A 115,343-nucleotide genomic window follows, 5' to 3' on the forward strand; every position below is an offset into this window, starting at 1 on the left:
ACTTCAACCGAATAACTCACTCTTGTCCTCATAGAAAAAACACCTCCAAGTCTAATTTCGGATAACAATCATCCGTTTTCAAACTTGAAGGTGTTTTTTATTTGTCTCATCTTATGGGGTCAGTCCCCAGAGGAGCGGCTTTTTTAATGAAACGTTTGTTTAAACATAATGAGCGTATTTTTTCTCAAGGATATTCTGAAAAGCTGCCGCTGCTGAGCAGATGGCCCAATAAATGAGAGCGGTCAGAATATACATAGTCATGTAATCAAACTCTCTGCCGCCGATGATTTTCGCATGCTGGAGCAATTCCGGCACTGTAATCATTGCAGCGAGAGAGGACGCTTTGATTAAGTCGAGCAATACATTGGCAAGCGGAGGCAGCGCAATACGGATTGATTGCGGTAAAATGATCCCCCTCATCGTCTGCCAATAGGAAAGACCGAGAGAGGATGCGGCTTCCCACTGTCCTTTTTCAACGGATGAAATAGCTGAACGGTTAATTTCCGCAATGTATGCAGCGCTGTTAAGACTAAAGCCAATTAAAGCGGCTGTGACAGCGGCAAACTCAATGCCGATATAAGGAAATCCAAAATAAAGGATAAACAAGATCACCAAAATCGGAACGCCCCGCATAAAAGAGATATAGAGCTTGGCCGGCCATCTTAACAAGACAAGCTGAGACATTCTGGCGAGTGATATGAACAGGCCGATCACCGTTCCCGCAAACATGCTCACAAAAGAGATGAGCAGCGTATACCCAATGCCTTTTATGACATAAGGAAACGATTCAATGGCCAGCTTTGTGTTGAAAATATATTCCCACTGAATGCTATTGATCATGGCGTCCGATTACAAACCAACGTCTTGAACGTCGACATCCAGTTTCTTTGATACATCTGCTTGATTGAAGAATTGTTTCGACAGCTTTGTCAAAGTGCCATCCTTGCTCATTTCCTTCAATGTTTCGTTCATCTTTTTCTGAAGTGCTGCATTGCTTTTTTTCATGACAAGCGCCTGTTTGTTCGGCATGTACTTAATGTCAGGATGGATCGTAATGTTAAGATCCGAGAATGCTGCGAGCGCAAGTGTCTGCAGGTAATAGTCGTTTAAAATGACATCAGTGCGTCCGTTGGCGACATCTTTTAAATACTGCTCATTGGTCGCATTATCATAAATCACTTCTTGAGCGCCATATTTTCTCGCTACATCCATGTAGACTGTCGTAGCTGCACCAGCGGCTTTTTTCCCTTTTAAATCCTTAAGCGTTTTAATCCCTGATAAATCGTCTTTTCGGACGATTGCAGTGCCGTATGAATATTTATATGGAGTGGAAAACGCGAACTTGTTCTCGCGGTCCTTTGTCACATCGATGTCGTTTGCGGCTGCGTCAACCTGGCCGCTGTTCACCGCTGTCAGCATCCCGTCAATGCCCATCTCCTTGAACTCAATCTTCAGGCCCAGGCGTTTTGCCGCTTCACGAACGACTTCAACCTCATAGCCCGTCAGCTTATCAGAACCTGATTCGGTATCGTGATAAGAAGTGGGATAAAGCGTGCCAGATGTGGCAATAACAATTTTCCCTTTGTCTTTGATCTGTTCCCAGCCTGTATCCTTGGAATCGGCTTCATTTTTGCCGGAACAGGCTGCCAATATAAGAAAGAAAGCCATTGTGAAACTGAATATAACGGCTTTCGATGACATGAATGATTTCACCTTTGTTTCCCCCAATCTGTTAATCAACTAAAAAGATAGCACTGAACATAAGGGGTTGCAATATGTTGATGACGTTTTCAAAAAGTCCGAATTGTGTATACAAATAGTGTGCGTTTAAGGCTATGAAGGGATGGAGTGATCATAAAGGATTTGTAAAAGATGAATGCACTGACATACCCGAGAAGACAAACGGACACTGCATGATTTTATCGCGGGAACGTATGTCACTTACGCGTCCCCGGGTGAAGAAGAACTTTATACTGACGAATCAATCAGAAAGAGCGAATAATGGTTCGCTCAGGCTGTCGAGAAAATCTCGACAGCCTTTATTTTCCCTTAAAATATCCATTCTCCTGTAATAAAATAAAAGAAAGACTTCAAAAGGACGGTGTCTTTCTCATGTTCCACACAAGAAATTCTTCTCAAAACGCAGCCGAATTTGTTCTTCTCGACCAACTTGTCGAAGAGGATCACCTACTTCGAAAAATTGATAAATACATAGACTTCTCTTTCATCATTGAAAAGGTTAAACCTTATTATAGTGAAAACAAAGGACGCCCCTCACTTGATCCGCTGATTTTATTCAAAATGATGTTTATCGGCTACCTCTACGGTATCCGTTCAGAAAGACAGCTTGAAAAAGAAATTTACTACAATATGGCGTACAGATGGTTTCTCGGATTGAACATAAACGATCCAGTTCCGCACCACTCCACCATCAGCTGGAACAGACGCACACGCTTTAAAGATACAACGATTTTCCAAGATATTTTTGATGAGATCGTTCTTCAGGCCATCAATCATGATATGGTGGGCGGACGTGTCCTATTCACCGATTCAACTCACCTTAAAGCCAATGCCAACAAGCATAAATACACAAGAAGAACGATTGAACAGGACACACAAAACTATATCAAAGATTTAAATGAAGCCATTCAAGAAGATCGGGAGGAGCACGGAAAAAAGCCATTAACAATCAAAGAGGAGGTGAAAGCTGAAAAAGAGATTCGCCACAGTACAACTGATCCCGAAAGTGGGTATCTTTATCGCGAAAACAAACCCGAAGGTTTTTTCTATTTAGACCACCGTACAACGGATATGAAACATAACATTATCACCGATGCCTATGTCACACCCGGAAATGTTCATGATTCTGTGCCTTACCTTGACCGATTGGATCACCAAATCGCACGATTTGGTTTTCAAGTGGAAGCTGTCGCTCTTGATTCCGGATATTTAACGACTCCCATTTGTAAAGGATTATCTGACCGTCATATTTTTGGCGTTATTGCCCATAGACGATATCATCCCACTAGAGGCTTGTTTCCAAAATGGAAATTTCATTATGACAGTGAACAAGACCGTTACATTTGCCCGAACCAGCAGGTACTTACATACTCAACAACTGACCGAAAAGGCTACCGGTCATATAAATCAAATCCTGAAACCTGTTCCGCATGTCCATTGCTTGCGCAATGCACAAGATCAAAGAACCGCCAGAAAGTCATCACCCGGCATGTATGGGAGGACCACAAAGAAAAGGTCAGACAAAATCGCTTATCTGTTTCAGGAAAAACCCTCTATAAAAAAAGAAAAGAAAAAATAGAGCGAAGCTTTGCAGATTCAAAACAGCTGCATGGGCTTCGCTATTGCAGGTTGAGGGGAAAACGGAATGTGAGCGAACAAGTTCTCCTCACAGCCGCATGCCAGAATATGAAGAAGATTGCCACATACCTAGCCAAGCGGAGCTAGGTATGCGGGAGCTCTTTTTCTGTTTTTGAAATCAGCTGAATATCCAAAAAAACAGCGTAAAACAAAAAAAGCTTGTAGAAAAACATCGTTTTCTCTACAAGCTGAGCGAATAATGGTTCGCTCTTTTTCTTTTGCATGTATAAAAAATAAAATGCAGCAAAACATATGAAAAATAGGATTGGAGGAATAAATTGGATGAAACGAATGACAATCAATATCATCACAATGTTCATAGCCGCAGCTGTCATTTCTCTGACCGGCATAGCTGAAGCCGCTGAAAAACAGCAGCAGCCTCCCGCGCATGTCACACTGACAGATCAGCAAAAGACAGAAATTGAACAGCTGGAAGCAGACATACTAAAAAAGCGCAAAGACGTGATCTCAAAGTATGTGCAATACGGTGTCCTGCCTAAAGAAAGAGGAGAACACATCAAAAATCACATGGACAAACACTTTGAAATGATGAAACAACACGGCTTTGTTCCGAAGCCTCACCCTCATCAGCATAAATTTGAAAAAAGACATTAAGACAGTAAGCATCCAATGAGAATTGGGTGCTTTTTTATTGTGAAAAAGTTGCTGTAATAAATGAGTGCATTCGAAATTAATATCGCAATAGCCCGTTATATCGTATAATAAGATATAAAGGGGTGTCATGTGGAAATGGATTACATAGCTAAACTAAATCAGCAATGGACAGATATTTATTATTTATTACATTACAAACATAAAGACAATATCTCTCACCAGGCAATACGGCTTATGCAGCACATTGAAAAGCAAGGCGAGGCCACAATAGGGGCTTTGGCTGAATACTTGTCTGTCTCTCACAATACTGCGTCAGAGCATGCTAAACGATTAATTCAAAAGGGATTAGTAGCTAAACGGCGAAGTCAGCAAGATGAACGGAAGGTTTTCGTTTTCTTAACGCAAGAAGGAAGATCTGTACTTGAACAGCACACACAGCTAGATAAAGAGAAATTAGCGGAAATAATGAAACGAATGAGTACTTCAGAAAAGGAATTACTTGAACAGGCCTTTGAACTTTTAAGTAAGGAAGCTAAACAATGGCATTTTTAAGCAAAGTGATCATCTCAGCTTTGATTATCGGTTTTGTTACTGAAATATCAAAAAGATATCCAACTTATGGGGGGATTATTGCGGCTTTACCCTTGGTCAGTTTATTAAGCCTTTTTTGGATGCAAATACAGGGGGAAAAAACAGCTCAATTAAGTCAATTTGCTACAGGTGTGCTTACAGGGATCCCTGCTACAGTTTGTTTACTCGCTATTTTGGCGTTTTTGCTGAAAATTCATGTGCCGTTCTGGTTAGCCTTATGCGTCGGAATACTAGGATGGTCTGTATTTTTATGGATGCAGAAAATTTTTCTCAATATATTGTGTAACTGAGTGAGAGAAAGGAGATGCTATGTTTTTAAAAAAAGTTACTCTTCTTCGTGATAAGATTGCGGACTTTGACAATTTTCCTTTTACTATCCCGGCTATCAATCAATTAAATGAAGTTATATTTACTAGCCAAGTGACTTTTTTTGTAGGAGAAAATGGATCTGGCAAATCCACTCTGCTTGAAGCAATAGCAAATAAGTGTGAATTCAATACAGCGGGTGGAAGCCGAAATAATGTTTATGAATTACAGGAGTCAGATTCTCATTTAGGTGATTACATACGTTTATCTTGGCTGCCAAAGGTGACAAATGGCTTCTTTTTAAGAGCTGAATCGTTTTATCATCTTTCTCTTCATCTGGATGAGATGGAATTAGATGCTCCTCAGCCATACCGTTCTTATGGCGGGAGGCCGCTACACGAGCAATCACATGGAGAATCCTTTATGTCTCTGTTCCGTCATCGTTTTAATGAAAAAGCGATTTATCTTTTAGATGAGCCAGAAGCGGCACTTTCTCCAGCCAGGCAGTTGGCTTTTTTGAGGTTAATACATGATTTGGTGAAGGGTGGAAATGTGCAGATGATCATTGCGACTCACTCCCCGATCCTCCTGGGCTATCCCAATGCAAATATTTTAAGCTTTGATGGTGGGATACATCATACAGATTATGAGGAAACAGAACATGTTCAATTAACACGATATTTTCTTGGACACAGAGAAAAAATATTGAATGAGCTGTTTCGAGATTGATATTGAGTTGATATAAAACGCGTTTCACAGCCTATGTTTATCAAATATTTTTGGAGTGATAACACACTATGATCCATCAGCATCCATACAAATTGGTATCTTTTTTGGTAGCCGTTCAGCCAGCTTAACAGATATGTCAATCGCGATGAAGAAATACACATGATTTAAAACGCTTGAAGAAAAAAAGCTTCTATTGGTATCAGGATGTAATCAAGACGAACGGAAAAAGTTTATAAAGAGTCCCTGAGAGTCATGCTCTCAGGGCTTTTTCATTACACAGAAACAGCATCAATAATATAAGTGTCGGCGTGCAGATCTGACATCTCAGCCGGCACCGTCCAGCATGTCAATTGATAGTCTCCTTTAGGAATATCAAAGGACAGCCTTTTAGACATAATGCTTTCAATTTCAATACCGTTTTCTGTGACTTGAAAAGGAACAGTCACTTTCTTTTCGTAGGAGTTTACAGTTTCTGAACTGTTTAGGCGCAAAAGAATAAAGGCCTTTGTATTTCTCTGTGCTTCAAATGAAATCGCACCATCCGCCGAAGCAAATCCTTTTTCGATCGCTTCGTCAGTCCAATCCATAACAGGAGGTGCTGAATCCTTTTGAAATAAAGTAAATTGATGATATGAAATCGACAGTTCTTGCGGCTTCCATGATTTGATCAATGTGCTGTTCCTCCTCTATTGTTTACTGAATCGTGAATAAAACCTTTGTGCCGTCTGGAAAATCTGTAAGCTGATGCCCGACCCAAGAACCTGCACCGCGGTTGTCAGCAGGAGAAATGTATCTTACAGAAGCTCCCTCACCGCCTTCTTTACACATGGCCATTGGCCATTCATCTCTGTCATACCCCGTTTTTGGCGGTACGTCTTTTAATGATTGCTCGCGGCGTTCCTCAGCTCCGTCTCTGTCGATGGTACACACATCTGAGTGCCCTTCATTTATCGCATCCTTAATATGTTTGGCCGTTTCGGGATAACGGTCAGAAGGGAGGGCGATTGTTTCGTCATATTCTTCAGTTTGAGACGTTTTTTGATCATCTGAGAAAAAGTCTCCCTTGATCAGGCCGACAGCTGCAGCTGCTATGACGACGATGACGAGAAGTATCGTTTTTATGAAGTCCATCGTGATGTTCACCTCCCGCTTTTAGCAACTTTAAAACTGCTCCAAGAGTAATCCAGAAAGCGTTTGGTGTAAAGGTCAAAATTTTTAATTTTACAATCAGTTTATTGCTGAAAACGTAATTTTAGCAGGTCGAAATATTTGTTTTCAGTAAAATACCGTTGCTAATTTACAATAATAATAGTAAGTCATCAGCCGTTTTTGGGTTGATCAATCATTTTAAATTGGCTTATGATACCGGTAAGCTCCTCAGCTAATTGAGACAGCGTTTCAGAAGCTGCGGTAATCTCTTCCATTGCAGCAAATTGTTCTTCTGTTAGTGTAGCCGCCTGCCGGGTATTTTCTGTAGCATTTTTAATATCAGCCGTATTGGCTGGAAAGGATTCGTTTATGTTATGTGCAGTAGTTGAAATGTTTGATACAGGTGCTGATAAATCACTAATCTCAGCGCTGATTTCACCTGTTGCAGCTGCAATTTCCTTAAATGCATCTCTAGTGCGCTGGATCATCGTGACGCCTTCTGCAGCCTCCGCTTTCACATGCGCAATAGAGCTTGCAGATTGGCTCATATCTTTTTGGATTTCTGTGATCAGTTTTGAAATCTGTCCCGCAGACTGTTGAGATTCTTCCGCTAATTTACGCACTTCATCGGCAACAACAGCAAAACCTTTGCCTTGCTCACCGGCTCTGGCAGCTTCAATCGCTGCATTCAGCGCGAGCAGGTTTGTTTGATCGGCAATTTTGGTGATGACGGATAAAATTTGCTCAATTTGTTTAGAGCGGCCGTCCAGCTGGTGTATGATTTCCCCGCTTTTCTGTATCGAATTGTGAATTGCATCCATTTGTGCCTGCACATTAGAAATTTCCTTTTGGCCAATGGCGGCTTTGGATTGCGCAAGCTGCCCTTTGTCGGCAATAGCAGCAGTATTTGAAGAAATAACCCGGATATCTGCTGAAGCTTGTCTTAATGAACTTTCACTGGTCTCAATTCGCGTGATCTGATGCTGGGCTCCATTTGAAATCTGCTGTACAGCTTCTGTAATCTTTTCTGAAGCTTGATTTGTTTCCTCTGCTCCGGCTGAGAGCTGCTGAGAGGCAGACGCAAGCTGAAGGGCTGATTGCTGTACGGTTTGGATGGTATCGTTCAGTTTCATTCTCATCTTATTGTAATAGACGCTCAGTTCTGGTAGCTCGTCACCGGATTTGTCTGACACCTCTTTTGTCATATCTCCGTTTCCGGCACTTTCAAAGGCGCATTTTAAAGCGTTCAGCCGCTTATTAATTCTTCTTGTGAAAAGCAGGACAAGGATGACTGATGCAATAATGACGATAACAAGAACGATAGCGAATGAGTGAAAAGTGATTGCGTAAGTGATGCTAAAATGCTTTGATTGGCTCCGGTATACAGCATGCCGATGATATTCCCATTTTGATCCTTTAAAGGCATGTATGCCGTCTGGTAAGAAGAGCCCGCCACGTCTGCTTGTCCGTTGAATGTTTTTCCCTTCTTTAAAACGGTGTCGGTAATTTCTGGAGAAGCCTGAGTGCCAACAGCTCTTTCGTCATTCTTCATGACATTGGTTGCTACACGAGTATCTCCTTGGAAAATCGTAACGGTATCACCTGGTCACCTGTTTTTTCGCCAAGCAGATCAACGATATCCTCATTTTCGTTGATTTGTGTTTGACCTTTATAAAGCTTATTGTTCTTTATCTGCCACTCCCCTGAAATGGCATCACAATATAAGCACTGCTTAAAGCCAGATCGCCTTTCGCTTTTTCAGTCGCCATTTGTTTCATGCTGTCTGTAATTTCCTTAAGCATCACAGTGCCGGTTGATAGCGAAAACAAAAGAACAATTACGAGAACGAGGCAGAGAATTTTTGTTCCTAGCTTAAGGTCATATTACTTATCGGATTTTTAAGTCTAAAGTTTTATTTTAGAAATAATAAAACCGGCCTGATGTTCAGGCCGGTTGTGTGACACTATTCAAGATTTGCGTGTTGGGTGAACATGGTATCAGAATCGAGCCCTTGTTTCTCCATGAGTTTTAAAATGACTGCATCATAAAACAGCAGCAAAGTTTGTTCAAATAATGATCCCATTGGCTGTATGGTTTTATAGCTTCCGTTTGACTGGTCTTTAGGAGAACCGGGCATTTTGACGATGAGATCTGCCTGTTTTCCGATGCTAGATTCTGGATTGATGGTTAAAGCGGCAACAACCCCGTCTAAGCTATTTGCTTTTACTGCTGTGTGGATCAGGCTCTTTGTCTCGCCTGATCCTGAGCCGATGATAACGAGATCTCCTGCTCTGAGCGGCGGAGTGAGAATCTCACCAACAATATGAGCGTTGAAGCCCATGTGCATCAATCGCATCGCGAAGGATTTTGCCATCAGGCCAGACCGACCCGCACCCGCAGTGAAAATTTGGTTGGATGAGAGAATGTGATCGGCAAGCTGATCAGCTTCTTCATCAGAAATAAAAGCCGCTGAACGGTGTAACTCATTGAGAATTTCCGTTACGTATTCAGTCGTTTTCATACCGTTATCCTTGGGCAATCAGCTGTTTCATTTTTGAAGCCGTTTCTGCTTTATCGGCTGCGCTTGTAATCCCGCCCCCAACTATGACAAGGTCAGGCTTTTGTTTGATCACTTCAGGAAGAGTATCAAGTTTGATGCCCCCCGCAATAGCCGTTTTTGCGTTTTTTACGGCATTTTTGATTGTCGTTAATTCTTCAAAAGAGTTTTTGCCCTCTGCTTGAAGATCATATCCTGTGTGGACGCAGATGTAGTCAACACCGAGTGCGTCAATTTCTTTCGCACGGGATTCAATATCTTTCACGTTAATCATATCAACTAAGATTTTCTTCTTCTGTTTTTTGGCTTCTTCTACTGCGCCTTTAATCGTTGCGTCGTCTGTAGCGCCTAAAACGGTGATGATGTCAGCGCCCGCTTCTGATGCTTTCATGATTTCGTATCCGCCGGCGTCCATAATTTTCAGGTCTGCTAGAACCTTCAATTGCGGAAATGTTTCTTTTATTTCTTTAACGGCTCTGAGTCCTTCATTAATGACAACCGGTGTTCCGATTTCAACCACGTCGATATATTGTTCAACTTCTTTGACGAGCTCGATGGCTTCGGGGATGTTCACGAGGTCTAATGCTAGCTGTAATTCCATTGTTGATCCACTCCTTTTTTGAATTATTTTTCATTCTATAGCTTCCCTCTTTTGATGAGAAGTAGGCACTTTGAAGTCAAATAGTTACTTGGAGGATACTGTGAGGAGAGGGAATCAGATTTCTTTCGCTTGGTTTTATGAGTGAGTATAATAAAAAGGAGTATGCAAAAGTAAGTAAATAATGATACGTATCTAACATACAAAAGTATACGAAGGGGGGGATTCTTTTGAGCCGGATGGACGACAAAAGGTTTAATTGTGAGAAGGAATTAACGCTTGCAGTGATCGGCGGTAAATGGAAAATGCTCATTTTGTGGCATTTAGGAAAAGAAGGCACAAAACGGTTCAATGAATTAAAAACGTTGATCCCTGATATTACGCAGAAGATCCTCGTGAATCAGCTGAGAGAGCTTGAACAGGATATGATTGTTCACAGGGAAGTGTATCCGGTTGTCCCGCCGAAGGTTGAATATTCCTTGACCCAGCATGGAGAAAGCCTCATGCCGATTCTTGATGCTATGTATGAGTGGGGGAAAGGCTATATGGAACTGATTGATATTGACAAAAACGTCATAAAGGAATCGTTGTAAGGCGCTCTTCGCAAGGGTGTCTTTTTTTTGCTTGTTTTTCGGTTTTTGTGCGGTAAATAGATGTCATGTAAATGATTTTCAACAATAAGGGGATTTAATAAGATGGACAAGTTGTAAAATTTTTATTTTTCTGTAAAAAATATTTAGTGGAAATTGTTGCGGTATCCCGCAAAAATATCCCAGTGTATAAAGTGGAATCTTTCGGTATCCCGCATGAAACTTTTCACCCATTTTTCGGTGATAAAAACATTTTTTTCATTTAAAGTGAACGGTAGTGTAGTAATGTAAAAATATACAGAAAACAATGAATAAATAGCCAAATTTGGGATAAGGGATATTGCGGTTTTATCCGTTTGTGTGAAACACCGCAATGATGATGATGGCAGCCGGTTTTGATAGCGGCAGAATGGTTTTGTTTGTTTGAATGCACTGCTTTTTATGTGTAGTACTTTTGGCTTTTTCATCTGTTAGTTCATAAGGTTTAAAAGCTTGTATGGATAAGAAAGGGAAAACACGCTGCACATGTTCACTAGTTATTGAAGATTAGGGGAGGTATGACAATATGGAAATAACTTTTTATCCTTTAACGAATGCACAAAAACGAATTTGGTATACAGAAAAATTTTATCCTCACACAAGTATTTCGAATCTTGCGGGGATTGGTAAGCTGGTTTCAACTGACAAGGTTGACTGGGTGCTTGTTGAGCAAGCGATTCAAGAGTTTATCCGCAGAAATGACGCCATGCGCCTTCGTTTGCAGCTCGATGAAAACGGGGAGCCTGTTCAATATATAAGCGAGTATCGGCCTGTTGATATAAAACATACTGATACCACTGGAGATCCGAATGCGAAGGAGTCTATTTCACAATGGAGCCGGGAGGAAACGAAAAAACCTTTACCGCTTTACGATTGTGATTTGTTTCGTTTTTCCGTGTTCACCATAAAGGAAAATGAAGTGTGGTTTTACGCAAATGTCCATCACGTGATTTCTGATGGAATCTCTATGAATATTCTCGGAAATGCGATTATGCATATTTATTTAGAATTAGCCGGCGGCTCAGAAACAAAAGAAGGCATCTCGCATTCATTTATCGATCATGTTTTATCTGAACAGGACTATGCTCAATCAAAGCGGTTTGAAAAGGACAAGGCGTTTTGGAACAAGCAATTCGAATTAGTGCCTGAGCTTGTTTCCCTGAAACGAGATGCTTCCGCAGGAGGAAGTTTAGATGCTGAGAGGTTCTCTAAAGATGTGCCTGAAGCGCTTCATCAGCAGATCCTATCGTTTTGTGAGTCAAACAAGGTTAGTGTTCTTTCGGTGTTTCAATCGTTGCTTGCCGCTTATTTGTACAGAGTCAGCGGCCAAAATGATGTCGTGACGGGAACCTTTATGGGCAACCGGACAAATGCGAAAGAGAAGCAGATGCTTGGCATGTTTGTTTCGACAGTTCCGCTTCGGACAAACGTGGACGGCGGTCAGTCGTTTTTAGATTTTGTCAAAGACCGTATGAAGGATCTCATGAAGACGCTGCGTCACCAAAAGTATCCGTATAACCTTCTAATCAACGATTTGCGTGAAACAAAGAGCTCTCTGACGCAGCTGTTTACGATTTCTCTTGAATATCAAGTGATGCAGTGGGAGAAAGAAAAGGATCTTTCCTTTTTGACTGAGCCGATTTTCAGCGGCAGCGGGTTAAATGATATCTCGATTCATGTAAAGGATCGATGGGATACAGGGAAACTCACCATTGATTTTGATTACCGCACTGATTTATTTTCACGTGAAGAAATCAAAATGATTTGTGAACGCATGATGACGATGCTGGAGAGTGCATTATCTCATCCAGATGATGCAATTGATGAATTAACGCTGATTTCTGAAGCGGAGAAAGAGAAGCTGCTTGCGAGGGCCAGCGGTGAATCAGTCAGCTATCGTAAGGATATGACGATTCCAGAGCTGTTCCAAGAACAGGCTGAGCTGCTTTCTGATCATCCAGCGGTTGTATTTGAAGATCGCACATTGTCCTATCGAACGTTACATGAACAATCTGCACGCATCGCCAATGTGCTGAAACAGAAAGGGGTTGGCCCGGACAGTCCTGTTGCGGTTCTGCTTGAACGCTCTGAACGGATGATTACGTCTATCATGGGGATTTTAAAAGCCGGCGGAGCCTATGTGCCGATTGATCCTGCTTTTCCGGCGGAGCGCATTCAATATATTTTGGAGGACTGCGGCGCGGACTTCATTCTAACTGAATCGAAGGTTGCAGCTCCTGCAGCTGATGCTGAGCTGATTGATTTTGATCAGGCGATTGCCGAAGGTCCAGACGAAAGCCTGAATGTAGATGTGAACGCACGGAACCTTGCCTACATTATTTACACATCGGGAACAACCGGGCGTCCGAAAGGTGTGATGATCGAGCATCGCCAGGTTCATCACTTGGTTGAATCTTTGCAGCACACGATTTACCAAAGTGGAAATCAAACACTGCGGATGGCATTGCTTGCGCCGTTCCACTTCGATGCGTCAGTACAGCAGATCTTTGCTTCTCTTCTTTTGGGACAAACCCTTTATATCGTGCCGAAGAAAACAGTGACGAACGGATCGGCCCTTGCTTCGTATTATCGCAGGTACTCTATTGAGGCGACGGACGGGACACCTGCCCATCTGCAGATGCTAATAGCGGCGGGCGATCTCGACGGCATCAAGCTGAAGCATATGCTGATCGGAGGAGAGGCCCTCTCTTCTGTTGTTGTGGACAAGCTAATGAAGAAGTTTAAAGAAGCAGGGACAGTACCGCGTTTAACCAATGTTTATGGTCCGACTGAAACGTGTGTCGACGCTTCCGTCCATCCGGTTATTCCGGAGAGTGCTGGTCATTCAGCGTATGTGCCGATCGGGAAAGCGTTGGGAAATAACCGTTTATATATTTTAGACCAAAAAGGCCAGTTGCAGCCTGAAGGCGTGGCGGGCGAGCTTTATATCGCTGGCGATGGTGTTGGCCGCGGCTATTTGCATCTGCCTGATTTGACGGCTGAAAAGTTTTCACAAGATCCATTCGTGCCAGGCGATCGGATGTACCGGACGGGAGATGTGGTTCGCTGGCTTTCAGACGGAACAATTGAATATTTAGGAAGAGAAGATGACCAGGTCAAAGTCCGCGGCTATCGGATTGAGCTGGGTGAAATTGAAACTGTGATTCAGCAGGCGCCGGACGTTGAGAAAGCCGTTGTTTTGGCTCGTCCCGACGAACAGGGAAATCTTGAGGTTTGCGCATATGTTGTACAGAAGTCTGGCAGTAATTTTGCCCCGGCCAGCCTGCGGGAGCATGCGGCTAAGAAGCTTCCTGACTACATGGTCCCGACTTACTACACAGAAGTGACAGAAATCCCGCTCACGCCTAGCGGTAAAGTGGACCGCCGGAAGCTGTTTGCACTAGAGTTGAAGGCGGTAAGCGGAACAGCCTATACGGCGCCGCGCAATGATACGGAAAAAGCAATCGCATCCATTTGGCAGGACGTACTGAATGTTGAGAAGGCGGGGATCTTTGACAATTTCTTTGAAACGGGCGGTCATTCATTAAAGGCTATGACGCTTTTAACAAAAATTCATAAGGAAACAGGCGCTGACATTTCGCTTCAATACTTGTTTGAGAATCCGACGATTGCGGCACTTGCAGAGAAAGCCAAACACAGAGAAAACCGGGAATTTGCTGCGATTGAACCTGCTGAAAAACAGGAGCATTACCCGCTTTCTTTGGCACAGCAGCGAACATATATCGTCAGCCAGTTTGAGGATGCGGGGGTTGGATACAACATGCCGGCTGCTGCGATTTTGGAAGGGCCTTTAGAGTTCCAAAAGCTGGAGCACGCATTTCAAGGGTTAATCCGCCGACATGAGTCTTTGAGAACGTCATTTATTCTTGAAAACAGCACGCCGAGACAGAACATTCATGACAGCGTCGATTTCAGTATCGAGATGATTGAAAGACGCGGCCGCTCAGATGAGGCAATTATGACTTCATTCGTTCGGAGATTTGATTTGGAAAAAGCACCGCTGTTCAGAATCGGCTTGATGAAGCTTGAAGAGAACCGCCATATGCTTCTGTTTGACATGCATCATTTGATTTCTGACGGTGTGTCCATCGGCATTATTTTGGAGGAGTTAGCACGGATATACAAAGGCGAACAGCTTCCTGAGCTTCGTCTTCAGTATAAGGATTACGCTGTGTGGCAAGGCGGCCAGGCTGCTGAAGGGTACCAGAAGGACCGGGCGTATTGGAAGGAAGTCTTTGCGGGAGAGCTTCCGGTGCTTCAGCTCTTGTCTGATTATCCGAGACCGCCTGTTCAAAATTTTGAAGGGGATCGGGTGTCAATCAAGCTGGATGTGGGATTAAAGGATCGCTTAAATCGTGTGGCTGAACAAAATGGCGCCACGCTGTATATGGTGATGCTGTCCGCTTACTATACGCTTTTGTCAAAGTATACGGGACAGGATGACATCATTGTCGGAACGCCGTCAGCGGGCAGAAACCACTCCGATACAGAGGGGATTGTGGGGATGTTCGTTAATACACTCGCGATTCGCAGTGAAGTGAAGCAGGACGAGACGTTTACCCAATTGATTTCGCGTGTCCGCAAACATGTGCTGGATGCCTTTTCTCATCAGGACTATCCGTTTGAATGGCTTGTTGAAGATTTGAATATCCCTCGTGATGTAAGCAGACACCCGCTGTTTGACACGATGTTCAGTCTTCAAAATGCGACAGAGGGTATTCCTGCTGTCGGTGATCTGGTCTTGTCTGTTCATGAGACCAACTTCAAGATTGCAAAGTTTGATTTGACAATGCAGGCGAGAGAAACCGATGAAGGCATTGAGCTTGATTTGGACTACAGCACGAAGCTGTTTAAGCAAAGCACGGCTGACAGGCTGCTCAACCATTTTGCGCGTTTGCTTGAAGATGCTGCGGCTGAGCCTGAGAAACAGATTTCTGATTACAAGCTTCTTTCTGAAGAGGAGGCTGCTTCGCAAATTCAGCAGTTTAACCCGGGCAGAACACCTTATCCGAAAGAAAAAACGATTGTTCAGCTGTTTGAAGAACAAGCGGCGAAGACGCCAGACCATGCGGCGCTTCAATATGAAGGCAAGTCACTTACCTATCGTGAGTTGAATGAACGTGCCAATCGTTTAGCGCGCGGCATTCTTTCTCTCGGGGCAGGTGAAGGCAGAACAGCTGCTGTCTTGTGCGAGCGGTCAATGGACATGATTGTGTCGATCCTCGCCGTTTTAAAAGCTGGATCGGCGTATGTTCCGATTGATCCGGAACATCCGATTCAGCGGATGCAGCATTTCTTCCGTGACAGTGGAGCGAAATTGCTTCTCACTCAGAAAAAATTAAAGGCTTTAGCAGAGGAAGCAGAGTTCGAAGGCGTTATCGTGCTTGCAGATGAGGAAGAAAGCTATCATGCTGATGCGCAAAATCTCGCACTGCCTCTTGAGTCTTCGGCGATGGCCAACCTGACGTATACTTCCGGAACGACAGGAACACCAAAGGGAAATATCGTGACACATGCCAATATTCTGCGTACGGTGAAGGAAACGAATTATCTCAGCATTACGGAACAGGACACGATTCTCGGCCTTTCCAATTACGTGTTTGACGCGTTTATGTTTGATATGTTCGGTTCTTTGTTAAACGGTGCCAAGCTTGTACTGATACCGAAAGAAACCGTTTTGGATATGGCTCGCCTGTCTCGTGTTATTGAGCGGGAGAACATCAGCATTCTAATGATTACAACTGCTTTATTCCACCTGCTTGTGGACTTGAATCCGGCGTGCTTGTCAACGCTGCGCAAGATTATGTTCGGCGGGGAGCGGGCTTCGGTTGAACATGTCAGAAAAGCTTTGCAAACGGTTGGAAAAGGCAAGCTCCTTCACATGTATGGGCCGTCTGAAAGCACGGTTTTCGCAACGTATTATCCGGTAGATGAATTGGAGGAGGACACACTGACTGTTCCGATTGGAAAACCGGTCAGCAATACGGAAGTATATATCCTTGACCGGGCGGGACACGTGCAGCCTGCCGGGATTGCCGGGGAGCTTTGCGTGAGCGGCGAAGGACTGGTGAAAGGCTATTACAACCGTCCAGAACTGACTGAAGAGAAGTTCGTTCCGCATCCGTTTACGTCCGGCGAACGCATGTATAAAACGGGTGACCTCGCCAGATGGCTGCCGAATGGCGACATCGAATTTATCGGGCGGATCGACCACCAGGTGAAAATCCGCGGACAGCGCATCGAGCTTGGAGAAATCGAACATCAGCTGCAAACTCATGACCGCGTGCAGGAGACTATCGTGCTTGCTGTTGATCAAGGAGCGGGTGACAAGCTGCTCTGCGCGTACTTTGTTGGAGCGGGAGAAATCTCATCTCAAGAGCTGAGAGAACATGCGGCAAAGGATCTGCCGGCTTACATGATTCCCGCAGTGTTTATTCAAATGGACGAGCTGCCGCTGACCGGGAACGGAAAAATCGACAGGAGAGCGCTGCCGCTTCCTGATGCCAGCGTCTCAAGAGGTGTTTCATATGTTGCGCCTCGCAATGAAACGGAACAAAAACTCGCAGACATTTGGGCGCAGGTGCTTCAGGTTCAACAGGTTGGCGTTTATGATCACTTTTTTGACATCGGCGGACATTCATTAGCTGGTATGAAGATGCTTGCCTTAGTTCATCAGGAACTGGGTGTTGAGCTGTCACTTAAAGATCTCTTCCAGTCACCTACGGTTGAGGGCTTAGCACAGGTAATTGCCTCCTCTGAAAAAGGGACAGCCATCAGTATCAGCCCGGCAAAGAAACAAGATACGTATCCGGTTTCCTCACCGCAAAAACGGATGTATGTGCTCCAGCAGCTTGAAGGAGCGCAAACGAGCTATAACATGCCAGCGGTTCTGCGCCTTACAGGTGAGCTTGATGTTAAAAGGCTTAACAGCGTCATGCAGCAGTTAATGCAGCGTCATGAAGCCTTTAGAACCACGTTTGAAATAAAAGATGGAGAAACTGTGCAGCGGATCTGGGAAGAAGCTGAGTGTGAGATGGCATATTTCGAAGCCGCAGAAGAAGAGACAGAGCGGATCGTTTCTGAGTTTATCAAGCCTTTCAAAATCGATCGGCTCCCGCTGTTCAGAATGGGCCTGATCAAGCATTCAGACACTGAGCATGTGCTGCTGTTCGATATGCATCATATTATTTCTGATGGTGCGTCTGTTGGTGTGCTGATTGAGGAACTTTCGAAGCTGTACGACGGAGAAACCCTTGAGCCGCTCCGCATTCAATATAAGGATTATGCCGTGTGGCAGCAGCAGTTTATTCAGTCTGAACACTACAAGAAACAAGAGGAGCATTGGCTGAAGGAGCTGGACGGAGAGCTGCCGGTGCTGACGCTACCGACTGACTATAGCCGGCCTGCCGTTCAAACATTTGAAGGGGACCGTATTGCCTTTTCATTAGAAGCAGGCAAAGCTGAAGCTCTGCGCAGACTTGCAAAAGAAACGGATTCCACACTGTACATGGTGCTTCTGGCTTCATACAGTGCGTTTTTATCGAAACTGAGTGGGCAAGACGATATCATCGTCGGTTCACCGGTAGCCGGACGATCCCAAGCGGACGTCAGCCGCGTCATCGGAATGTTCGTCAATACGTTGGCGCTGCGCACGTATCCAAAAGGTGAAAAAACATTTGCTGACTATCTTAGCGAAGTGAAAGAAACCGCGCTCAATGCTTTTGATGCGCAGGATTATCCGCTTGAGGACCTGATCGGAAACGTACAGGTTCAGCGTGACACGAGCAGAAATCCGTTATTCGATGCTGTATTTTCGATGCAAAATGCGAACATCAAGGATCTAATGATGAAAGGAATTCAGCTGGAGCAGCATCCTTTTGAACATAAAACGGCTAAGTTTGATATCACGCTGACGGCTGACGAAACGGACGGAGGGCTTACGTTCGTACTTGAATACAATACTGCGCTGTTTAAACCTGAAACAATTGAACGATGGAAGCAATACTGGGTGCAATTCCTAGTTGCAGTTACCGGAAATGCGAACCAGCCGCTTTCCAGCCTGTCACTCGTCACTGAACCAGAAAAACAAGCGCTTCTGGAGGCATGGAAGGGCAAAACGCTGCCTGTGCCGACAGACAAAACCGTTCATGAGCTATTTGAAGAAACAGCTCAGCGCTACAAAGACCGCCCGGCTGTTACATACAACGGCCAGTCATGGACGTACGGCGAGCTGAACGCCAAGGCGAACCGTCTTGCCCGGATTCTGATCGACTGCGGCATCAGCGCGGATGAGCGCGTCGGCGTTCTCACGAAGCCATCGCTGGAAATGGCTGCCGCGGTGCTCGGCGTCTTAAAGGCGGGAGCGGCGTTTGTGCCGATTGATCCTGACTATCCGGTACAGCGGATTGACTATATCCTACAGGACAGCGGTGCGAGACTTCTCTTGAAACAGGAAGGCATCGCAGTGCCGGACAGCTATACGGGCGAGGTCATTCTTCTCGACGGCAACCGCACAATCCTGAGTTTGCCGCTTGATGAAAATGATGAGGAAAATCCGCAGACCGACACTACCGCGGATCACCTTGCTTATATGATTTACACGTCTGGGACAACCGGACAGCCGAAGGGTGTCATGGTTGAGCACCATGCGCTTGTGAACCTGTGTTTCTGGCATCACGACGCGTTCAATATGACAGCGGAGGACCGCAGCGCGAAGTACGCGGGCTTCGGATTCGACGCTTCCATTTGGGAGATGTTCCCGACCTGGACGATCGGCGCCGAGCTTCACGTTATTGATGAAGCGATCCGCCTTGATATCATCCGCTTGAACGATTATTTCGAAACGAACGGGGTGACGATCACCTTCCTGCCGACGCAGCTGGCGGAACAGTTTATGGAGCTAGAGAATACGTCACTCCGCGTATTGCTGACAGGCGGAGACAAGCTGAAGCGTGCCGTGAAACAGCCATACAGGCTCGTCAACAACTACGGGCCGACTGAAAATACGGTCGTTGCGACAAGCACAGAAATCAATCCGGAGGAAGGCTCGCTTTCCATCGGGCGGGCGATCGCCAATACGAGAGTATACATTCTCGGCGAGGGCAATCAGGTTCAGCCGGAAGGCGTGGCCGGAGAGCTTTGCGTGGCGGGACGCGGACTGGCGCGAGGCTATCTGAATAAAGAAGACGAAACCGCGAAGCGGTTTATCGCTGATCCGTTTGTGCCGGGTGAACGCATGTACCGCACCGGCGATTTGGTGAAGTGGGTGAACGGCGGCATCGAATACATCGGCCGGATTGACCAGCAGGTCAAGGTTCGCGGTTATCGGATCGAGCTCTCGGAAATCGAAGTGCAGCTCGCCCAGCTTTCTGAGGTGCAGGATGCGGCGGTGACAGCTGTCAAAGATAAAGGCGGCCAAACAGCAATCGCGGCGTATGTCACACCGGAAACAGCTGACATAGAAGCGTTAAAGTCTTCATTGAAAGAAACTCTGCCGGACTATATGATCCCGGCGTTCTGGGTGACGCTGGACGAACTTCCGGTTACGGCAAACGGAAAGGTTGACCGTAAAGCCTTGCCTGAGCCGGACATCGAAGCGGGGAGCGGAGAATACAAAGCGCCGTCCACCGACATGGAAGAGCTGCTTGCCGGCATTTGGCAGGACGTGCTCGGTATTTCTGAAGTCGGTGTCAGTGACAATTTCTTCTCGCTCGGCGGAGATTCCATCAAAGGAATCCAGATGGCGAGCCGCTTGAACCAGCACGGCTGGAAGCTGGAAATGAAAGATCTCTTCCAGCACCCGACGATCGAAGAGCTGACCCAATACGTGGAGCGTGCCGAAGGCAAACAGGCAGACCAAGGCCCAGTGGAGGGCGAGGTCATTCTGACGCCGATTCAGCGCTGGTTCTTTGAAAAGAATTTCACGAACAAGCACCACTGGAACCAATCAGTGATGCTTCACGCCGCGAAGGGCTTTGATCCTGAACGGGTGGAGAAAACATTGCAGGCGCTGATCGAACATCATGACGCACTCCGCATGGTTTACCGTGAGGGGACGAAAGAGGTCGTTCAATACAACAGAGGACTTGAAGATGCTTCAGCTCAATTGGAGATCATCCAAATCGAGGGTCAAGCGAAAGATCATGAAGACCGCATAGAGAGAGAAGCGGAACGGCTGCAAAGCAGCATTGATTTGCAGGAAGGCGGCTTATTAAAAGCAGGCTTGTTCCAAGCGGAAGACGGAGACCACTTGCTTCTTGCCATTCACCACTTAGTGGTTGACGGCGTGTCATGGCGGATTTTACTGGAGGATTTCGCCGCGGTATATACACAGCTTGAACAAAGCAATGAACCGGTTCTCCCGCAGAAAACACATTCATTTGCGGAGTATGCAGAGAGATTACTAGACTTCGCGAACTCCAAAGCCTTTTTGAAAGAAAAAGAGTATTGGAGAAAGCTTGAAGAACAGATTGTCGCGGCAAAGCTTCCGAAGGATCGTGAATCTAGTGATCAGCGAATGAAACATACAAGGACAATCGAATTTTCGCTGACTGCTGAAGAGACAGAACAGCTCACCACAAAGGTGCATGAGGCATATCACACAGAAATGAATGATATTTTGCTGACGGCATTCGGATTGGCGATGAAGGACTGGACAGGTCAGGATCGAGTAAGTGTTCATTTAGAGGGGCATGGACGTGAAGAAATTATAGAAGACCTGACCATTTCCCGGACAGTCGGCTGGTTTACGAGTATGTACCCGATGGTACTCGATATGAAGCATGCTGATGATCTGGGCTACCAGCTGAAGCAAATGAAAGAAGATATCAGACATGTACCGAATAAGGGAGTCGGTTACGGCATTCTCCGCTATTTGACGGCGCCGGAACATAAAGAAGATGTGGCGTTCTCGATTCAGCCGGATGTCAGCTTTAACTACTTAGGACAGTTCGATGACATGTCGGATGCAGGCTTGTTCAAGAGATCAGAGCTGCCGTCAGGACAGTCGTTAAGCCCGGAAACAGAAAAGCCGAACGCGCTCGATGTTGTCGGATACATTGAAAACGGGAAACTGACGATGTCAATGGCCTATCATTCTCTTGAATTTCATGAAAAAACGATAAAGACATTCAGCGACAGCTTTAAAGCCCATCTTCTCAGAATCATTGAACATTGCCTATCTCAAGATGGAACGGAACTGACGCCGAGTGACCTTGGCGACGACGATTTGACGCTGGATGAACTGGATAAATTAATGGAAATTTTCTAATAGAGGTGGCATATGAGCAAAAAATCGATTCAAAAGGTGTACGCACTGACACCGATGCAGGAGGGAATGCTGTATCATGCGATGCTTGATCCGCATTCTTCCTCGTACTTCACACAATTAGAGCTTGGGATTCACGGTACATTTGATCTTGAAATCTTTGAGAAAAGCGTCAATGAACTGATTCGGTCATACGATATTCTCCGTACGGTATTTGTGCACCAGCAGCTGCAAAAACCGCGTCAGGTCGTGCTAGCGGAACGCAAAACAAAGGTGCACTATGAAGATATCAGTCATGCGGACCAAAACCGCCAGAAAGAGTACATTGAGCGGTATAAACAAGATGTGCAACGCCAAGGCTTTAACCTGGCAAAAGACATATTGTTCAAGGTGGCGGTTTTCCGTCTAGATGCAGATCAGCTGTATCTTGTCTGGAGCAATCATCATATTATGATGGACGGCTGGAGCATGGGCGTGCTCATGAAAAGCCTGTTCCAAAACTACGAAGCGCTTAGAGCAGGCCGAACACCGGCAAACGGTCAGGGAAAGCCTTATTCCGACTACATCAAGTGGCTTGGAAAACAGGACAGTGAAGAAGCGGAGAGCTACTGGAGCGAACGCTTGGCGGGTTTTGAACAGCCGAGCGTGCTCCCGGGCCGCCTGCCTGAGAAAAAAGACGAATACGTTAACAAAGAATATTCATTTACATGGGACGAAAAACTGGTTGCCCGCATTCAACAAACCGCAAACCGCCATCAAGTGACAGGGCCAAACCTGTTTCAGGCCGTTTGGGGCATTGTTCTCAGCAAATACAACTTTGCGAATGACGTTGTCTTCGGCACGGTCGTATCAGGCCGGCCGTCTGAAATCAACGGGATTGAAACGATGGCGGGGCTGTTTATCAACACCATCCCGGTTCGGGTAAAAGTCGATCGAGATGCTGCTTTCGCTGATATTTTCTCAGCTGTTCAGCAGCATGCAGTCGAGGCGGAGCGCTATGATTACATACCGCTCTATGAGATTCAAAAGCGCTCAGCCCTTGATGGCAATCTCCTGAACCATCTGGTCGCGTTTGAAAATTATCCGCTTGATCAAGAGCTTGAAAACGGCAGCATGGAAGACCGGCTCGGATTTTCTATCAAGGTAGAAAGCGCATTTGAGCAAACGAGCTTCGATTTCAATCTGATTGTGTATCCAGGCAAAACGTGGACTGTCAAAATCAAATATAACGGAGCCGCCTTTGATTCCGATTTTATCGAACGGGCAGCGGAGCACCTTACCCGCATGATGGAGGCGGCTGTCGCTCAGCCGGACGCTGTTGTGCGTGAGTACGGGCTTGTGGGAGGCGAAGAGCAGCGGCAAATTGTTGAGGTGTTTAACCAGACGAAAGCCGAACTTCCTGAAGGCGTGGCCGTTCATCAAGTGTTTGAAGAGCAAGCGCAGCGAACACCGGCAAGCACTGCTGTCGTGTATGAAGGGGCTGAGCTGACATACCGTCAGCTGAATACAGCGGCAAACCGTCTGGCGAGAAAGCTTGTCGAACTAGGTCTTCAAAAAGGGGAAACAGCTGCGATTATGAACGATCGCTCTGCAGACACCGTTGTCGGCATGCTGGCTGTGTTAAAAGCAGGCGCCGCCTATGTGCCGCTTGATCCCGCGCTTCCTGAAGACCGTCTTCGTTTCATGGCGGAGGACAGCTCGATTCGGATGGTCTTGTCCGGAAAGTCTTATACAGAGCAGGCGCATCAGCTGCAAGTGCCGGTACTTACACTGGACAGCGGTTTTGAAGAGAGTGAAGCGGCTGACAATCTCAATCTGCCATCCGCACCGTCTGATTTGGCATACATCATGTATACTTCTGGCTCAACGGGTAAACCGAAAGGCGTCATGATCGAACATAAAAGCATTTTGCGCCTCGTTAAAAATGCAGGATACGTTCCGATTCATGAAGAGGACCGCATGGCGCAAACGGGCGCTGTCAGCTTTGATGCCGGCACTTTTGAGGTATTCGGCGCACTGCTGAATGGCGCAGCGCTTTATCCAGTCAAAAAAGAGACGCTGCTTGATGCGAAACAATTTGCGGCATTCCTGCGTGAGCAGAGAATCACAACCATGTGGCTGACATCACCATTATTCAACCAGCTTGCTGCAAAGGATGCCGGCATGTTCGGCACACTGCGCCATGTAATCATCGGCGGAGACGCACTCGTGCCGCATATTGTCAGCAAAGTAAAACAGGCATCGCCGTCGCTTTCGTTGTGGAACGGATACGGCCCGACAGAAAACACGACATTTTCAACAAGTTTTTTGATCGACCGTGAGTATAGCTACTCTATTCCAATCGGGAAGCCTATCGGAAATTCGACTGCCTACATCATGGATGAGCAGCAGCGCCTGCAGCCAATTGGCGTGCCCGGCGAGCTGTGCGTCGGCGGAATCGGTGTAGCGCGAGGATATGTCAATCTTCCTGATCTGACGGAGAAGCAATTTTTTGAAGATCCGTTCAGACCGGGTGAAAGGATTTATCGCACTGGCGACTTGGCGAGATGGCTGCCGGACGGCAATATCGAATTTTTAGGTAGAATCGACAATCAAGTGAAGGTGCGGGGCTTCCGAATTGAGCTTGGCGAAATTGAAACAAAACTGAACATGGCAGAGCATGTAACAGAGGCTGCAGTGATCATCCGCAAGAACAAAGCAGATGAAAATGAAATTTGCGCGTACTTTACGGCGGATCGTAAAGTGTCTGTCAGCGGGCTGAGAAAAACGCTGTCTGAATCTTTGCCGGATTATATGGTTCCTGCCCATTTGATTCAGATGGACAGCCTGCCGCTCACGCCGAACGGTAAAATCAACAAAAAAGAACTGCCTGCGCCTCAATCAGAAGCCGTGCAGCAGGAGTACGCAGCGCCAGAGACAGAGAGTGAAAAGAAATTAGCGGAGATCTGGGAAGGGGTACTCGGCGTCAAAGCGGGCGTTACCGATAACTTCTTTATGATCGGCGGCCATTCTTTGAAAGCGATGATGATGACGGCGAAAATTCAAGAGCATTTTCATAAGGAAGTGCCGATTAAAGTGCTTTTTGAAAAGCCGACTATTCAAGAACTGGCGCTGTATTTGGACGAGAACGATAGCAAGGAGGAGCAGACGTTTGAACCGATCAAGCAAGCACCTTATCAGCAGCATTATCCTGTATCCCCGGCCCAGCGGAGAATGTATATCCTCAATCAGCTTGGACAAGAAAACACAAGCTACAATGTCCCCGCTGTACTTTTGCTGGAGGGAGAAATAGATAAAGAACGGCTGGAAAAGGCGATTCAGCAATTAATCAACCGGCACGAAATCCTTCGTACATCGTTTGACATGATCGACGGAGAAGTTGCACAAACTGTTCATAAAAACGTATCGTTCCAGCTGGAGGCTGCCAAGGGACGGGAAGAAGACGCGGAGGAAATGATCAAAGCGTTCATTCAGCCGTTTGAATTAAACCGCGCGCCGCTCGTCCGTTCGAAGCTTGTCCAGCTTGAAGAAGAACGCCACCTGCTGCTGATTGACATGCACCATATCATTACTGACGGCAGTTCAACAGGCATTCTGATCGGTGATCTCGCCAAAATGTATCAAGGGGCTGATCTTGAGCAGCCGCAAATTCACTATAAAGATTACGCTGTTTGGCATAAAGAACATGCTGATCTTCAAAAGGATGAAGCGTATTGGCTTGATACCTTTAAAGGTGAGCTGCCGATTCTTGATCTTCCGACGGATTTTGAGCGGCCTGCTGAACGGAGCTTTGCTGGAGAGCGCGTGATGTTTGGGCTTGATAAACAGATGACGGCTCAAATCAAGTCACTCTTGGCAGAAACGGATACGACAATGTATATGTTTTTACTGGCGGCGTTCAATGTACTCCTTTCTAAGTACGCGTCACAGGACGATATCATTGTCGGATCGCCGACTGCGGGAAGAACACACCCTGATCTGCAAGATGTACCGGGGATGTTTGTCAACACGGTCGCACTAAGATCGGCGCCTGCGGGAGATAAAACGTTTGCGCAATTCCTTGAAGAAGTCAAAACAGCAAGCCTTCAAGCATTCAAGCATCAGAGTTATCCGCTTGAGGAACTGATTGAAAAGCTTCCGCTTACAAGGGATACAAGCCGAAGTCCGCTGTTCAGCGTGATGTTCAACATGCAGAACATGGAGATTCCATCATTGAGATTAGGAGACTTGAAGATTTCTTCATACTCCATGCTCCATCACGTGGCGAAATTTGATCTTTCCTTGGAAGCGGTCGAGCGAGAAGAGGATATCGGCCTAAGCTTTGACTATGCGACTGCCCTGTTCAAGGACGAGACGATCCGCCGCTGGAGCAGCCACTTTGTCAATATCATCAAAGCGGCCGCAGCTAATCCGAACGTTCGGCTGTCTGATGTAGACCTGCTTTCACCTACAGAAACGGCTGCTTTGCTTGAAGAAAGACATATGACTCAGATGACTGAAGCGACCTTTGCAGCTCTTTTCGAAAAACAGGCCCAGCAAACACCTGATCATTCTGCGGTGAGGTCTGGAGGAAATCTGCTGACCTATCGCGAGCTTGATGAACAGGCGAATCAGCTGGCGCATCATCTTCGTGCGCAAGGGGCAGGAAGTGAAGACATCGTCGCAATTGTCATGGATCGGTCAGCTGAGGTTATGGTATCGATTCTCGGTGTCATGAAAGCGGGGGCGGCTTTCCTGCCGATTGATCCTGATACGCCTGAGGAACGCATCCGCTATTCATTAGAGGACAGCGGAGCGAGAATAGCGGTCGTAAACGAAAGAAACATGACGGCCATTGGGCAATTTGAAGGGGCAATCATCAACCTTGATGATGCTAAATGGAGAAATGAGAGTAAGGAGCACCTCTCTCCGATCTCCGGATCTCGCAATCTTGCATACGTCATTTATACGTCTGGTACGACCGGGAAGCCGAAGGGTGTGCAAATCGAGCATCGCAATCTGACAAACTATGTTTCTTGGTTTAGTGAAGAGGCGAGCCTGACGGAAACCGACAAGACTGTATTGCTTTCATCTTATGCATTCGACCTAGGCTATACGAGCATGTTCCCTGTACTTCTGGCAGGGGGTGAGCTCCACATCGTGCCGAAGGAAACCTATACGGCGCCAGATGAAATGGGGCTTTATATCAAGGAACACGGAATCACATATATCAAACTGACACCGTCGCTGTTCCATACGATGGTGAATACGTCCAGCTTTACAAATGAGCCAAACTTTGAATCCTTGCGCTTGATTGTCTTGGGTGGAGAAAAAATCATCCCGGCTGATGTTTTCACCTACCACAAGGTGTATGGACATACCGAATTTATCAATCACTACGGCCCGACTGAAGCAACAATCGGCGCCATTGCCGGACGGGTAAATCTGTCTGAGCCGGATGCATTCGCGCAACGCCCGACAATCGGGCAGCCAATTGCGAATGCCGGTGCGCTTGTCTTAAATGAGGCGTTAAAGCTTGTGCCTCCGGGCGCGAGTGGCCAGCTTTATATCACGGGACAGGGGCTTGCGAGAGGATATCTCAACAGGCCTCAGCTGACAGCTGAGAGATTTGTTGAAAATCCATATTCACCGGGCAGCCTTATGTACAAAACCGGAGATGTTGTACGGAGACTTTCTGACGGTACGCTTGAATTTATCGGCCGGGCCGATGATCAGGTGAAAATCCGCGGCTATCGCATTGAGCCGAAAGAAATTGAGACGGTCATGCTCAGTCTCAGCGGAATTCAAGAAGCGGTTGTGCTAGCAGTTTCCGAGGGCGGGCTTCAAGAGCTTTGCGCGTATTATACGGCGGATCAAGCCATTGAAAAAGCAGAGCTCCGCAGCCAGCTTTCACAAACACTGCCGTCTCATATGATTCCTGCTTTCTTTGTGCAGGTTGACGCTATTCCGCTGACGGCAAACGGGAAAACCGACAGAAACGCATTGCCGAAGCCACACGTGGAACAATCCGGAAGCAGGGCCTCAGCCGCACCGGAGACAGCGCTTGAGGAGAGCCTATGTCGCATTTGGCAGAAGACGCTTGGCATAGAAGCGATCGGCATCGACGACAATTTCTTCGATTTAGGCGGCCATTCACTAAAAGGGATGATGCTCATTGCCAATATTCAGGCTGAATTGGAGAAAACCGTACCGCTTAAAGCGCTGTTTGAGCAGCCGACTGTTCGCCAGCTTGCGGCTTACATGGAGGCATCGGCGGTTTCAGGCGGCCATCACGTGCTCAAACCGGCTGACAAACAGGATATGTACCCACTGTCATCTGCGCAGAAACGGATGTACGTACTGAATCAGCTTGACCGGCAGACGATCAGCTACAATATGCCATCTGTTCTTCTGATGGAAGGCGAGCTTGATCTTTCACGTCTGCGCGACTCACTCAATCAGCTTGTGAACCGCCACGAGTCATTGCGTACATCATTTATGGAAGCAAACGGTGAGCCTGTTCAGCGCATTATTGAGGAGGCGGCGATTGATCTTCATGTGTTTGAAGCGAAAGAGGATGAAGCGGAACAAAAGATCAAGGACTTTATCCGTCCATTCGACTTAAACGATGCACCGCTCATTCGCGCAGCATTGCTTCGAATAGAAGCGAAAAAACATTTGTTGCTTTTAGATATGCATCACATCATTGCAGACGGGGTATCAAGAGGTATTTTTGTCAAAGAATTGGCGCTGCTTTACAAAGGAGAGCAGCTTCCAGAGCCGGCGCTTCATTATAAAGATTTCGCCGTTTGGCAAAATGAAGCTGAGCAAAAGGAACGGATGAAGGAGCATGAGGCGTACTGGCTCTCGGTTCTTTCAGGCGAGCTGCCGGAACTTGATCTTCCGCTCGATTACGCCCGTCCGCCTGTGCAAAGCTTTAAAGGGGACACGATCCGTTTCCGTACGGGAAGCGAGACGGCTAAGGCGGTAGAAAAACTGCTCGCAGAAACTGGAACGACCTTGCACATGGTGCTTCACGCTGTTTTCCACGTCTTTTTAAGCAAAATATCCGGGCAGCGGGATATCGTCATCGGCTCCGTCACTGCCGGTCGGATGAATGCTGATGTCCAAGACATGCCGGGAATGTTCGTCAATACGCTTGCCTTAAGAATGGAAGCGGGAGAACAGCAAACATTTGCAGAGCTGCTGAAGCAAGCGAAGGAGACAAACTTGTCAGCGCTGGAGCATCAGGAATATCCGTTTGAGGACTTAATCAATCAGCTTGATCTCCCTCGGGATATGAGCCGAAATCCATTGTTTAACGTCATGGTGACGACAGAAAACCCTGATAAAGAACAGCTTACATTGCAGAATCTAAGTATTTCACCTTACGAGTCCCATCAGGGAACGTCTAAGTTTGACCTGACACTGGGTGGATTCACTGATGAAAACGGCATCGGTCTGCAACTCGAATATGCGACTGATTTGTTCTCAAAAGAAACGGCTGAAAAATGGAGCGAATACGTTCTGCGTTTACTAAAAGCTGTCGCGGAACATCCGAACCAGCCGCTTTCCAGCCTGTCACTCGTCACTGAACCAGAAAAACAAGCGCTTCTGGAGGCATGGAAGGGCAAAACGCTGCCTGTGCCGACAGACAAAACCGTTCATCAGCTATTTGAAGAAACAGCTCAGCGCTACAAAGACCGCCCGGCTGTTACATACAACGGCCAGTCATGGACGTACGGCGAGCTGAACGCGAAGGCGAACCGTCTTGCCCGGATTCTGATCGACTGCGGCATCAGCGCGGATGAACGCATCGGCATTCTCACGAAGCCATCGCTGGAAATGGCTGCCGCGGTGCTCGGCGTCTTAAAGGCGGGAGCGGCGTTTGTGCCGATTGATCCTGACTATCCGGAACAGCGGATTGACTATATCCTACAGGACAGCGGTGCGAGACTTCTCTTGAAACAGGAAGGCATCGCAGTGCCGGACAGCTATACGGGCGAGGTCATTCTTCTCGACGGCAACCGCACAATCCTGAGTTTGCCGCTTGATGAAAATGATGAGGAAAATCCGCAGACTGACACTACCGCGGATCACCTTGCTTATATGATTTACACGTCTGGGACAACCGGACAGCCGAAGGGTGTCATGGTTGAGCACCATGCGCTTGTGAACCTGTGTTTCTGGCATCACGACGCGTTCAATATGAAAGCGGAGGACCGCAGTGCGAAGTACGCGGGCTTCGGATTCGACGCTTCCATTTGGGAGATGTTCCCGACCTGGACGATCGGTGCCGAGCTTCACGTCATTGATGAAGCGATCCGCCTTGATATCATCCGCTTGAATGATTATTTCGAAACGAACGGGGTGACGATCACCTTCCTGCCGACGCAGCTGGCGGAACAGTTTATGGAGCTAGAGAACACGTCACTCCGCGTATTGCTGACAGGCGGAGACAAGCTGAAGCGTGCCGTGAAACAGCCATACAGGCTCGTCAACAACTACGGGCCGACTGAAAATACGGTCGTTGCGACAAGCACAGAAATCAATCCGGAGGAAGGCTCGCTTTCCATCGGGCGGGCGATCGCCAATACGAGAGTATACATTCTCGGCGAGGGCAATCAGGTTCAGCCGGAAGGCGTGGCCGGAGAGCTTTGCGTGGCGGGACGCGGACTGGCGCGAGGCTATCTGAATAAAGAAGACGAAACCGCGAAGCGGTTTGTCGCTGATCCGTTTGTGCCGGGTGAACGCATGTACCGCACCGGCGATTTGGTGAAGTGGGTGAACGGCGGCATCGAATACATCGGCCGGATTGACCAGCAGGTCAAGGTTCGCGGTTATCGGATCGAGCTCTCGGAAATCGAAGTGCAGCTCGCCCAGCTTTCTGAGGTGCAGGATGCGGCGGTGACAGCTGTCAAAGATAAAGGCGGTCAAACAGCAATCGCGGCGTATGTCACACCGGAAACAGCTGACATAGAAGCGTTAAAGTCTTCATTGAAAGAAACTCTGCCGGACTATATGATCCCGGCGTTCTGGGTGACGCTGGACGAACTTCCGGTTACGGCAAACGGAAAGGTTGACCGTAAAGCCTTGCCTGAGCCGGACATCGAAGCGGGGAGCGGAGAATACAAAGCGCCGTCCACCGACATGGAAGAGCTGCTTGCCGGCATTTGGCAGGACGTGCTCGGTATTTCTGAAGTCGGTGTCAGTGACAATTTCTTCTCGCTCGGCGGAGATTCCATCAAAGGAATCCAGATGGCGAGCCGCTTGAACCAGCACGGCTGGAAGCTGGAAATGAAAGATCTCTTCCAGCACCCGACGATCGAAGAGCTGACCCAATACGTGGAGCGTGCCGAAGGCAAACAGGCAGACCAAGGCCCAGTGGAGGGCGAGGTCATTCTGACGCCGATTCAGCGCTGGTTCTTTGAAAAGAATTTCACGAACAAGCACCACTGGAACCAATCAGTGATGCTTCACGCCGCGAAGGGCTTTGATCCTGAACGGGTGGAGAAAACATTGCAGGCGCTGATCGAACATCATGACGCACTCCGCATGGTTTACCGTGAGGAAGACGGAGAGATCATTCAAGCGTATAAACCAATCGGCGAAAGCAAGGCCAGCTTCGAAATCGTTGATCTGTACGGCACTGATGAAGAGGTGCTGAAAAGCCAGATCAAGCTTCTCGCGGACAGGCTGCAAAGCAGTCTCGATCTGCAAAACGGACCGCTTTTAAAGGCGGAGCAATACCGTACGGAAGCTGGCGATCACCTGCTCATCGCTGTACACCATCTCGTGGTCGACGGTGTCTCATGGCGGATTTTGCTTGAAGATTTTGCTTCAGGCTACGTGCAGGCTGAGAAAGAAGGGAGCGTTGTCTTCCCGCAAAAAACAAATTCCTTCAAGGATTGGGCGGAAGAACTGGCGGCATTCAGCCAATCAGCGCATCTTTTACAGCAGGCTGAATACTGGTCGCAAATCGAGGCTGAACCGGTTTCTCCTTTGCCGAAGGACTACGAAACAGAGCAGCGGATCGTCAAGCATACATCATCCGTCATATTTGAATTAACGGAAGAGGACACCAAACATCTCTTAACGGATGTTCATCAGCCATATGGAACCGAAATCAATGATATTCTTCTCAGCGCGCTCGGTTTAACGATGAAAGAATGGACAGACGATGCCAAAATTGGCATTAACCTGGAGGGGCACGGACGGGAGGACATCATCCCGAATGTCAATATCTCCAGAACGATCGGCTGGTTTACAGCACAATATCCTGTTGTGCTCGACATGTCTGAAGCAGATGCCTCAACCGTGATCAAAACAGTCAAAGAAAATCTGCGCCGCATTCCGGATAAAGGAGTTGGCTACGGCATTCTCCGTTATCTCACAAAAACTGCGGAAACAAAGGGCTTCACGCCAGAGATCAGCTTCAACTATTTAGGCCAATTCGACAGTGAAGTAAAAACCGACTTCTTTGAGCCGTCCGCTTTCGATATGGGGCGCCAAGTAAGCGAAGAATCAGAAGCACTGTATGCTTTAAGCTTCAGCGGCATGATTAGAAACGGCCGGTTTGTGCTTTCTTGCTCCTATAATGAGAAGGAATTTGAAAGAGCTACAGTCGAGGAGCAAATGGAACGGTTTAAAGAAAATCTCCTGATGCTGATCCGCCATTGCACGGAAAAAGAGGACAAGGAGTTCACACCAAGCGACTTCAGTGCTGAAGACCTTGGAATGGACGAGATGGGCGATATCTTTGACATGCTTGAGGAGAATTTAAAATAAAATGCAAGGGAATTACAGAAGGCGGGAGCGAAGCATATGAGTCAATTTAGCAAGGATCAGGTTCAAGATATGTATTACCTATCGCCGATGCAGGAAGGGATGCTGTTTCATACCATCCTGAATCCCGGCCAGAGCTTTTACATTGAACAAATCACGATGAAAGTAAAAGGCAGCTTGAATACCAAATGCCTTGAAGAAAGCATGAATGTGATCATGGACCGGTACGATGTATTTCGTACCGTGTTCATTCACGAAAAAGTAAAAAGGCCTGTCCAAGTTGTATTGAAAAAACGCGAGTTTCATATAGAAGAAATCGACCTGACGCACTTAACGGACAGCGAGCAAATAGCCAAAATCAATGAATACAAGGAACAGGATAAGATCAAGGGCTTTGACTTAACGCGGGATATCCCAATGCGCGCAGCCATTTTCAAAAAATCTGAAGAAAGCTTTGAATGGGTGTGGAGCTACCACCACATCATTTTAGACGGCTGGTGCTTCGGTATCGTCGTGCAGGATCTGTTCAAGGTATACAATGCCCTGCGCGAACAAAAGCCGTACAGCCTGCCGCCTGTTAAACCGTATAAAGACTATATCAAGTGGCTTGAAAAGCAGGATAAACAAGCATCACTGCATTACTGGCGCGAGTACTTAGAGGATTTTGAAGGACAGACGACGTTTGCGGAGCTAAGAAAGAAACAAACGGACGGCTATGAGCCGAAAGAACTGCTCTTCTCACTGCCGGAGGCGGAAACAAAGGCCTTTACCGAGCTGGCAAAATCGCAGCATACCACTTTAAGTACGGCCCTGCAGGCAGTGTGGAGCGTATTGATCAGCCGCTATCAGCAGTCTGGCGATTTGGCTTTCGGCACAGTCGTTTCCGGGCGTCCCGCGGAAATCAAAGGCGTTGAACATATGGTCGGGCTGTTTATCAACGTTGTCCCGAGACGTGTGAAACTGTCTGAGGATATCACATTTAACGGTTTGCTCAAGCAGCTGCAGGAGCAATCGCTTCAGTCTGAGCCGCATCAATATGTGCCGCTCTATGACATCCAAACTCAGGCCGATCAGCCAAAATTGATTGACCACATCATTGTCTTCGAAAATTATCCGCTACAGGATGCAAAAAATGAAGATAACAGTGAAAACGGCTTTGATATGGAGGATGTACATGTTTTTGAAAAGTCGAATTATGACCTCAACCTCATGGCTTCCCCGGGAGATGAGATGCTGATTAAGCTTGCCTATAATGAGAATGTGTTTGATGAGGCGTTTATCCTGCGCTTGAAATCTCAGCTTCTCACAGCGATTCAGCAGCTCATCGAAAAGCCGGATCAGCCTGTCAGTACAATCAATCTCGTTGACGACAAGGAGAGAGCGTTGCTGCTTTCCGGCTTAAACCCGCCGGCGCAAACTCATGAAGCAAAGCCTCTGACGGATTGGTTCAAGGAAGCGGTGAGTGTCAATCCGGATGCACCGGCGCTTACGTATTCCGGCCAGACTCTTTCCTATCGCGAATTAGATGATGAAGCGAACCGCCTTGCACGCCGATTGCAAAAGCAAGGCGCGGGCAAAGGCTCCGTAGTAGCTTTGTACACGAAGCGTTCGCTTGAACTGGTGATCGGCATTCTCGGCGTATTAAAAGCAGGAGCGGCTTATCTGCCGATTGACCCAAAGCTGCCTGAGGACCGAATCTCATATATGCTGACTGACAGTGCGGCAGACTGTCTGCTGACACATCATAAGATGAAAGAAAAAGCGGCTCAGCTGCCGTATACAGGAACAATGCTCTTCATCGATGATCAAACACGGTTTGCGGAACAGAAAAGCGACCCAGCAATCGCGATTGAACCCGATGATCCGGCATATATCATGTATACGTCCGGCACAACTGGTAAGCCGAAGGGCAATATTACCACTCATGCCAATATTCAAGGATTGGTCAAGCATGTAGATTACATGGCATTTTCTGAAAAAGATACGTTCTTATCTGTTTCGAATTACGCCTTTGACGCATTTACCTTTGATCTCTATGCTTCAATGCTGAATGCGGCACGGCTCATTATTGCAGATGAACATACACTGCTTGATACAGAACGGCTCACAGATTTGATCCAGCAGGAGAATGTCAATGTCATGTTTGCGACAACTGCACTATTCAATCTTCTCATAGATGCGGGAGAGGATTGGATGAGGGGGCTTCGCTGCGTGTTATTTGGCGGGGAGCGCGCGTCAGTGCCTCACGTCAGAAAAGCGCTGCGAATCATGGGGCCGGGCAAGCTGATTAACTGCTACGGGCCTACTGAAGGAACGGTGTTTGCGACAGCTCATGTCGTGCATGATATACCGGATTCCATCTCCTCATTGCCAATTGGAAAGCCGATCAGCAATGCCAGTGTTTATATTCTCAACGAGCAAAACCAGCTACAGCCATTCGGGGCGGTCGGTGAACTGTGCATCAGCGGAATGGGCGTATCTAAAGGGTATGTCAACCGTCATGACCTGACGAAGCAAAAGTTTATCACCAACCCGTTCAAACCGGGAGAAACGCTTTACCGCACAGGGGACTTAGCACGCTGGCTGCCGGATGGAACGATTGAATACGCTGGCCGGATTGACGACCAGGTCAAAATACGCGGACACCGGATTGAGCTTGAAGAAATTGAAAAGCAGCTGCAGGAACATCCAGGTGTGAAAGATGCGGTCGTTGTGGCAGATCGCCATGAGTCTGGCGATGCATCAATCAACGCCTACCTCGTGAATCGGACTCAGCTTTCAGCTGAAGACGTGAAGGCGCACCTGAAAAAACAGCTCCCTGCTTACATGGTGCCGCAAACCTTTACTTTCTTGGAGGAGCTTCCTTTAACGACAAACGGGAAGGTCAATAAACGGCTGCTGCCAAAACCGGATCAGGATCAGCTGGCGGAGGAATGGATCGGGCCGCGAGATGAGACGGAAGAAACAATCGCACAAATTTGGTCTGAGATTCTCGGCAGAGAGCAAGTCGGCATTCATGATGATTTCTTTGCACTCGGCGGGCATTCCTTAAAAGCAATGACTGCCGCTTCCCGTATCAAAAAAGAGCTCGGGATTGATCTCCCGGTTAAGCTTTTATTTGAAGCGCCGACGATCGCCGGCATTTCAGTGTATTTGAAAAACGGGGGCTCAGATGGATTGCAAGAAGTAACGATAATGAATTCCGATCAGGACCAGATCATTTTCGCATTCCCGCCGGTCCTGGGCTATGGCCTTATGTACCAAAACCTGGCCAGCCGCCTGCCGTCATACAAGCTGTGCGCCTTTGATTTCATCGAGGAGGAAAACCGGCTTGACCGCTATGCGGATCTGATTCAGAAGCTTCAGCCTGAAGGGCCTTTGACACTGTTCGGGTATTCAGCGGGGTGCAGCCTGGCGTTTGAAGCTGCCAAAAGGCTTGAGGAACAAGGGCGCATTGTTCAGCGGATCATCATGGTGGATTCCTATAAAAAACAAGGTGTCAGTGATCTGGACGGACGCACGGTTGAGAGTGATGTTGAAGCATTGATGAATGTCAACCGTGACAATGAAGCGCTCAACAGCGAAGCAGTCAAACAAGGACTTAAGCAAAAAACACACGCTTTCTACTCTTACTATGTCAACCTGATCAGCACAGGCCAGGTGAAAGCGGATATTGATGTCCTGACATCTGGCGTTGATTTTGACATGCCGGAATGGCTTGCGTCGTGGGAAGGGGCAACAACAGGTACTTACCGTGTGAAAAAAGGCTTCGGAACACACGCTGAAATGCTGCAGGGTGAAACGCTAGACAGGAATGCCGGAATTTTGCTCGATTTTCTTAATACACAAACTGTAACGGTTTCTTAAATGAAATGATGAAAGGAGGAGACGGCCAATGAGCCAACTCTTCAAATCATTTGATGCGTCGGAAAAAACGCAGCTCATCTGTTTTCCATTTGCCGGCGGCTACTCGGCATCATTTCGCCCTCTCCATGCTTTTTTGCAAGGGGAGTGTGAGATGCTCGCTGCTGAGCCGCCAGGACACGGCACAAATCAAACGTCAGCCATTGAGGATCTCGAAGAGCTGACCGATTTGTACAAGCAAGAATTGAACCTTCGCCCTGATCGGCCGTTTGTGCTGTTTGGACACAGCATGGGCGGAATGATCACATTTAGGCTGGCGCAAAAGCTGGAGCGTGAAGGCATCTTTCCGCAGGCGGTTATCATTTCTGCGATACAGCCGCCGCATATTCAGCGGAAGAAAGTGTCCCATCTGCCTGATGATCAGTTCCTTGATCATATTATCAAGTTAGGCGGGATGCCCGCGGAGCTTGTGGAAAACAAGGAAGTCATGTCCTTTTTCCTGCCTTCCTTCCGATCAGATTACCGGGCTCTTGAGCATTTTGAGCTTCACGATGTAGCCCCGATTCAATCACCTGTCCATGTCTTTAATGGACTTCGTGATGAAAAATGTATTCGGGATGCGGAAGGCTGGGAGAAATGGGCGAAAGACATCACGTTTCATAAATTTGACGGCGGGCACATGTTTCTGCTGTCACATACGGAAGAAGTGGCAGAACGGATTTTTGCGATCTTGAATCAGCATCCGATCTATCAATTGTGATCGAAAGCGGACAGCGTATGCTGTTCCGCTTTTTTGTATTAAATGTAAAATTTTATATGATATAATAGTTGCAATACTCAATCAAAGGCAGGTAGAAACATGCATGCATCTCCCAAGATGAAATGGTTTGTATTGCTGTTTACGTTTGTTTTTGCCATTGGAATGAACTCATTCAGAAACTCCTTTCAATTTTTTATGCTGCCGATGGCGGATACCTTCCATGCTGACAGGTCGCTGATTTCGCTTTCAGTCAGCATTTTTATGATCACCACGGGCATCGTTCAGTTTTTTGTCGGGTTTTTTATTGACCGGTTTAGTGTCAGAAAAATTATGGCGCTTGGAGCTATTTGTATCAGTGCAAGCTTTTTGGTGCTTCCGTATTCACCGAATGTTCATGTGTTTTCTGCCATTTACGGAGTGCTCGGCGGAATCGGCTATTCCTGTGCGGTCGGTGTGACGGCCCAATATTTCATCAGCCGCTGGTTTGACACACACAAAGGCCTGGCGCTCGCTATTTTGACCAATGCCAACTCTGCGGGCCTGCTGCTGCTTTCGCCCATTTGGGCCGCAGCTCCGTATCATGCCGGCTGGCAAAACACCTATACGATATTAGGCATTGTCATGGCGGCTGTTCTGCTGCCGCTCCTCGCCTTCGGGATGAAGCCCCCGCCACATGCGCAAGCGCCGTCAGTAAAAAAATCTTATGACTGGCGAGGATTTTGGAAGGTGGTAAAGCAGTCCCGTCTCATTCATATTCTGTACTTCGGCATGTTTACATGCGGATTTACAATGGGGATCATTGATGCTCATCTCGTTCCAATACTGAAGGATGCGCATGTCTCTCATGTCAACGGAATGGTGGCCGCGTTCGGGGCGTTTATTATCATTGGCGGATTACTGGCGGGCTGGCTGTCAGATCTCCTCGGCAGCAGAAGCATGATGTTGTCTATCTTATTTTTCATTCGGCTGCTCAGTCTAATTTGTCTGCTCATTCCCATTCTTGGAATCCACCACAGCGAACTTTGGTACTTCGGGTTTATCCTGTTATTCGGGCTCAGTTACACAGGTGTAATCCCGCTGACCGCGGCGTCTATTTCAGAGAATTATCCAACAGGATTGATCGGCTCGCTGTTAGGCATCAATTTCTTTATTCATCAGATTGCCGGGGCTCTCAGTGTGTATGCAGGCGGTTTGTTTTTTGACATGAGCCATGATTATATGCTGATTGTTGTTGTGTGCGTCGTGTTTGTAGGTGTATCGGCTGTAATAGAGCTGGTGCTGTTTTTAGATAAACAGAAGACAAAAGGAACGCATGAATCATTATAATAGGACCAGCACTGTCAGCGCTGATCCTTTTTGAATTTTACTTTTTTTGATTCGGTATGATGAAGGATAATGCCCCTGAATCTGTTCATTTCCTCTTTAGAATGAAAAAATGTTTTGGTACCGCATTGGCTGCTGGATGTATTAATCCGGAAGATATTCTTATATTCGAAAACAGCGGTTACTTCATTCCAATGAAAAATGAGGTCATACTTTTTAGAACATATACGGATTCTTCTTTATTTAGGGTATACGTTCTTTTGGATTTAATCCGTTCGTTCTTCTTGTATGCTCTAGAGAACTTTACATATAGAAGAAGGAGGAGCAGCAGTGTAAACAGAACAGACATCACGATAATGAAAATACTATTCATAAACAAGTTAAACGCTTCGCTGCCATAAACAATACGGGGCCACCCGTTAATGAAATGAACTGCAGCAAAAATGGCGCAAAACAACAGAAAGTAAAAGAGTGAGATTTTTCCGACCTGATAAAAAAAGATTTCCCTTACATCCTTAAAAGTAATTTCTATGATGTTCCCCGGCCTTCGCGTAGGGGCCTCTGTTTTGCCGGATGTGCTGGCTGACACGTTTCACACGTACAAAAAGCTGAACGACATCGACTGCTCGATGATTTCTCAAGCTGCGTTAGAAATTTATCTGAAAAGCGGCATGTATGGCAGGCATAAGGAGAAAATAGCGCATCCTATAAGGAACGGTCACTGAGGCTTCATCAAGCCATTCAAACATATAGGCAGCTGGGGAGCGGCCGCTTTACGTTCTCCAGCGGGCAGGCACCCTGCATGCACACTCATCTGGAGCTTTTTCAAGATCTGCCAGCCTCAAGGGTGATTCAAAGGCTGAAAAAACAAGGGGTTCTCCTTGAGGCGATAGACCGTCATTACTTATCAGATCTCATCCGAAAGAAAATCTATTAAAAATCAATATTTCCAATGTGAAAACGGAAGATATTGACCATGGCATCAAGCTGCTGATGAGCCACTTATAAAAGCGCTTCGTACGAGATCATTGTGAGATTCTCGGGGAAATCAGGGTGCGCGGCGCATACGGCCATTTTGTAGCCGGGATCCACCTCATAGGTTTTGATATAGCATGGTGTATGGCTGTCTGTAAGCTCAATGGACACTTGTCCGTCCTGATGCAGGCGCACTGAAAAGGAATCTAGCGGAAGCGATAAGCCTTTGCCTTCCTGTTTGATATAGCTTTCTTTCATTGACCATAGATGATAAAAATAGTCTGTCTGCTCGTCCTTGTTTTTTGCTAAAAGGTCACTGTACTCTGTTTTTGAAAAGAAACGTTTGGCGATATCAAGGCTGATTGGTTTCATTTTTTCAATATCGATGCCGATCGGCTGTGAATCAAACGCACAAACGATCCAGCGGCCGGAGTGAGAAATGTTAAAATGGGCGTCAGGAAGATCAGGGATGAAGGGCTTCCCGTATTCCTGTGCGCTGAAGCGGATGTCAGCTTTGTCCAGCTGATGCTGCCCGCTGATGACTGAGCGAACGAGCACATCTCCCAGCAGGGTGCGGTGAGCATCTTCTTTATGATAAAATCTCCGGCATTTCTCCCGTTTTTCAGGTGAGATGAAAGACATGAACCGGTCAGTCTCTTCCTGGGAAAGCGGCCGGTCCATATAAATTCCGTAAATTTTCATTCTAGATCCTCCGTCTGCAAAAGATTGTCAAAACCATCCTATCATACTTCAACAAGACTCATATAGAGGAGAAAATAAAAAAACAAAGCCGAAACGGCTTTGTTTTAGTGTATAGGCGGAGTTGCTTTCACAGCGGCTGTCCGCCTTGCCACAGCATAATTCAGCAGCTGGATGGACTGCGGCAATGAAAAGCGCAAAATGATACCGGTGAGGATGGCGGTCAAAATTGTACCTAAACCGATCGGACCGCCCATGCCCCATGCCGCAAACAAAATTGTTATTTCCATGCCGTTCCGCACCCATTGCACATTCCAGCCGGTTTTTTCTGTAATCAGCATCATCAGTGAATCACGCGGCCCCGCGCCAAGGCCCGCTGATACATAAACACCGACGCCGTAGCCGATCAGCAGCACGCCGAGAGAGAAGACGATGACGGAGCCTGTGTAGGTGGAGGGGGCAGGCAGAAGAAAATTGAAAAAATCTATAAAAACACCAATGAGCACCATGTTCAGGATCGCCCCAATTTTTGGCCAAGTCCTCGTAAACAATGATGTTAATCCGACGATGAGCGCTCCAATAATGATGGACCACTGGCCGACGGTAAGCCCGAAATGCTGAAACAGGCTGTAATGAAATGCATCCCACGGACTAATGCCGAGTGCTTTCCCTTCTATCGTCAGGGATACACCAAAAGCTAAAATAATCAAACCGGCAAAATAAAATGTCCAGCGCAGAACAAGTTCTTGCTTCACGTGAGGTCCCTTCTTTCGTAAAATTCAGTCGAGTGTCATTGTAGCACATCTGACAAAAGGGCGGAATAGGCGAAAGGGGCTCAACCATAAAAAACAGGGCTGAGGCAGCCCTGTTTTTCTTTTTACAGCGGGTTCAAAATCCGGTTTAAGAACCGCTGCGTCCGTTCTTCTTTTGGTGCGGAGAAAATTTGCTCCGGCGGTCCCTGTTCCACGATGACGCCGCCATCGATGAAGACGACTTCGTCCGCCACATCCTGGGCGAATTTGATTTCGTGGGTCACGACGACCATGGTCCAGCCTTCGTTGGCCAAATCCTTGATAACCTTCAGCACCTCTCCGACAAGCTCGGGGTCAAGCGCTGAGGTCGGTTCGTCAAACAGCATGAGCTCAGGCTGAATGGCCAATGCGCGGGCGATGCCGACGCGCTGCTGCTGGCCGCCGGAGAGCTGGAACGGATATAAGTCCATTTTGTCCTTCAATCCGACTTTTTCAAGAAGCTGAATTGCTTCTTTTCTGACTTCCTCTTTGTTCCGTTTTTGCACCTGAACAGGGCCCTCCATCACGTTTTCAAGGGCTGTGCGGTGCGGGAACAAGTGATACGCCTGAAATACCATTCCGGATTTCCGGCGCAGCTTTAGGATATCTGCCTGTTTCACTTTTTTGGAGAAATTGATGGAGAATTCATCAAATGAAAGTTCCCCGCGATTTGGGATCTCCAGCGCATTCAGGCAGCGGAGCAACGTCGTTTTCCCTGAACCTGAAGGCCCAAGTATGGCGATGACTTTTCCTTTTTCAATCTTTATATCTATCTTTTTTAAAATTTCATTTTCACCGAATGATTTGTTTAATCCTTTAACGGTAAGCATACTCGGAACCTCCTTATTTGGCCACGTAGCGGTCAAGACGCCGTTCGATGACATGCTGGACGAGTGAAAGCAGGAAGCAGATTATCCAATAAATAAAGGCTGCTTCAATATAGATCACTAAAATCTGATCAAGATTCCGCGCGCCGATTTCCTGAGCTTTTCTGAACAGCTCAGCGACCAAAATCTGAGAAGCGAGGGACGTATCTTTGATCAGGCTGATAAAGGTATTGGATAATGGCGGGATCGACACACGAAACGCCTGCGGCAAAATGACGCGGAACAGCGTTTTCTGATGTGTCATGCCAATTGTGTAACCGGCTTCCCATTGCCCTTTCGGCACGGATAAAATAGATGCCCGGATGATTTCAGATGCATAGGCACCGACGTTTAATGAAAAGGCGATAACTGCGCTTGGAAATGGATCTAATGTGATGTTAAAGGCCGGGAACAAATAGAAAATGATGAACAATTGAACGAGAAGAGGAGTGCCCCGTATCGCGGATACGTATATGCTGAACACCCATCTCAAAGGTCTCACTTTCGACATTCTGGCAAGCGCCGTCATCAGCGCCAGTATCATTCCGAATATAAAGGAAAGAATGGTAAGGGGAATCGAATAGTAGATTCCCCCTGAAAGTATCGGCCAGAATGACTGCTGCACCAGATCCCACGGGATCGCCGTGCCAAGCGTCAATGCCGGCAGATTATTTAGAAACATCTTCGCCGAACCATTTTTTAGAAATTTTAGAAAGAGTCCCGTCCTCTTTCATTTCTTTTAAAGCTGTGTTGACTTGATCAACAACTTCGTCGCTTCCTTTGCGGAACGTGAAGTACGTTTCTTGAGGATCACCTGTTTCAAACGCAATTTTCACGTTTTTGTTGCCTGATGTTTTTAAATAGTTCAATACGGCAAGCTTATCGTTGTATGTCATATCGACGCGGCCCTGCTGAATCAATTGTAGGGATTGTGCCAAGCCTTCAACACCTTCAACTTTCGCGCCCGCATCTGTAGCTAATTTATTATAGTTGCTTGTCAGTGATTGAGCTGACGTTTTCCCTTTTACATCTGCTTCTGACTTAATATCGTTGTTGTCTTTTTTCGTCACGACAACGGCTCTCGATGTTGTGTATTTATCTGAGAAATCATATTTGTCTTCACGATCTGTTTTTCCGACTTGGTTGGCAATGACGTCAAATCGTTTGGAATTCAGGCCGGCAAACATGCTGTCCCATTGCGTTTCTTTAAAGTCGGCTTTCAGTCCCAGACGTTTTGCGACTTCTGTAATGACTTCCACATCATAGCCAGTCAACTTGTCAGTGTCCTTGTCGTGGTAAGTGAACGGTTCATATGTTCCTTCCGTACCGACTGTCAGCACACCTTTTTTCTTAATAGAAGCCCAAAGATCGCCGTCTTTGGCATTATCTTTTGACTGATTGTTATTTCCTGCTCCGCAAGCTGCGAGAACGGCAATGCTTACGACCATGAATAAAGCCAATAATGCTTTTTTCATCTTATTCCCCACTTTTCTGGTTGATTTTATTGAAATAAAGAAATAGCTTACAAATCTAAAGGATAACTTTTTTTTAGTATGAGTCAAGTAATTGGTTTTCATAAGGCAAAATCTTTTAAAACAAATCCAAAAATTGCTGTACCGGTTTTGGCAAATAACTGTCTGTTCTCCAGATGACTGCCGGTGTCATAATGAAAGGATTGTTTTCGATATGGACGGTGTGAACATGGTTTCTCATATGAACGGGAATCATCGTGACGGGCAGAATGGATGCGCCGAATCCGGATGAGACGAGACTGAGCAAAGTTGCGGAATCGTGGCATTCGCAAACAATGCGCGGTTCCAGATTCAAACGATGAAATTCATTCATGACCTGATTATAGACGCCCTTCCCGTTGACAGGCCGCAGCAAAATCAGCGGAAAGGAAGGAATATCCTCCATTTTAATCGTGTCACCGCACGGATACCCGGCTTCTTCTGAAAGCACGAGCACACATGGAATATCATCAAGCTGTTTGAATTGAACTGTATCGCTTTTGATCAGCGTCGTGGTGACCGCAGCATCAATTTGACGGCTTTCAAGCAGCTCAAACAGTGTCGCAGGCTCATTCTCCCAAATGTTAAAGGTGAGGTGCGGGTACCTCTCTTTGATCTGTGTTACTTTTTCAAGCATCAGAGCCGCGCAATAAATCGTTGAACCCACGGCCAGCGTGCCGGCTACCTCTTCCTTCAGCTCTTGTACCTCAATGACTGCATCTTCAAACCTGTGCAGAATCTCTTTGGCCCTTTTCAGAAAAACAGTTCCTTCATATGTAAGCGTCATTTGTTTTTTCTTATTCCGGTCAAATAGAACAACACCTAGCTCGTCCTCCAGTTGTTTCAGCTGCCTGCTTAAAGGTGGCTGCGCCATATGAAGCTTTTTGGCGGCGGATGTGATTTTTTGTTCTTGGGCAATGGTAATGAAATATCGAAGCTGGCGAATGTCCAAAAGAAAGCGCCTCCTTACTATACCTTTTAGGTATTAAATATAGATTTAACAGATATTTTTCATATGGATATATCAGGAGTATGATGGAAATGAAAACAGAATTCAAGCGTAAAGGAGGGGGCAAAGTGAAACTCGTTGTCGGAATGACAGGGGCAACAGGGGCTATTTTCGGGGTCAGGCTGCTTGAGTGGCTGAAGGTCGCCGAAGTAGAAACCCATCTTGTTGTGTCTCCTTGGGCTAACGTCACGATCAAACACGAAACAGGCTATACCTTAAAAGAAGTAGAACAACTGGCCACATACAATTATTCGCATAAGGACCAGGCGGCAGCCATTTCAAGCGGGTCGTTTGATACGAATGGAATGATTGTTGCGCCATGTAGCATGAAATCTCTCGCAAGCATTCGCACAGGGATGGCGGATAATCTGCTGACGCGCGCGGCGGATGTCATGCTTAAGGAGAGAAAGAAACTCGTCCTTTTAACGAGAGAGACACCTTTGAACCAGATTCATCTCGAAAATATGCTAGCGCTTACGAAAATGGGTACCATCATTCTTCCTCCGATGCCGGCATTTTATAATCAGCCGAGCAGTTTAGAGGAAATGGTCGACCATATTGTATTCAGAACGTTGGACCAATTCGGCATTCGCCTCCCTGAAGCGAAACGCTGGAATGGGATTGAAAAACAAAAAGGAGGAGCTTGATCATGGCTTATCAAGATTTCAGAGAATTTCTCGCTGCCCTTGAAAAAGAAGGACAGCTGCTAACAGTGAATGAAGAGGTAAAGCCCGAGCCGGATTTAGGGGCCGCAGCACGCGCTGCCAGCAATCTTGGAGATAAAAGCCCCGCGCTCTTATTTAACAATATTTACGGCTATCACAACGCACAAATTGCGATGAATGTGATCGGCTCTTGGCCGAACCATGCGATGATGCTGGGCATGCCAAAAGACACGCCAGTGAAAGAACAGTTTTTTGAATTCGCGAAACGTTATGACCAGTTTCCAATGCCGGTCAAACGTGAGGAATCAGCGCCGTTTCATGAAAATGAAATCACAGAAGATATAAATTTGTTCGATATACTGCCCCTTTTCAGAATTAATCAAGGAGACGGCGGTTACTATTTAGACAAAGCATGTGTCATTTCACGCGATCTTGAAGATCCTGACAATTTCGGCAAACAGAATGTCGGCATATACAGAATGCAGGTGAAAGGAAAAGACCGCCTTGGCATTCAGCCTGTGCCGCAGCATGATATTGCGATCCATCTGCGTCAAGCTGAAGAACGCGGCATCAATCTGCCGGTTACCATTGCGCTCGGCTGTGAGCCAGTCATAACAACCGCGGCATCGACTCCGCTTCTTTATGATCAGTCAGAATACGAAATGGCAGGCGCCATTCAAGGCGAACCATATCGCATCGTGAAATCTAAGTTGTCTGATCTTGATGTTCCATGGGGCGCTGAAGTAGTGCTTGAGGGTGAAATCATTGCCGGTGAGCGTGAATATGAAGGGCCGTTCGGTGAGTTCACAGGCCATTATTCCGGCGGACGCAGCATGCCGATCATCAAAATTAAACGCGTGTATCACAGAAACAATCCGATTTTTGAACATCTATACTTAGGCATGCCTTGGACAGAATGTGATTACATGATCGGCATTAACACTTGTGTGCCGCTTTATCAGCAGTTAAAAGAAGCGTATCCGAATGAAATTGTGGCTGTGAACGCCATGTACACACATGGTTTGATTGCAATTGTTTCCACAAAAACACGCTATGGGGGATTTGCGAAAGCGGTCGGTATGCGCGCTCTTACAACGCCGCACGGGCTCGGCTATTGCAAAATGGTCATTGTCGTTGACGAGGATGTCGACCCGTTCAACCTGCCGCAGGTCATGTGGGCGCTTTCAACCAAAATGCATCCGAAGCACGATGCGGTCATCATTCCAGACTTATCTGTCCTGCCGCTTGACCCAGGATCTAATCCATCAGGAATCACTCACAAAATGATTCTTGACGCCACTACACCGGTTGCGCCGGAAACAAGAGGCCATTATTCACAGCCGCTTGATTCACCATTAACAACGAAAGAATGGGAACAAAAATTAATGGACTTCATGAATAAATAAGGAAAGGATGATCGAAATGCATACATGTCCTCGATGCAATTCAAAAAAGGGAGAACTTATGAGCAAATCGCCTGTGGAAGGCGCTTGGGAAGTTTATCAGTGTCAAACATGTTTTTTTACATGGAGATCCTGTGAGCCGGAAAGCATTACAAATCCAGCGAAATACAATCCGGCATTTAAAATTGATCCGAAGGAAACAGAAACAGCAATTGAAGTTCCGGCTGTGCCGGAGCGAAAGGCTTGATCAGCGTGAACTGTATGTCAGACCGCCTTTTTGAGCTGCTTGACGGGAATCGCTTGAATGAGAAGCAGCATGAGGCTTTCGTTCTGCAAACGGTAGCGGAGGACGGCTGGCCGCACGCCGCTATGATCAGTGCGGGAGAAATCATTGCAATAAGCCGAACAGATGTCCGAATCGCTCTGTGGAAAAACACAGCGACTGCAGCCAACATCCTTTGCACAGGAAAAGCGCAGTTCACGGCATGGTGGAAGGGAGCCGCTCATTATGTGAAGCTGCAATGCGAGCCTTTGCCGCCTCTAAAAGAAGCCGAATATGACAGAGAACGTTTTGCCTGCCGTATTGTCTCGGTGAGGGAGGACGTGGCGAGTTATGCTGATTTGACTTCTGGTGTCCGTATCCAGCTTCACAGTCCTGAAGAGGTGCTGAACAGATGGGAAAAGACGCTGGAGGAATTAAAAAGGTAATAACGATAGCCTGACGCCATGCGTCAGGCTTTTTTTATATAATGAAAACAAAGGGGGCGTGAGAAATGGAACGTACAGGGATCTGTCACTCGGACGGTTTTGATTTATCCTATCGAATCGAGGGGGAGGGCGCAACCATCCTTGTGATCGGAAGTGCGGTTTACTACCCGCGTCTTTTTTCCTCAGACATCAAACAGAAATATCAATGGATATTTGCTGATCACAGAGGATTTGCCAAGCCAAAGCGGGCACCGCGGGCAGAGGACTCGAGGCTTGATGCCGTTTTGGAGGATATAGAAAGGGTTAGAATGTCTCTACAGCTGGAGGATGTCGTCATCTTGGGCCATTCTGGACATGCATTTATGGCTTTAGAATATGCCAGGACATATCCTAAACATGTCCGGAAGGTTGCGCTTTTCAACACTGCACCTGATAATAGTGAAGCAAGACAGCGAAAAAGTGAATCGTTTTTCATGGAGACAGCCAGTCTTGAGAGAAAAAAACGTTTTGAAAAAGATATTGCGAATTTGCCGCTGGACATCAAAAAAGATCCTGAGAGACGCTTTGTGCACATGTGTATTCGCGCTGAAGCGAAAAGCTTTTATCAAGAGCGGCCCCATGCTGCTGCTTTATGGGACGGTGTTTTCACGAATATGCCGATTATCGATGAATTATGGGGCCATACATTTGCCCAGCTTAACCTTATTCAGAGGTTAGCTGATGTTCAAGTGCCGGTCTACATCGGCTTAGGAAGATATGATTATCTAGTTGCGCCTGTTACACTGTGGGATGCTGTTGACGGTTTATATCCGCATGTGGAGAAGATTATTTTTGAGAAGAGCGGCCATCAGCCAATGCTGGAAGAACCGCAAGTCTTTGATCGAAGCTTCAGCAAATGGATGGATAAATAAAAAAACAGCCTGCGGGCTGTTTTTTTATTACAGTATCCCTTTCATCGCACGCTTAATAATTGGCGAGAGCAGCAGCAGAATGCCACCGAGGATGATAGAAATCAAGCCGATGGTGCCGAAGTAAGTTGTTTCAGGGATTTTATCAAATAACCCGGCTACTTGGGCATTAATCGCTTGGGCTGATGCATTCGTCAGCATCCACAGACTCATTGTTTGTGCAGAGAATGCAGATGGCGCAAGTTTTGTTGTGACGGATAATCCGACTGGTGACAAGCATAACTCTCCTAGCACAACAAGCAGGAAACTGAGAACAAGCCAAAGCGGGCTTACGAGTGCCTCTTTTCCTTGCATAGCCGGGAATACCATAATGACAAATGACAAGCCGGCTAAAATAATTCCGATTGAGAATTTAACTGGTGTAGACGGCTGGCGTTTGCCAAGCTTCATCCAGAGCCATGCGAAAATTGGCGCAAAAATGACGACAAACAATGGGTTTAATGATTGGAACCAAGAGGACTGAAGTTCTAATCCGCCCAACGAAAGCTTTGTGCGTTCATCAGCGTATAACGCAAGAATGGTTGCTCCCTGTTCCTGAATCGCCCAGAACATGACAGCAGCGATAAACAAAGGAACGTAAGCGGCAAGACGAGATTTTTCTGTTTTGTCCGCTTTTTTGCTTGTAAACATGATAATGAAATAAACGATAGGAATCAAAATACCGAGAATACTTACAAGATTGATGAACCGATTGATTGTCAGCACGCCTGTTTGTACAGCGATAATCGCAGCAACCGCTATCACGATCACTCCGATACTAGTGCCGATCGCTGATTTTTTAGACAGCGGATTCGGCACATTCGAACCTGCAATCCCGAGGTTTTTCTTTCTTGTTAAAGCAAATACGATTAGTCCGAGAAGCATTCCGACTGCGGCAGCTCCGAAGCCGAGATGATAGTTGTACTTCTGTCCGAGTGTTCCGACAATTAACGGCGCGAGTAAACCACCGAGGTTGATTCCCATATAGAAAATACTGAAACCCGAGTCACGGCGCGGGTCTTCTTTCGTATAAAGATCCCCAACTACGCTTGAGACGTTTGGTTTTAATAGGCCAGTTCCGATAATAATCAGTGCCATGCTGATATAGAATGCTGTCGCGCTGCCCGGATAGGCGAGTGCAATGTGACCGAACATAATGAATATGCCGCCGTAAAACACGGTGTTTGCGGTACCAAATATCCGGTCTGCGAGCCATCCGCCAATAATACTGGACATGTATACGAGAGATCCGTAGATCGACATAATGGCAACTGCTGTGCCCTTGTCAAAACCAAGCCCTCCGTTTACCGTCTCTGTATACAAATAGTAAAGTAAGATTGCTCTCATTCCATAGTAAGAGAAACGCTCCCAAAATTCGGTGAAAAATAGTGTAAATAGTCCCCTTGGGTGACCAAAGAACCCTTTTTGCGGGACGCTTTTAATGATACTTTCGTTATCAATCGAAGCCATGTCAGCCAAACCCTTTCTTAAAAGTGTATTATAAAAATCATATTCTTATATAATACTTGTGTCAATATAATTTATACTCATTTCAAATAGTTCCATAATGGAAAAGTTATAAATGTATAAAAATAGTGTTTTTGTCCTGATAATTAAGTCCTTTTTTGTAAGGTTTTCTTACAAGACTATTCCTTTATATTTTTTTAATAAAATTATAGAAAAATGTACAAGCGGATCGGGCCTTTGTGAGTATTATGATAGTAATCATAGAGAAGGAGGCTCACAATTGGCTGAATTCATATTAAATGCGTCGGATTTCGGTATCTTAGGAGATGGTAAAACGGATTCAACAGGACTGATTAATCAATGCCTCAGTGCGGCTGTTTCGAAAGGATATCATACTGTCTGGTTTCCAAAGGGAACATATTTAATAGACGGAACGTTTGGGGGAGATCCCAATCAGAAGTTTCGAAATGCTGGGATCATAGTTCCCGGCAATCTTGAGATTGTGATGGACCCCGAGTGTATCATCAAGGTGATCCCAAACAGTTCGTGGGGTTATTCCGCATTTTATGTAGGCAAGCAAGAGAATATAACCATTTCCGGGGGACAAATTATCGGCGAGCGTGACGAGCATACGTATGTGTCTGCGGGGATAAGGTCAACCCATGAATGGGGCTTCGGCATTTGCATTGAAGGATGCTCGAATGTTGTCATTGATGATGTCAGAATTTCTGATTTTACCGGCGACGGGATCATTGTCAGCCCGAGGGGATTAAAGACAAATAATGATTATCGAACGTCAGAGCATATTACCATTCGCCGCTGTGAGGTACGGCGGTCGAGGAGAAATAACATTTCCATAACCGGATGTGACATGGTCACGGTGGAGGAGTGCGTAATTGCAGATGCTGGAACGGGAAATGGGACAGCGCCGAGATTCGGAATTGACATAGAAGGATATGGCGAAGGTGATGTGGATTATGAAGAACCGATCAATGTATCTATTCGCAACAACCATTTTATCGGCAACGTTTCCAGTTCCGTGACCAATTTTAACGGGTACGGCATTTCAATAGAAGGAAACCATTCAGACAATACGATCAGCTACGGATATGGAACGCAAACAGTGATCAAGGGAAATATCCTGAGACGGGCGGAAGGCGCGGCTGCTGCGCCTCGAGTTGGAATTACCGGACTCGGTGTGTCACAAGGAAAAGAGAGCAGTGATGCGGTCATCGCAGGGAATCTCATTACCGGGTTTTCAACCGGGATTGATGTCAGGGGAAAGAGCGTACTTGTCACCAACAATAAAATCAGCAACTTTGAAAACACAGGGGTAATGGTTTATCAGTCTTCCGACGTAAAGGTAGACGGCAACCAGATTCAAAACGGATTGTCTAACACAATGCGCAGTACCGGCCTTCGCGCAGTGCTGTCAGAAGATACCGCATTTCTGAATAACTGCCTCATTCAAGTTATTGACGGCGTGAACATTTCCGGAGGCGATATGATCATTAAAGATAATGTGCTGAGAAAATTCAGCCGGGGAATCTGGATCGCTCAAGGAAACGCGGTGATTGAAGGAAATATACTAAATCCTGACGCGTTTGAAGCAGCCCCGGAATCATATGCTCTTTCTGTTACGAATAGTGCTAGCGCTATTATCAAAAACAACACATGTAAAGAGTTTAAAAATTACCCAATTTACTGTTCCACAAGTGCAAAAACCTCAATTTTCAGCAACCACTTTGAGAGATCTCCACTTTTGGTTACGATCTATATCAACGCCGGTGTGCATGAAATTTTTGATAACACCATTTCAGTCAACAGAACAGCCGGAAATCCGATTGTCATTTATATCAACGGTTCTGCAGGCTCTATCATCTCTGGAAACACCATCAATAACCTCTCCGCAGGCATGGCGACAGCCATTCAAACAAACACCTCAACGAATTCCAAAATCATTGGCAATCGCATCTTCAAAGGAACCATCAACAAACATAGCAGCGATACAGCAGACGGCAATATTATCGCTTGAAAAAACGCCCCGCTTCAGGGGTTCTTTTTTTTCGATTTATAGGTTGCATACACTTCTCTCACTAGTATGAAAACAAAAAATAAAATCACGACCCATTCTGCAAACGTCGTCATCTTAAAGCTGGACATATTGTTATAAATGGCTTTCGTCAAACTGAAACCCTGAATCATGTCCATCAAAACAGAAATGGTTAATAAACAAATCAATAAGACCCCTGTCACGCCTAATATCTTCATGGTTCATCACCCTCCGCTTTTAGTGTCTATCTTTATCGGAAAAGTTATACCGCAGCCATCAGTATGCATAATATGAACTCCAAAAGGAAGAATATGAGAAAATAACAAGGAAAGGTATTTTGTGTATGCCTTTATTTTCTAAGCAAAAGAAAGAGACCGATTCGAAAGATAAACAGAGTACAGAAGGAAAGAATCAGGATCAGTTGCAAGAAAAAGAAAGACCGGTTCTTATTTCCGCAAGTTTGACTAAAAACATAGCGGAAACGAAGAAGGAAGTCGGATGCAGTTCCGATGTCATTATTCGTGAGATCAAAATTGGTGAGCAGGACCGTGTCCATCTAGCTATTATTTATATAGCAGGACTGGTCGATAATAGCACGATCCATGAATCGTTAATTGAGCCTTTGGTACAGGATGAGTCTATCCAAAACCCTCATGCGATCCAGCAGATTTTAGAAAAAATGCTCCCATTAGGCGGAGTGAAAGCGGAAAAGAGCTGGGACAACCTTTTTTCTGAATTAATGCTCGGCAATGCGCTCGTTTTTGCAGACGGTTCTGAAGAGGCACTTATCTGCAGCACTCAAGGGGGAGAACAGCGTTCCATCCAAGAACCGAGCACCCAGGTGTCCTTCCGCGGCCCGCGCCAAGGGTTTACAGAGTCTCTTCAAACCAATATTTCCATGATTCGGCGATACATCAAAAATCCGAATGTATGGGTAGAAAAAATGAAAATCGGGTCTGTAACCCACACGGATGTCGCGCTCATGTACATTCATGGCATTTGTGATGAAAAGGTGCTGAAGGAAGTGAAGCAGCGCCTGAAAAAAATAGACATAGACAGTATTTTAGAATCTGGATATATTGAGCAGCTGATTGAAGATGAAACCTTTACGACGTTTCCGACCATGTATCATACAGAACGCCCTGATGTTGTAGCGGGAAATCTGTTAGAAGGAAGATTTGCGATTGTTGTGGACGGAACGCCGTTTGTTCTTATTGCACCGGCCTTATTTGTTCAATTCTTTCAATCTGTTGAAGATTACTATTCGCGTTTTGACATTGCGACGAGCATACGGGTTCTGCGGGTTTTAGTCTTTTTTATTTCACTCGTGGCTCCGGCTGTTTACGTGGCAGCCACTACATTTCACCAGGAAATGATCCCGACGCAGCTGTTAGTTGTGATTGCAGCCCAGCGGGAAATTGTCCCGTTTCCAGCTGTCGTCGAAGCACTTACGATGGAGGTTGCTTTTGAGATTCTCAGAGAAGCCGGCGTCAGGCTGCCGCGTGTCGTAGGCTCGGCTGTATCGATTGTAGGTGCGCTTGTTATCGGACAGGCTGCCGTACAGGCTGGTATCGTCTCTCCGGCCATGGTCATTATCGTTGCGATTACCGCGATTGCCAGCTTTGCGACACCCGCTTTCGCCATGGCGATTTCAGCCCGTCTCATTCGATTTATCTTTATTATTGCGTCCTCTATTATGGGGTTTTACGGGCTGATTTTAGGCATCATTATGATGTTTGTCCATTTATGCAGCCTGCGCTCATTTGGTGTTCCTTATATGTCACCGCTTGCTCCCTTTTCTTCCCAAGGAGTAAAGGATGCACTTTTCCGGGTTCCATGGTGGGCTGATGAAAATAGGCCGGAATCGATTAGCAAGCAAGATAAGGTACGGCAGGGGGATGATCAGCGCCCAGAACCTGACGCTTCACGCGGAATGGTAAACAAGGACTTGGAAGAAGGGGATCAGAATGGTGCGTAAACGTGTATTAGCCGTTCTCATGCTTTTGAGTGTGATTGTGCTGCCCGGCTGCTGGGATAAGCGGGAACTGACGGACCTTGCGATTATTTCGGCGATTGGCATCGATCGAACGAACGAAGGCAATTACGTGCTGCATCTTCAAATTATCAATCCCGGAAATGTTGCCGGCGGGCTTCAGGGAGGCGGTGCTGGAGACAGGCCGCCTGTATCCGTTTATTCAATTGAAGGCGACAACATGACGGAAGCGCTCAGAAAAGCTTCCATGAAGGTATCCCGGCGGCTTTACTTTGCCCATACCAATCTCGTTGCGATTAGTGAAAAGCTGGCCAGAGAGGAAGGCTTGGATTTTGTGTTAGATAATCTGGATCGCGACACAGAATTCAGGACAACGGCCACGGTTGTCATCGCTCATAAAACGAAAGCGGAAAACATCGTGAAAATCCTGACGCCGATTGATAAAATCCCGTCAAATAAAGTCAATAAAACACTCGATTTCACGGAGGCGCAATACGGACGGGTGGTCAAAACCAATATTCAGGACGTCCTGAAACAACTTGCCATCAACACAAGAGCACCGGTTATCCCAGGATATATGATGATTGGAGACGATAAAAAAGGAATCAGCATGGAAAACACGCAGGCGACAGATCCAAAAGCCATTCTTCAGGCAGACGGTTTGGCGGTTTTTAATAAGTCAGGACATTTAAAGTATTGGATCGAGGATAGGGAAAGCGTTGGAGCTGTCTGGCTTATGAACAAGGTTCAGCATACATTTATTAATGCTGATTGGGACAAGACAAAGGACGCGGTCAGCTTACAGGTCACTCATCAAACCACAAAGCTCGTACCTGAGATGCGGAACGGACGTCCGCACATCCACGTGCGTGTGGCGGTTGAAGGAATTATAGATGCTGTCAAATACCCTTTCCAATTGTCTGATCCAAAGGAGCTGTCTGCCATTGAAAAAGCTCTCAACAAAGAACTGGAAAAGGAAATCATCAACACTGTGGAAATGGTTAAGAAGAACAAAATTGATTTTATCGGTTTTGGTGACACGATATACAGAAGGTTTCCGAAGCAGTGGAAAAAAATGAAAGACACTTGGGATAAAGAGTATTTGCCCGAACTGCCAGTCGATGTGAAGGCAGAGACGTATATCAGAAGAACGGGATTGCGAAACAATCCAATTCAACACCAGCTTGAAGGTGAATAGGTCTGTAGAAAGGGGACATGCCAGGTGGAAAAAGCCAAAATCAGCATACGGCAGCTGTTTGTCATGCTTATCATTTTTGAGCTGGGCAGCTCTTTATTGATAACACCGGGTTCAATGGCTGGCAGGGATGCTTGGATCGCAGTTCTATTAGGCTGTGCGGCCGGTTTGTTACTATACTATTTGTATCAAGGCATTTATCAATGTTACCCCGAATCTTCACCGAAAGAATATATGGATGATATGCTGGGAACCAAGCTAAGCTGGCTGTTTTCATTTCTGTATATCCTGTACTTTGCCTATATCGCCGCCCGGGTGCTGCGAGATTTTGGGGAAATGCTGTTAACGTTTGCCTATCATGATACGCCAATTCTGATCGTAAACGCTTTATTAATGATTGTTAGCATATATGCCGTCAGAAAAGGAATTGAAGTGCTCGCACGTGCGGCTGAGCTTCTTTTCGGAGCCATGTATTTACTGGGCGCCCTCGGCCTTGTTCTGATTATTGTATCGGGTTCGATAGATACGCAGAATTTAAAACCGATCCTAGAAGACGGCATTGTTCCTGTCATTCACTCTGTTTTCACACAGACCATGTACGTTCCGTTTGGTGAAGTGGTTTTATTTGTGATGATATTCCCTCATCTTAATGACCGAAAAGATGTGAAGAAAGTGGGAATGGCCGCCATAGCCATCAGCGGATTGGTTGTGGCGCTGAGCGTGGCAATTAATATCAGCGTGCTCGATGTTGATCTTACACTCAGATCCCAGTTTCCGCTTTTAAGTACGATTCAGACGATTAAGGTTGAAGAATTTCTAGACCGTCTCGATGTCTTTTTTATGCTGGCGCTGATCATCGGCGGTTTCTTCAAGGTCAGCCTCTATTTATACGCAGTGGTGGTGGGCACGTCCACGCTCTTTAAGGAAAAAAAACCTTCACAATTGGCTTATCCAATGGGATTGGGCATCCTAATCCTTTCTATTACGATTGCGACTAATTTTTCAGAGCATCTGAACGAAGGCCTAAAGGTGGTGCCGCTGTATATTCATTTGCCCTTTCAGCTTTTGTTTCCGCTTTTCTTGTTTATCATAGCCGTTTGGAAAAAGAAGCGAAGAGAGAAATCAAAGGGATCGGAAAAAAAGAAACAATAAAAAGAGCGGGGGGATGCAGCCGCCGCTCTTTTTATGTTCACTTCTATATAAAAGGGGGATTTAGGTTGCGCCCCTGTCTGCACTGGCAGAGGCGCGGTTTTGTTATACGACTGCGACGTTTTCCTTCACAGTAAAGCTTCCTCTTGAGAGCCTGATATTGATGTCCGATACTTTTGCAATTTGCTCGTCGTGCGTTACCATGATAACGCATTTATTTTCCTTGTGCGCCAGATCTTGAAAAAGCCGCACGATTTCTTTTGATGTATCCTCATCAAGGTTTCCGGTCGGTTCATCGGCTATGATGAGATCCGTGTCACAGCAGAAAGCTCTTGTAATTGATATCCGCTGCTGCTGTCCGCCGCTTAGTGTCAGCACTTTTTGCCGTGCTTGTTTTTCACTGATGCCAACCTTCTGCAGCATATCCAGCGCATACGCTTCTTTGTTCTTTTCTTTAGAACCTGTGATTTCCATGGCAGTTGTGACGTTCTGCAGAGCCGTCATATATGGAAGCAGGTTATACGCCTGAAACACAATTGATACATATTGGTTTCTGAAATTTGTTAAGCCGATTTTGGAAACCGCTTTTCCATCGTAAAGGATCGTTCCTTCTTTTGGTGCGTCAAGTCCGCCTGCCAAAGACAGAAAAGTGGTTTTCCCTGTCCCTGATGTGCCGACGATTGTATAGAATTTTCCTTTTTGAAAGCTGATGTTGATATCCTGAAACAATGGCTGGCTTTTGTCTTTATACCAGTAGCCGACTTGTTGAAATTCTAATAAGCTCATAGGTTTCGCCTCTCTCTATTCCTGTTTTGTCAATATCGTTTTCGGATGGAGCCGCAGTACTGAGATAGACGGCAGCAATGTGGCAATGATGGCGATTAAGATGCCGATCCCGCCAAGTACAAGCATGTCGTTCATAGAAACCGCAACGTTCAGTGAATCAATAACGTTTACGTTTGATGAGCTGTTTCCAAACATTCGGCCGCCCATGCCGCCACCGCCGCCAGGCATTTGTCCGTTTGCGGTTTGTGTAGAATCAGTTGATGAACTGATCTGCTGGGATAAAAGCTGATTGCCGAGCTGGTTCGCGACTAGATTTCCCGTTACCGATGCAAGGCCGATTGCGATAACAGCCACGATCAGAATCTCCGTTAAGAACTGTCCAATCAATTTCCAGCGTTTTTCACCGATTGCCATTAACACGCCCATCTCATATTTGCGCTCTCTGATTGACATCATGACAATCAGGCCAAGAATGACAGCGCCTGCCACTGATACAAGATACACGACGTTTTTAGAGAAAGAAGCTACATTTTCAATCGGGCCGACCATTTGCTGGTAAAGCTGATCGTTTGTATTCAGTGTGTACGTATCGAAGTCAATTGATGTTTTCTTCGCTGCTTTTACGAAAGCGTCCATATTTTTCGCATCGTCCATATAGTAAACAGCTGAGTCAATTGTATTTTTATAGTCGTCACCTTTCAGCGCTGCTGTTGTGGTATAAGGCGTGTAAAGCTTGTTGTAAGGATTTAAGAAAGAGAAATTTTGGGCTTGGTCGTCGCCTGAAGACGTTGTTTTATAGATACCGACAATCTTCAGCTTCACTGTTGTATCTTCGTCTGTTGCTGATTCAATTGTGATCGAATCTCCAACGCTTAAATCATTTTCTTCCGCTAATGTTTCGTTGATTACTGTTACCTTTTGGCCGATATCAGATTTTGTAATGGCGCGTCCATCAGTGATTTTGGCATCTCCGTCAGAGAAATCATCAACTAACGCAGTGCTGATGACACCTTCAATTGAAAGATCGGCTTGAACCATTTGCGGTCCGCCTTGTCCGCCGCCTTGGCTGTTTTTAGCATTTGAGCTTGAACTGCTGCTGGAATCACTTGAACTAGAGCTTGAGCTTTCAATAGCATCAAAGTTTCCCGCGTTGGCTGAAGCTGATGTGATGTAGTTGTAGCTCTTCACATGATCAAGTGCTGCAAGCTTGTTTGCATCAGACACTTTGATCGGTGTTGATTCAAATCTGCGTTTTTCTCCGCTGTCCTTCTGTTTTTCCATTTGCTTTTGGCGGTCAACTTGAAGCGTTACGCTTCCGCCGAGCTCCTGTCTGGCCAGCTCGCTTGATTTTTGTGCTGCCGACTGGATGGTGAGACCTGACAGAACAAAGACGCATATAACTGTAAACACAAATAATTGCAATAACGTTTTTCCCTTTTTAGCCTTCATATTCCAAAAGGCCCGTTTGATAAAGTTCATTTATGTTCCTCCGTATAGGTATTTTTATTGATAAGGCCGTCTGTGGGGCGGGCCTGCTTGTTGATAAATTAATAGTAGTTCAAAGGTATGAAAAAACTATGAACAATCTATTTCTAGTTGATGAAATAAAAACTAACAATTGTGAAACACAAAACCTTCTGTATAAAATGGTGCTATTATATAAAAAAGCATCAAACCAACCGGAGGATATAATGAAAATATTAATGATAGAAGATAATGTTAGTGTATGTACGATGACGGAGATGTTCTTTTTTAAGGAAGGGTTTGAAGCGGAATTCGTTCATGACGGTTTAGAGGGGTACCAGCGTTTTACGGAGGAAAATTGGGATCTGATCATTTTAGATATTATGTTACCTTCCATGGACGGCGTGACCATTTGCAGAAAAATAAGAGAGACAAGCACGGTGCCGATTATCATGCTGACTGCCAAAGATACTGAATCAGATCAGGTCATCGGTTTTGAGATGGGAGCGGACGATTATGTCACAAAGCCATTCAGTCCGCTGACATTGGTTGCCCGCATCAAAGCAGTCATCAGAAGATACCGGGCGACAGGCAAGGCGGTCATTGATGAAGATATGATCGAATCGGAATACTTTACAATTAATAAGAAGACGAGAGAAGTATTTTTAAACGGAGAGCCTATAGAAAACCTCACGCCGAAGGAATTCGATCTGCTTTATTACCTTGTCCAAAATCCGCGGCAGGTGTTCTCCAGAGAACAGCTGCTTGAGCATGTATGGGGCTACCAGTTCTACGGAGATGAGCGAACGGTAGATGTTCATATCAAACGGCTGCGGAAAAAGCTTGGCAGCGAAGACAAACCTTTCTTATACACTGTGTGGGGAGTAGGGTATAAATTTGATGAAGATTAAATATTTATATCAGCTGCTTCTGAGCCATATCAGCATTTTGATTTTAGCGTTTGTTATTATTATTTCTCTATTTTCCCAATTTGTGAAAGAGTTTGCCTATCAAAACAAAGTAGAGGAATTGACGTCATATGCGTTGCAGATCGCAAACGAATTCCAAGCCGGCCAGGTTGACATGCGCAGACTGTATCCATATCAGGATATTTTAAGCACAAGAAAGACACAGTTTATTATCTTTAATGAAGAGCAGCAGCCTTATTTTCTTCCTGAAGGCTTTCACCATCAACCAAGGGAAAAGCTGAAGAAATCGGAATGGAATAAGCTGAAAAAAGGGCAGACTGTCATGATCAGGGCAGATGGCCGTTTTGATGATGAAGTGTCCCTTGTGGCGCAGCCTATATTTGTTCAGAACGAATTTAAAGGCGCCGTTCTGCTAATTTCTCCGATCAGCGGTGTTGAACAGATGGTCAATCAAGTCAACCTCTATATGTTTTACGCTGTGATCAGCACGCTTGTCATTACCATTCTTGTCAGCTGGCTTCTGTCCAAATTCCATGTCAAACGGATCCAAAAGCTGAGAGAAGCGACGGATAAAGTGGCTTCCGGCGATTATGACATCCACTTAGAAAACAGCTACGGGGACGAAATTGGTGTGCTGGCGTCTGACTTTAATATCATGGCGAAAAAATTAAAGCAATCAAGGGATGAAATCGATCGCCTTGAGAAGCGGAGAAGGCAGTTTATCGCAGACGTATCACATGAATTAAAAACACCGCTGACGACGATCAACGGTTTGGTTGAAGGGCTGAATAGCCATACGATTCCTGAGGATAAGAAGGATAAATGCTTCTCGCTAATCAGTGAGGAAACGAAGCGCATGCTGCGGCTCGTAAAAGAAAATCTGGATTATGAAAAAATCAGATCCCAGCAAATTACCTTGAACAAGCTTGATGTTCCGCTGATCGAAGTTTTTGAAATCGTGAAAGAGCACTTGGAACAGCAGGCGAAAGAAAAGCAAAACAAGCTGGTTATTCAGGTAGAGGATAACATCATCGTTCATGCCGACTATGACCGGTTCATTCAGATTCTCGTCAACATTACGAAAAACAGCATCCAATTTACGCAAAACGGTAACATTTGGCTGCGCGGAATAGAAGGGTATAAAGAGACGATTATCGAGATTGAAGATACGGGAATCGGCATCTCAAAAGAGGATATTGAGCATATTTGGGAGCGATTCTACAAAGCTGATATTTCAAGAACAAACACGGCATACGGGGAATACGGACTCGGTCTCTCCATCGTTAAGCAGCTCGTTGAGATGCATCAGGGCACAATAGAAATCAAGAGTGAAAAAGGAAAAGGCACAACATTCATCATTCGCCTTCCTTTAAGGACAAAACAGCCATAACATACAGGGCGGCGGCATCTCAGATGCAGCCGCCTTTTTTGCACTCCGCTTCGGTTTATTGCGTGCTCCCGAAACAAAGATTGCGTGTTTTTCGGGTTGGGACAGTCTGTAAACATGATAAAATATGACATAAACAGTTTTTGATGGGAGAGGGTGAAGGAATGAAGAGCGGGGTAATTCCTTCTTCAGCGGTCGGTCAAAAAATTAACGAGTGGTACAAATATATCCGCACATTCAGCGTGCCGGATGCCGAAGTGTTAAAAGCTGAAATCCAGCAGGAACTGAAATACATGCAGCACGATTCCAACTTGCTGCTTTATTATTCACTAATGGAATTCCGCCACCAGCTTATGCTTGATTATCTTGAGCCATTAGAGAAATTACATATCGAGGACCAGCCGAGCCTGTCTGAGTTATCAAGAAACATTGACAGCAACCAGGCAGGTCTCAAAGGGCTGCTTGACTATTATGTGAATTTTTTCCGCGGAATGTATGAGTTTGATAAGCGGGAATTTATTTCTGCCATTACATATTATAAACAAGCGGAGAAAAAGCTTTCCTTTGTCGCAGACCATATTGAACGGGCTGAATTCTATTTTAAAATAGCTGAAGCTTATTATTATATGAAACAAACGTACTTTTCACTGATCAATATCAAAAACGCCTATGAAATTTACGTGGAGCAGGAAACCTATAATGTGAGAATCATTCAGTGCCATTTCGTGTTCGGGGTCAACCTGATGGATGAAAGGAATTTCGAGCAAGCCGCACGCCATTTCAAATTGGCGCTCGATATGGCCGAAGCAGAACAAAAAGCCCAGCTCGTCGGGAGAGCATATTACAACCTTGGATTATGCTACTATAATCAAGACTTTCTTGACCCTGCTATTGACTACTTTGAAAAAGCGGTCTCCACGTTTGAAAGCAGCATGATCATCAATTCGCTGCCGCAAGCATATTTTTTAATCTCCCTGATTTATTATAAACGGGGAAAACATGATAAAGCTTCGGCATATCACAAGCGGGGCTATGAATATGCTAAAGAAACAGACGATGTATACTACGCAGTAAAATTCGAGTTTTTACAATCCCTATATCAGGAGCAGCCCAATGAAGAAGGAATCGAACGATGTTTCCAATACTTAAAAACTAAAAATATGTACGCTGATATAGAGGATTTAGCCCTAGAAGTAGCAAAATACTATTATGAACAGAAAAAGTTTAAACTGTCTGCTTCCTACTTTCTACAAGTTGAAGAGGCAAGAAAACAAATACAAAGGAGTGAAGGTTTGTATGAAATTGAAATCTAAGTTGTTTGTTATTTGTTTAGCCGCAGCCGCAATTTTTACAGTGGCTGGCGTTTCCGCTAATGCGGAAGCACTCGACTTTCATGTGGCGGAAAGAGGAATGACGTAAGAAACAACACCCCTTCTCATTGAGAGAAGGGGTGTTTCTTTTTATACCTTTCGGCGCCCGCAGAGACGCTCAGCAGCTTAGAAGCCGCCAACAAACACAGTCCCTACGATAATTAAAAGAATAAACAATACAACGATTAAAGCGAAAGAATGGCCGTAACCGCCGTAGGAAGAGTATCCTGACATAAGGCAACACCCCTATGAAGGATAATATAAGGTATGGCAGAAACGATTGGCTTGGCACGGAGAATAGTGGATAAGAGAAAAAATGAACAATTCAACTATGATTCAGATCGCATAAAAAATAGCGGACGCTTGCGCCCGCTATTTATGTATATTAAGAGATCAGCACGCCAGCGAAAAATTCTTGGTATAACGCTTGAACGGCTTTTCTTTCTTCAGCTTCTTTCACGCCGAACATCATGCTTACTTCAGAAGATCCCTGGTTAATCATTTCGATATTCACCTTTGCCTCTGATAATGCTTTGGCCGCTCTTGCTGTTGTGCCGACATTGTGGCGCATCGCTTCTCCTACAACCATAATCAGTGCGAGGTGATGCTCCACAATCACTTCGTCGGCGTGCAGATCCTCTTGAATCCGTTTGATGACGCTGCGTTCAGTGGCGTTATCCATTTGACCCTCCCGTAAGATGATGGTCATGTCATCGATCCCCGATGGAACATGTTCATATGTCAAACCGTGCTCCTCCAGAATTTGAAGGGCTCTGCGGCCAAACCCGATTTCTCTGTTCATTAAATACTTGCTGATATAAATGCTGCAAAAGCCGGTATCGCTGGCAATACCGACAACAGGACCGTTTGTGTTATCACGCTTGCTGACAACGCGGGTGCCTTGTGCAGACGGGTTGTTCGTATTTTTGATTTGCACAGGAATACCCGCTCTGAATGCCGGAATGAGCGCTTCATCATGAAACACTGAGAAGCCCGCGTAGGACAGCTCTCGCATCTCTCTGTATGTCAGCTCGCTGATTTCCTTTGGATTCTCAACGTAGGAAGGATTGACAGCGTACACTGCGTCCACATCCGTAAAGTTTTCGTACAAATCAGCATGAAGCCCGTTGGCAAGAATCGAGCCGGTAATATCAGAACCGCTCCGTGAGAATGTTATCACATCGCCAGCCTCGCTGAATCCGAAAAAACCGGGAAAAATGATGAGGCCGTCACGTTCCCGAAGACGATAGAGGTTTTGATAGGATTCAGGAAGTACTTGCGCGTTGCCGGGTTCATTTGTCACAAAAAGGCCGGCATCCTTCGGGTTGATATATTCCGCTTTGACGCCTTTATGGCGGAAATAGGCGGCGATCAGCTTGGCGTTGTTATCCTCCCCGCTGGCTTTAACTGTGTCGAGATACTGGTCGGGATTGCTTTTATCCCCTTCTAAAAGCGTAAACAAATCATCGCGAATTTTTTCGGTAATGCTTTGCTCTAGCTGAAGCTCATTTGCGATGAGGGCATACCGTTCTACAACAGCTTCCGCCAGTTCAGGGGCGCTGCCTGATGCCAAATATTGTTCTGCACATGCGATTAAGAGATCAGTCACTTTCGTATCCTCAGCATACCGTTTTCCTGGAGCTGAAACGACTACAGCTTTCCGTGCCGGATCTGAGGTTACGATGTGAAACACCTTTTCAAGCTGGGCGCCTGAAGCGAGTGAGCTGCCTCCGAATTTAACGACCTTCATGTTTACATCTCCTAATGTTTAAAATTTTCAAACAAATTTAGTTTTTATTATCTCTCTTTCAGTCCTGTAAATCAAGGGGGATTTTCTTTCAGTGATGAACATTTGTATTTTCCACAAGGAATAATGTCAGGTGAACTGACCATATACATGCGTTCTGATGATAAATATGGTAAACAACCTAACGATTTGGGATGGAAAATGATAAGAATTATTAGTAAAATTAAATACATGACAGGTTAATATTTTGAAAGAATATTGACTAACACTAGAAAAATGGTAATATGTAAATGATAATGATAATCAATTACCATATGGCCATATTGTTTTGAGTCCTTGCGGAGTAGGAGATACGTTCTTTTTGCTGTAAGGATGTTAGGAGGCAGCATGAAGTTACGTTACTTATTTATTCTACTTATCATATTAGGAGTCACATCTGTATTTATCGGCGTAGAGGATCTGTCGCCGCTTGATCTCTTCGATTTAAGCAAACAAGAGGCGTCAACGCTGTTTGCAAGCCGTTTGCCGCGATTGATCAGCATTGTCATCGCGGGATTAAGCATGAGCATCTGCGGTTTGATTATGCAGCAGATCAGCAGAAACAAATTTGTGTCGCCGACGACGGCAGGCACGATGGATTGGGCTCGGCTCGGTATTTTAATTTCCTTGCTGCTGTTCACATCTGCCAGTCCTTTAATCAAAATGCTGGTCGCGTTTGTCTTTGCTCTTGCAGGAAATTTTCTGTTTATGAAAATCCTTGAAAGAATCAAGTTTAACGACACCATCTTTATTCCGCTTGTCGGTTTAATGCTCGGGAATATCGTCAGTTCCATCGCGACATTTATCGCATATAAATATGACTTGATCCAGAATGTGTCATCATGGCTTCAAGGAGACTTCTCTTTAGTCGTAAAAGGAAGATACGAGCTTCTTTATCTGAGTATTCCGCTCGTCATCATTGCCTATGTGTATGCGGATAAATTCACATTGGCCGGTATGGGAGAAAGCTTTTCTGTCAACCTCGGCCTGAAGTACAAGCGGGTTGTGAACATCGGGCTCATGATCGTGTCCCTGATCACGTCTCTTGTCATCTTGACTGTCGGTATGCTTCCATTTCTCGGTTTAATCATCCCGAATATTGTATCGATTTACAGAGGAGACAATTTGAAGAACAGCCTGCCGCACACGGCGCTGTTGGGAGCGGTTTTTGTGCTCTTTTGCGATATACTGGGCAGAATCATTATCTTCCCTTACGAAATCTCGATTGGCCTGATGGTCGGAATCATCGGCAGCGGCATTTTCCTGTTTATGCTGTTAAGGAGAAAAGCGTATGCGTAACCAGATGAAAATTGCGTTGCTCGTTGTTTTAGCCATCGTATGTATTGGCTTGTTTCTGTTTTATGACTTAGGCAATTGGGATTACGCCTTGCCGAGAAGAATCAAAAAGGTCGCTGCCATTGCGTTGACTGGAGGAGCGATTGCGTTTTCGACCATGATCTTTCAAACGATTACGAACAACCGCATCCTGACGCCGGGCATCTTGGGCCTTGATTCTCTCTATATGCTGATTCAGACCGGCATTATCTTTTTGTTCGGTTCTGCAAATATTGTCATCATGAATAAAAACATCAACTTTATCATCTCTGTTCTGCTGATGATACTGTTTTCTCTTGTTCTGTATCGGATCATGTTCAAGGGAGAGGGGAGAAATATCTTTTTCCTTCTGCTCATCGGAATCGTGTTTGGTACGTTATTCGGCAGCTTGTCCTCCTTTATGCAGATGCTGATTGATCCGAATGAGTTTCAAGTTGTGCAGGATAAGATGTTTGCCAGCTTTAATAACATCAACACGGATTTGTTATGGCTCGCGTTCATCATCTTCCTGCTGACAGGCGCTTATGTCTGGCGTTTTACAAAGTTTTTCGACGTGCTGTCGCTCGGGCGCGAGCATGCCGTAAATTTGGGCATCGACTACGACAAAGTGGTGAAGCAGATGCTGATCGTGGTTACGATCCTTGTTTCTGTTTCAACAGCGCTAGTCGGGCCGATTATGTTCTTAGGCCTTCTTGTCGTCAACCTGGCGAGAGAATTCCTGAAAACGTATAAGCATTCATACTTAATCGCAGGCTCCGTTTTCATCAGCATCATCGCGCTGGTCGGAGGGCAGTTTGTGGTTGAGAAAGTGTTTACCTTCTCAACGACGCTGAGCGTCATTATTAATTTTGCCGGCGGGATTTATTTTATCTACTTGCTGTTAAAGGAGAATAAATCATGGTAGAGGTCAAAAATGTAAGCAAACAATACGGCGGGAAAGTGGTCCTTGAAGAGACGTCAGTCACGATTCAAAAGGGCAAAATCACCTCGTTTATCGGTCCTAACGGCGCCGGCAAAAGCACGCTGCTGTCTATTATGAGCCGCCTGATCAAAAAAGATTCCGGCGAGATTTTGATAGACGGAGAAGAGATTGGAGCCTGCGACAGCAAAGAGCTTGCCAAAAAAATGAGCATTTTGAAGCAGGCGAACCAAATTAATATCAGACTCACCATCAAAGACCTCGTCAGCTTTGGCAGATTTCCGTATTCACAGGGCCGGCTGACAGAGGAAGACTGGGTTCATATCAACCAGGCGCTGGGCTATATGAAGCTGGAAGACATTCAGGACAAATACTTGGATCAGCTGAGCGGCGGACAGTGCCAAAGGGCGTTTATCGCAATGGTCATTGCCCAGGACACAGATTATATCTTTCTGGATGAACCGCTGAACAATCTGGATATGAAACATTCAGTTGAAATTATGAAACTGCTGAAACGGCTGGTAGAGGAGCTTGGAAAAACGATCGTGATTGTCATACACGATATCAATTTTGCTTCTGTCTACTCGGACCATATTGTAGCTTTGAAAAACGGCCGAATCGTAAAAGAGGGGCCGCCTGAAGAAATGATAGAAACCTCTGTGCTTGAGGAAATCTACGATATGACCATCCCGATTCAGACGATTGATAATCAAAGAATAGGTGTTTATTTTTCTTAATATAAAGAAGAGGTGAAGAGCATGAAAAAGTTTGCATTATTATTCATCGCTTTGGTAACGGCAGTTGTCATTTCCGCATGCGGAAACCAGAGCACAAGCAGCAGCAAAGGTTCTGATTCAAAGAATGAACAAATCACAGTGAAACACCAGCTGGACAAAAACGGCACAGAAGTACCAAAGAACCCTAAAAAAGTAGTTGTGTTTGATTTTGGAAGCTTAGATACGTTAGATAAACTCGGTCTTGATGGTAAGGTAGCAGGCTTGCCGAAACAAGCCCTTCCTAAATATCTGTCCAAATTTAAAGATGATAAATATGCCGATGTCGGAAGCTTAAAAGAGCCAGACTTTGAAAAAGTAGCAGACTTGAATCCTGACCTCATTATTATTTCAGGAAGACAATCTGAGTCATACAAAGAATTCTCTGATATCGCACCGACCATTTACCTTGGCGTAGACACGGCGAAATATATGGAATCATTTAAATCAGACGCAGAAACCATCGGTAAGATCTTTGATAAAGAAGACGAAGTGAAAGATGAACTTGCAACAATTGATCATTCAATTGCGGATCTTAAGAAAAAAGCTGAAAAGCTTAACAAAAACGGTCTTGTCATTATGGCGAACGACGGAAAAATCAGCGCTTTCGGGTCTAAGTCAAGATACGGCCTGATCCATGACGTATTCGGCGTAACACCGGCTGATAAAAACATCAAAGCGTCTACCCACGGACAAAGTGTTTCTTACGAGTACATTTCAAAAACAAACCCAGATTACCTGTTTGTCATTGACCGCGGTACAGCAATCGGTGAAACATCATCTACTAAACAGGTGGTTGAAAATGATTATGTGAAAAACGTAAACGCAGTAAAAAATGATCACGTCGTCTACCTTGATTCTGCTACTTGGTACTTATCAGGCGGCGGACTAGAGTCTATGACGCAAATGATTAAAGAAGTGAAAGACGGTTTAGAGAAGTAAAACCAAAAAGAGCCTCCGCTTAAAAAGCGGGGCTCTTTTTTTATGGATCAGCGTGCCGGCTGCTGTTCGGCAGGGCGCTGAGGTTTCTTTAATGTAAAGGAGAGAAGGAAGCCGGCAAGTGCAATGCAGGCTGCCACGATAAATGCGGCGTTCATGCCGTGCAGAGCGGCATGCTTCACATTTGTTGTGCCTGCGTGAGCCGCCTGGTTGCTCATGACGGATACCAACAGTGCGGTTCCGATTGAGCCGCCGACTTGGCGAATCGTATTGTTCATCGCTGTTCCGTGCGGGATCAGGTGGCGCGGCAGCGCGTTGATTCCGGCTGTTGTCACCGGCATCATGATCATAGCGGTACCTAAGAGACGAACCGTGTATAAAACGACAATCCAAGCGAGTGACGTATGGTCAGTCAGCTGCATAAACGGCAGTGATGTCAGGAAGATGATACAGAAACCTGCAATCGCCAGGCCTCTTCCGCCGACACGGTCAAAAATTCTTCCGATAATCGGTGACATGAAGCCCATCACAATGGCTCCCGGAAGAAGCATAAGCCCTGTATCAAAAGCTGTCACGTCTCTGACGTTTTGTGTATAAAGCGGCAGGATGGTTTCCGTACCAATCAATAAGGCAAAGACAAGTGTTCCCAGCAGGGTCGTTAAGCTGAAGATACCAAATGAAAATACGCGGAATTCCAGCATCGGTTTTTCAAGCTTCATTTGTCTTGTGATGAACAGAAGCAATGCGATGACACCCACTAGCAATGAAATCAAGACAGTTGAACTGGTCCAGCCGTAAGAGCCGACGCTTGAGAAGCCGTACAGAAGGCCGCCGAATCCAAATGTCGAAAGGATCACTGATAAAATATCAATCTTAGTTTTTCTTAAAGTCGTCACGTTCTTCATCAGGATGCTGGCAAGAATTAAATCAATCACAGCAAACGGTAGAATGATATAAAACAATGATCTCCAAGAGAAAGCTTCGACTGCCCATCCGGAAAGAGTCGGCCCGATCGCAGGCGCGAACGAGATGACCAATCCGACCATACCCATAGCCTGGCCGCGTTTTTCAATCGGAAAGATCGTCAGGAATACGGTCTGCATGAGCGGCATCATAATGCCGGCTCCAGCCGCTTGAATGATACGGGCTGTCAGCAGAACAGGGAAGTTCGGTGCAAACGCCCCGACGATTGTTCCGGCAGTGAAAATGCTCATAGCTGTGATAAGCAGCGTCCTGCTGGTGAATTTCTCAATTAAAAATGCGGTAATCGGAATTAAAATCCCGTTGGTTAACATAAATGAAGTTGTCAGCCATTGCGCTTGGTTGGCATCTACATTGAAATCCCTCATAATATGGGGAAGTGCGGTAATCAACAGCGTCTGATTCAAAATCGCGACAAACGCTCCGGCTAATAAAATGCCGACAATGACAGAACGGTTAAAAGGTTTTGGTTCAATAATTTTGTCCAATACATATCCCTTCTTTTCTTTAAGTAATTAACAGTGTTTTTAACATCGAAACGGGCTGTGTTAAAACACTGGTTTGTTCCAGATAGCCAATCAGTGATTTGAGCAAAAAAGCGCGGGGTTCTTCCTTCTTCGCTTCTTCCTCCAGCATGGCGGCTGCGGATGCCAGTTCATCTACGTCATAGTCCGCGGCGGGCAGGGAATAGATGCCTTTATGTAATTCCTTCATGCTTTCCGACAATAGAGCTGATTTATCCTTTGGCTTGTAAGAGGATGCTGAATGAATGTAAAGCTCGATGGCTTCGGACGGAAGGAGGGACTGCCGGGTTTCCTTGTTTTTAATAATCTGATTGAGGGTGCTGATGATAAACTTTGCGATCGGGTCAAGTTCAAGCGGTTTTTCCTCTATTTTGATCAGCATTAAAAATTCACGCATCATGCCGTGTAGAATGATGACCAGATCCCACACATACGGAAGAATGGTTTCTCCATAGGCCTGGATCAGAGAATCACGGTGCCAGCAGATAATCGTTGATCTGGTCTGATGAATATGCTGTTTAACCCGGTTATTATGCAGCTTGGGGTTTCCATAGGTCAGCATATTGAAAAACTGCTGGTTCTGCCTGAATCCTTCCAGCTCCATTTTGACCTTTTGCGTCAAACGCTCCTCCGGTGTCAGCGCGGTATTCTCCTGAAGTCTTGAGGCCGCGGCCACCATTTGTTTCTGGTTAAATGACAGCAGCTCCAAAAGCAGATCTTCCTTAGATTGAAACAGCTTATATATCGAAGCTTTTGACATCTTACATTCCTCTGCGATCGCCTGCATGGAAACCGATGTAAAATCCTTTTCCGAAAAAAGCTTTCGCGCAGCTAACAAGATATCTGTTTTTTTATCAAGCATCTCTTGGCTTCCTTCTTTCTTGAACATTAGAAAACCCATTGGTTCACAGAAAACCAATGAGTAACAATGAAAAAATTTTACCAAATAAACTAAATAGAAGTCAATGGATTTTAACCGGACAATCGAAAGGCCTGCCGGAAAATCCGACAGGCCGGGTGAGGCTTATTTTTCAACTTTAAATCCTTGTTTCTCAAGCATTTCACGGATATGCGGATAGTACAGGCGCTCATAATAGGAAGCGATGCCCTGTGACCAATTTCTTGTTTCTTTACCGTTTGTCCGCTTAGTCATATATTCAGACATTTGCTCATCATATGCCTGAATGTGAGACGTCAGCTCATCTTGATTCAAATATGTTTCCTGATGATTGACTGATTCGTGCGGAAGGCGCGGTTTTTTCGCTGAACGGTCAGCAGGATGGCCGATGACAAGGCCGGATACAGGGAACACGTATTTTGGAAGCTCAAGCAATTCGATCAGCTCTTGAGGGTTTCCGCGAACCGCGCCGATCGGAACCGTGCCAAGTCCGAGTGATTCAGCCGCAGCTGTCGCTGTTCCGAGGGCAATACCAGCGTCTACAGCACCGACAAGAACAGACTCTAAGCCATTTGTGATCTCCATTTTGAAATCATTCAGATCTTCAAGCGCGATTTTGGCCCGGTTGAAGTCTGCGCAGAACAGCAAGAAAACAGGAGCCTGGTCAATCCAAGGCTGTCCGCCTGCCAGCTCGGAGATTTTCTTTTTGCGCTCTTTATCCTGCACTGTGATCACAGTCACTTGCTGCCCGTTGATAGAAGATGGTGCAGATTGCACAGCTTGAATGATTTGGTCCAATTGTTCCTGAGCTACAGGTTCATCTGTATAGCTGCGAATCGAGCGGTGGTCTGTTAATGATTTGATGACTTCGTTCATATGGGACATCCTTTCCTTACTCGCTAAGCTCTGTGCGGACAACATCGAGAGGAGCGCTCAGCAGTTCTTTTCCTTTTGCTACAAATCCTTGGAAATGTGCAGTTTCATTGTGGAATTTCATCGCCGCTTCATTTTTCCATTGTTCGAGCATCACAAATGTATTTTCTTCGCCTACTTTTTCAAATAGGTCGTATTGCGCGTTGCCTTCCTCAGCTCTTGAATGCTGAACAAGAGATTGCGCCTCGTTCAAGAATTCCTCGCGTTTTTCTGGTTTTACTTTGATGTAAGCTTGTAATACGATCATGTCAATCTCCTCCGTTGTTATGGTGAATTTATTGTTCGAATTTAATCGAACTAACTGTAACATGTAATTAAAATGAGGTAAAGGAAAAACCCTTAAATAGTAAAATTGTCATTCTAATTGTTGTGTGATACATTTGTGTCATGAACATTCCAAACCATCCAGAAACAGAAACGTTGCAGCTGACAAAGGTTCTTCACGCACTGAGTGATCCGCTTCGTTTAGAGCTCGTCAAGCAATTAGCCGAAGCGAAAGAAAAAACGTGCAGCACCTGTGCGGATGTACAGGTTGCCAAATCAACTTTGTCACATCATTTTAAAGTATTGAGAGAATCAGGCATCGCTCAAGTTCGGATAGAAGGAAAGCGCCGGTATTATTCGCTTCGCACTGAAGACCTCGAAATGGCATTTCCGGGCCTGCTTGAAGCTGTGCTGAATGTGGACCAGGACCGCTGGTGAATCAATCCCCTGTACCGGGGATTTTTTTATGTCCGTGAACAGCACAGGAAAGCCTCGCGACACCCTCCTGAATGTCTTCTTCCTTCAGCCGGGCGAATCCGATAATGAGAGCGGGCCTGCCAGTTTGCCTTCTTTTTTCCTTCAAATTAAACCGGCTCATTCCGAAGATTTCAAGCTGCTGGCCGGCGGCATGTGCCAGGATGTCTTGTTCGGTGCGGCTAGTATCAAATTCGGTAACAAAATGCAGTCCCGCATTTGCCCCCTTTACGGTTATCTTTCCGCTGAACTCTGTTTCTAAAGCGGCGATCAGGCGCTCTCTCTTTTCTTTATAATGCTGCTTCATTTTTTTTATATGCTTCTGATATTCTCCGGACTCGATAAACTCCTGCAGGGTGAGCTGTGTAAGAGACGAGCATGTTTGCAAGTCATAGCCCCGTTGTTTGTATGTCCTCAATAGCTCAGGCGGCAACACCATATAGCTGATCCGCAAGGCGGGAAGCAGGGACTTTGAAAAGGTGCCCATATAGATGACATTTTGAAAACGGTCGAGGCTTTGTAACGCTGGAATACTGTCTACATCATATGTAAATTCACTATCATAATCGTCTTCAATAATATAGCGGTGCGGCTTTTCGGCTGCCCAGTTCAACAGCTGAATTCTTCTGGATACAGGCATTATCGTTCCGGCCGGAAATTGATGCGATGGAGTCGTCACCAGCACATCAGGCTGCTGTCTGCTGATTTCAGCAATCGATATGCCTTTTTCATCCAGCATGATGGTCTTTACCTGTTTTCCGGTATTTTTTAAAAGCTGGTACATGCGCCTGTAACCGGGCTCCTCCATCGCATACACCGCCTCCTTAGGCAAAAGCTCAGTCAATAGCTGCATAAGCACCTGTGTGCCGGCCCCTATGACGATTTGTTCTGGCCGGCATTTCACGCCCCTTGTCAGGGAAATGAGCCTCGTAATGGCCGCGCGCACCTCATAGATTCCTTGCGGATGCGACATATCGCCAAGTGTTCGGTATGAGCGTGATACCGCTTTTTGCTCGCAGCGAAACCAGCTTTTGATCGGAAAATGGTCTGTATCGGCACTCATGTGTGAGAACGAAATCCAATTGCTCTGATCGATGTGAACCTCCTTCAGGTCATCCGGCAGTGCAAATGGGGGATGCTCCTCGGCAGAAAACATGTCCAGCTTCTCCACGAAAAACCCCTTTCGCTCAATGGCGTACAAATATCCTTCTGCCAGAAGCTGCTGATAGGCTGAATTCACTGAGTTTACGCTGACCTTCAGCTTCTCAGCCAGCTCCCTCTTGGAGGGGACCTTCGAGTGTGGCAGCAGATTTCGGCTGAGAATTTCTTTTTTCAACCTTTGATAAATTTGCTGATAGATATAATCGGCTTGTTCTGAGCGGTCGAGTGTGATTGTGATGTCCATTTGCAGTGTCTCCTTCTGGTACCATCAAAAAGTTATAATTGGTACTTTTCATCATACCAAAAAGAAGTCAGAATGGTAAGAAAACAGCGACAGGGGGACATACACATGAGTCAAACAACAGCAAGCATCACGGCTGCCCAGTGGCAGCAAAAACGGGAGCAATTCGTGTCCAAAGGTGTGAGCAACGGCAACCGCAGCCTGGCGGTAAAAGGAGTAGGGGCTGAGCTGTACGATTTGGACGGCCGGAGATTTATTGATTTTGCAGGCGCCATCGGCACGTTAAATGTCGGACACTCGCATCCTAAGGTCGTTGAGGCTGTGAAGCGGCAGGCGGAGGAGCTGATTCACCCGGGTTTCAATGTCATGATGTATCCGTCTTATATCGAATTAGCGGAAAAATTGTGCGGCATTGCACCGGGCAGCCATGAGAAAAAAGCAATCTTTCTGAACTCAGGGGCGGAAGCAGTAGAGAATGCTGTGAAAATCGCCAGAAAGTATACTAAGCGCCAAGGGGTTGTCTCGTTTACACGCGGTTTTCACGGGCGCACGAATATGACGATGAGCATGACAAGTAAGGTAAAACCTTATAAATTCGGCTTCGGGCCTTTTGCGTCAGAGGTTTATCAAGCACCATTCCCTTATTATTATCAGAAACCGGCCGGCATGAGTGATGAAAGCTATGATGACATGATCATCCAAGCGTTCAATGATTTCTTCATCGCAACAGTGGCACCGGAAACGGTCGCATGTGTCGTGATGGAGCCTGTACAGGGAGAAGGCGGCTTTATTATTCCTTCGAAACGATTTGTGCAGCATGTCGCTTCTTTTTGCAAAGAGCACGGCATTGTTTTTGTTGCTGATGAAATTCAAACGGGTTTTGCCAGAACAGGCACTTATTTCGCAATTGAACATTTTGATGTTGTTCCTGATCTAATCACGGTTTCTAAATCACTTGCAGCGGGATTGCCGTTAAGCGGTGTGATCGGCCGTGCGGAAATGCTTGATGCAGCAGCGCCAGGGGAGCTGGGCGGCACGTATGCCGGCAGCCCGCTTGGATGCGTGGCGGCTTTGGCTGTCTTGGATATTATTGAAGAAGAAGGGCTCAATGAACGATCTGAAGAAATTGGAAAAACGATTGAAAACAAGGCGTGTGAGTGGAAACAAGAATTCCCGTTCATCGGTGATATCCGCAGACTCGGAGCAATGGCCGCAATCGAAATCGTCAAGGATCCTGAGACACGTGAGCCTGATAAAGCGAAAGCGGCAGCAATCGCGGCGTACGCGAATCAAAACGGATTGCTTTTACTGACTGCGGGAATGAATGGAAACATCATCCGCTTTCTGACGCCGCTCGTCATCTCAGACAGTCTTCTGAATGAAGGGCTTAGCATCTTGGAGGCAGGCCTGCGAGCTTAATCATTGGAAAGAAAACGGCTGGGTCTGCTATCATTTTAGTAATCATGAAAAGAAAGGAATGTTCAATATGCCAGATCAATTAACGGTCTACAACCCGGCTACGGGCGAGGAGATCAAAACGATTCCTCAGCAATCAGCCAAAGAAGTAGAAGAAGCCATTGAACGTTCACATCAAGCGTTTAAAACGTGGTCTAAAACGTCAGCGAATGAAAGAGCGTCTCTTTTGAAAAAATGGTATGAGCTGATTGTTGAACATAAAGAAGAACTTGCAGATTTAATTACAAAGGAAAACGGAAAACCGTATCAGGAAGCGGTCGGCGAGGTTCTATACGGGGCAGGCTATATCGAATGGTTTGCAGAGGAAGCGAAGCGTGTGTACGGAAGAACTGTTCCCGCTCCGACAACCGGTAAGCGAATTGTCGTTACACGCCAGCCAATCGGCCCTGTTGCTGCCATCACGCCTTGGAATTTCCCGAATGCGATGATTACACGCAAAGCGGCACCTGCTCTCGCTGCCGGCTGTACGTTTATCATTAAGCCGGCGCCGGACACACCGCTGTCTGCCTATGAGCTTGCGCGCCTCGCATATGAAGCGGGCATCCCGAAGGATGTTCTCCAGGTTGTCATCGGCGATGGAGAAGAAATTGGAAATGTGTTCACAAGCAGTCCGAAAATCCGCAAAATTACGTTCACAGGATCAACGCCGGTAGGGAAAATCCTCATGAAAAATAGTGCGGACACTGTGAAACATGTTTCCATGGAGCTTGGCGGACATGCCCCGCTAATCGTGGATGAAGATGCAAACATTGACCTTGCTGTTGAACAGGCGATGGTATCTAAATACCGAAACGCAGGCCAAACATGCGTATGTGCTAACCGACTGATCGTCCATGAATCCATCAAAGAAGAATTTGCAGAGAAACTGAGCGAACAAGTGTCTAAGCTGAAAGTCGGAAATGGACTTGAAGAGGGCGTCAATGTCGGCCCGATCATTAACAAAAGAGGCTTCGAAAAAATCGTCAGCCAAATTGATGATGCGGTTGAAAAAGGTGCGAAAGTTCTCGCTGGGGGCACGTATGACCGAAACGATGACAAAGGCTGCTACTTTGTTAACCCGACAGTACTCGCGGATGTCGATACATCAATGAATATCATGCATGAGGAAACATTTGGCCCGGTTGCACCAATCGTCACGTTTTCTGATATTGATGAAGCGATTCAGCTTGCCAACGATACACCGTACGGCCTGGCTGCTTACTTCTTCACAGAAAACTACCGCCGCGGCATCTATATTTCCGAAAATCTTGAGTATGGGATTATCGGCTGGAATGATGGCGGACCGTCAGCGGTTCAAGCGCCATTCGGCGGAATGAAAGAAAGCGGCATCGGCCGTGAAGGCGGTTCGGAAGGTATCGAGCCTTATCTTGAAACAAAATATATGTCCATCGGTTTATAAACAAATCGATATGGTTCTAAAGAGCTGCCGGAAGATCCGGCAGCTCTTTTTGTGTTTTAGGCGAATAAATACATCAATTCCAGACAAAATAACAGCAAATACTTTTTGAAAGAAGGTTCCCCAACAATGGATTTATTTTTGGCTCTTCTCCCGGCTTTGTTTTGGGGGAGCATTGTTCTATTCAATGTGAAATTAGGCGGCGGGCCGTACAGTCAAACACTAGGTACGACAATCGGGGCGTTAATTGTTTCTATCGTTATTTATTTGTTTGTCCAACCCGCCCTGTCCATGCGCATTTTTATCGTTGGAATAGTATCCGGCTTGTTTTGGTCACTAGGGCAGAGCAACCAGCTTAAAAGCATTCAGTTAATGGGTGTGTCCAAAACAATGCCGATTTCCACAGGAATGCAGCTTGTTTCTACCTCATTGTTCGGTGTCATCGTTTTCCGAGAGTGGTCAACACCGGTTTCAATTACACTTGGAATCCTCGCTCTTATCTTTATTATTGTCGGTATTGTTCTCACGTCATTAGAAGATAAGAAAGACAAGAAAGAGGGGGAGCCGAGCAATTTAAAAAAGGGCATTTTAATTCTGCTCGTCTCGACACTGGGTTATTTAATTTATGTCGTAGTCGCAAGATTGTTCAATGTATCTGGATGGTCTGCTCTGTTGCCGCAGGCGATCGGAATGGTCATAGGAGGGGTCATTTTAACCTATAAGCACAAGCCCTTCAATAAGTATGCCATTAGAAATATTCTTCCGGGTTTAATCTGGGCAGGGGGAAATATGTTTTTGTTTATTTCTCAACCAAAAGTTGGCGTTGCCACAAGCTTTTCTCTCTCTCAAATGGGAATTGTCATCTCGACGCTTGGCGGTATTTTCATCCTGCGTGAAAAGAAATCAAAACGCCAGCTCATTGCAATTGCGATTGGGATTGCACTAATTATTGCGGCTGCCGTATTTTTAGGAATCGCCAAAACGAATTCATAACAATTAAGGAGGATGAACATGTATCCAGATTTAAAAGGAAAAGTCGTCGCTATTACAGGAGCTGCTTCAGGACTAGGAAAGGCAATGGCCATTCGCTTCGGCAAGGAGCAGGCAAAGGTGGTTATCAACTACTACAGCAATAAGCAGGATCCGAACGAAGTAAAAGAAGAGGTCATCAAGGCGGGCGGTGAAGCTGTTGTTGTACAAGGAGACGTAACAAAAGAGGAAGATGTAAAAAACATCGTCCAAACAGCGATTAACGAGTTCGGTACACTTGATATTATGATTAATAATGCTGGTCTTGAAAATCCCGTTCCTTCTCATGAAATGCCGCTGAAGGATTGGGATAAAGTAATCAGCACAAACTTAACGGGCGCCTTTTTAGGAAGCCGTGAAGCGATTAAATATTTTGTTGAAAACGATATAAAAGGAAATGTCATTAATATGTCGAGCGTACATGAAGTGATTCCGTGGCCATTATTTGTTCACTATGCGGCAAGCAAAGGCGGAATTAAGCTGATGACGGAAACATTGGCGCTGGAATATGCGCCGAAAGGCATTCGTGTCAATAATATCGGGCCAGGCGCGATCAACACGCCAATCAATGCTGAAAAATTTGCTGATCCTAAGCAGAGAGCAGATGTAGAAAGCATGATTCCGATGGGATATATCGGTGAACCGGAGGAAGTTGCGGCAGTAGCAGTCTGGCTTGCTTCAAAGGAAGCCAGCTACGTCACAGGCATCACGTTATTCGCGGACGGCGGTATGACACAATATCCTTCCTTTCAGGCAGGACGCGGATAAATCTAAAAAAGCGACCCAGAACTCATCTGGATCGCTTTTTCTTTAGGCGCGCTTTTTCTTTACAAGAGCTGCAACAGATAAAATAATGGCTGCCGCAGATAGCACAATCGCTGCTATATCAAGAGCTGAAGATCCTGAGTCTGCAGAAGCAGAATCATCTTTCGTTTGAGTAGCGCCGTGCTCATCTGTTACTTCTTTCGATGTGGTAATTTTTGTGATGGCATGAGGCGTATCCCCATCTTCGTCACCTGTCCACTCGACAATGCTGCCGTCTTTGTAATATTGGTATGCGTCCCAAGCGGCTTCCTCCGCTTTATCAGGGTTTTTGGCAACAAAGGTAAACTGCTGGAACTGGCCTTCTTGAATGCCACCGTCAGTCGCCTCCCACGTCACGGACACTGATTTGTTGTCGTGTTTCTGGGTGGATACCTTCCAGCCTGGAACTGGCTCGTATTGCTGGAATTCAACATCCTTCGGCATTTTGAGGACAATCTTTGTCGTCGGCTGATTTTTCTCAGACGGAACCTTCATTGTATAGGTTTCCCAAGAGCCTGTTGCGGATTCAGCAGGCTTTACAGTAACGTGTGCGCTGGCAGGGGCCGTAAAGAATAAGAGGGAACCGACAATAGCCGGGCATAGTGTGAATGCAATTTTCTTTAACAATTCAAACACTCCTTTAATTGGTCTTTGTAAACATGATATTGATTTCGTTAAAGTCTCCGGTCAGCCCGTGGACTTTGATCTTCCAGTTTCCTTTTTCATTAATGGATAGGTTTTCATCCTGAAAGACGCCTTTTGTTTTCTCTTTTAATTGAAACGTGCTTTTGTTTTCGCTGCCTGACAAGCCTGTTTTATAAATGGTTAACGTGATTTGCTGGATGTTTTTCACCGGTTCGCCGTTATGATCAGTGACCCGCAGCTCAAATTCATTTTTGCCTGGCTGGTTCGGGCTGATGCTGAGAGAAACGCTTTGTCCTTTCTCAATCGCTTTCGTTTGGAAGAACGGTTTCGGCGGCGGCTCAGGCGGGCTTGGCAGGCTTGTAAACACGGCCGCTGTGATCAATACAGCGATGCCGATTGCCCATTCCGCTTTCAGCGTTCGGTTGATTCCTGTACGACGCTGCTTTCTGGTGAGCAGAAAATGAAGCGCGCCTAAGACCAGCATCAACGCAAACAGTCCGCTTTTTACTAAAAGAGCTTGGCCGTATGCGGTGTGGAACAGTGAATCCATTGATCGAATGATAAAAAATCCATTGAGCAAGCCTGAAAACAAAATGACGCCGACTGCAGTAAGCGCCCATGGGGAGAACCGGCTTACCGTTTCCCATGCGAGCGTTTTGTCAGGCTGCCTCCATTCTTTTGCGAGCAGCAAAACGAGTGCTGCTATTCCGCCGACCCAGATAGAAGCGGAAGATAAATGAAGGAAATCCATCAAAATGCCGACCGCTTTTTCTTCAACGACAGCAGCATGCCCGGTAAAGGCTTTGGCAAGCAGGAGACCGAAAAAGAAAATGAGCGGCGCTGTCCAATAGCCAAAGGATGAAAAGCGGTTTTTGCGTATCACAGGGATCGCAGACAGTGCAAGCAGCACGTACAGCACGGCCTGTATGATCCAAATGGTGCCGCCTGCTGTGTCAAACAGTGTTTCTCTGATGTAGCCTGGCTGGAAGGCGCTGTCCCAGCCGCCGCCCGCGTTCGCTTTTGTCTGAATGGGAAGCTGAAGCAAAAGCGCCAGTCCCAAGACAGTAATCGAGACAATCAGGATACGTCTAGTCCGTTTGGCGAGTTGTTCTGAATCTCCTTTATACCAGAAGAGATGGAAGAAAACCGTCCCGATAAACAGAGATAAGGCTGTGTACAGAATTGCGCGGTCTGCGGCTGTTGCCGGATTCAGCGATGAACCGGCGGCTTTTTGGCTGTTGAACCCGCCGTCCGCTTTCCCGATGCTGAACGGAATGACGCCGGAAACCGGATGCCCGTCCGCAGACACGGCATTCCATTCCGCTCTGTACACATCATGCGGCAGATTCTTTTTCAGCTTCACGGTCATGATGTGATTGTTATCTTTTTTGATTTCAGTCTTATCTGTATCCACCCGATCGCCGTTTGAATTATAGACTTTAATGTAATGAAATCCTTCTTCAACCGGTTCATTAAATTCGATTTCCACCTGTGAGGGCGCGCTTTTTAATTCGCTGTTTTCACCAGGTGAAGATTTGACAATATAGGCGTGAGCAAAGCTTGTTTTCGGCAGGAAAACAAGAAAAAGCAGAAGGATAATCCACCATCTGTTTCGCTTCATCACTCAGACACCACCTTCCGCTGTATATGTTGTGTTATGTCTTGGTGCAGGTGCAGCGTTTTTTTCTGTCTTGAAGCACGTCTTCCAGCGCCTGGTCGAAGGTACGGACGGCTCCGCCGAATCCTTTTTGAAACCGTTCAGCATGGTCGAGTGTTGCAAACGGGATCGCTTGAGGCTGGCAGCAGTGCAGGTTTAATTCAGCATTTAGGACGAAATAAGCCGAACCGGCACTGACTGTTGTGTGTAACAGAAAATCTCTGCAAATCAAGTGTGAAACCTCTTCTGTTTTATCTGCGTAACGCAAAAACGCACAATGTGCGCAGCATAGCTGTTCAATGTCTTGGTTTACCGTGATCAGCTGAACCGAATGGGTTCGATTGACCGGCTTCAGGCAATAGCTGCACATATGATCCATTTGAGGTGTTCGGGCTGGGAGCGTGATGCCGCCGGACGTTTTAATGACATGATTTGACTGAACAAGCTGATTGACATCTCTGTATACCGTCATTTCCGAAACGCCGAACCTTGCGCTGATGTCAGAGATTTTAAGCGCGCCTTCTTCTTTCAGCCACTTCAGAATGTGTTGCTGTCTATTAATCGGAAGCATTCATACATCCCCTCCAATAAGATCTATTTAAGCGTAGAGGATTTTAGAGACAGAGACAAGTAAGCTGATGATAAAAAATGTGAAAATGTGTTGAACAACAACAAAACGAAACAGAAGGGACTCTGGTATAATAGACATAAGGAATGGAAAGTGAGGAATACCCTATGAAAGAAACACGATGCCCGAACTGCGGCAAACCTTTGACAGGCGACATGGTCAGATCATCAAATGTACCTTGTCAATTTCGCTGCGGACACTGCCGGGAACGGCTTTATGAATATAAAGTATCAGCTCCGATCATGCTGGTTTCATTAGCAGTCATCGTGCTGCTCATTTATCTTTTGCTGCTTCTCCGTAATGCGGCAGGCACAATGCTGCCGGCCGTACAGCACGTGCCGATGGCTGTTTTTGCACTTGTGTGCGCGTATCCCGTTTTTATCGTGAGTGAGCGGATGATCGCCAAGTACGTGATTCAAAACGGCAACATTATATATAGAGGAAAGAGAAAAGGCTCCTGATACCAGGAGCCTTTTTATTTTTAAAAAACTGTCACACCCCCGTGCCAAAGTCCTCTTTACTTTCAATTGTATAGGGACTGTAAGCGTTTTAACATAGAGTCAAAGGGAAGACGATTCTCTGAAACATATTTTCATATCTTACAACGACAAACAAAACAGGGAGGGTTTATATATGCAGCAGCAAGAACAGCAGCAAGGCGGCATGAAGGTGAAAGTGCAGCGCTTCGGGAGTTATTTGAGCGGAATGATCATGCCGAATATCGGTGCGTTTATCGCGTGGGGCATCATTACCGCGCTGTTTATTCCAGCGGGATGGATTCCGAATGAACAGCTGAATACACTTGTCAGCCCGATGATCACCTATTTACTGCCGCTTTTGATAGCGTATACAGGCGGAAAAATGATTTACGACCACCGCGGCGGAGTCGTCGGGGCGACAGCGGCAATCGGGGTGATTGTCGGGTCGGATATTCCAATGTTTTTAGGTGCAATGATGATGGGGCCGCTTGGCGGTTACCTCATTAAACAGACTGATAAATTATTCAAGGATAAAGTCAAACAAGGCTTTGAAATGCTCATCAACAACTTTACGGCAGGGATTGTCGGTGCGGCTTTGACGATTCTCGCGTTTTACGCCATCGGCCCGGTTGTCCTGACGTTAAACAAACTGCTGGCGGCTGGTGTGGAAGTCATTGTACACACGAATTTACTGCCTGTAGCCAGCGTTTTTGTGGAACCGGCGAAAGTGTTGTTCCTCAATAACGCCATTAACCATGGAATCTTAAGCCCAATCGGAATCGAGCAGGCAGCCCAAATGGGAAAATCAATTCTATTTCTAGTAGAAGCAAACCCTGGACCGGGGCTCGGCATTTTGCTGGCGTACATGTTCTTTGGCAAAGGCTCTTCAAAATCTACGGCTCCCGGTGCGGCGATCATTCACTTCTTCGGCGGAATTCACGAGATTTACTTCCCGTACATTTTGATGAAGCCGGCCTTGATTCTGGCGGCCATTGCCGGCGGAGCAAGCGGACTCTTAACGTTCACAATCTTTAATGCCGGACTTGTCGCAGCATCGTCACCGGGAAGCATAATCGCATTGATGGCGATGACGCCAAGAGGAGGATACTTTGGCGTATTGGCGGGTGTATTGGTCGCTGCCGCTGTTTCGTTTATCGTATCAGCAGTGATCCTGAAATCTTCAAAAGCAAGTGAAGAAGACCTCGCTGCCGCAACAGAAAAAATGCAGTCCATGAAGGGGAAGAAAAGCCAAGCTGCCGCTGCTTTAGAGGCAGAACAAGCAAAAGCTGGAGAAGCGTCTGAGCTGTCTCCTGAAAGCGTAAACAAGATTATCTTTGCGTGTGATGCGGGAATGGGATCAAGCGCCATGGGGGCATCCATCTTAAGAAACAAAGTGAAAAAGGCGGAGCTGGATATCAGTGTGACCAACACGGCCATTAACAATTTGCCAAGCGATGCGGACATTGTCATCACCCATAAAGATTTAACAGATCGCGCGAAAGCAAAGCTGCCAAACGCGACGCACATATCAGTGGATAACTTCTTAAACAGCCCGAAATATGACGAGCTTATTGAAAAGCTTAAAAAGTAATCTCATAGAAAGAGAGTGATACTCATGCAAGTACTCACAAAGGAAAATATTAAACTCAATCAAAAGGCATCATCAAAAGAAGAAGCCATCAAAATGGCAGGCCAGACGCTGATTGACAACGGCTATGTGACAGAAGATTACATTGACAAAATGTTTGAACGGGAAGAAACGTCCTCTACTTTTATGGGGAATTTCATTGCCATTCCACATGGCACTGAAGAAGCGAAAAGCGAGGTGCTTCACTCAGGAATCTCAATTATACAGATTCCTGATGGTGTCGAGTACGGAGAAGGCAACACGGTAAAAGTGGTATTCGGCATTGCTGGCAAAAATAATGAGCATTTAGACATTTTGTCTAAGATCGCCATCATTTGTTCAGAAGAAGAAAATATTGAACGCCTGATCTCTGCGAAAAGCGAAGAAGATTTGATCGCCATTTTCAACGAGGTGAACTGACATGATTGCCTTACATTTCGGTGCGGGAAATATCGGGAGGGGGTTTATCGGCGCGCTGCTTCACCACTCTGGTTATGATGTGGTGTTTGCGGATGTGAACGATATGATGGTCAGCCTTCTCAATGAAAAAAAGGAATACACAGTGGAGCTGGCTGCAGAGCGTCATTCATCAGAAGTGATCGGCCCGGTCAGCGCCATTAACAGCGGCTGTCAGCCAGAGGAGCTGTATCGGCTGATCAATGAGGCGGCGCTCATCACAACAGCGGTCGGCCCGAACGTGTTAAAGCTGATTGCCCCGTCTATCGCAGAAGGGTTAAGACGAAGAGACGCTTCAAACACATTGAATATCATTGCTTGTGAAAATATGATGGGCGGGAGCAGCTTCCTGAAGAAAGAGATATACAGCCATTTAACAGAAGCGGAGCAGGAGTCCGTCAGTGAAACGGTCGGTTTTCCGGATTCCGCCGTTGACCGAATCGTGCCGATTCAGCATCATGAAGATCCGCTCAAAGTATCGGTTGAACCGTTTTTTGAATGGGTCATTGATGAATCAGGCTTTAAAGGGAAAACGCCGACCATAAATGGAGCGCTGTTTGTTGATGATTTAACACCGTACATCGAACGGAAGCTGTTTACGGTCAATACCGGACACGCAGTGACAGCGTATGTCGGCTATCAGCGCGGACTCAAAACAGTCAAAGAAGCAATCGATCATCCGGAAATCCGCCGTGTCGTTCATTCAGCGCTGCTTGAAACGGGTGACTATCTCATCAAAACGTATGGCTTTAAACAAGCCGAACACGAACAATATATCAAAAAAATCATCGGACGCTTTGAAAATCCTTTTATTACGGACGATGTGACCCGCGTGGCGAGATCACCTCTCAGAAAACTGGGGCAAAATGATAGACTCGTAGGCCCGGCAAAGAAAATAAAAGAGCCGAATGCACTGGCGGAAGGGATTGCCGCAGCCCTGCGCTTCGATTACACTGGAGACCCTGAAGCGGTTGAACTGCAAGCGCTGATCGAAGAAAAAGGATACAGCGCCGTGCTTCAAGAGGTATGTGGCATTCAATCTCATGAACCGCTGCATGCCATCGTTTTAAAGAAACTGAATCAATAGCCGACCCGTGACAGCATGTCACGGGCTTTTTTTACCATCTCGCAATCTAGTATAATAGAAAACGCTTACGATAACAGGGAGAGGAGAATGACAATGAAACAATTCGAGGTTGCGGCAATACCGGGAGACGGAGTAGGAAAAGAGGTAGTGGCGGCTGCCGAAAAAGTGCTTCATACAGCGGCTGAGGTGCACGGGGGTTTGTCATTCTCATTTACGTCTTTTCCATGGAGCTGTGATTATTACATGGAGCACGGCGAAATGATCCCTGAAGACGGAATACATACGCTTACTCAATTCGAAGCGGTTTTCTTGGGGGCGGTCGGAAATCCGAAGCTGGTCCCTGATCATATTTCGTTATGGGGGCTGCTGCTGAAAATCCGGAGGGAGCTTGAGCTTTCCATTAATATGAGGCCTGCCAAACAAATGGCGGGCATAACGTCGCCGCTTCTGCATCCAAATGATTTTGATCTTATGGTGATTCGCGAGAACAGTGAAGGTGAATATAGTGAAGTCGGCGGACGCATTCACAGGGGCAATGATGAAATCGCCATTCAGAATGCCGTATTTACGAGAAAAGCAACAGAGCGTGTCATGCGCTTTGCCTTCGAATTGGCGAAAAAACGGCGCGGCCATGTGACAAGTGCGACAAAGTCTAATGGCATTTATCACGCGATGCCGTTTTGGGATGAAGTCTTTCAGCAGACTGCCGCTGATTACAGCGAAATCGAAACGTCATCCCAGCATATTGATGCGTTGGCCGCTTTTTTTGTAACGCGTCCGGAAACGTTTGACGTCATTGTGGCAAGTAACCTGTTCGGTGATATTTTAACGGACATCAGCTCAAGCCTGATGGGAAGCATCGGTATTGCGCCCTCTGCGAACATCAACCCGTCCGGCAAATATCCATCCATGTTCGAACCGGTTCACGGCTCAGCTCCCGACATTGCCGGCCAGGGCCTTGCCAATCCAATCGGCCAGATTTGGACTGCGAAGCTGATGCTTGACCATTTCGGAGAGGAAGAACTGGGAGCAAAGATTCTCGACGTGATGGAACAAGTAACAGCTGACGGCATCAAAACACGCGACATTGGCGGACAAAGCACAACGGCTGAGGTCACGGACGAAATCTGTGCGCGTTTAAGAAAACTTTGATGAAACAGGCCGGGGCGAGTGGTTGCCCCGGCCAAACAATTTCCTTACAAAAATGTCCACAAAAGACTAACCAAGAAGATCCAAATGCTGTATAATGATTTGGAATTCTTAGGAAGGTTTTGGGTGAAGGAAGTTGAATGCAAAATCAATTACGTTAAAGCAAAAAATAAAAACCAAATGGATCGTTGTACTCAGTATTGTTTTTATCGCAGCGCTCGTTTTTACGATCAGAATGGTATTTTACAAGCCCTATCTCGTTGAAGGCTCATCAATGGCTCCGACTCTTAGAGATTCAGAAAGAATTCTGGTTGACAAAGCAGCCAAATATACAGGCGGATTTCACAGAGGGGACATCATAGTCATTCATGATAAAGTGAGCGGCCGTTCATTTGTCAAACGATTAATCGGTTTGCCTGGTGACAGCATTAAAATGAAGGATGATCAGCTATACATAAATGGTAAGAAGGTGGAAGAGCCGTACCTATTGGAGCAAAAACAAGAGGTCAAAGAGTTGGGTGTACCCTTAACAGGTGACTTCGAAGTTGAGGTTCCATCAGGGAAATATTTTGTAATGGGAGATAATCGTCTCAATTCGTTGGATAGCAGAAACGGAATGGGGATGCCAACTGATAAAGATATCATCGGTACTGAATCTCTCGTCTTTTATCCGTTCGGTGAGATGAGACAAGCAAAATAAAACGGATATCAGCTGACATCACTGATAAATTTGTACGCATCTATGAGAACTTTAATAAAACAGAGCGGACGGTTTTTCTGCCTCGTATTTGATGATGGAAAGCGTTTTGAAGAAGAGTGGCCTGTCAAAATAAACCGACTCGGAATTGGCAAAGCCCTGAAGAGCATCAAATTGATAAATCTCCAAATTGATCAGCTCAAGGCTGATATATAATAGTCAAAAAGGAGAAATAGAATGAACTCATTATCTTTGCCACATCGCTATCCGTTTTTGTTTATTGATGGCGTAAAGGAAAGCGAGCCCGGCAAACATGCGGAAGCGTATAAGCTGATCAGTGAGAACGACTGGTATATCACTGATACGCAAACAGAAATGCCGTTTTCACTTGTGATTGAAGCACTTGCGCAAACCGCGGCTTTTACAGGGGTTACGGATGAGAACAGCTTAGGCTTATTGTCTTCCGTGAAGAAAGCGGAAAAACTGGGTGCGGCCATGCCCGGTGACCGGCTTGATCTAACGTTTGACGTTACACGCAATCGCCGCGGGTTTGTGTTTGGACATGCCAAGGCGTCAGTGGGCGGGCAGCCTGTTGCTGAAGCTGAAATCGGCATTTATATTGAAAAATGAAAAAAACCCTTCACAACGATTTGTGAGGGGTTCTATTATTTCGTATCGTAATCCCGTTCGCTTTGTGAGTCATCTCTTTGCTGCCGTTTGTGTTTTTCATCCTTCATGTTTTCCTTTAGCTCTTCATTCGGAATCGGATCGGTTAAGTCATTGTGTTCGGGGTTTTCATTTGGCCGGTTTTGCTGTTTTCTTTCTGTCATGTTTCATCACCTCACCGTTTGTTTTCCTCTTATCAGCGCACTTCAAACATGTGAAATCGCTTTTTTGTTCCGCTGGGTATAATGTATTAGAATAGAAAGAAGAACAACTAAAAGGCAAAGAGAGGTACATATATGTCTATTCAAAGAGAAGATGTAGATATCAAGCTGATCGCAATTGATATGGATGGAACGCTGCTGAATGACGAGCAGCTGATCTCGGATGAAAACCGTAAAGCCATTCGTGAAGCCGAGGATAAGGGCGTGTACGTGGTGATCAGCACGGGCAGGACACTGATGACGTGCCGGGAGCTGGCGGAATCGCTGAAGCTGTCATCCTTTTTAATCACGGCAAACGGCAGCGAAATCTGGGACTCGAATTTTAATTTGGTGGAACGCAAGCTGCTTCATACAGATCATATTCAAATGATGTGGGATTTGCGGAATAAGCACAACACCAATTTCTGGGCTTCTACCGTAAATAAAGTATGGAGAGGCGAGTTTCCGGAAAACATTACAGATCATGAATGGCTCAAATTCGGCTTTGACATTGAGGATGACGACATCCGAAACGAAGTGCTGGAGGAGCTGAGAAAAAACAAAGAGCTCGAAATCACAAATTCAAGCCCGACAAACATTGAAGTCAACGCGCTTGGCATTAACAAAGCCGCAGCCCTTGCAAAGGTTTCTGAAAAACTCGGCTTTACGATGGAGAATGTGATGGCGATGGGTGATAGCCTTAATGACATCGCGATGATCAAAGAAGCGGGTCTGGGCATCGCGATGGGCAATGCGCAAGACACCGTGAAAGAAACGGCTGATTGGATTACGGATACAAATATTGAGAATGGTGTCGCAAAAGCGATTTGCCATTGGGTACTATAAAAAAGGGAGTCCTAAGATGGACTCTCTTTGTTTTTAGTTTGGCAGGTTTTCTTTTGGGACCATGGTAGGTTTTCTGACAAAAGTATTTCACAAACTGATATGATTGATTATAATTGAAGCAAAGTTCAAAAATTCGGAATAGTCATTCCGAATTTCGGAACGATAAATATATCAAGCATATCGTTTGCTTTGGCAGGAGGGATTCTGTGTTTCGGGTTGATTTGAACTGTGATTTAGGAGAAAGCTTCGGAGCCTACACGATAGGCCTTGACCAAGATATTTTAGAATATGTCACATCAGCGAACATCGCATGCGGATTTCATGCAGGAGATCCTAGCGTCATGCGGAAAACAGTCGCGCTTGCGGCAGAAAAAGGCGTGAAAATTGGCGCACATCCAGGCTTGCCGGATTTACTCGGTTTTGGGCGCCGTAATATGGCGATTACCCCTGAGGAAGCGTATGATCTCGTCGTCTATCAAATTGGCGCACTCTCTGGTTTTCTAAAAGCAGAGGGACTTCACATGCAGCACGTCAAGCCGCATGGCGCTTTATACAATATGGCGGCAGTCAATCAAAAGCTGTCGGAGGCTATCGCGAAAGCTGTCTATAAGGTTGATCCCGATCTGGTTCTTTTCGGTCTTGCTGAGAGCGAGCTCGTAAAAGCGGGAATACGGTTCGGACTTCAGACGGCAAATGAAGTGTTCGCCGATAGAACATACCAAGCGGACGGCACGCTGACACCGCGCTCCCAGCCGGATGCACTCATTGAAAGTGATGATGCCGCCGTCACACAGGTAATCAAAATGGTGAAAGAAGGGGCGGTCACATCTCAGCAAGGACATGATGTGTCATTAAAAGCAGATACCGTTTGCATCCATGGAGATGGAGCCCGTGCGCTGACATTTGCGCAAAAAATCAGAAAACAACTCAACGCGGCAGGAATTGAAGTGACGGCTATCTCAGCACAGAAGTCAACATAAAGGAGGATCACTCTAGATGAAGCAGCAGAAAAAAAATGCAGGAAAAAAAGCGGGCAGCTGGTCATTGCTGATGGGTGCCGCCTTTTTAATGGCCACCTCGGCAATTGGCCCAGGTTTCCTGACACAAACCGCAACATTCACAAACACACTCGCGGCAAGCTTCGGTTTTGTTATCTTAATCTCTATTATTTTAGATATATTCGCTCAAACCAATGTCTGGCGCATCATCGCAGTGTCTGGAAAACGCGGTCAGGAAATTGCGAATATGGTGCTTCCGGGACTGGGATATTTCATCGCCATTCTTGTCGTGCTTGGCGGACTAGCTTTTAATATCGGGAATATCGGAGGTGCCGGACTCGGACTTCAAGTTCTGTTCGGCATTACACCAGAAACAGGCGCTTTGATCAGTGCTGTTGTTGCCATTTTAATCTTTTTAATTAAAGAAGCAGGAAAAGCAATGGACCGCTTTACGCAAATTGCGGGCTTTGCCATGATCATTTTAACACTGTACGTTGCCATTACGTCTGCACCGCCAGTCGGACAGGCTGCGGCAAACACCTTTGCCCCTGAACAAGTCAGTATATTTGCAATTGTAACACTTGTTGGCGGGACAGTTGGCGGATACATCACGTTTGCTGGGGGACACCGCTTACTGGATGCTGGCATTAAAGGAAAGGAAGCGATTCCGCAGGTAACAAAAAGCTCAGTTGCCGGAATTTTAATTACATCTGTTATGCGAATTGCCCTTTTCTTAGCTGTGCTCGGCGTTGTTTCAAAAGGCCTGCATATTGACGAGAGCAATCCGGCGGCTTCAGTGTTCCAGCTTGCAGCTGGAAATGTTGGTTATAAAATTTTCGGATTGATCATGTGGTCTGCGGCCATTACCTCTGTTATCGGGGCAGCTTATACGTCTGTTTCGTTCTTTAAAACCTTTTCTCCGAAAATTGAAAGGAATTCCCGCGGCATTATTATCGGGTTTATCGTGATTTCTACGTTAGCTTTTGTCACAATCGGACAGCCTGCGAAAATCCTCGTGCTTGTCGGTTCACTGAATGGCTTGATTCTGCCGATTGCACTCGGAACGCTGCTTATTGCCGCATATAAGAAAAAGATTATTGGTGATTATAAACATCCGCTTTGGCTGACCGTTTCAGGTGCACTGGTTGTAATCGTAATGGCGATTATGGGAGTCTACACGTTATTTACACAACTTCCTCAATTGTGGAGCTGATAAAGGTGGAACAATTAAATAAAATGGCGCCAAAGGATGTGCGCGCCTTAATACGAGAGGGAAAAATAACCGGGACGACCGCAGGAATGTCCGGTGGCTATGCCCAAGCGAATCTTGTGATTCTAAAGAAAGACCTTGCGTTTGACTTCCTGCTGTTTTGCCAGCGGAATCAAAAGCCCTGTCCTGTGCTGGATGTGACAGAAGCGGGTTCGCCAGTGCCGTTGGACAGATGGTTGTCAGCATGAGACCCGTTCCAGAACGGCTGGCTGTACGCGCCGCACAAGTGACCTCACGTTTTCCAGCTGTGCACGGAGGGCCGATTCATATCGGCAATCTGGGAGCAATCGGCATTCGCGATTTGGACAAGCCGGATTTTGGTGATGCCGTTTCCATTCGTGAAGGAGAGATTCCTGTTTTTGGGCGTGCGGGGTGACACCACAAGCCGTGGCTATGAATGTAAAACCTGAAATGGTCATCACACATGCGCCGGGGCACATGCTCATCACAGATATTCGAGACGAGTCGCTTGCTGTGCTGTAACCTCTCGTCCTCCAAATGAACGAGAAATAAAAAGAGGTGAGAAAGATGACTGAACAATTTCAAATCGAGCAGCTCGGTGATTCTGCAATGATGATCCGATTTGGAGAAGAAATAAACGAGCAGGTTAACGGCCTTGTCCATGCCACGGCCGCTTATATAGAAGAACAGCCATTTCCGGGATTCATTGAATGCATCCCGGCTTTTACAAGTCTGACGGTATTTTATGATATGTATGAAGTATACAAGCATTTGCCTCAAGGCATAAGCTCACCTTTTGAGAAGGTCAAACGCGATGTCGAAGAAAGACTGAGGGAAATCGCTATAGACTATGAGAACAACCGCCGTATTGTAGAAATCCCCGTCTGCTATGGCGGTGAATTCGGGCCTGATTTAGAAGAAGTGGCGAAGATTAATCACCTGTCACCAGAGGAAGTTATTGATATTCATACAAGCGGGGAATATGTGGTGTATATGCTAGGCTTTGCTCCTGGTTTTCCTTTTTTAGGCGGGATGTCAAAACGCATCGCCGCTCCGAGGAAATCTTCGCCAAGGCCGTCGATTCCCGCCGGTTCAGTTGGAATTGCAGGAATGCAAACAGGTGTGTATCCGATTTCAACGCCGGGCGGCTGGCAGCTGATCGGCAAAACGCCGTTGGCTCTGTTTCGGCCGCAGAAAAACCCGCCGACGTTATTGAGGGCGGGAGATATTGTTAAATTCGTGCGTATCTCAGAGGATGACTATCACGCCTATAAGGAGGAGTCCAATTGAGCATGAAAGTGTTAAAGCCCGGACTGCTCACAACGGTTCAGGATAGAGGCAGAACGGGGTATCAAAAATACGGCGTTCTGGCAAGCGGAGCCATGGATACGGTCTCGCTGCGCATTGCCAATCTGCTAATCGGCAATAGCGAAAATGAAGCCGGTCTTGAAATTACGCTGATGGGGCCCGGTCCGTCATTTTATTTTTCAAAAACGACGTTGATTGCGGTGACAGGGGCGGACTTCACTTTGCGTATTAATGAAGAGGAAGCCCCTTTATGGAAGCCCGTGCTCGTCAAGGAAAACAGCACGGTCAGCTTTGGTCCCTGCAAACTCGGCAGCCGTGCGTATTTAGCAACAGCTGGTGGCTTCGATGTGCCTGCCGTCATGGAAAGCAAAAGCACGTACGTCAGAGCGGGGATCGGCGGACTTCATGGCAGAGCGCTTCAAAAGGAAGATGAACTATCCATTGGAGAGACGTCATCTCTTTCGCAAGCCATTCTTTCCCGATTAAGCCCGCAACTTGGAAAACAGGGATTTGCAGCGCCGAAGTGGTCGGTCAGCCGCGGGAGGTTTCTGCCATTGAAAAAGAATCCTGTCATTCGGGTGCTGGAAGGAAAACAATTCGGCTATTTTACAGAAGAATCGAAAACGCGTTTTTATGAAGAAACATTTCGTGTCACGCCACAGTCCGACCGTATGGGTTACAGACTCAAAGGAGAACCGCTCGAATTAAAGGAACCGCTGGAGATGGTGTCAGAAGCGGTTTCGTTTGGAACAGTTCAGGTGCCGCCTGACGGCAACCCGATTATCCTGCTTGCAGACCGGCAAACGACCGGCGGCTATCCGAGAATCGCGCATATCATATCCGCTGATCTTCCGATTGTCTCCCAAATCATGCCGGGCGAGCACATCCAGTTTGAGCCTATATCCCTTCAAAAAGCGGAAGCGCTTGCGATAGAACGGGAACAGCATATAAAAGAACTGAAAACGAGAATGAAGATGGAATGGCTGACTTAACAAAGGGGATGAATATGCAGAATAAAAACAAAACCGTAGTCAAATCTATGGCTCTGCTTCATTTGTTTTTGCATGAACCAAGCCTTACCTTAAGTGAACTGGTATCACTGTCAGGTATGCCGAAAACCTCTGTTCACCGGATGGTCAGCTCTTTAGAGGAAATGGGGTTCCTCAATCGTGATTCGTCCGGCGCTTATTCGCTGGGACTAGTGTTTTTGGAATTCGGACAGCTTGTCGCTGACAGACTGGATATCAGAAAAATAGCGAAACCGGTGATGGAAGAGCTGTGCCGGGAAGTGGATGAGGCTGTGCAATTGATCATGAGGGATGGCAATGAAGCGATATATGTTGAGAAAATAGAAGGGACACAGACTGTACGGCTGTACACGGCGATCGGCAGGCGTTCTCCTCTGTATGCGGGAGCGTGCGCCAGAAGCATTTTGTCCTTTCTCCCCCGTGAAGAAATCGAAACATATATCAAACAAACTGAGCTCCTTGCAATTGGCTCCGGAACGATTACCGATCCTGAAAAACTGTTGCAGGAGATTGATGCCTCTGTGCAAAATGGCTATACCGTCAGCTATTCAGAGCTCGAAAACTATACAGCGGCTATCGGCGCCCCGATTTTTAACCATAAGCGTCAAGTGGCAGCCGGCATCAGCATTGCAGGCTTAGAAGCGAGATTTACAGAAGACAGGCTGCCTTATTTAACAGAAAAGGTGAAGGCTGCCGCTTTACAGATTTCCAGAAAAATAGGGTATTCATAAGTAGCCGATCTTTTCTTCGCTGCGTACATTAACGTATCGACGTTCAGGAGTGGAGGAAAGAACATGGTGCTTCGATATACAGCACTGGGGGATTCTTTGACGACAGGGAGAGGCTCCGGGCTGTTTTCTCCCGGCTTCGTCCACCGTTTCGGAGACATGATGCAAGCCGACTTGAAAACAAAAACGGCAATTTCCATCTTTGCCAAATCAGGCTTAAATACAGAAGAAATTCTGGGGCTTCTGTCATATCCCTATGTGCAAAAATGTATTCAAGATGCTGACGTGGTAACCATCACAGGGTGCGGAAACGATCTCATCGATTCGGTCTTAGCCTACCAGACGTCTAAGGACGAAACGATCTTCAGCCGTGTATCCGCCCATTGCCATGAGAATTTTGAAAAGATGATTGCCAAAATCGCTGAGATCAAAGGAGTAAACCCGTCCCCGTACGCCATCCGTGTGTTCAACTTATACAATCCGTTTCCCGGCATTGAAATCGCTGGCAAATGGATCACATCTTTTAATTCACATTTAGAAGAACTAGCATTAGCGCCCCGTGTCAAGATTGTGGATGCCTACAGCATTTTCAAAGGTAAAGAACAGGAATATCTGTCCTTTGACGGTGTCCATCCGAACAGCAAGGGCTATCAAGCGATGGCTGAAGCAGTGCACAAGTTAGGCTATAAAGAATTGTCAGTTTCATAGAAAACGCGCCTTATGGCAGGGCGCGTTTTTATGTGTGAAAGAAATATTAAAAGAAACTTAAAATTCCCTTTCTTCTGTTCTACAGACAAAAAAAGTGCGCTAGAATAATGGAGGGCGTAGGCAAATATAGCCATGTCGTTCAATATTTCGTATATAAGGAAGGATGGTCCTTTTGTTTCGGATTTTTAAAATGTCTTTTGCTGTTATCATTATTGTACTGGCGCTTATTGCTTTTAAATATACGGAACACACCTCTGTTATCCAATCGGTCATGCTCGTCTTTCTTGGCGCCGTCATGTTTATGCAGGGGCTTGAAGAGCGCAAAAAAGAAAACGACGGATCAGGCGCTTTTAATATTTATACCGCCGTTTTCGTATGGTCTGTCTCTCTCATCGGTTTTACACTTCATATTATATAAATCTATTACACATCCTGAAAATGCTCGACCGTCGGGAATGGGGTATAGAACCGATGAAGCAAGGCTTTCCACTCTTGATACTCTGAAGAACCGCGAAAGCCTTCCGTATGGTCCTCAAGTGTTTCCCACTCCACAAGCAGCAGATATCTATGTATTTCTTCCATGCATTTTGATAACGAGTGAGTGATATAGCCCTTCATGGCGGAAATAATCAGCGCCGCTTGGCGAAACGCCTCCTCAAACTCTTGTTCAAGCCCTTCTTTAATGTGAAGCATTGCTGCCTCTCTGACCATGTCATCCCTTCTTTCCTTCTTTTCAAATAGTCTACAGCAAACGAGAGGAGATTTCTGCAAAATTGAAGAACCTTTTCCTTCATTTTCAAAAAAACTTGCACGCACCAATTCATTTAAGAGAAAATAATAGGTGGAAGGCAGGGGAAAGTCATGTTAAAAAAGTGTATTCTACTAGTATTTCTATGCGTCGGATTGATCGGGTTAATCGGATGCTCCAAGACAGATTCACCAGAGGATCGCATGGAAGCATTCGTAAAACAGTGGAACGATCAGCAATTCGATGACATGTATCAAAGCCTGACCAAAGATGTCAAAAAAGAAATCTCCAAAAAAGATTTCGTCAACAGGTATAAAACCATCTATGAACAGGCAGGCGTAAAACATCTGAAAGTCACTGCGGGAGAAGTGGATGAAGACGATAAAGACAACAAAACGATGAAGCATATCCCGTATAAAGTCAGCATGGATACAAATGCGGGCAAGGTCAGCTTCAAAAATACCGCTGTGCTGAAATTAGAAAAAACAGATGACGAGGAGTCATGGAATATAGATTGGGACCCATCGTTTATTTTCAAGCAGCTGGCTGATGACAAAACGGTACAAATTATGAGCATTGAACCAAAACGCGGCCAAATCTACGATAAAAACGGGAAAGGCTTGGCCATCAATACAGATGTTCCAGAAATCGGAGTTGTTCCCGGAGAGCTTGGCGACAAAAAAGAAAAAGTCATAAAAGACCTCGCGAAAAAGCTTGATTTGACTGAAGGCGATATCAAGAAAAAGCTGGATCAAGGCTGGGTCAAGGACGATTCGTTTGTGCCTGTCAAAAAGGTCAAGCCGGACCAGCAAAAATTAGTGTCTGAGGCGACATCATTACAAGGTGTAACAAGAAGGAATATCAGCTCCCGATATTATCCGTATGGCGAAAAGACAGCCCATTTGACAGGCTATGTCCGCGCCATCACTGCGGAAGAACTGAAGAAAAAGAAAGACGGAACGTACAGCGATACGTCTAACATCGGCATCGCCGGTCTTGAAAATGTGTATGAAGACAAGCTAAGAGGCACAACCGGATGGAAAATCTACGTGCCGCAAACCGGAGAAGTCATCGCTGAAAAGAAAGCGAAGGACGGCGAGGATCTTCATCTTACAATTGATATCAAAACGCAAACGAAGCTGTATGAAGAACTGAAGGATGACAGCGGGACGGCAGTCGCGCTGCAGCCGAAGACAGGCGAAACACTCGCACTTGTCAGCGCGCCTTCTTACGATCCAAACGGATTTATTTTCGGCTGGAGCGATAAGGAATGGAAAAAACTAAACGAAGATAAAAACAATCCGTTTTCAGCGAAATTTAACAAGACATACGCACCAGGTTCTACGATTAAACCGATTGCGGCTGCCATCGGAATTAAAAACGGCACCCTGGAAGCCGATGAGAAGAAAACCATCAAAGGAAAAGAGTGGCAAAAAGATTCAAGTTGGGGCGGCTATTCAGTGACACGTGTGTCAGAGAGCCTTCAGCAAGTTGATCTTGAAAATGCCCTCATCACCTCAGACAATATTTATTTTGCACAGAACGCGCTTGATATGGGAGCAGGCAACTTCACAAAAGGCTTGAAAGCGTTCGGCTTCTCAGAGGATATCCCATATGAATTCCCGATTCAGCAATCGTCTATCGCAAATGACAAGCTCGATTCAGACATTTTGCTTGCTGATACAGGGTATGGACAAGGACAAATGCAAATGTCTCCGCTTCACTTGGCAGCTGCTTACACGCCATTTGTCGACAACGGAGATCTTGTCAAGCCGACGCTAATCAAAAAAGATTCGCAAACAGCTGATGTTTGGCACAAGCAAGTCGTCACGAAGGAAGGCGCGGCAGACATTACAAAAGGTCTGAAGGGCGTTGTGGAAGACGAGCGCGGATCAGCGTATCAGCCTGCCGTAAAAGGAATCACTGTTGCCGGGAAAACAGGAACAGCCGAGCTGAAATCATCAAAAGATGATAAAGATGGCGCGGAAAATGGCTGGTTCGTCGGCTACGATTACAAAAACAAAGACCTGCTTGTCGCCATGATGATCCAAAATGTGCAGGACCGCGGCGGCAGCCACTATGTCGTTGAAAAAGCGAAAAAACAATTTCAATCGAATTAAAATGCCTTTTTGACGGGAGCGAAAGGAAAAAGGGGATCTGAGGCCGAATGAACTATTAAGGGGCAAAACCCGGTTTATACAAAGGAAAGAGGGATTTTGCATGCAGCGTATTCAATTGGCGGAGGATCTTCAATTTTCAAGAGTCATACACGGGCTTTGGCGGCTGAATGAATGGAACTATTCAGATGCCGAGCTGCTCAGCCTCATTGAATGGTGTATCGATCACGGCATCACAACCTTTGATCATGCGGATATTTACGGTGGCTATACGTGCGAAAAGCTGTTTGGAAACGCCCTTGCCCTTTCGCCTGGATTAAGGGAAAACATAGAGCTGGTCACTAAATGCGGCATCGTTCTAGAATCACCTGAACGTCCCGCTCACAAATCGCATCATTATAATACAAGCAAGTCACATATTTTGGCATCTGTTGAGCAATCCCTTCTAAACCTTAGAACGGATTATATCGACGTGTTGCTGATTCACAGACCGGACCCGCTCATGGATCCAGAGGGAGTAGCAGAGGCATTTCAAGCGCTGAAATGCTCCGGCAAGGTCAGACACTTCGGCGTTTCAAATTTTAAAGATCACCAGTATCGCATGCTGGAATCGTATTTGCCTGAGAAGCTTGTGACCAATCAAATTGAGCTTTCTGCATATGAATTAGAAAATATTCTGGACGGCACTTTGAATTTGTGCCAAGAAAAACGGATTTCGCCGATGGCATGGTCACCGCTGGCAGGAGGCAACGTTTTCACTGGGGACACGGAAAAAGACCGCCGCGTCCGCTCGGCGCTCGAATCCGTTCAGGCGGAAATCGGCGCCGCTTCATTGGACGAGGTGATGTACGCATGGCTGTTCACGCATCCGGCCGGCATCATGCCGATTGTCGGAAGCGGAAAACGCGAGCGGATTTCCGCCGCAGTAAATGCTTTGGCATACAAGCTTGACCATGAACAGTGGTTCCGTATTTTGACAGCCGTACAGGGTTACGATATTCCTTAACAAAAGCACCAGCTTAGCAGCTGGTGCTTTTTCAATATTGTCACACCGCTTAGTGCCAAATTACCATTTATATTTGATTGAAACTCAATTGAAAGCGTTTTATATTATTAAGAAAACCTCTCTTTACCCTCTCTTGTATCTCCTTGCGACTTCATCCGCACATCACGACTGTCTAGGAGGCCTTTTTTATGTATATGACTGCCAGAGAACAAAAGCTTTTAAAGCACTTGTTATTACAAAATCGATATGTAACCGTAACTGAGCTTGCTGAGCTGATGGAAGTCAGCACGAGAACCATCCATAGAGAGCTCAAATCAATTAAGCCGCTAATGGAAACCGTCGGGATTACGCTGGATAAACAGCCTGGAAAAGGGCTGAAAGCAGTGGGCAGTCCCGAGGATAAACAAAAGTTGCTTACCGATTTATCATATGAACAGCATGAATATAGCGCGGACGAACGGAAACTGCTCATTCTCTGTTCGTTATTAGAGTCTCAGGAGCCCGTCAAGCTGTACACGCTAGCCCATGACCTGCAGGTGACGAATGCCACAGTCAGTTATGACTTAGACGATCTGGAGAAATGGATTTCTCCCTTCGGATTGACACTGATCCGTAAAAGAGGTTTTGGCATCCAGCTCATTGGACCGGAGAATGCAAAACGTAAAATTGTCGGCAACCTGATTGTGAACCGTCTCGACATCCAAATGTTTTTGGAAGCTGTTGAATTAAACATCAAAGGTAAAGCCGATTCTTCAGAATCAGAAAAAATGTTTGGCGTAGTCAGCAAAGGCGAGCTGTTAAAAATGGAGCGGATTCTATTTCAGTTGAAAGAAGAAATCGCCTTTTCATTGTCCGACAGCTCTTATATAGCGCTCGTCGTCCATCTGACGTTTGCGATTGAACGAATCAAGCTTGGGGAAACCATCACCATGGAGCAAAATGAGCTTGAGGAACTGAAAAGTGTGAAAGAATACAGCTCCGCGCTTGCAATCGCTGGCGAGCTTGAACGTGCCTTTAGTGTGACAATTCCAGAGGCAGAGGTCGGCTATATCACCATCCACCTTCGAAGCGCCAATCGCAAATATAAGACAGAATACAAAACGCAGGAAATCGAACTGGAAACAGCCCTGCAAACAAAGCGGCTCATAGCTTTTATTTCGGACAAAATCAGAATGGATCTCACGAAGAACTACTCTTTATATGAAGGCCTGATCGCCCATTTGGAGCCTGCCGTCAGCCGCATAAAAGAAAATATCGAGATATACAATCCGATGAAGGAACAGATCAAACGCGATTATTTTCTGCTTTATATGGCGATCGAAGAAGGCGTGGAAAAGTATTTTCCGGGTATGTCCTTTTCTGATGATGAGATCGCTTTCATCGTCCTTCACTTCGGGTCCGCCCTTGAAATCAAAAAAGAAGAAGCAAAAGTGAAAGCGCTTGTCGTATGCTCAAGCGGGATCGGCTCTTCGAAAATGCTTGCTTCAAGACTGAAGAAAGAGTTGCCGGACATTGAATCGTTCGACATGTCGTCCTTGATCGAGCTGAAGGGCAGGGATGTTCAATCCTACGATTTGATTGTTTCCACCGTTCCGATTCCTTACGAATCCATTGATTACATTATGGTCAGCCCGCTTTTAAATGAGGAAGACACAAACCAGGTGAAGCAGTACATCAAGCGGAAAATTCCGCTCATTCTTGACAAAAATAGAAATTCAAAGGAAGACACGCAGCATGCTGATGTACCCGACATGCTGGCAGCGGCGGAAAGCATGGGGCGGTACATGGCCGTCATTCAAGATGTTCTGCGCCACTTTACACTAACTCACCTCAAAACAAGCCCTGTTCATAGTATGCTTCTGTTAGAGCTTTTTCAACAGCTGAAGAAGGATGGCTTGATCCGTGATCCGAAAAAAGCGGCGGTTTGCCTGGCAGAGCGGGAGAAACAAGGGGGATTGGGAATACCGGGGACGAACATGGCGCTATATCATCTCAAAAATGATGAAATCGTCCTGCCCTTTTTCAAAATATATGATCTCAGCACCTCTTATGAAGTGAATGGCATGGACGGAAATACCCTCAGCATGACACGCATCCTCGTCATGATGGCCCCGGGCTCATTATCTGCTGAAGGATCGGAGATTTTAAGCGCCATCAGCTCCGCAATAATCGAGAGCAGAGAGAGCATGGCGGGGTTTCAGGAAGAGGGAGAGCAAGAACTGTATCAGCGGTTAAATCACATATTTTTCACATGGATGAAGGGAAAAAAACTCCTGTAATCCGGCATGGCACACGTCAAAAGATTGGCGTGTGTTTTTATGTGGATAGGGTGCAAAATAAGAAAAAGCGGGACTATTTTATCATTCATCAATGGAATAATTCCAAAATGAAATAGTTTTACAAGTTATCCTTTTTGGGTTAAAATGGGTGAGGTAAGGAAGATAATCTAACAAATAATTGAAGATTCAAGAGAATGTAGGAGATGACAATATGGAAACATTACAGCATCTGATTCTGCATGACATGCCGAATAGCGAAGATATAGAGGCTGTAAAAAGCGGAAACCATGCCTTGACATATGCAGGTTACCGTAAACGGATTAATCAGCTGGCGAATGCCATGCTTCAAAAAGGAATTCAAAAGGGCGACCGTGTCGCATTGCTTTGCAAAAACGGCCATCCTGCATCAACTGTTATGTTTGCGGCGCTTGAAATAGGTGCTGTTGTGGTACCTGTCAGCTGGCAGCTGAAACCATATGAAATGACAGGCATTTTAAAAGCAAGTGAACCGAAAGCGATGTTTTACGGAGCGGAGTTTAAAGAGACACTTGGCGAAGTTCTTCCCGAACTGTCTACATTGCATATCACAATAGAAACAGGAACAGCTTACGAAACGTCTGCTGAGTTTGAAGCTCTGTTTGCCGGTTCTGATCATTTGCCAGAAACTGAAATGGTTTCCCCAGATGATACAGCGCTGCTGATGTTTACGTCTGGTACTACAGGAAACCCGAAAAGATGCATGATCACACATGGCGGCATCTACAGATACGTCCAAAGATCCAGCAGCTCAGCAGCACGCATGAAGGGGCTTCGTTTCCTCGCGTGCCATCCGATTTACCATACGAGTGCGCTCATTTGCATCATGCTTGGAACGTTTGCAGGAACAACATTTGTATATACAAAGGATCAAGACCCTGTTCACATGCTGAAGGTCATTGAAGAAGAAAAAATTCAGACTGTGATGGCTCTTCCTGTGTTTTACACGTACTTGCTTGAAGCGTGGGAAACGCACCAAACTGACTTATCTTCGCTTGTGATATTAATGACAGGCGGAACAAAAGTGCCAAGCAGCCTGATCCGCCGCTATCTTGATATTGGCATTCCGCTCGCGCACGGCTATGGAAGCACTGAGGCTTGGGGAATCAGCACATGGATGCCTGATATGGGAATGGATAAAGCGGCCTCTGCAGGAAAGCCTGTGGCAGGTGTTAAAGTCAAAGTGGAAAATCCTCAGACGGGAGAAGAACTCCCTCAAGGGGAAATTGGCGAAATCGTTGTTCATACCCCATTCTTATTTAAAGGCTATGAAGACAATCCTGAAGCAACAGCGAAAGTGCTGCAAAACGGCTGGTTCAGAACCGGAGATTCAGGTTATGTAGATGAAGATGGTTTTATTTTCATCACTGGACGCTATAAGGATGTCATTATTTACGGAGGCGATAACGTCTATCCGGATCAGGTTGAAGAAGTCATCCAGCAGATTCCGGGAATCCTTGAAACAGCTGTGGTCGGTATTCCAGATCCACTGTACGGTGAAAAGCCGAAAGCTTTTATCGTGACAAACGCCGGCCAGCGTATAACGGAAGAGGATGTCATCGCATTCTGTAAAGAACGACTATCCGCATACAAAATACCTGAAGTCGAATTTGTTAAAGAACTGCCGAAAAACAACCTCGGCAAGGTAAAAAAAGACGTCTTGCGCAAGCAGGCTGTACATTCATAAAAAGAAGCCCGCCACTTTATATGGCGGGCTTCTTTGCTGTTGCACAGACGGAAAGCTCGGGCTTAATGTTTTTAAATTGCAGCTCAATGTCTTCGAAGCCGGCTGCTTTGAAGTCTGCAATCATCTGTTTTCCAAATGATTTGGTTTTCTCGGGACTCGCATCCGCTTCCCGCGGCTGCATCGTAATCGCTGCTTTGCCGCCGGGCTTTAGCGCCTGGTAAATCTGTTTCATGCCTTTTTCCTGGTCATTCCAGATGGTGTAGTTGTTAACGGAAATTACTTTATCATAAAACGAGGCAATGAGAGGAAATGTCTCGACACTTCCTTGTATCAGGCGCACTTCCTTCGATTTTACTCTGCGGGCGGCCAGTTTCAGCATGGTCTCTGACACATCAATCCCATGAAGATGAATGTCCTTTTCACGTTTCAGCATCTGTTCCATGCAGTAGCCCGGCCCAAACCCCACTTCTAAAATGTTGTCCCCGCGTGTGATCCCCAGCAGATCTATTGTCCACTGATTCAATGTTTTATTTTCAGCAGCCATGATGTACCCGGCAATCATGCCGAATACGCCCTTTGGCTTGCTGAATTTTTTAGAAAGCATATTAATCATTCAGCAACCCCCTTTGAAAGTTATTTCCTCCTTCCGTTTCATGTGAAACATTTTTCTGATAAAGCAATGCGAAGGTGCCAACCCATGTTTATCCAACGAACGTGCGAGGTACACAACAAATAGACACGAAAACAAAGGAGGAGAATTATCATGGCCAATTATCCAAAAGAACTGCCGTCCCAAACCCAAAATCGCCAGCCGGGAATTGAAAGCGAAATGAATCCAAGTCCGGTGTATGAGTATGAGGATTATAAAGGAGCAGACAAACTAAAAGGGAAAGTAGCGCTTATTACAGGCGGGGACAGCGGGATCGGACGCGCGGTATCCGTTGCTTACGCAAAGGAAGGAGCTGACATCGCCATTGTGTATAAGGATGAGCATGGAGACGCTGAAGAGACGAAGAAACGTGTAGAACAAGAAGGCGTCAAATGCTTGCTGATCGCTGGTGACGTAGGCGAAGAGGAATTCTGCAATGAAGCGGTTGAAAAAACGGTCAAGGAATTAGGCGGCCTTGACATTCTTGTAAACAATGCCGGTGAACAGCATCCGAAGGAAAGCATCAAAGACATTACAGGCGAACAGCTTCACCGCACATTCAAAACAAACTTTTATTCTCAATTTTATTTGACTAAAAAAGCAATTGACTATCTGAAACCGGGCAGCGCCATCATCAATACGACTTCCATCAACCCGTACGTAGGGAATCCGACCCTGATTGATTATACAGCGACAAAAGGGGCAATCAATGCCTTTACAAGAACAATGGCGCAGGCGCTTGTCAAAGACGGCATCCGTGTGAATGCAGTCGCGCCGGGGCCAATCTGGACGCCATTAATTCCAGCTACATTCTCTGGTGAAACAGTCGCCCAATTTGGGCAAGATACGCCGATGGGCCGTCCTGGACAGCCTGTTGAGCACGTCGGCTGTTATGTGCTGCTGGCATCAGATGAGTCATCTTACATGACAGGCCAGACACTGCATGTCAACGGCGGAAATTTTGTGACGACATAAGTGGGAGTGAGACATATGGGCATCACGAAAGAAGAAGTGAACAGCTACTATCAAAAAGCAGGCATTGTATTAACAGACGAGGAAGTAGACCAAATTCAGCTCATGGACTACGGCTTAGGGAAAGAAAGAAAAGTCGGGCTCCAGCTTTTTGTCTACGTCAATACAGACCGTTATTGTTCAAAGGAACTGGTGCTGTTTCCGGGACAGACTTGCCCGGAACACCGCCATCCGCCGGTCGACGGCCAGAAAGGCAAGCAGGAGACCTTCCGCTGCCGCTACGGTAAAGTGTATCTTTACGTAGAAGGAGAAAAAACGGAGCTTCCAAAGGTTCTCCCTCCGCAGGAGGACAGAGAACACTATACGGTCTGGCACGAAATTGAACTAGAACCAGGCGGGCAATATACGATTCCGCCAAACACAAAGCATTGGTTCCAGGCCGGAGAAGAAGGTGCTGTCGTGACGGAAATGTCCTCAACGAGCACAGATAAGCATGATATCTTTACCGATCCAAGAATATAAGGATGAGGCTTAACAGCCCATCCTTTTTTGTGTTGAAAAAAAAGGAATCATCGTTATAATGGGTAAAAAAGGAAAGAGGGCGAGGGAATGTTCACCTGCAAGGTAAATGAGCATATCACCATTCGATTATTGGAGCCGAAGGATGCCGAGCGGCTTGCTGAACTCATGATCGAAAATCAGAAGAGGCTCGGCAAGTGGCTGTTTTTTGCGGAAAATCCAAGCAGTGCTGAAACATACAGAGAAACGATCATTCCAGATTGGCGGCGGGAGTATGCGGACCTTAGCAGCATCGAAGCGGGGCTCTTTTATGACGGCAGCCTATGCGGCATGATCGGCCTTCATCATCTAGACCAGATCAATCGAAAAGCGGAAATCGGATACTGGATTGCCAAAGAATTTGAAGGCAAAGGCATCGTTACCGCCGCCTGCAGAACACTTATCACGTATGCTTTTGAAGAACTTGGGCTGAATCGCGTTGCTCTCTGTGCTGCTGTCGAGAACCAAAAAAGCAGAGCGGTCCCGGAACGGCTCGGCTTTCAAGAGGAAGGAAAGGCACGGGACGGCTTATTCGTTAATGGCAGGTATCATGACCTTGTTTATTACAGTTTGCTGAAGCGTGAATGGAAAGATTCAAAATAAAGCGCGCATTTTCTTTGTTTAAATCTTACCCAGATGTGGAAAAGTAACAGCGGAGACGTTAAAAAGGAGTGATTCGAGATGAATCAGCAAGACGTTAAACAAAAAGTACTTGATGTTCTAGATCACCATAAAGTAGGTTCGCTCGCAACGGTTCAGAAGGGCAAACCGCATTCCCGCTACATGACGTTTTTTCATGACGGGCTGACGATTTATACACCGACAAGCAAAGACACTCATAAAGCCGAAGAAATTGAAAACAACCCCAACGTTCACATTTTATTAGGCTATGATTGTGAAGGCTTTGGCGACGCGTATGTTGAAGTTGAAGGAAAAGCCAAAATCAACAACTCGGCAGAACTGAAGGACAAAATATGGAGTTCCAAATTAGATCGCTGGTTTGACGGTAAGGATGATCCGAATCTGGTGATTCTTGAAATTGAACCGGAGGATATCAGGTTAATGAATGCCGGAGAGAAAACACCGGTCTCACTCGAACTATAAAAAATTTGTGTTTTCAGGGGCGATATGTTATCATGAATAGCTAGTAAGAAAAATAAGCAAATAAAAAAGAAAGTAAACTTCTTTTTTCTGTTTTGAGAGAGAAGCTTACCGCTTCCCAAGCAGCATAACCAGCTGCCCTTATTCTTTTCCTTCATAACAAATCGCCCCTAACGATGAGATGGAAAAAAGACTTTTTTGTTTTACAATTCACACCGGCGCGGCTTCGGAGCCGCAGTGACGATTGAGAGGTAGGGCTTTCGTTGTCTTGTGTGCAAGAAATTTCCATGGTGTTTACTTTCCAGAATGATTCTTCGGAACAATGCTTTATGAATCTAACCCGCCCGACTTGGCGGATGATATAATCTTTATTTGCGTATAGAAAAGAATAAGACAAACCGTTCGGCATACGCCGGCGGTTTTTTATTGTTAAAAAACACCCCGCACTGAAACCTCTTTGTCTTCTTTTCAGTCTTATCTCTAGGATGAAATTGGAGGAAGAATAACGTGCATGTCATGACAACACAAGTGCTTTTTATTTTCTGTTTTTTATTACTGATTCACTCAATAGAAACCTTAGCTTATGCCACAAGGCTTTCCGGGGCACGCGTAGGATTTATTGCGTCCGCGCTTTCCCTATTTAATGTCATCGTCATCGTGTCCAGGATGTCGAACATGGTGCAGCAGCCCTTTACTGGACATTTAATTGATAATGCTGGAAAAAATGCCCTTGCGATTGTAGGCGAGCAGTTCCGCTTCTTGATATTCGGATCGACAGTCGGCACCATCCTGGGCATTATCCTGCTCCCGTCTTTTGTTGCTCTTTTTTCACGGGCGATTATTCACTTGGCGAGCGGCGGCGGCTCCGTTTTTCAAGTGTTTCGAAAGGGATTCTCGAAGCAAGGGTTCAAAAATGCTCTTTCCTATTTGCGTCTGCCGTCTCTTTCATATGTAAAGGGATTTCACATCCGCTTGATTCCGAAGCGTTTGTTTGTCATCAACATGCTGATCACATCGATTTATACGATTGGCGTGCTCTCAGCTTTGTACGCAGGCCTTCTGGCGCCGGAGCGCAGCACGACAGCCGTTATGGCATCGGGCTTGATTAACGGAATTGCGACGATGCTGCTGGCGATTTTTGTTGATCCTAAGGTATCCGTTCTTGCCGATGATGTGGCAAAAGGAAAACGAAGCTATACGTATTTAAAATGGACCTCTGTAACGATGGTCACGTCAAGGGTGGCGGGCACTCTCCTCGCCCAGCTGATGTTTATTCCGGGCGCCTACTATATCGCGTGGCTGACAAAGTGGTTTTGATAAGAAAGGCTGGATTATAAAAATCCAGCCTTTTTCGCGCTTACTTATTTATATTTCCTTAATCCGCGGTCGTACAAAAAGTTTCCGAACGGGACAAAAGCGGCGATGAAGCCGGCGGCTGACCATTTCAGCGGCCATTTGACAGAGAAGGTTGCATACGCCAAGACTAGCAAATACAAAATGAACAACCCGCCGTGAACCGAACCGACAATTGTCACCGCAAGCGGAAGGTCCGCCCAATATTTTAGCGGCATGGCGATGAACAGCAGGATTAAGAGTGACATTCCTTCAATAAAACCCATTGTGCGAAGTTTTCCGATCGGCGTTTGCAGCATAAATCGCCCTCCTTGTGGACACGTTTTCATTCTATACTATAAACAATCCAGAGAGCGCATATGACAGCTTTCAGAAAATGTTCGGAAAACATTCATTTTTAGATGCTATTTCTAGGGGACTGTACTTGTCATTTACAAAAATACCCGAGATAATGTGTACAAAATCATAAAAGAAGGATGTTGAAATGAAACTTGATCAGATTGATCTGAATATCATTGAGGAGCTGAAGAAAGACAGCCGTTTGTCAATGAGGGAATTAGGCAGGAAAATTAAGCTGTCGCCGCCATCAGTGACAGAACGCGTAAGGCAGCTTGAATCGTTCGGGATCATTAAGCAATACACGCTGGAGGTCGATCAGAAAAAGCTGGGGCTTCCTGTTTCCTGCATTGTGGAAGCAACCGTCAAAAACGCGAATTACGAGCGGTTCCAAAGTTATATTCAAACATTGCCGAATATCGAATTTTGCTACCGGATTGCGGGAGCAGCCTGCTACATGCTGAAAATTAACGCTGAAAGCCTCGAAGCGGTAGAAGAATTCATTAACAAAACATCGCCCTACGCGCAAACCGTCACTCACGTTATTTTCTCAGAGATTGACACGAAAAACGGGCGCAGTTAGAGAGGGCTTGTTCAAGTCTGTTATAATAAAAGGATGAGCGTGAAAGAAAGAGAAGTGATCAAGCATGTCAAAAACAGTTGTATTAGCTGAAAAACCTTCAGTCGGCCGCGATTTGGCCCGGGTGCTGAAGTGCCATAAAAAAGGAAACGGTTATCTTGAAGGCGATCAATATATTGTGACTTGGGCTTTGGGCCATTTGGTGACACTTGCTGATCCGGAAGGCTACGGAAAAGAATTTCAATCATGGCGCCTGGAGGATCTGCCGATTATCCCAGAACCCTTAAAGCTTGTTGTGATTAAGAAAACCGGAAAACAGTTCAATTCGGTCAAATCCCAGCTTACCCGTAAAGACGTCAATCAGATTGTCATCGCGACTGACGCAGGCCGGGAAGGAGAGCTTGTAGCGCGCTGGATTATTGAAAAAGCGAATGTCAAGAAGCCGATCAAGCGGCTGTGGATTTCTTCTGTGACAGATAAAGCGATCAAAGAAGGCTTTCAAAAGCTGCGCAGCGGCAAAGAATATGAAAACCTGTATCATTCTGCCGTCGCCAGAGCGGAAGCGGATTGGATTGTGGGGATCAACGCGACCCGTGCACTGACCACAAAATTCAACGCCCAGCTCTCATGCGGCCGTGTGCAGACACCGACGCTTGCCATGATTGCGAAGCGGGAGGCGGACATTCAAGCGTTTACGCCGGTGCCATATTACGGCATCCGCGCTGCTGTCGAGGGCATGACGCTGACGTGGCAGGATAAAAAATCAAAGCAGACGAGAACGTTCAATCAAGACGTAACAAGCCGTTTGCTAAAAGACCTCGAAGGAAAGCAAGCGGTCATTGCTGAGCTGAAAAAAACAGCGAAAAAAAGCTTTGCACCTGCGCTTTATGATTTAACGGAGCTTCAGCGTGACGCCCACAAGCACTTCGGATTTTCAGCCAAAGAAACGCTTTCTGTGCTGCAGAAGCTGTACGAGCAGCATAAGCTTGTCACATATCCGCGGACGGACTCAAGATTTTTATCCAGTGACATCGTCCCGACGTTAAAAGACCGTCTGGAAGGCATGGAAGTAAAACCGTATGCCCAATATGTCAGCCAAATTAAAAAACGCGGCATCAAATCTCATAAAGGGTATGTCAATGACGCGAAGGTATCAGACCACCACGCGATTATTCCGACCGAAGAGCCGCTTGTTCTCAGCAGTCTTAGTGATAAAGAACGCAAGCTGTATGACCTGATTGCGAAACGTTTCCTTGCTGTTTTAATGCCTGCATTCGAATATGAGGAAACAAAGGTCATCGCAGAAATCGGCGGAGAAACCTTTACGGCGAAAGGCAAAACCGTGCAGTCACAAGGGTGGAAAGCTGTTTATGACATGGCAGATGAGGATGACGAGCAGGAGGATGACAGAGATCAGACACTCCCTAAACTTCAAAAAGGTGACACACTTGCCGTCAGCATGTTAACTGAAACAAACGGCCAAACGAAGCCGCCTGCCCGCTTTAACGAAGGGACCCTGCTGTCAGCGATGGAAAACCCAAGCGCCTTTATGCAGGGAGAAGAAAAAGGCCTCGTCAAAACGCTAGGTGAAACAGGTGGCCTCGGCACGGTGGCAACACGTGCCGACATTATTGAAAAACTGTTCAACAGCTTTTTAATCGAGAAAAAAGACAAGGATATTTTTATCACTTCTAAAGGAAAACAGCTCCTGCAGCTTGTTCCAGAGGATCTGAAATCACCGGCCTTAACGGCGGAATGGGAGCAAAAGCTGTCTGCGATCGCTGCTGGCAAATTAAAATCATCTGTCTTTATTAAAGACATGAAGGCTTATGCTAACCAAACAGTACAAGAAATCAAAAACAGCAGCCAAACCTTCAGACACGACAACATCACGGGAACCGCATGTCCGGAATGCGGCAAAATGATGCTGAAGGTAAACGGCAAACGCGGCACGATGCTTGTGTGCCAAGACCGTGAATGCGGAAGCAGAAAAACGATTGCCCGAAAAACAAACGCGCGCTGCCCGAACTGCCATAAAAAAATGGAGCTTCGCGGGCAAGGTGAGGGCCAGACCTTTGCGTGTGTATGCGGACACCGTGAGAAGCTTTCCGTATTTGAAAAACGAAAAAACAAAGATAAAGGGCGCGCTTCCAAACGGGACGTTTCCTCTTATATGAAAAAACAAAATAATAAAGATGAGCCGATTAACAACGCCCTGGCAGAACAGCTAAAGAAACTCGGTTTGGATAAATAATAGAAAAACCTGTGCATATCGCACAGGTTTTTCTATTGGACTTAGGTCCTGTTTTTTAAATGTTCAAAAAAGGGGATAAAAGCTAGCAATCTGCATTTTTTTCTTTTATAGTAAGTGTACTTTGTAACATGGCAGTCATATTTTCGTCTATATATATTTGTGAGCGTCTGATTCGCTTCAGGCGACAAAGGGGGATTTGCCTGTGAGGCATGTATTATTTGCTGTCATCTTATTCTTCTTATCTATCGGACTTTCCGCAGGGTGCGCTGAAGCTGGAAAAAAGACCCAAAATCAATCAGCGGCCGAAATGAATGCCGGCCCGCTCCAGCCGGCGGAGTATTTCATCTATCACAATCTAATGAATGACCAAGGGTTCATCAAAACTGACTTTTCAGTCCAGCCTTCATATCTATCAGAATCTCTTGGACTGTGGATGGAGTTTCTGATCAGCAAAAATGACGCTGCGCATTTTGAAGAGCAATATCAGCACCTGACTAATTCATTTCTGATGAGCAATCACTTGGTGACGTGGAAGATTCAAAACAGCCAAGCGAGCGGGACGAATGCGCTAATAGATGATATGAGAATTATGCTGTCTCTTGACCAAGCCGCCGCAAAATGGGGCCGCAGCGACTACGCGCAAACGGCCCGGGATATCGGCACAGCTTTGAGGACATACAATATGAACACCGGGTTATTTACAGACTTTTACGACTCACAGGCCGCCTCTAAGGTTGTGACGATTTCATACGTCATGCCTGATGCATTAGTTGTCTTAAAGAAAAATGGAATCATAGACGAAGAAGCGGAACAACGAAATGCCAATGTTCTCTATTCAGCGCCTTTAAAAAATGGCTTTTTGCCGAAAACATACAGCTCTGTCACGAAAACATACACATACGATAGTGAAATCAACCTGATTGATCAGCTGTACGCTGCTTGGCATTTGCCGGAAGGGAATGAAAAAGCCGCTGTATTAGCAGGCTGGATTAAGCAGGAATTTCAGGCAAACGGAAAGTTGTACGGACGATATTCGGCAGATACGAAGGAGCCTGCCGTCCAATATGAATCGCCATCCGTTTACGCATTAGCCGTATTATTTTTAACGAAACAGCATGGAGACAGCTCTGTCATCAAACACATATATGACAAAATGAATGACTTTGAAATTCTTGATCCGGTGAAAACGTATTATGGAGGTTATATGAGCGGCACCCAGACGCATTCTTTTGACAATCTGCTGCCGCTGTTAGCTGAAAGGAAGCTTTTTAATGAAAATATCATTCAGTGAATCACATACATTATTTGCTTATTTTTCAGGGCTCATCGCAGCCCTGTCTTTGTTTATTTATTATGTGCCGGCCCAGCAATCTGAAGGCGCTCTGATTATTTGCATCACGTTTGTCGTCATCGCCGCAGGCATCTGGTTCGGCCCGATTTACGCGCTGGCAGTGACCTTAATCGTACTCTTTGTTCTCGGCACGCTCATGATGTTTTTCCAGACCGGACAGGCTGCGCTGTTTCCGGCTGAGGAAGGGCTGCGAATGCTTGTCGTGTGGGGAATCGCACTTTTGCTTTTTTCTTTTATCGCAGGAAGAATCCACGATATTACAGCAGAGCTTCGGCGCTCAGTGACACGGCTTCAATCCGAAATCAAAAGTTTTGTCGCTGTGGACAGAGTGACCGGCTTTGATAACAAGCAGAGGATGAAGCTGGAACTTTCAGAAGAAATCAAACGGGCGGAGCGCTACGGCAATTCTTTCGTGTTTTTGCTGCTGCATATGCACTATTTCAAAGAGTTTAAGTCTTTGTACGGCGAAAAAGAAACAGACCGTCTCTTCCAATATGTCAGCCAGCAAATCAGGTCTAGCGTCAGGGAAACGGATAAGAAATTCCGCCCCTCTGACGAGCGTATCGGAATTGTGCTGACGCACACGCCTGCTGAACATATGCCGGCCGTCCTGACAAAGCTAAAAAGACAATTGGACACGTATCAGCTTGCAAACGGAAAGTATGTGTCGCTCACGTTCCACGTCTGCTATTTGCCTTACCGCAACGATATCCAAACAGCTGATCAATTTTTAGAAGAACTGGAAGACGAGATGATGATGAATGAACTATAAAGGAATCAAGCTGCTCTGCGTCACAATGCTTCTGCTTTCAGCCATTGCATCTTTTCCCGTTTCTGCACAAGCGAAGGAGCAGGATGCTGGCATCCTCATTATCTATTCAACCTTAGACGGCAAAGAGTCGTCTCAAGTCAAAATGCTGGATTTGCTTGCGGGCCACTTTACTTCTCATGTGACAGTCAAAAATGATTCGGATGTTGGAGCGTCCGATTTCAAAGGCAAAGACCATGTGATATATTACGGCCAAACAAAAAGAAAGCTCAGCAAAAAACTGGTGTCTCTTATCGGCAGCATAAAGGAACCAGTTGTCGCGATCGGCTATAATGCAGGACAAATCAGCCAATTTGCCGGGCTTTCATTAGCCCGAAAAGAAAATGTGTTTCAGGTCCACAGCAGGTCGGAAAAGTCCGATATGTCACTGGAGGGCGGGCTTAACGTGCTGAGCGTATCAGGCCTGAAAGGAAAGGCGCTCTATACCTTTAAAGCCAGTGACGGCAAAACGCATTCTTTTATATGGAAAACAAAAAAAGACAATGTGTACATTGGATTAACAAATTTGTTAAATGACAATTTGATCGTGGCGAAACAGCTCAGAGAAGCTTTCGGAGAGAAGGCGGGGACAACGCTATTGTATTTGCGTCTCGAGGATATCAGCCCGATGTCTGATGAAAAATTACTGCTTCAAGCCGGTACATATCTGCATAAGAGGCATGTTCCTTTTATCTTGGCAGTGGTTCCGGTTTACTTGAATCCCCAAACAGGCGATAAGGTTTATTTGTCTGATAAACCGAAGATGGTCAAGGTGCTGAAAAAGCTGCAAAGCATGGGCGGCAGCATCATTGTTCACGGATACACCCACGCCTATCGCTACAGTGAAACAGGAGAGGGCTTTGAATTCTGGGATGCAAAGGCGGATCAGCCAATCACTTCAGAAAAGGCCGATGACACCCCGTCCATTTTGGCAAAGGAACAGGCTTTTCCGAATGAACAAGCCTATAAGAGCTATTTGAAGCCGTTTCAGGAAAAGGAAGAAATGTATACAAAGCAAAAACTGACCCGCGCCATTGAGGATTTAACATCATCGGGTCTCTACCCGCTCGCATTTGAAGCGCCGCATTATACGATGTCCGAATATGGCTATCAAATCGCCTCGCAGTATTTTACAAGCATATTCGGCCAGGTTCAGCTCAGCAGCAAAACGTGGAAAACATCCGGTGCACCCCCGTTTGTGAGTGCTCCTTCGATGCTGCACGGCATGACGCTGTATCCGGAAACGATCGGTTTTGTCGATACATCAAAGCAAAACCCGCTCGGCAATATGGAGGAGCACATCTCCCAGATGGTTAATTTTGAAGGCGGAGTAGCCGGAGGATTTTATCACCCGTATCTCGGGATGACATATCTGCCAGAGCTGGTTGATCAAATGGAACGCATTCCGGACAGTGAATGGCTTGATTTAAAGAAAACAAAACAAACCGTCAAAACAGACAAAGTGGACATTCACACAAGCGGTGACGGAACGATTCAGGTGAAAAGCGGCGTAAGCGCCATTGACGAGTTTTTCGATCATCATCGGCAAACCCCTCTGGAAAAGGCGTTATGGATTCTCTCCGCAATCGTGCTCTTATTTGTCATCATGTTTGTCAGTTATACGTTTTACTTGAGAGCCACATTGAAAAAACGAATTTTTAAGGAGAGAAGAAGCCTTGGGTAATACGCTGTTCTTTATCTCACTAAGTTTAATATGGGTCATGCTTCTCTACCACATGTTTCTCATGCAGGGCGGATTTCGCCACTATATGACCTTCGAACGGAACATCCCGAAGTGGAGAGAAAACATGAAGGAGCTGCCAAAGGTCAGTGTTCTCATCCCGGCGCATAACGAAGAGGTTGTGATTCGGCAGACGCTGAAGGCGATGGTCAACCTTTATTATCCGAAGGATCGGCTGGAGATTATCGTCGTTAATGATAATTCATCTGACCGGACCGGTGATATCGTCAATGAATTTTCCGAGAAATACGATTTTATCAAAATGGTGATGACAAAACCGCCTAACGCCGGAAAAGGCAAATCCTCTGCACTGAACTCTGGTTTTGCCGAATCGAACGGCGATGTGATCTGTGTATATGATGCAGACAACACACCTGAGAAAATGGCCGTATATTACCTCGTGCTTGGCCTGGTGAATGACGAAAAGGCAGGTGCCGTGGTTGGGAAATTCCGTGTCATCAATGCTGCAAAGACGCTGCTGACGAAGTTTATTAATATCGAAACGATCTGTTTTCAGTGGATGGCGCAGGGGGGCAGATGGAAGTGGTTTAAAATCGCCACCATTCCAGGCACCAACTTCGCGATCCGCAGAAGCATTATCGAAAAGCTCGGGGGCTGGGATGACAAGGCACTCGCTGAGGATACTGAGCTGACGATCCGGGTGTATAATCTCGGTTATCACATCCGCTTTTTTCCGGCCGCCATCGCCTGGGAGCAGGAACCGGAAACGTGGAAGGTGTGGTGGCGCCAGCGCACCAGATGGGCGCGCGGCAATCAATATGTCGTGCTGAAATTTTTGGCGCAATTTTTCAAGCTGAAACGAAAACGGATAATCTTTGATTTGTTTTATTTTTTCTTTACGTATTTTCTGTTTTTCTTTGGCGTGATCATGTCAAATACGATATTCGTAGTGAATCTGTTTTATGATTTGCATTTGTCGGTTGGATTTTTGGCAATGATTCTTTGGATTTTAGCTTTCTTCTTATTTATGACAGAGGTCATGATTACGTTGAGCATTGAAAAAACAGAAATGAACAGGCAAAACTTTTTTATCGTATTTCTCATGTACTTTACATACTCGCAGGCATGGATTGTGCTGGTCATCTATTCTTTATTCGTAGAAATCAAGCACCGTTTATTCAAGCAGGAGGTCAAATGGTACAAAACAGAACGATACAATCAACATAAAAGCGGGTGACCTTTTTGAAACAAATAATGATTTTTCTCACAAGCCTCATGCTCATGGCGATGACTGGACCAGCGGCATTTGCCAAAGAGGTGGAGGTCAGCGGTTCGCTCCTCGGAAAAAACAGCCAAGAACAAGCTAAACAGCAGATGCTGACAAGCGACCTGATTACACTATACGGATTAAAAGACAGCGCGGAGCTGACATATCAGATCCCGGCAGGCGCCTCTTCCGGCAACCAGCAATTGGTGATTGAATACGAGGCATCAAATCTTTTAATTTCTCCATCGTCGTTAACGGCTGTCATTGACGGTGAACCGGTCAAAACGGTAAAGCTTGATGGTGATTCGAAACGGAAAACAGTAAAGCTGAACCTGAATAAAAGCCATTCTACCCAAGGCTATCACAACGTATCGCTGACATTTTACGGTGTCATGAAAGAGGGCGTCTGCGTCAGACAGGATACGTCCGGAAACTGGATCAAAATTTATCCGGACAGCCGCCTGACGCTGGCGGACAGCAGTGAAGCGAAGGGAACGTCGCTGGACCATTATCCATATCCTTTCGCCCAATCGGAAAATACAGCGGAAGAA

Annotated in this window: 94 protein-coding genes and 7 pseudogenes (1 of these 101 running past the window's edge); 68 read left to right on the forward strand and 33 right to left on the reverse strand. The window is 46.0% G+C overall.

Annotation, left to right across the window (positions count from 1 at the left end; genetic code table 11):
• Positions 1-159 precede the first annotated feature (159 nt).
• Positions 160-840, reverse strand: a complete 681-nt coding sequence (locus Q3W56_RS12840) for an amino acid ABC transporter permease (protein WP_302895749.1) — start codon at positions 838-840, stop codon at positions 160-162.
• Between the two features lie 9 nt (positions 841-849).
• On the reverse strand, positions 850-1,713 hold the full coding sequence (locus Q3W56_RS12845; RefSeq protein ID WP_268400864.1) for a transporter substrate-binding domain-containing protein: 864 nt from the start codon (positions 1,711-1,713) through the stop codon (positions 850-852).
• Positions 1,714-1,891: 178 nt separating this feature from the next.
• On the opposite strand from Q3W56_RS12845, the pseudogene Q3W56_RS12850 reads away from it, so the two are divergent.
• The 7 genes and pseudogenes from Q3W56_RS12850 to Q3W56_RS12880 form a co-directional block, all read left to right on the forward strand.
• Positions 1,892-2,002 (forward strand): annotated as a pseudogene (locus Q3W56_RS12850) (RDD family protein); the annotation flags it as partial.
• A gap of 110 nt (positions 2,003-2,112) precedes the next feature.
• On the forward strand, positions 2,113-3,465 hold the full coding sequence (locus Q3W56_RS12855) for an IS1182 family transposase (protein ID WP_302895751.1): 1,353 nt from the start codon (positions 2,113-2,115) through the stop codon (positions 3,463-3,465).
• Between the two features lie 195 nt (positions 3,466-3,660).
• Positions 3,661-3,993: a YckD family protein gene (locus Q3W56_RS12860; RefSeq protein WP_302895752.1), complete on the forward strand. Its 333-nt coding sequence runs from the start codon at positions 3,661-3,663 to the stop codon at positions 3,991-3,993.
• A 135-nt stretch (positions 3,994-4,128) separates the two neighbouring features.
• Positions 4,129-4,545, forward strand: a complete 417-nt coding sequence (locus Q3W56_RS12865) for a MarR family winged helix-turn-helix transcriptional regulator (RefSeq protein WP_483298527.1) — start codon at positions 4,129-4,131, stop codon at positions 4,543-4,545.
• The gene (locus Q3W56_RS12870) at positions 4,533-4,874 is read left to right on the forward strand and encodes a DUF3147 family protein (protein ID WP_302895754.1); all 342 of its coding nucleotides are present in this window, start codon (positions 4,533-4,535) and stop codon (positions 4,872-4,874) included. Before Q3W56_RS12865 ends, Q3W56_RS12870 begins: the two co-directional genes overlap by 13 nt.
• A gap of 19 nt (positions 4,875-4,893) precedes the next feature.
• On the forward strand, positions 4,894-5,619 hold the full coding sequence (locus Q3W56_RS12875; RefSeq protein WP_302895755.1) for an AAA family ATPase: 726 nt from the start codon (positions 4,894-4,896) through the stop codon (positions 5,617-5,619).
• 132 nt (positions 5,620-5,751) lie between these two features.
• Positions 5,752-5,855 (forward strand): annotated as a pseudogene (locus tag Q3W56_RS12880) (family 1 glycosylhydrolase); the annotation flags it as partial.
• A 36-nt stretch (positions 5,856-5,891) separates the two neighbouring features.
• Here the strand turns inward: Q3W56_RS12880 and Q3W56_RS12885 are convergent.
• From Q3W56_RS12885 to hxlA, 5 genes and pseudogenes are all read right to left on the reverse strand, one after another.
• Positions 5,892-6,290 (reverse strand): competence protein ComJ, encoded by a 399-nt coding sequence (locus Q3W56_RS12885; protein WP_302895756.1) that lies wholly within the window; start codon positions 6,288-6,290, stop codon positions 5,892-5,894.
• Between the two features lie 22 nt (positions 6,291-6,312).
• Positions 6,313-6,762 carry a DNA-entry nuclease gene (gene nucA, locus Q3W56_RS12890; RefSeq protein ID WP_302895757.1) on the reverse strand — a complete coding sequence of 150 codons (450 nt, stop codon included), beginning with the start codon at positions 6,760-6,762 and terminating at the stop codon, positions 6,313-6,315.
• 176 nt (positions 6,763-6,938) lie between these two features.
• Positions 6,939-8,570, reverse strand: a pseudogene (tlpC, locus tag Q3W56_RS12895) (methyl-accepting chemotaxis protein TlpC).
• Positions 8,571-8,731: 161 nt separating this feature from the next.
• Positions 8,732-9,289: a 6-phospho-3-hexuloisomerase gene (gene hxlB / locus Q3W56_RS12900; protein WP_019713281.1), complete on the reverse strand. Its 558-nt coding sequence runs from the start codon at positions 9,287-9,289 to the stop codon at positions 8,732-8,734.
• Positions 9,290-9,293: 4 nt separating this feature from the next.
• Positions 9,294-9,926, reverse strand: a complete 633-nt coding sequence (hxlA, locus tag Q3W56_RS12905) for a 3-hexulose-6-phosphate synthase (protein ID WP_019713282.1) — start codon at positions 9,924-9,926, stop codon at positions 9,294-9,296.
• A gap of 227 nt (positions 9,927-10,153) precedes the next feature.
• Between hxlA and hxlR the strand changes: the two genes are divergently transcribed.
• The 6 genes from hxlR (at position 10,154) to Q3W56_RS12950 (ending at position 38,553) form a co-directional block, all read left to right on the forward strand.
• The gene (gene hxlR / locus Q3W56_RS12910) at positions 10,154-10,516 is read left to right on the forward strand and encodes a transcriptional activator HxlR (protein WP_302895758.1); all 363 of its coding nucleotides are present in this window, start codon (positions 10,154-10,156) and stop codon (positions 10,514-10,516) included.
• 562 nt (positions 10,517-11,078) lie between these two features.
• Positions 11,079-21,842 carry a surfactin non-ribosomal peptide synthetase SrfAA gene (gene srfAA, locus Q3W56_RS12915; RefSeq protein WP_302895759.1) on the forward strand — a complete coding sequence of 3,588 codons (10,764 nt, stop codon included), beginning with the start codon at positions 11,079-11,081 and terminating at the stop codon, positions 21,840-21,842.
• A gap of 12 nt (positions 21,843-21,854) precedes the next feature.
• Positions 21,855-32,606, forward strand: a complete 10,752-nt coding sequence (gene srfAB / locus Q3W56_RS12930) for a surfactin non-ribosomal peptide synthetase SrfAB (RefSeq protein WP_483298528.1) — start codon at positions 21,855-21,857, stop codon at positions 32,604-32,606.
• 36 nt (positions 32,607-32,642) lie between these two features.
• Positions 32,643-36,470, forward strand: a complete 3,828-nt coding sequence (gene srfAC / locus Q3W56_RS12940; protein WP_302895760.1) for a surfactin non-ribosomal peptide synthetase SrfAC — start codon at positions 32,643-32,645, stop codon at positions 36,468-36,470.
• Positions 36,471-36,498: 28 nt separating this feature from the next.
• Positions 36,499-37,227 carry a surfactin biosynthesis thioesterase SrfAD gene (gene srfAD / locus Q3W56_RS12945; protein WP_268401536.1) on the forward strand — a complete coding sequence of 243 codons (729 nt, stop codon included), beginning with the start codon at positions 36,499-36,501 and terminating at the stop codon, positions 37,225-37,227.
• A 99-nt stretch (positions 37,228-37,326) separates the two neighbouring features.
• Positions 37,327-38,553, forward strand: a complete 1,227-nt coding sequence (locus Q3W56_RS12950; protein WP_302895761.1) for an MFS transporter — start codon at positions 37,327-37,329, stop codon at positions 38,551-38,553.
• A 14-nt stretch (positions 38,554-38,567) separates the two neighbouring features.
• On the opposite strand, the pseudogene Q3W56_RS12955 reads toward Q3W56_RS12950, so the two are convergent.
• Positions 38,568-39,085: pseudogene (locus Q3W56_RS12955) on the reverse strand (YcxB family protein).
• Between Q3W56_RS12955 and Q3W56_RS12960 the strand changes: the two are divergent.
• Positions 39,081-39,558, forward strand: a pseudogene (locus Q3W56_RS12960) (aminotransferase-like domain-containing protein); the annotation flags it as partial. The pseudogenes Q3W56_RS12955 and Q3W56_RS12960 sit on opposite strands and share 5 nt — an antisense overlap.
• Here Q3W56_RS12960 and Q3W56_RS12965 read toward each other — a convergent pair.
• The 6 genes from Q3W56_RS12965 to bsdA form a co-directional block, all read right to left on the reverse strand.
• Positions 39,553-40,227, reverse strand: a complete 675-nt coding sequence (locus Q3W56_RS12965; RefSeq protein ID WP_302895762.1) for a 4'-phosphopantetheinyl transferase family protein — start codon at positions 40,225-40,227, stop codon at positions 39,553-39,555. The pseudogene Q3W56_RS12960 and the gene Q3W56_RS12965 overlap by 6 nt on opposite strands.
• Positions 40,228-40,331: 104 nt before the next feature.
• The gene (locus Q3W56_RS12970) at positions 40,332-40,979 is read right to left on the reverse strand and encodes a YczE/YyaS/YitT family protein (RefSeq protein ID WP_019713292.1); all 648 of its coding nucleotides are present in this window, start codon (positions 40,977-40,979) and stop codon (positions 40,332-40,334) included.
• 122 nt (positions 40,980-41,101) lie between these two features.
• Positions 41,102-41,845 carry a cystine ABC transporter ATP-binding protein TcyC gene (gene tcyC, locus Q3W56_RS12975; protein WP_302895763.1) on the reverse strand — a complete coding sequence of 248 codons (744 nt, stop codon included), beginning with the start codon at positions 41,843-41,845 and terminating at the stop codon, positions 41,102-41,104.
• Between the two features lie 13 nt (positions 41,846-41,858).
• Complete coding sequence (gene tcyB, locus Q3W56_RS12980) at positions 41,859-42,563, reverse strand: cystine ABC transporter permease TcyB (protein WP_302895764.1); 705 nt, start codon at positions 42,561-42,563, stop codon at positions 41,859-41,861.
• Positions 42,550-43,356 carry a cystine ABC transporter substrate-binding lipoprotein TcyA gene (tcyA, locus tag Q3W56_RS12985; protein WP_302895765.1) on the reverse strand — a complete coding sequence of 269 codons (807 nt, stop codon included), beginning with the start codon at positions 43,354-43,356 and terminating at the stop codon, positions 42,550-42,552. Before tcyA ends, tcyB begins: the two co-directional genes overlap by 14 nt.
• A 115-nt stretch (positions 43,357-43,471) precedes the next feature.
• Complete coding sequence (gene bsdA, locus Q3W56_RS12990; RefSeq protein ID WP_268401555.1) at positions 43,472-44,344, reverse strand: transcriptional regulator BsdA; 873 nt, start codon at positions 44,342-44,344, stop codon at positions 43,472-43,474.
• A gap of 89 nt (positions 44,345-44,433) precedes the next feature.
• On the opposite strand from bsdA, the gene Q3W56_RS12995 reads away from it, so the two are divergent.
• The 5 genes from Q3W56_RS12995 (at position 44,434) to Q3W56_RS13015 (ending at position 48,088) form a co-directional block, all read left to right on the forward strand.
• Entirely contained in the window at positions 44,434-45,048 is a 615-nt protein-coding gene (locus tag Q3W56_RS12995) for a non-oxidative hydroxyarylic acid decarboxylases subunit B (RefSeq protein ID WP_302895766.1), read from the forward strand.
• A gap of 2 nt (positions 45,049-45,050) precedes the next feature.
• Positions 45,051-46,472 (forward strand): phenolic acid decarboxylase BsdC, encoded by a 1,422-nt coding sequence (bsdC, locus tag Q3W56_RS13000; protein ID WP_302895767.1) that lies wholly within the window; start codon positions 45,051-45,053, stop codon positions 46,470-46,472.
• Between the two features lie 16 nt (positions 46,473-46,488).
• The gene (gene bsdD / locus Q3W56_RS13005) at positions 46,489-46,716 is read left to right on the forward strand and encodes a phenolic acid decarboxylase subunit BsdD (protein ID WP_029316981.1); all 228 of its coding nucleotides are present in this window, start codon (positions 46,489-46,491) and stop codon (positions 46,714-46,716) included.
• Positions 46,713-47,177 carry a pyridoxamine 5'-phosphate oxidase family protein gene (locus Q3W56_RS13010; RefSeq protein ID WP_302895769.1) on the forward strand — a complete coding sequence of 155 codons (465 nt, stop codon included), beginning with the start codon at positions 46,713-46,715 and terminating at the stop codon, positions 47,175-47,177. Before bsdD ends, Q3W56_RS13010 begins: the two co-directional genes overlap by 4 nt.
• Before the next feature lie 65 nt (positions 47,178-47,242).
• Positions 47,243-48,088, forward strand: a complete 846-nt coding sequence (locus tag Q3W56_RS13015; protein WP_302895770.1) for an alpha/beta fold hydrolase — start codon at positions 47,243-47,245, stop codon at positions 48,086-48,088.
• A gap of 27 nt (positions 48,089-48,115) precedes the next feature.
• Here Q3W56_RS13015 and Q3W56_RS13020 read toward each other — a convergent pair whose 3' ends face one another.
• A complete protein-coding gene (locus tag Q3W56_RS13020; protein ID WP_302895771.1) occupies positions 48,116-49,594 on the reverse strand; it encodes a peptide MFS transporter in 1,479 nt (492 codons plus the stop codon).
• A gap of 277 nt (positions 49,595-49,871) precedes the next feature.
• Between Q3W56_RS13020 and Q3W56_RS13025 the strand changes: the two genes are divergently transcribed.
• Positions 49,872-51,626 (forward strand): right-handed parallel beta-helix repeat-containing protein, encoded by a 1,755-nt coding sequence (locus tag Q3W56_RS13025; protein WP_302895772.1) that lies wholly within the window; start codon positions 49,872-49,874, stop codon positions 51,624-51,626.
• A gap of 14 nt (positions 51,627-51,640) precedes the next feature.
• Here the strand turns inward: Q3W56_RS13025 and Q3W56_RS13030 are convergent, their stop codons facing one another.
• Complete coding sequence (locus tag Q3W56_RS13030; protein ID WP_302895773.1) at positions 51,641-51,862, reverse strand: YczF family membrane protein; 222 nt, start codon at positions 51,860-51,862, stop codon at positions 51,641-51,643.
• Positions 51,863-51,987: 125 nt separating this feature from the next.
• Between Q3W56_RS13030 and gerKA the strand changes: the two genes are divergently transcribed.
• The 3 genes from gerKA to Q3W56_RS13045 are packed head-to-tail and all read left to right on the forward strand — an operon-like array spanning position 51,988 to position 55,984.
• Positions 51,988-53,622, forward strand: a complete 1,635-nt coding sequence (gene gerKA / locus Q3W56_RS13035) for a spore germination protein GerKA (protein ID WP_302895774.1) — start codon at positions 51,988-51,990, stop codon at positions 53,620-53,622.
• Positions 53,612-54,835, forward strand: coding sequence for a Ger(x)C family spore germination protein (locus Q3W56_RS13040; protein ID WP_302895775.1), 1,224 nt, complete (start codon positions 53,612-53,614; stop codon positions 54,833-54,835). Before gerKA ends, Q3W56_RS13040 begins: the two co-directional genes overlap by 11 nt.
• A gap of 24 nt (positions 54,836-54,859) precedes the next feature.
• Entirely contained in the window at positions 54,860-55,984 is a 1,125-nt protein-coding gene (locus Q3W56_RS13045) for an endospore germination permease GerKB (RefSeq protein ID WP_302895777.1), read from the forward strand.
• A gap of 102 nt (positions 55,985-56,086) precedes the next feature.
• On the opposite strand, the gene Q3W56_RS13050 is transcribed toward Q3W56_RS13045, so the two are convergent.
• Together Q3W56_RS13050 and Q3W56_RS13055 are read right to left on the reverse strand one after the other, a co-directional pair.
• Positions 56,087-56,767, reverse strand: coding sequence for an ABC transporter ATP-binding protein (locus Q3W56_RS13050; protein WP_302895778.1), 681 nt, complete (start codon positions 56,765-56,767; stop codon positions 56,087-56,089).
• Between the two features lie 15 nt (positions 56,768-56,782).
• Entirely contained in the window at positions 56,783-58,246 is a 1,464-nt protein-coding gene (locus Q3W56_RS13055; protein WP_302895779.1) for an ABC transporter permease, read from the reverse strand.
• A 212-nt stretch (positions 58,247-58,458) separates the two neighbouring features.
• On the opposite strand from Q3W56_RS13055, the gene yclJ reads away from it, so the two are divergent.
• The 4 genes from yclJ (at position 58,459) to phrC (ending at position 61,966) form a co-directional block, all read left to right on the forward strand.
• The gene (yclJ, locus tag Q3W56_RS13060) at positions 58,459-59,142 is read left to right on the forward strand and encodes a two-component system response regulator YclJ (protein WP_302895780.1); all 684 of its coding nucleotides are present in this window, start codon (positions 58,459-58,461) and stop codon (positions 59,140-59,142) included.
• The gene (gene yclK, locus Q3W56_RS13065) at positions 59,129-60,550 is read left to right on the forward strand and encodes a two-component system sensor histidine kinase YclK (protein WP_302895781.1); all 1,422 of its coding nucleotides are present in this window, start codon (positions 59,129-59,131) and stop codon (positions 60,548-60,550) included. Before yclJ ends, yclK begins: the two co-directional genes overlap by 14 nt.
• Positions 60,551-60,711: 161 nt before the next feature.
• A complete protein-coding gene (rapC, locus tag Q3W56_RS13070; protein ID WP_302895782.1) occupies positions 60,712-61,860 on the forward strand; it encodes a response regulator aspartate phosphatase RapC in 1,149 nt (382 codons plus the stop codon).
• The gene (gene phrC / locus Q3W56_RS13075) at positions 61,844-61,966 is read left to right on the forward strand and encodes a phosphatase RapC inhibitor PhrC (protein WP_268400898.1); all 123 of its coding nucleotides are present in this window, start codon (positions 61,844-61,846) and stop codon (positions 61,964-61,966) included. Before rapC ends, phrC begins: the two co-directional genes overlap by 17 nt.
• Positions 61,967-62,043: 77 nt before the next feature.
• Here the strand turns inward: phrC and Q3W56_RS13080 are convergent, their stop codons facing one another.
• A complete protein-coding gene (locus tag Q3W56_RS13080; protein ID WP_302895783.1) occupies positions 62,044-62,151 on the reverse strand; it encodes a YjcZ family sporulation protein in 108 nt (35 codons plus the stop codon).
• Positions 62,152-62,302: 151 nt separating this feature from the next.
• Complete coding sequence (locus tag Q3W56_RS13085) at positions 62,303-63,667, reverse strand: aspartate kinase (protein WP_302895784.1); 1,365 nt, start codon at positions 63,665-63,667, stop codon at positions 62,303-62,305.
• Positions 63,668-64,051: 384 nt separating this feature from the next.
• Here Q3W56_RS13085 and yclN point away from each other — a divergent pair, with 384 nt between their 5' ends.
• From yclN to Q3W56_RS13105, 4 genes are read left to right on the forward strand one after another with little or no spacing between them, the layout of a single operon-like run.
• The gene (gene yclN, locus Q3W56_RS13090) at positions 64,052-65,002 is read left to right on the forward strand and encodes a petrobactin ABC transporter permease YclN (protein WP_302895785.1); all 951 of its coding nucleotides are present in this window, start codon (positions 64,052-64,054) and stop codon (positions 65,000-65,002) included.
• Positions 64,995-65,942, forward strand: a complete 948-nt coding sequence (gene yclO, locus Q3W56_RS13095; protein WP_019713315.1) for a petrobactin ABC transporter permease YclO — start codon at positions 64,995-64,997, stop codon at positions 65,940-65,942. Before yclN ends, yclO begins: the two co-directional genes overlap by 8 nt.
• Positions 65,936-66,694, forward strand: a complete 759-nt coding sequence (gene yclP / locus Q3W56_RS13100; protein ID WP_019713316.1) for a petrobactin ABC transporter ATP-binding protein YclP — start codon at positions 65,936-65,938, stop codon at positions 66,692-66,694. The genes yclO and yclP overlap by 7 nt, the downstream gene beginning before the upstream one ends.
• Positions 66,695-66,715: 21 nt before the next feature.
• On the forward strand, positions 66,716-67,672 hold the full coding sequence (locus tag Q3W56_RS13105; RefSeq protein ID WP_302895786.1) for a siderophore ABC transporter substrate-binding protein: 957 nt from the start codon (positions 66,716-66,718) through the stop codon (positions 67,670-67,672).
• 47 nt (positions 67,673-67,719) lie between these two features.
• Here Q3W56_RS13105 and Q3W56_RS13110 read toward each other — a convergent pair whose 3' ends face one another.
• The 4 genes from Q3W56_RS13110 to Q3W56_RS13125 all read right to left on the reverse strand — a co-directional run bounded on the left by Q3W56_RS13110 (position 67,720) and on the right by Q3W56_RS13125 (position 71,252).
• Entirely contained in the window at positions 67,720-69,138 is a 1,419-nt protein-coding gene (locus Q3W56_RS13110; protein ID WP_268400890.1) for an MDR family MFS transporter, read from the reverse strand.
• 19 nt (positions 69,139-69,157) lie between these two features.
• Positions 69,158-70,036, reverse strand: a complete 879-nt coding sequence (locus Q3W56_RS13115; protein WP_302895787.1) for a TetR/AcrR family transcriptional regulator — start codon at positions 70,034-70,036, stop codon at positions 69,158-69,160.
• Between the two features lie 162 nt (positions 70,037-70,198).
• Positions 70,199-70,948: an NADPH-dependent oxidoreductase gene (locus Q3W56_RS13120; RefSeq protein WP_302895788.1), complete on the reverse strand. Its 750-nt coding sequence runs from the start codon at positions 70,946-70,948 to the stop codon at positions 70,199-70,201.
• Between the two features lie 16 nt (positions 70,949-70,964).
• Positions 70,965-71,252 carry a putative quinol monooxygenase gene (locus Q3W56_RS13125; RefSeq protein ID WP_302895789.1) on the reverse strand — a complete coding sequence of 96 codons (288 nt, stop codon included), beginning with the start codon at positions 71,250-71,252 and terminating at the stop codon, positions 70,965-70,967.
• A gap of 140 nt (positions 71,253-71,392) precedes the next feature.
• Between Q3W56_RS13125 and Q3W56_RS13130 the strand changes: the two genes are divergently transcribed.
• A complete protein-coding gene (locus tag Q3W56_RS13130) occupies positions 71,393-71,707 on the forward strand; it encodes an ArsR/SmtB family transcription factor (protein ID WP_019713322.1) in 315 nt (104 codons plus the stop codon).
• 1 nt (position 71,708) lies between these two features.
• Here the strand turns inward: Q3W56_RS13130 and gabR are convergent, their stop codons facing one another.
• Complete coding sequence (gabR, locus tag Q3W56_RS13135) at positions 71,709-73,148, reverse strand: MocR-like transcriptional regulator GabR (RefSeq protein ID WP_302895790.1); 1,440 nt, start codon at positions 73,146-73,148, stop codon at positions 71,709-71,711.
• A 105-nt stretch (positions 73,149-73,253) separates the two neighbouring features.
• Between gabR and gabT the strand changes: the two genes are divergently transcribed.
• The 4 genes from gabT to gdh all read left to right on the forward strand — a co-directional run bounded on the left by gabT (position 73,254) and on the right by gdh (position 77,814).
• Positions 73,254-74,564, forward strand: coding sequence for a 4-aminobutyrate--2-oxoglutarate transaminase (gene gabT / locus Q3W56_RS13140; RefSeq protein WP_302895791.1), 1,311 nt, complete (start codon positions 73,254-73,256; stop codon positions 74,562-74,564).
• A 67-nt stretch (positions 74,565-74,631) separates the two neighbouring features.
• Positions 74,632-76,020 carry a succinate-semialdehyde dehydrogenase gene (gene gabD, locus Q3W56_RS13145; protein WP_302895792.1) on the forward strand — a complete coding sequence of 463 codons (1,389 nt, stop codon included), beginning with the start codon at positions 74,632-74,634 and terminating at the stop codon, positions 76,018-76,020.
• A 126-nt stretch (positions 76,021-76,146) separates the two neighbouring features.
• The gene (locus Q3W56_RS13150; RefSeq protein WP_268400880.1) at positions 76,147-77,010 is read left to right on the forward strand and encodes a RhaT/GlcU family sugar-proton symporter; all 864 of its coding nucleotides are present in this window, start codon (positions 76,147-76,149) and stop codon (positions 77,008-77,010) included.
• Between the two features lie 18 nt (positions 77,011-77,028).
• Entirely contained in the window at positions 77,029-77,814 is a 786-nt protein-coding gene (gene gdh / locus Q3W56_RS13155) for a glucose 1-dehydrogenase (protein ID WP_302895794.1), read from the forward strand.
• A 42-nt stretch (positions 77,815-77,856) separates the two neighbouring features.
• On the opposite strand, the gene Q3W56_RS13160 is transcribed toward gdh, so the two are convergent.
• Genes Q3W56_RS13160 through cutR form a run of 3 tightly spaced genes read right to left on the reverse strand, consistent with a single transcriptional unit; the run spans position 77,857 to position 80,723 of the window.
• The gene (locus tag Q3W56_RS13160) at positions 77,857-78,477 is read right to left on the reverse strand and encodes a YcnI family copper-binding membrane protein (RefSeq protein WP_302895796.1); all 621 of its coding nucleotides are present in this window, start codon (positions 78,475-78,477) and stop codon (positions 77,857-77,859) included.
• 13 nt (positions 78,478-78,490) lie between these two features.
• Positions 78,491-80,116, reverse strand: a complete 1,626-nt coding sequence (locus Q3W56_RS13165) for a copper resistance CopC/CopD family protein (protein WP_302895827.1) — start codon at positions 80,114-80,116, stop codon at positions 78,491-78,493.
• Positions 80,117-80,150: 34 nt separating this feature from the next.
• On the reverse strand, positions 80,151-80,723 hold the full coding sequence (cutR, locus tag Q3W56_RS13170; protein WP_302895797.1) for a copper uptake transcriptional regulator CutR: 573 nt from the start codon (positions 80,721-80,723) through the stop codon (positions 80,151-80,153).
• A 164-nt stretch (positions 80,724-80,887) separates the two neighbouring features.
• On the opposite strand from cutR, the gene Q3W56_RS13175 reads away from it, so the two are divergent.
• The 6 genes from Q3W56_RS13175 to sipU all read left to right on the forward strand — a co-directional run bounded on the left by Q3W56_RS13175 (position 80,888) and on the right by sipU (position 86,278).
• Positions 80,888-81,241, forward strand: a complete 354-nt coding sequence (locus tag Q3W56_RS13175; RefSeq protein WP_268400875.1) for a hypothetical protein — start codon at positions 80,888-80,890, stop codon at positions 81,239-81,241.
• Between the two features lie 172 nt (positions 81,242-81,413).
• Entirely contained in the window at positions 81,414-82,850 is a 1,437-nt protein-coding gene (locus Q3W56_RS13180; protein ID WP_302895798.1) for a PTS mannitol transporter subunit IIBC, read from the forward strand.
• A gap of 24 nt (positions 82,851-82,874) precedes the next feature.
• Positions 82,875-83,306 (forward strand): PTS mannitol transporter subunit IIA, encoded by a 432-nt coding sequence (locus tag Q3W56_RS13185; protein ID WP_302895799.1) that lies wholly within the window; start codon positions 82,875-82,877, stop codon positions 83,304-83,306.
• 1 nt (position 83,307) lies between these two features.
• Entirely contained in the window at positions 83,308-84,429 is a 1,122-nt protein-coding gene (locus Q3W56_RS13190) for a mannitol-1-phosphate 5-dehydrogenase (protein ID WP_302895800.1), read from the forward strand.
• 87 nt (positions 84,430-84,516) lie between these two features.
• A complete protein-coding gene (locus tag Q3W56_RS13195; protein WP_302895801.1) occupies positions 84,517-85,581 on the forward strand; it encodes a tartrate dehydrogenase in 1,065 nt (354 codons plus the stop codon).
• Between the two features lie 133 nt (positions 85,582-85,714).
• Positions 85,715-86,278, forward strand: coding sequence for a signal peptidase I sipU (gene sipU / locus Q3W56_RS13200; RefSeq protein ID WP_302895802.1), 564 nt, complete (start codon positions 85,715-85,717; stop codon positions 86,276-86,278).
• A 51-nt stretch (positions 86,279-86,329) separates the two neighbouring features.
• Here the strand turns inward: sipU and Q3W56_RS13205 are convergent.
• Positions 86,330-86,467: pseudogene (locus Q3W56_RS13205) on the reverse strand (hypothetical protein); the annotation flags it as partial.
• A 45-nt stretch (positions 86,468-86,512) separates the two neighbouring features.
• On the opposite strand from Q3W56_RS13205, the gene Q3W56_RS13210 reads away from it, so the two are divergent.
• A complete protein-coding gene (locus tag Q3W56_RS13210) occupies positions 86,513-86,905 on the forward strand; it encodes a 3-hydroxyacyl-ACP dehydratase FabZ family protein (RefSeq protein ID WP_268398756.1) in 393 nt (130 codons plus the stop codon).
• A 35-nt stretch (positions 86,906-86,940) separates the two neighbouring features.
• Here the strand turns inward: Q3W56_RS13210 and Q3W56_RS13215 are convergent, their stop codons facing one another.
• A complete protein-coding gene (locus Q3W56_RS13215) occupies positions 86,941-87,105 on the reverse strand; it encodes a hypothetical protein (protein ID WP_019713338.1) in 165 nt (54 codons plus the stop codon).
• A gap of 132 nt (positions 87,106-87,237) precedes the next feature.
• Between Q3W56_RS13215 and Q3W56_RS13220 the strand changes: the two genes are divergently transcribed.
• The 9 genes and pseudogenes from Q3W56_RS13220 (at position 87,238) to Q3W56_RS13260 (ending at position 94,406) form a co-directional block, all read left to right on the forward strand.
• On the forward strand, positions 87,238-87,987 hold the full coding sequence (locus tag Q3W56_RS13220; protein ID WP_302895803.1) for a Cof-type HAD-IIB family hydrolase: 750 nt from the start codon (positions 87,238-87,240) through the stop codon (positions 87,985-87,987).
• A gap of 206 nt (positions 87,988-88,193) precedes the next feature.
• Positions 88,194-88,967: a 5-oxoprolinase subunit PxpA gene (locus tag Q3W56_RS13225; protein WP_302895804.1), complete on the forward strand. Its 774-nt coding sequence runs from the start codon at positions 88,194-88,196 to the stop codon at positions 88,965-88,967.
• 16 nt (positions 88,968-88,983) lie between these two features.
• Positions 88,984-90,198 (forward strand): NRAMP family divalent metal transporter, encoded by a 1,215-nt coding sequence (locus Q3W56_RS13230; protein ID WP_302895805.1) that lies wholly within the window; start codon positions 88,984-88,986, stop codon positions 90,196-90,198.
• A 23-nt stretch (positions 90,199-90,221) separates the two neighbouring features.
• Positions 90,222-90,738 (forward strand): annotated as a pseudogene (locus tag Q3W56_RS13235) (D-glutamate cyclase family protein).
• Between the two features lie 45 nt (positions 90,739-90,783).
• Positions 90,784-91,506 carry a 5-oxoprolinase subunit PxpB gene (gene pxpB, locus Q3W56_RS13240; RefSeq protein WP_302895806.1) on the forward strand — a complete coding sequence of 241 codons (723 nt, stop codon included), beginning with the start codon at positions 90,784-90,786 and terminating at the stop codon, positions 91,504-91,506.
• 2 nt (positions 91,507-91,508) lie between these two features.
• Positions 91,509-92,516: a 5-oxoprolinase subunit C family protein gene (locus Q3W56_RS13245; RefSeq protein ID WP_302895828.1), complete on the forward strand. Its 1,008-nt coding sequence runs from the start codon at positions 91,509-91,511 to the stop codon at positions 92,514-92,516.
• Positions 92,517-92,530: 14 nt separating this feature from the next.
• On the forward strand, positions 92,531-93,283 hold the full coding sequence (locus tag Q3W56_RS13250) for an IclR family transcriptional regulator (RefSeq protein ID WP_302895807.1): 753 nt from the start codon (positions 92,531-92,533) through the stop codon (positions 93,281-93,283).
• 63 nt (positions 93,284-93,346) lie between these two features.
• On the forward strand, positions 93,347-93,988 hold the full coding sequence (lipC, locus tag Q3W56_RS13255) for a spore germination lipase LipC (protein ID WP_302895808.1): 642 nt from the start codon (positions 93,347-93,349) through the stop codon (positions 93,986-93,988).
• A 172-nt stretch (positions 93,989-94,160) separates the two neighbouring features.
• Complete coding sequence (locus tag Q3W56_RS13260; RefSeq protein WP_014112683.1) at positions 94,161-94,406, forward strand: YczI family protein; 246 nt, start codon at positions 94,161-94,163, stop codon at positions 94,404-94,406.
• A gap of 5 nt (positions 94,407-94,411) precedes the next feature.
• Here Q3W56_RS13260 and Q3W56_RS13265 read toward each other — a convergent pair whose 3' ends face one another.
• On the reverse strand, positions 94,412-94,699 hold the full coding sequence (locus Q3W56_RS13265) for an antibiotic biosynthesis monooxygenase family protein (RefSeq protein ID WP_302895809.1): 288 nt from the start codon (positions 94,697-94,699) through the stop codon (positions 94,412-94,414).
• 150 nt (positions 94,700-94,849) lie between these two features.
• Between Q3W56_RS13265 and pbpC the strand changes: the two genes are divergently transcribed.
• The 4 genes from pbpC to Q3W56_RS13285 all read left to right on the forward strand — a co-directional run bounded on the left by pbpC (position 94,850) and on the right by Q3W56_RS13285 (position 101,861).
• Positions 94,850-96,856 (forward strand): penicillin-binding protein 3, encoded by a 2,007-nt coding sequence (gene pbpC / locus Q3W56_RS13270; protein WP_302895810.1) that lies wholly within the window; start codon positions 94,850-94,852, stop codon positions 96,854-96,856.
• Between the two features lie 100 nt (positions 96,857-96,956).
• On the forward strand, positions 96,957-97,859 hold the full coding sequence (locus tag Q3W56_RS13275; RefSeq protein ID WP_302895811.1) for an aldo/keto reductase: 903 nt from the start codon (positions 96,957-96,959) through the stop codon (positions 97,857-97,859).
• A 188-nt stretch (positions 97,860-98,047) separates the two neighbouring features.
• Positions 98,048-100,138, forward strand: coding sequence for a BglG family transcription antiterminator (locus Q3W56_RS13280; protein ID WP_302895812.1), 2,091 nt, complete (start codon positions 98,048-98,050; stop codon positions 100,136-100,138).
• Between the two features lie 211 nt (positions 100,139-100,349).
• Positions 100,350-101,861 carry a class I adenylate-forming enzyme family protein gene (locus Q3W56_RS13285; RefSeq protein ID WP_302895813.1) on the forward strand — a complete coding sequence of 504 codons (1,512 nt, stop codon included), beginning with the start codon at positions 100,350-100,352 and terminating at the stop codon, positions 101,859-101,861.
• 16 nt (positions 101,862-101,877) lie between these two features.
• Here the strand turns inward: Q3W56_RS13285 and Q3W56_RS13290 are convergent, their stop codons facing one another.
• Entirely contained in the window at positions 101,878-102,474 is a 597-nt protein-coding gene (locus tag Q3W56_RS13290) for a class I SAM-dependent methyltransferase (RefSeq protein WP_302895814.1), read from the reverse strand.
• 150 nt (positions 102,475-102,624) lie between these two features.
• Between Q3W56_RS13290 and Q3W56_RS13295 the strand changes: the two genes are divergently transcribed.
• From Q3W56_RS13295 to amj, 5 genes are all read left to right on the forward strand, one after another.
• Complete coding sequence (locus tag Q3W56_RS13295) at positions 102,625-103,485, forward strand: SDR family oxidoreductase (protein ID WP_302895815.1); 861 nt, start codon at positions 102,625-102,627, stop codon at positions 103,483-103,485.
• Positions 103,486-103,500: 15 nt separating this feature from the next.
• Positions 103,501-104,004 carry a D-lyxose ketol-isomerase gene (gene lyxE / locus Q3W56_RS13300; protein ID WP_302895816.1) on the forward strand — a complete coding sequence of 168 codons (504 nt, stop codon included), beginning with the start codon at positions 103,501-103,503 and terminating at the stop codon, positions 104,002-104,004.
• A gap of 87 nt (positions 104,005-104,091) precedes the next feature.
• The gene (locus Q3W56_RS13305) at positions 104,092-104,643 is read left to right on the forward strand and encodes a GNAT family N-acetyltransferase (RefSeq protein ID WP_302895817.1); all 552 of its coding nucleotides are present in this window, start codon (positions 104,092-104,094) and stop codon (positions 104,641-104,643) included.
• Positions 104,644-104,721: 78 nt separating this feature from the next.
• Entirely contained in the window at positions 104,722-105,144 is a 423-nt protein-coding gene (locus Q3W56_RS13310) for a pyridoxamine 5'-phosphate oxidase family protein (protein ID WP_019713355.1), read from the forward strand.
• A 504-nt stretch (positions 105,145-105,648) separates the two neighbouring features.
• A complete protein-coding gene (amj, locus tag Q3W56_RS13315; RefSeq protein WP_302895818.1) occupies positions 105,649-106,458 on the forward strand; it encodes a lipid II flippase Amj in 810 nt (269 codons plus the stop codon).
• A gap of 44 nt (positions 106,459-106,502) precedes the next feature.
• Here amj and Q3W56_RS13320 read toward each other — a convergent pair whose 3' ends face one another.
• A complete protein-coding gene (locus Q3W56_RS13320; RefSeq protein WP_019713357.1) occupies positions 106,503-106,793 on the reverse strand; it encodes a DUF3817 domain-containing protein in 291 nt (96 codons plus the stop codon).
• 185 nt (positions 106,794-106,978) lie between these two features.
• Here Q3W56_RS13320 and lrpC point away from each other — a divergent pair, with 185 nt between their 5' ends.
• The 7 genes from lrpC to Q3W56_RS13355 all read left to right on the forward strand — a co-directional run.
• Positions 106,979-107,413, forward strand: a complete 435-nt coding sequence (gene lrpC / locus Q3W56_RS13325; protein ID WP_302895819.1) for a transcriptional regulator LrpC — start codon at positions 106,979-106,981, stop codon at positions 107,411-107,413.
• A 64-nt stretch (positions 107,414-107,477) separates the two neighbouring features.
• Positions 107,478-109,664: a DNA topoisomerase III gene (locus tag Q3W56_RS13330; RefSeq protein WP_302895821.1), complete on the forward strand. Its 2,187-nt coding sequence runs from the start codon at positions 107,478-107,480 to the stop codon at positions 109,662-109,664.
• 202 nt (positions 109,665-109,866) lie between these two features.
• On the forward strand, positions 109,867-110,955 hold the full coding sequence (locus Q3W56_RS13335; RefSeq protein ID WP_302895822.1) for a glycosyl hydrolase family 8: 1,089 nt from the start codon (positions 109,867-109,869) through the stop codon (positions 110,953-110,955).
• Entirely contained in the window at positions 110,936-111,787 is an 852-nt protein-coding gene (gene epsK, locus Q3W56_RS13340; RefSeq protein ID WP_302895823.1) for a cyclic-di-GMP receptor EpsK, read from the forward strand. Before Q3W56_RS13335 ends, epsK begins: the two co-directional genes overlap by 20 nt.
• 10 nt (positions 111,788-111,797) lie before the next feature.
• Positions 111,798-113,507 (forward strand): DUF2334 domain-containing protein, encoded by a 1,710-nt coding sequence (locus tag Q3W56_RS13345; protein ID WP_302895829.1) that lies wholly within the window; start codon positions 111,798-111,800, stop codon positions 113,505-113,507.
• Positions 113,500-114,762, forward strand: coding sequence for a glycosyltransferase family 2 protein (locus Q3W56_RS13350; protein WP_302895824.1), 1,263 nt, complete (start codon positions 113,500-113,502; stop codon positions 114,760-114,762). Before Q3W56_RS13345 ends, Q3W56_RS13350 begins: the two co-directional genes overlap by 8 nt.
• 5 nt (positions 114,763-114,767) lie before the next feature.
• A protein-coding gene (locus Q3W56_RS13355; RefSeq protein WP_302895825.1) for a cellulose biosynthesis cyclic di-GMP-binding regulatory protein BcsB crosses the window boundary here: on the forward strand, positions 114,768-115,343 show its 5' portion. 1,536 nt of this gene lie beyond the right edge of the window; the window shows 576 of its 2,112 coding nt (coding positions 1-576); the start codon lies at positions 114,768-114,770; its stop codon lies beyond the right edge, outside the window.

It is taken from the genome of Bacillus sp. C28GYM-DRY-1 (assembly GCF_030519405.1).
Taxonomy (GTDB): Bacteria; Bacillota; Bacilli; order Bacillales; family Bacillaceae; genus Bacillus; species Bacillus spizizenii_A.

Coding starts and splice junctions, on each gene's coding strand:
- Q3W56_RS12840 (WP_302895749.1), bottom strand. CDS start 840: ATGATCAATAGCATTCAGTGGGAATATATTTTCAACACAAAGCTGGCC.
- Q3W56_RS12855 (WP_302895751.1), top strand. CDS start 2,113: ATGTTCCACACAAGAAATTCTTCTCAAAACGCAGCCGAATTTGTTCTT.
- Q3W56_RS12860 (WP_302895752.1), top strand. CDS start 3,661: ATGAAACGAATGACAATCAATATCATCACAATGTTCATAGCCGCAGCT.
- Q3W56_RS12865 (WP_483298527.1), top strand. CDS start 4,129: ATGGATTACATAGCTAAACTAAATCAGCAATGGACAGATATTTATTAT.
- Q3W56_RS12870 (WP_302895754.1), top strand. CDS start 4,533: ATGGCATTTTTAAGCAAAGTGATCATCTCAGCTTTGATTATCGGTTTT.
- Q3W56_RS12875 (WP_302895755.1), top strand. CDS start 4,894: ATGTTTTTAAAAAAAGTTACTCTTCTTCGTGATAAGATTGCGGACTTT.
- hxlB (WP_019713281.1), bottom strand. CDS start 9,289: ATGAAAACGACTGAATACGTAACGGAAATTCTCAATGAGTTACACCGT.
- hxlA (WP_019713282.1), bottom strand. CDS start 9,926: ATGGAATTACAGCTAGCATTAGACCTCGTGAACATCCCCGAAGCCATC.
- srfAA (WP_302895759.1), top strand. CDS start 11,079: ATGGAAATAACTTTTTATCCTTTAACGAATGCACAAAAACGAATTTGG.
- srfAB (WP_483298528.1), top strand. CDS start 21,855: ATGAGCAAAAAATCGATTCAAAAGGTGTACGCACTGACACCGATGCAG.
- srfAC (WP_302895760.1), top strand. CDS start 32,643: ATGAGTCAATTTAGCAAGGATCAGGTTCAAGATATGTATTACCTATCG.
- srfAD (WP_268401536.1), top strand. CDS start 36,499: ATGAGCCAACTCTTCAAATCATTTGATGCGTCGGAAAAAACGCAGCTC.
- Q3W56_RS12950 (WP_302895761.1), top strand. CDS start 37,327: ATGCATGCATCTCCCAAGATGAAATGGTTTGTATTGCTGTTTACGTTT.
- Q3W56_RS12965 (WP_302895762.1), bottom strand. CDS start 40,227: ATGAAAATTTACGGAATTTATATGGACCGGCCGCTTTCCCAGGAAGAG.
- tcyC (WP_302895763.1), bottom strand. CDS start 41,845: ATGCTTACCGTTAAAGGATTAAACAAATCATTCGGTGAAAATGAAATT.
- tcyB (WP_302895764.1), bottom strand. CDS start 42,563: ATGTTTCTAAATAATCTGCCGGCATTGACGCTTGGCACGGCGATCCCG.
- tcyA (WP_302895765.1), bottom strand. CDS start 43,356: ATGAAAAAAGCATTATTGGCTTTATTCATGGTCGTAAGCATTGCCGTT.
- Q3W56_RS12995 (WP_302895766.1), top strand. CDS start 44,434: ATGAAAACAGAATTCAAGCGTAAAGGAGGGGGCAAAGTGAAACTCGTT.
- bsdC (WP_302895767.1), top strand. CDS start 45,051: ATGGCTTATCAAGATTTCAGAGAATTTCTCGCTGCCCTTGAAAAAGAA.
- bsdD (WP_029316981.1), top strand. CDS start 46,489: ATGCATACATGTCCTCGATGCAATTCAAAAAAGGGAGAACTTATGAGC.
- Q3W56_RS13015 (WP_302895770.1), top strand. CDS start 47,243: ATGGAACGTACAGGGATCTGTCACTCGGACGGTTTTGATTTATCCTAT.
- Q3W56_RS13020 (WP_302895771.1), bottom strand. CDS start 49,594: ATGGCTTCGATTGATAACGAAAGTATCATTAAAAGCGTCCCGCAAAAA.
- Q3W56_RS13030 (WP_302895773.1), bottom strand. CDS start 51,862: ATGAAGATATTAGGCGTGACAGGGGTCTTATTGATTTGTTTATTAACC.
- gerKA (WP_302895774.1), top strand. CDS start 51,988: ATGCCTTTATTTTCTAAGCAAAAGAAAGAGACCGATTCGAAAGATAAA.
- Q3W56_RS13040 (WP_302895775.1), top strand. CDS start 53,612: ATGGTGCGTAAACGTGTATTAGCCGTTCTCATGCTTTTGAGTGTGATT.
- Q3W56_RS13050 (WP_302895778.1), bottom strand. CDS start 56,767: ATGAGCTTATTAGAATTTCAACAAGTCGGCTACTGGTATAAAGACAAA.
- Q3W56_RS13055 (WP_302895779.1), bottom strand. CDS start 58,246: ATGAACTTTATCAAACGGGCCTTTTGGAATATGAAGGCTAAAAAGGGA.
- yclJ (WP_302895780.1), top strand. CDS start 58,459: ATGAAAATATTAATGATAGAAGATAATGTTAGTGTATGTACGATGACG.
- rapC (WP_302895782.1), top strand. CDS start 60,712: ATGAAGAGCGGGGTAATTCCTTCTTCAGCGGTCGGTCAAAAAATTAAC.
- phrC (WP_268400898.1), top strand. CDS start 61,844: ATGAAATTGAAATCTAAGTTGTTTGTTATTTGTTTAGCCGCAGCCGCA.
- Q3W56_RS13080 (WP_302895783.1), bottom strand. CDS start 62,151: ATGTCAGGATACTCTTCCTACGGCGGTTACGGCCATTCTTTCGCTTTA.
- Q3W56_RS13085 (WP_302895784.1), bottom strand. CDS start 63,667: ATGAAGGTCGTTAAATTCGGAGGCAGCTCACTCGCTTCAGGCGCCCAG.
- yclN (WP_302895785.1), top strand. CDS start 64,052: ATGAAGTTACGTTACTTATTTATTCTACTTATCATATTAGGAGTCACA.
- yclO (WP_019713315.1), top strand. CDS start 64,995: ATGCGTAACCAGATGAAAATTGCGTTGCTCGTTGTTTTAGCCATCGTA.
- yclP (WP_019713316.1), top strand. CDS start 65,936: ATGGTAGAGGTCAAAAATGTAAGCAAACAATACGGCGGGAAAGTGGTC.
- Q3W56_RS13105 (WP_302895786.1), top strand. CDS start 66,716: ATGAAAAAGTTTGCATTATTATTCATCGCTTTGGTAACGGCAGTTGTC.
- Q3W56_RS13115 (WP_302895787.1), bottom strand. CDS start 70,036: ATGCTTGATAAAAAAACAGATATCTTGTTAGCTGCGCGAAAGCTTTTT.
- Q3W56_RS13120 (WP_302895788.1), bottom strand. CDS start 70,948: ATGAACGAAGTCATCAAATCATTAACAGACCACCGCTCGATTCGCAGC.
- Q3W56_RS13125 (WP_302895789.1), bottom strand. CDS start 71,252: ATGATCGTATTACAAGCTTACATCAAAGTAAAACCAGAAAAACGCGAG.
- Q3W56_RS13130 (WP_019713322.1), top strand. CDS start 71,393: ATGAACATTCCAAACCATCCAGAAACAGAAACGTTGCAGCTGACAAAG.
- gabR (WP_302895790.1), bottom strand. CDS start 73,148: ATGGACATCACAATCACACTCGACCGCTCAGAACAAGCCGATTATATC.
- gabT (WP_302895791.1), top strand. CDS start 73,254: ATGAGTCAAACAACAGCAAGCATCACGGCTGCCCAGTGGCAGCAAAAA.
- gabD (WP_302895792.1), top strand. CDS start 74,632: ATGCCAGATCAATTAACGGTCTACAACCCGGCTACGGGCGAGGAGATC.
- Q3W56_RS13150 (WP_268400880.1), top strand. CDS start 76,147: ATGGATTTATTTTTGGCTCTTCTCCCGGCTTTGTTTTGGGGGAGCATT.
- gdh (WP_302895794.1), top strand. CDS start 77,029: ATGTATCCAGATTTAAAAGGAAAAGTCGTCGCTATTACAGGAGCTGCT.
- Q3W56_RS13165 (WP_302895827.1), bottom strand. CDS start 80,116: ATGAAGCGAAACAGATGGTGGATTATCCTTCTGCTTTTTCTTGTTTTC.
- cutR (WP_302895797.1), bottom strand. CDS start 80,723: ATGCTTCCGATTAATAGACAGCAACACATTCTGAAGTGGCTGAAAGAA.
- Q3W56_RS13175 (WP_268400875.1), top strand. CDS start 80,888: ATGAAAGAAACACGATGCCCGAACTGCGGCAAACCTTTGACAGGCGAC.
- Q3W56_RS13180 (WP_302895798.1), top strand. CDS start 81,414: ATGCAGCAGCAAGAACAGCAGCAAGGCGGCATGAAGGTGAAAGTGCAG.
- Q3W56_RS13185 (WP_302895799.1), top strand. CDS start 82,875: ATGCAAGTACTCACAAAGGAAAATATTAAACTCAATCAAAAGGCATCA.
- Q3W56_RS13190 (WP_302895800.1), top strand. CDS start 83,308: ATGATTGCCTTACATTTCGGTGCGGGAAATATCGGGAGGGGGTTTATC.
- Q3W56_RS13195 (WP_302895801.1), top strand. CDS start 84,517: ATGACAATGAAACAATTCGAGGTTGCGGCAATACCGGGAGACGGAGTA.
- Q3W56_RS13210 (WP_268398756.1), top strand. CDS start 86,513: ATGAACTCATTATCTTTGCCACATCGCTATCCGTTTTTGTTTATTGAT.
- Q3W56_RS13215 (WP_019713338.1), bottom strand. CDS start 87,105: ATGACAGAAAGAAAACAGCAAAACCGGCCAAATGAAAACCCCGAACAC.
- Q3W56_RS13220 (WP_302895803.1), top strand. CDS start 87,238: ATGTCTATTCAAAGAGAAGATGTAGATATCAAGCTGATCGCAATTGAT.
- Q3W56_RS13230 (WP_302895805.1), top strand. CDS start 88,984: ATGAAGCAGCAGAAAAAAAATGCAGGAAAAAAAGCGGGCAGCTGGTCA.
- pxpB (WP_302895806.1), top strand. CDS start 90,784: ATGACTGAACAATTTCAAATCGAGCAGCTCGGTGATTCTGCAATGATG.
- Q3W56_RS13245 (WP_302895828.1), top strand. CDS start 91,509: ATGAAAGTGTTAAAGCCCGGACTGCTCACAACGGTTCAGGATAGAGGC.
- Q3W56_RS13250 (WP_302895807.1), top strand. CDS start 92,531: ATGCAGAATAAAAACAAAACCGTAGTCAAATCTATGGCTCTGCTTCAT.
- lipC (WP_302895808.1), top strand. CDS start 93,347: ATGGTGCTTCGATATACAGCACTGGGGGATTCTTTGACGACAGGGAGA.
- Q3W56_RS13265 (WP_302895809.1), bottom strand. CDS start 94,699: ATGGTCAGAGAGGCAGCAATGCTTCACATTAAAGAAGGGCTTGAACAA.
- pbpC (WP_302895810.1), top strand. CDS start 94,850: ATGTTAAAAAAGTGTATTCTACTAGTATTTCTATGCGTCGGATTGATC.
- Q3W56_RS13275 (WP_302895811.1), top strand. CDS start 96,957: ATGCAGCGTATTCAATTGGCGGAGGATCTTCAATTTTCAAGAGTCATA.
- Q3W56_RS13280 (WP_302895812.1), top strand. CDS start 98,048: ATGTATATGACTGCCAGAGAACAAAAGCTTTTAAAGCACTTGTTATTA.
- Q3W56_RS13285 (WP_302895813.1), top strand. CDS start 100,350: ATGGAAACATTACAGCATCTGATTCTGCATGACATGCCGAATAGCGAA.
- Q3W56_RS13290 (WP_302895814.1), bottom strand. CDS start 102,474: ATGATTAATATGCTTTCTAAAAAATTCAGCAAGCCAAAGGGCGTATTC.
- Q3W56_RS13295 (WP_302895815.1), top strand. CDS start 102,625: ATGGCCAATTATCCAAAAGAACTGCCGTCCCAAACCCAAAATCGCCAG.
- lyxE (WP_302895816.1), top strand. CDS start 103,501: ATGGGCATCACGAAAGAAGAAGTGAACAGCTACTATCAAAAAGCAGGC.
- Q3W56_RS13305 (WP_302895817.1), top strand. CDS start 104,092: ATGTTCACCTGCAAGGTAAATGAGCATATCACCATTCGATTATTGGAG.
- Q3W56_RS13310 (WP_019713355.1), top strand. CDS start 104,722: ATGAATCAGCAAGACGTTAAACAAAAAGTACTTGATGTTCTAGATCAC.
- Q3W56_RS13320 (WP_019713357.1), bottom strand. CDS start 106,793: ATGCTGCAAACGCCGATCGGAAAACTTCGCACAATGGGTTTTATTGAA.
- lrpC (WP_302895819.1), top strand. CDS start 106,979: ATGAAACTTGATCAGATTGATCTGAATATCATTGAGGAGCTGAAGAAA.
- Q3W56_RS13330 (WP_302895821.1), top strand. CDS start 107,478: ATGTCAAAAACAGTTGTATTAGCTGAAAAACCTTCAGTCGGCCGCGAT.
- epsK (WP_302895823.1), top strand. CDS start 110,936: ATGAAAATATCATTCAGTGAATCACATACATTATTTGCTTATTTTTCA.